At 57.0% G+C, this 115,343-nt stretch carries 101 protein-coding genes, 2 tRNA genes and 1 riboswitch (1 of these 104 running past the window's edge); of the genes, 48 read left to right on the forward strand and 55 right to left on the reverse strand.

Features of this window, described 5'->3' with window-relative positions:
• Positions 1–6 precede the first annotated feature (6 nt).
• The 11 genes from MUN82_RS05020 to tkt form a co-directional block, all read right to left on the reverse strand.
• Complete coding sequence (locus MUN82_RS05020) at positions 7–1,662, reverse strand: hypothetical protein (RefSeq protein ID WP_245095449.1); 1,656 nt, start codon at positions 1,660–1,662, stop codon at positions 7–9.
• Positions 1,663–1,690: 28 nt separating this feature from the next.
• On the reverse strand, positions 1,691–3,076 hold the full coding sequence (locus tag MUN82_RS05025; protein WP_245095451.1) for a DoxX family protein: 1,386 nt from the start codon (positions 3,074–3,076) through the stop codon (positions 1,691–1,693).
• A gap of 123 nt (positions 3,077–3,199) precedes the next feature.
• On the reverse strand, positions 3,200–4,600 hold the full coding sequence (locus MUN82_RS05030) for a RagB/SusD family nutrient uptake outer membrane protein (RefSeq protein WP_245095453.1): 1,401 nt from the start codon (positions 4,598–4,600) through the stop codon (positions 3,200–3,202).
• Between the two features lie 45 nt (positions 4,601–4,645).
• Positions 4,646–5,095, reverse strand: coding sequence for a hypothetical protein (locus MUN82_RS22360; RefSeq protein ID WP_311136427.1), 450 nt, complete (start codon positions 5,093–5,095; stop codon positions 4,646–4,648).
• Positions 4,987–7,644 (reverse strand): SusC/RagA family TonB-linked outer membrane protein, encoded by a 2,658-nt coding sequence (locus tag MUN82_RS05035; protein WP_311136428.1) that lies wholly within the window; start codon positions 7,642–7,644, stop codon positions 4,987–4,989. The genes MUN82_RS22360 and MUN82_RS05035 overlap by 109 nt, the downstream gene beginning before the upstream one ends.
• Before the next feature lie 782 nt (positions 7,645–8,426).
• Positions 8,427–8,518: riboswitch (SAM riboswitch) on the reverse strand.
• Positions 8,519–9,368: 850 nt separating this feature from the next.
• Positions 9,369–9,542, reverse strand: coding sequence for a hypothetical protein (locus tag MUN82_RS05040; protein WP_245095455.1), 174 nt, complete (start codon positions 9,540–9,542; stop codon positions 9,369–9,371).
• 46 nt (positions 9,543–9,588) lie between these two features.
• On the reverse strand, positions 9,589–11,235 hold the full coding sequence (locus tag MUN82_RS05045; RefSeq protein ID WP_245095457.1) for a MutS-related protein: 1,647 nt from the start codon (positions 11,233–11,235) through the stop codon (positions 9,589–9,591).
• 164 nt (positions 11,236–11,399) lie between these two features.
• Complete coding sequence (locus tag MUN82_RS05050) at positions 11,400–11,891, reverse strand: HEAT repeat domain-containing protein (protein WP_245095459.1); 492 nt, start codon at positions 11,889–11,891, stop codon at positions 11,400–11,402.
• 43 nt (positions 11,892–11,934) lie between these two features.
• Complete coding sequence (locus MUN82_RS05055; protein WP_245095460.1) at positions 11,935–12,288, reverse strand: spore germination protein GerW family protein; 354 nt, start codon at positions 12,286–12,288, stop codon at positions 11,935–11,937.
• 128 nt (positions 12,289–12,416) lie between these two features.
• On the reverse strand, positions 12,417–15,227 hold the full coding sequence (locus MUN82_RS05060; protein ID WP_245095461.1) for a bifunctional transaldolase/phosoglucose isomerase: 2,811 nt from the start codon (positions 15,225–15,227) through the stop codon (positions 12,417–12,419).
• A 230-nt stretch (positions 15,228–15,457) separates the two neighbouring features.
• The gene (tkt, locus tag MUN82_RS05065; RefSeq protein ID WP_245095463.1) at positions 15,458–17,509 is read right to left on the reverse strand and encodes a transketolase; all 2,052 of its coding nucleotides are present in this window, start codon (positions 17,507–17,509) and stop codon (positions 15,458–15,460) included.
• Between the two features lie 248 nt (positions 17,510–17,757).
• Between tkt and modA the strand changes: the two genes are divergently transcribed.
• From modA to mutM, 4 genes are all read left to right on the forward strand, one after another.
• Entirely contained in the window at positions 17,758–18,525 is a 768-nt protein-coding gene (gene modA / locus MUN82_RS05070; protein ID WP_245095464.1) for a molybdate ABC transporter substrate-binding protein, read from the forward strand.
• 172 nt (positions 18,526–18,697) lie between these two features.
• Positions 18,698–19,372, forward strand: a complete 675-nt coding sequence (modB, locus tag MUN82_RS05075) for a molybdate ABC transporter permease subunit (RefSeq protein WP_245095466.1) — start codon at positions 18,698–18,700, stop codon at positions 19,370–19,372.
• Positions 19,369–20,220: an ATP-binding cassette domain-containing protein gene (locus MUN82_RS05080; protein WP_245095468.1), complete on the forward strand. Its 852-nt coding sequence runs from the start codon at positions 19,369–19,371 to the stop codon at positions 20,218–20,220. The genes modB and MUN82_RS05080 overlap by 4 nt, the downstream gene beginning before the upstream one ends.
• 99 nt (positions 20,221–20,319) lie before the next feature.
• Positions 20,320–21,177: a DNA-formamidopyrimidine glycosylase gene (mutM, locus tag MUN82_RS05085; RefSeq protein ID WP_245095470.1), complete on the forward strand. Its 858-nt coding sequence runs from the start codon at positions 20,320–20,322 to the stop codon at positions 21,175–21,177.
• A 114-nt stretch (positions 21,178–21,291) separates the two neighbouring features.
• Here mutM and MUN82_RS05090 read toward each other — a convergent pair whose 3' ends face one another.
• Positions 21,292–22,170 (reverse strand): M48 family metalloprotease, encoded by an 879-nt coding sequence (locus tag MUN82_RS05090; protein ID WP_245095471.1) that lies wholly within the window; start codon positions 22,168–22,170, stop codon positions 21,292–21,294.
• Between the two features lie 459 nt (positions 22,171–22,629).
• On the opposite strand from MUN82_RS05090, the gene MUN82_RS05095 reads away from it, so the two are divergent.
• Positions 22,630–23,559, forward strand: coding sequence for a PAS domain-containing protein (locus tag MUN82_RS05095; RefSeq protein WP_245095473.1), 930 nt, complete (start codon positions 22,630–22,632; stop codon positions 23,557–23,559).
• A 94-nt stretch (positions 23,560–23,653) separates the two neighbouring features.
• Here the strand turns inward: MUN82_RS05095 and MUN82_RS05100 are convergent, their stop codons facing one another.
• Complete coding sequence (locus tag MUN82_RS05100) at positions 23,654–25,972, reverse strand: hypothetical protein (protein WP_245095474.1); 2,319 nt, start codon at positions 25,970–25,972, stop codon at positions 23,654–23,656.
• A 396-nt stretch (positions 25,973–26,368) separates the two neighbouring features.
• Between MUN82_RS05100 and MUN82_RS05105 the strand changes: the two genes are divergently transcribed.
• The 3 genes from MUN82_RS05105 to MUN82_RS05115 all read left to right on the forward strand — a co-directional run bounded on the left by MUN82_RS05105 (position 26,369) and on the right by MUN82_RS05115 (position 29,690).
• Positions 26,369–26,800 carry a YsnF/AvaK domain-containing protein gene (locus MUN82_RS05105; protein ID WP_245095475.1) on the forward strand — a complete coding sequence of 144 codons (432 nt, stop codon included), beginning with the start codon at positions 26,369–26,371 and terminating at the stop codon, positions 26,798–26,800.
• Between the two features lie 53 nt (positions 26,801–26,853).
• Positions 26,854–27,693: a YsnF/AvaK domain-containing protein gene (locus MUN82_RS05110; protein WP_245095476.1), complete on the forward strand. Its 840-nt coding sequence runs from the start codon at positions 26,854–26,856 to the stop codon at positions 27,691–27,693.
• A 194-nt stretch (positions 27,694–27,887) separates the two neighbouring features.
• Positions 27,888–29,690: a glycoside hydrolase family 15 protein gene (locus MUN82_RS05115; protein ID WP_245095477.1), complete on the forward strand. Its 1,803-nt coding sequence runs from the start codon at positions 27,888–27,890 to the stop codon at positions 29,688–29,690.
• 177 nt (positions 29,691–29,867) lie between these two features.
• Here MUN82_RS05115 and MUN82_RS05120 read toward each other — a convergent pair whose 3' ends face one another.
• The 3 genes from MUN82_RS05120 to MUN82_RS05130 all read right to left on the reverse strand — a co-directional run bounded on the left by MUN82_RS05120 (position 29,868) and on the right by MUN82_RS05130 (position 34,198).
• Positions 29,868–32,060 carry a bifunctional alpha,alpha-trehalose-phosphate synthase (UDP-forming)/trehalose-phosphatase gene (locus MUN82_RS05120; protein ID WP_245095478.1) on the reverse strand — a complete coding sequence of 731 codons (2,193 nt, stop codon included), beginning with the start codon at positions 32,058–32,060 and terminating at the stop codon, positions 29,868–29,870.
• Positions 32,061–32,628: 568 nt separating this feature from the next.
• Entirely contained in the window at positions 32,629–32,856 is a 228-nt protein-coding gene (locus MUN82_RS05125; RefSeq protein ID WP_245095479.1) for a hypothetical protein, read from the reverse strand.
• A 343-nt stretch (positions 32,857–33,199) separates the two neighbouring features.
• Positions 33,200–34,198 carry a chemotaxis protein CheB gene (locus MUN82_RS05130; RefSeq protein WP_262922838.1) on the reverse strand — a complete coding sequence of 333 codons (999 nt, stop codon included), beginning with the start codon at positions 34,196–34,198 and terminating at the stop codon, positions 33,200–33,202.
• A 330-nt stretch (positions 34,199–34,528) separates the two neighbouring features.
• On the opposite strand from MUN82_RS05130, the gene MUN82_RS05135 reads away from it, so the two are divergent.
• Positions 34,529–37,447, forward strand: a complete 2,919-nt coding sequence (locus MUN82_RS05135; protein ID WP_245095481.1) for a CheR family methyltransferase — start codon at positions 34,529–34,531, stop codon at positions 37,445–37,447.
• Between the two features lie 134 nt (positions 37,448–37,581).
• Complete coding sequence (locus tag MUN82_RS05140) at positions 37,582–39,243, forward strand: PAS domain-containing sensor histidine kinase (protein ID WP_245095482.1); 1,662 nt, start codon at positions 37,582–37,584, stop codon at positions 39,241–39,243.
• Between the two features lie 5 nt (positions 39,244–39,248).
• On the opposite strand, the gene MUN82_RS05145 is transcribed toward MUN82_RS05140, so the two are convergent.
• From MUN82_RS05145 to MUN82_RS05175, 7 genes are all read right to left on the reverse strand, one after another.
• Positions 39,249–39,488: a hypothetical protein gene (locus tag MUN82_RS05145; RefSeq protein WP_245095483.1), complete on the reverse strand. Its 240-nt coding sequence runs from the start codon at positions 39,486–39,488 to the stop codon at positions 39,249–39,251.
• Between the two features lie 260 nt (positions 39,489–39,748).
• A tRNA-Glu gene (locus tag MUN82_RS05150) sits at positions 39,749–39,820 on the reverse strand.
• A gap of 107 nt (positions 39,821–39,927) precedes the next feature.
• Entirely contained in the window at positions 39,928–40,521 is a 594-nt protein-coding gene (locus MUN82_RS05155; RefSeq protein ID WP_245095484.1) for a hypothetical protein, read from the reverse strand.
• 64 nt (positions 40,522–40,585) lie between these two features.
• Positions 40,586–41,062: a hypothetical protein gene (locus tag MUN82_RS05160; protein ID WP_245095485.1), complete on the reverse strand. Its 477-nt coding sequence runs from the start codon at positions 41,060–41,062 to the stop codon at positions 40,586–40,588.
• Between the two features lie 52 nt (positions 41,063–41,114).
• Positions 41,115–41,501: a hypothetical protein gene (locus MUN82_RS05165; RefSeq protein ID WP_245095487.1), complete on the reverse strand. Its 387-nt coding sequence runs from the start codon at positions 41,499–41,501 to the stop codon at positions 41,115–41,117.
• A 446-nt stretch (positions 41,502–41,947) separates the two neighbouring features.
• On the reverse strand, positions 41,948–42,421 hold the full coding sequence (locus tag MUN82_RS05170) for a hypothetical protein (protein ID WP_245095489.1): 474 nt from the start codon (positions 42,419–42,421) through the stop codon (positions 41,948–41,950).
• A 479-nt stretch (positions 42,422–42,900) separates the two neighbouring features.
• Complete coding sequence (locus MUN82_RS05175; RefSeq protein WP_245095490.1) at positions 42,901–43,335, reverse strand: helix-turn-helix domain-containing protein; 435 nt, start codon at positions 43,333–43,335, stop codon at positions 42,901–42,903.
• A 210-nt stretch (positions 43,336–43,545) separates the two neighbouring features.
• Here MUN82_RS05175 and MUN82_RS05180 point away from each other — a divergent pair, with 210 nt between their 5' ends.
• A complete protein-coding gene (locus tag MUN82_RS05180; RefSeq protein ID WP_245095492.1) occupies positions 43,546–43,722 on the forward strand; it encodes a hypothetical protein in 177 nt (58 codons plus the stop codon).
• A gap of 15 nt (positions 43,723–43,737) precedes the next feature.
• Complete coding sequence (locus MUN82_RS22240; RefSeq protein WP_262922839.1) at positions 43,738–43,863, forward strand: hypothetical protein; 126 nt, start codon at positions 43,738–43,740, stop codon at positions 43,861–43,863.
• Positions 43,864–43,923: 60 nt separating this feature from the next.
• Here the strand turns inward: MUN82_RS22240 and MUN82_RS05185 are convergent.
• A tRNA-Glu gene (locus MUN82_RS05185) sits at positions 43,924–43,995 on the reverse strand.
• A 338-nt stretch (positions 43,996–44,333) separates the two neighbouring features.
• On the opposite strand from MUN82_RS05185, the gene gap reads away from it, so the two are divergent.
• The 5 genes from gap to MUN82_RS05210 all read left to right on the forward strand — a co-directional run bounded on the left by gap (position 44,334) and on the right by MUN82_RS05210 (position 47,813).
• On the forward strand, positions 44,334–45,341 hold the full coding sequence (gene gap, locus MUN82_RS05190) for a type I glyceraldehyde-3-phosphate dehydrogenase (RefSeq protein WP_245095494.1): 1,008 nt from the start codon (positions 44,334–44,336) through the stop codon (positions 45,339–45,341).
• 143 nt (positions 45,342–45,484) lie between these two features.
• Entirely contained in the window at positions 45,485–46,351 is an 867-nt protein-coding gene (locus tag MUN82_RS05195; RefSeq protein ID WP_262922840.1) for a diacylglycerol/lipid kinase family protein, read from the forward strand.
• A gap of 111 nt (positions 46,352–46,462) precedes the next feature.
• Positions 46,463–46,816 (forward strand): translation initiation factor, encoded by a 354-nt coding sequence (locus MUN82_RS05200; protein WP_245095498.1) that lies wholly within the window; start codon positions 46,463–46,465, stop codon positions 46,814–46,816.
• A gap of 35 nt (positions 46,817–46,851) precedes the next feature.
• A complete protein-coding gene (locus MUN82_RS05205; RefSeq protein WP_245095500.1) occupies positions 46,852–47,409 on the forward strand; it encodes an HPP family protein in 558 nt (185 codons plus the stop codon).
• Between the two features lie 5 nt (positions 47,410–47,414).
• A complete protein-coding gene (locus tag MUN82_RS05210) occupies positions 47,415–47,813 on the forward strand; it encodes a DUF1622 domain-containing protein (RefSeq protein WP_245095501.1) in 399 nt (132 codons plus the stop codon).
• 174 nt (positions 47,814–47,987) lie between these two features.
• On the opposite strand, the gene kdsB is transcribed toward MUN82_RS05210, so the two are convergent.
• Positions 47,988–48,722, reverse strand: a complete 735-nt coding sequence (gene kdsB, locus MUN82_RS05215; protein WP_245097517.1) for a 3-deoxy-manno-octulosonate cytidylyltransferase — start codon at positions 48,720–48,722, stop codon at positions 47,988–47,990.
• A gap of 261 nt (positions 48,723–48,983) precedes the next feature.
• Between kdsB and MUN82_RS05220 the strand changes: the two genes are divergently transcribed.
• Positions 48,984–49,889, forward strand: coding sequence for a LysM peptidoglycan-binding domain-containing protein (locus MUN82_RS05220; RefSeq protein WP_245095503.1), 906 nt, complete (start codon positions 48,984–48,986; stop codon positions 49,887–49,889).
• 115 nt (positions 49,890–50,004) lie between these two features.
• Entirely contained in the window at positions 50,005–50,781 is a 777-nt protein-coding gene (locus MUN82_RS05225; protein WP_245095504.1) for a TIGR02757 family protein, read from the forward strand.
• Positions 50,782–50,911: 130 nt separating this feature from the next.
• Here MUN82_RS05225 and MUN82_RS05230 read toward each other — a convergent pair whose 3' ends face one another.
• The gene (locus MUN82_RS05230; RefSeq protein WP_245095506.1) at positions 50,912–51,655 is read right to left on the reverse strand and encodes a TylF/MycF/NovP-related O-methyltransferase; all 744 of its coding nucleotides are present in this window, start codon (positions 51,653–51,655) and stop codon (positions 50,912–50,914) included.
• 290 nt (positions 51,656–51,945) lie between these two features.
• On the opposite strand from MUN82_RS05230, the gene MUN82_RS05235 reads away from it, so the two are divergent.
• Together MUN82_RS05235 and MUN82_RS05240 are read left to right on the forward strand one after the other, a co-directional pair.
• Positions 51,946–52,569, forward strand: coding sequence for a DUF4136 domain-containing protein (locus tag MUN82_RS05235; protein ID WP_245095508.1), 624 nt, complete (start codon positions 51,946–51,948; stop codon positions 52,567–52,569).
• Positions 52,570–52,840: 271 nt separating this feature from the next.
• Entirely contained in the window at positions 52,841–55,288 is a 2,448-nt protein-coding gene (locus tag MUN82_RS05240) for an endonuclease MutS2 (protein WP_245095509.1), read from the forward strand.
• A gap of 229 nt (positions 55,289–55,517) precedes the next feature.
• On the opposite strand, the gene murB is transcribed toward MUN82_RS05240, so the two are convergent.
• The 7 genes from murB to MUN82_RS05270 form a co-directional block, all read right to left on the reverse strand.
• Positions 55,518–56,555: a UDP-N-acetylmuramate dehydrogenase gene (gene murB, locus MUN82_RS05245; RefSeq protein ID WP_245095511.1), complete on the reverse strand. Its 1,038-nt coding sequence runs from the start codon at positions 56,553–56,555 to the stop codon at positions 55,518–55,520.
• Between the two features lie 256 nt (positions 56,556–56,811).
• Positions 56,812–57,231, reverse strand: coding sequence for a DUF1810 domain-containing protein (locus MUN82_RS05250; RefSeq protein ID WP_245095512.1), 420 nt, complete (start codon positions 57,229–57,231; stop codon positions 56,812–56,814).
• 101 nt (positions 57,232–57,332) lie between these two features.
• Positions 57,333–57,794: a MarR family winged helix-turn-helix transcriptional regulator gene (locus tag MUN82_RS05255; protein WP_245095514.1), complete on the reverse strand. Its 462-nt coding sequence runs from the start codon at positions 57,792–57,794 to the stop codon at positions 57,333–57,335.
• A gap of 21 nt (positions 57,795–57,815) precedes the next feature.
• A complete protein-coding gene (locus MUN82_RS05260) occupies positions 57,816–58,175 on the reverse strand; it encodes a VOC family protein (RefSeq protein ID WP_245095516.1) in 360 nt (119 codons plus the stop codon).
• Between the two features lie 90 nt (positions 58,176–58,265).
• Positions 58,266–58,574, reverse strand: coding sequence for a hypothetical protein (locus MUN82_RS05265; RefSeq protein ID WP_245095518.1), 309 nt, complete (start codon positions 58,572–58,574; stop codon positions 58,266–58,268).
• A gap of 116 nt (positions 58,575–58,690) precedes the next feature.
• Positions 58,691–58,822, reverse strand: a complete 132-nt coding sequence (locus MUN82_RS22245) for a hypothetical protein (protein WP_262922841.1) — start codon at positions 58,820–58,822, stop codon at positions 58,691–58,693.
• A 50-nt stretch (positions 58,823–58,872) separates the two neighbouring features.
• Positions 58,873–59,061 (reverse strand): hypothetical protein, encoded by a 189-nt coding sequence (locus tag MUN82_RS05270; protein ID WP_245095520.1) that lies wholly within the window; start codon positions 59,059–59,061, stop codon positions 58,873–58,875.
• A 222-nt stretch (positions 59,062–59,283) separates the two neighbouring features.
• Between MUN82_RS05270 and MUN82_RS05275 the strand changes: the two genes are divergently transcribed.
• The 3 genes from MUN82_RS05275 (at position 59,284) to MUN82_RS05285 (ending at position 63,307) form a co-directional block, all read left to right on the forward strand.
• Complete coding sequence (locus MUN82_RS05275; RefSeq protein WP_245095522.1) at positions 59,284–60,471, forward strand: THUMP domain-containing class I SAM-dependent RNA methyltransferase; 1,188 nt, start codon at positions 59,284–59,286, stop codon at positions 60,469–60,471.
• 44 nt (positions 60,472–60,515) lie between these two features.
• A complete protein-coding gene (locus tag MUN82_RS05280) occupies positions 60,516–62,276 on the forward strand; it encodes a M14 family metallopeptidase (RefSeq protein ID WP_245095524.1) in 1,761 nt (586 codons plus the stop codon).
• Positions 62,277–62,692: 416 nt separating this feature from the next.
• On the forward strand, positions 62,693–63,307 hold the full coding sequence (locus MUN82_RS05285; RefSeq protein WP_245095525.1) for a sugar transferase: 615 nt from the start codon (positions 62,693–62,695) through the stop codon (positions 63,305–63,307).
• Here MUN82_RS05285 and MUN82_RS05290 read toward each other — a convergent pair.
• From MUN82_RS05290 to MUN82_RS05320, 7 genes are all read right to left on the reverse strand, one after another.
• Positions 63,304–63,546, reverse strand: a complete 243-nt coding sequence (locus MUN82_RS05290) for a hypothetical protein (RefSeq protein WP_245095527.1) — start codon at positions 63,544–63,546, stop codon at positions 63,304–63,306. The genes MUN82_RS05285 and MUN82_RS05290 overlap by 4 nt on opposite strands.
• Before the next feature lie 308 nt (positions 63,547–63,854).
• Entirely contained in the window at positions 63,855–64,658 is an 804-nt protein-coding gene (locus MUN82_RS05295) for a hypothetical protein (RefSeq protein WP_245095529.1), read from the reverse strand.
• Positions 64,659–64,791: 133 nt separating this feature from the next.
• Positions 64,792–66,030, reverse strand: a complete 1,239-nt coding sequence (locus tag MUN82_RS05300) for a bifunctional 3,4-dihydroxy-2-butanone-4-phosphate synthase/GTP cyclohydrolase II (RefSeq protein WP_245095531.1) — start codon at positions 66,028–66,030, stop codon at positions 64,792–64,794.
• Between the two features lie 60 nt (positions 66,031–66,090).
• Positions 66,091–67,086, reverse strand: a complete 996-nt coding sequence (locus tag MUN82_RS05305) for a glycosyltransferase (RefSeq protein ID WP_245095533.1) — start codon at positions 67,084–67,086, stop codon at positions 66,091–66,093.
• Positions 67,087–67,325: 239 nt separating this feature from the next.
• Entirely contained in the window at positions 67,326–68,549 is a 1,224-nt protein-coding gene (locus MUN82_RS05310; protein WP_245095534.1) for a glycosyltransferase family 4 protein, read from the reverse strand.
• 160 nt (positions 68,550–68,709) lie between these two features.
• On the reverse strand, positions 68,710–70,749 hold the full coding sequence (gene dnaG, locus MUN82_RS05315) for a DNA primase (protein WP_245095536.1): 2,040 nt from the start codon (positions 70,747–70,749) through the stop codon (positions 68,710–68,712).
• 101 nt (positions 70,750–70,850) lie between these two features.
• Entirely contained in the window at positions 70,851–71,510 is a 660-nt protein-coding gene (locus MUN82_RS05320; protein ID WP_245095538.1) for a head GIN domain-containing protein, read from the reverse strand.
• 150 nt (positions 71,511–71,660) lie between these two features.
• Between MUN82_RS05320 and MUN82_RS05325 the strand changes: the two genes are divergently transcribed.
• The 3 genes from MUN82_RS05325 to MUN82_RS05335 all read left to right on the forward strand — a co-directional run bounded on the left by MUN82_RS05325 (position 71,661) and on the right by MUN82_RS05335 (position 74,336).
• Positions 71,661–72,761, forward strand: a complete 1,101-nt coding sequence (locus tag MUN82_RS05325) for an Mrp/NBP35 family ATP-binding protein (protein ID WP_245095539.1) — start codon at positions 71,661–71,663, stop codon at positions 72,759–72,761.
• Positions 72,762–72,815: 54 nt separating this feature from the next.
• The gene (locus tag MUN82_RS05330; RefSeq protein WP_245095541.1) at positions 72,816–73,151 is read left to right on the forward strand and encodes a NifU family protein; all 336 of its coding nucleotides are present in this window, start codon (positions 72,816–72,818) and stop codon (positions 73,149–73,151) included.
• Positions 73,152–73,394: 243 nt separating this feature from the next.
• Positions 73,395–74,336: an ADP-ribosylglycohydrolase family protein gene (locus MUN82_RS05335; RefSeq protein WP_245095543.1), complete on the forward strand. Its 942-nt coding sequence runs from the start codon at positions 73,395–73,397 to the stop codon at positions 74,334–74,336.
• Here the strand turns inward: MUN82_RS05335 and MUN82_RS05340 are convergent.
• Complete coding sequence (locus tag MUN82_RS05340) at positions 74,333–74,983, reverse strand: hypothetical protein (protein WP_245095544.1); 651 nt, start codon at positions 74,981–74,983, stop codon at positions 74,333–74,335. The two genes, MUN82_RS05335 and MUN82_RS05340, sit on opposite strands and share 4 nt — an antisense overlap.
• Here MUN82_RS05340 and MUN82_RS05345 point away from each other — a divergent pair.
• Positions 74,982–75,374, forward strand: coding sequence for a hypothetical protein (locus MUN82_RS05345; RefSeq protein ID WP_245095545.1), 393 nt, complete (start codon positions 74,982–74,984; stop codon positions 75,372–75,374). The genes MUN82_RS05340 and MUN82_RS05345 overlap by 2 nt on opposite strands.
• Before the next feature lie 157 nt (positions 75,375–75,531).
• On the opposite strand, the gene MUN82_RS05350 is transcribed toward MUN82_RS05345, so the two are convergent.
• Positions 75,532–75,888, reverse strand: a complete 357-nt coding sequence (locus tag MUN82_RS05350) for a four-helix bundle copper-binding protein (RefSeq protein WP_245095547.1) — start codon at positions 75,886–75,888, stop codon at positions 75,532–75,534.
• A 178-nt stretch (positions 75,889–76,066) separates the two neighbouring features.
• On the opposite strand from MUN82_RS05350, the gene recQ reads away from it, so the two are divergent.
• The 3 genes from recQ to MUN82_RS05365 all read left to right on the forward strand — a co-directional run bounded on the left by recQ (position 76,067) and on the right by MUN82_RS05365 (position 80,020).
• Entirely contained in the window at positions 76,067–78,298 is a 2,232-nt protein-coding gene (gene recQ, locus MUN82_RS05355) for a DNA helicase RecQ (protein ID WP_245095549.1), read from the forward strand.
• Between the two features lie 108 nt (positions 78,299–78,406).
• A complete protein-coding gene (locus MUN82_RS05360) occupies positions 78,407–79,102 on the forward strand; it encodes a DUF2306 domain-containing protein (protein ID WP_245095551.1) in 696 nt (231 codons plus the stop codon).
• Between the two features lie 48 nt (positions 79,103–79,150).
• Complete coding sequence (locus tag MUN82_RS05365; protein WP_245095553.1) at positions 79,151–80,020, forward strand: hypothetical protein; 870 nt, start codon at positions 79,151–79,153, stop codon at positions 80,018–80,020.
• 5 nt (positions 80,021–80,025) lie between these two features.
• Here MUN82_RS05365 and MUN82_RS05370 read toward each other — a convergent pair whose 3' ends face one another.
• Positions 80,026–80,733: a precorrin-2 dehydrogenase/sirohydrochlorin ferrochelatase family protein gene (locus MUN82_RS05370; protein ID WP_245095554.1), complete on the reverse strand. Its 708-nt coding sequence runs from the start codon at positions 80,731–80,733 to the stop codon at positions 80,026–80,028.
• A gap of 298 nt (positions 80,734–81,031) precedes the next feature.
• Here MUN82_RS05370 and MUN82_RS05375 point away from each other — a divergent pair, with 298 nt between their 5' ends.
• The 3 genes from MUN82_RS05375 (at position 81,032) to MUN82_RS05385 (ending at position 83,729) form a co-directional block, all read left to right on the forward strand.
• Positions 81,032–81,838 carry a LexA family transcriptional regulator gene (locus tag MUN82_RS05375; RefSeq protein ID WP_245095556.1) on the forward strand — a complete coding sequence of 269 codons (807 nt, stop codon included), beginning with the start codon at positions 81,032–81,034 and terminating at the stop codon, positions 81,836–81,838.
• A gap of 177 nt (positions 81,839–82,015) precedes the next feature.
• Positions 82,016–82,735: a pirin family protein gene (locus MUN82_RS05380; protein WP_245095558.1), complete on the forward strand. Its 720-nt coding sequence runs from the start codon at positions 82,016–82,018 to the stop codon at positions 82,733–82,735.
• Between the two features lie 364 nt (positions 82,736–83,099).
• On the forward strand, positions 83,100–83,729 hold the full coding sequence (locus tag MUN82_RS05385) for a GAF domain-containing protein (RefSeq protein WP_245095559.1): 630 nt from the start codon (positions 83,100–83,102) through the stop codon (positions 83,727–83,729).
• Between the two features lie 226 nt (positions 83,730–83,955).
• On the opposite strand, the gene MUN82_RS05390 is transcribed toward MUN82_RS05385, so the two are convergent.
• Both MUN82_RS05390 and MUN82_RS05395 read right to left on the reverse strand, forming a co-directional pair.
• On the reverse strand, positions 83,956–85,812 hold the full coding sequence (locus tag MUN82_RS05390) for a M2 family metallopeptidase (protein WP_245095561.1): 1,857 nt from the start codon (positions 85,810–85,812) through the stop codon (positions 83,956–83,958).
• A gap of 95 nt (positions 85,813–85,907) precedes the next feature.
• Positions 85,908–86,594: a GNAT family N-acetyltransferase gene (locus MUN82_RS05395; protein ID WP_245095562.1), complete on the reverse strand. Its 687-nt coding sequence runs from the start codon at positions 86,592–86,594 to the stop codon at positions 85,908–85,910.
• Positions 86,595–86,805: 211 nt separating this feature from the next.
• Between MUN82_RS05395 and MUN82_RS05400 the strand changes: the two genes are divergently transcribed.
• Entirely contained in the window at positions 86,806–87,582 is a 777-nt protein-coding gene (locus MUN82_RS05400) for a sterol desaturase family protein (protein ID WP_245095564.1), read from the forward strand.
• A 51-nt stretch (positions 87,583–87,633) separates the two neighbouring features.
• On the opposite strand, the gene MUN82_RS05405 is transcribed toward MUN82_RS05400, so the two are convergent.
• On the reverse strand, positions 87,634–88,581 hold the full coding sequence (locus MUN82_RS05405; protein ID WP_245095566.1) for a zinc-dependent peptidase: 948 nt from the start codon (positions 88,579–88,581) through the stop codon (positions 87,634–87,636).
• Positions 88,582–88,787: 206 nt separating this feature from the next.
• On the opposite strand from MUN82_RS05405, the gene MUN82_RS05410 reads away from it, so the two are divergent.
• The gene (locus MUN82_RS05410) at positions 88,788–89,045 is read left to right on the forward strand and encodes a hypothetical protein (RefSeq protein ID WP_245095568.1); all 258 of its coding nucleotides are present in this window, start codon (positions 88,788–88,790) and stop codon (positions 89,043–89,045) included.
• 66 nt (positions 89,046–89,111) lie between these two features.
• On the opposite strand, the gene MUN82_RS05415 is transcribed toward MUN82_RS05410, so the two are convergent.
• Together MUN82_RS05415 and MUN82_RS05420 are read right to left on the reverse strand one after the other, a co-directional pair.
• Positions 89,112–89,480 carry a low molecular weight protein tyrosine phosphatase family protein gene (locus MUN82_RS05415; RefSeq protein ID WP_245095569.1) on the reverse strand — a complete coding sequence of 123 codons (369 nt, stop codon included), beginning with the start codon at positions 89,478–89,480 and terminating at the stop codon, positions 89,112–89,114.
• An 18-nt stretch (positions 89,481–89,498) separates the two neighbouring features.
• Positions 89,499–92,837, reverse strand: coding sequence for a sensor histidine kinase (locus tag MUN82_RS05420; protein ID WP_245095570.1), 3,339 nt, complete (start codon positions 92,835–92,837; stop codon positions 89,499–89,501).
• 423 nt (positions 92,838–93,260) lie between these two features.
• Here MUN82_RS05420 and MUN82_RS05425 point away from each other — a divergent pair, with 423 nt between their 5' ends.
• The gene (locus MUN82_RS05425) at positions 93,261–93,527 is read left to right on the forward strand and encodes a hypothetical protein (RefSeq protein ID WP_245095572.1); all 267 of its coding nucleotides are present in this window, start codon (positions 93,261–93,263) and stop codon (positions 93,525–93,527) included.
• Positions 93,528–93,585: 58 nt separating this feature from the next.
• Here MUN82_RS05425 and MUN82_RS05430 read toward each other — a convergent pair whose 3' ends face one another.
• The gene (locus tag MUN82_RS05430; protein ID WP_245095574.1) at positions 93,586–94,989 is read right to left on the reverse strand and encodes a DEAD/DEAH box helicase; all 1,404 of its coding nucleotides are present in this window, start codon (positions 94,987–94,989) and stop codon (positions 93,586–93,588) included.
• 172 nt (positions 94,990–95,161) lie between these two features.
• Here MUN82_RS05430 and MUN82_RS05435 point away from each other — a divergent pair, with 172 nt between their 5' ends.
• Positions 95,162–96,505, forward strand: coding sequence for an NAD(P)/FAD-dependent oxidoreductase (locus MUN82_RS05435; RefSeq protein ID WP_245095576.1), 1,344 nt, complete (start codon positions 95,162–95,164; stop codon positions 96,503–96,505).
• A 171-nt stretch (positions 96,506–96,676) separates the two neighbouring features.
• Here the strand turns inward: MUN82_RS05435 and MUN82_RS05440 are convergent, their stop codons facing one another.
• Complete coding sequence (locus tag MUN82_RS05440) at positions 96,677–97,618, reverse strand: YihY/virulence factor BrkB family protein (protein WP_245095578.1); 942 nt, start codon at positions 97,616–97,618, stop codon at positions 96,677–96,679.
• A 100-nt stretch (positions 97,619–97,718) separates the two neighbouring features.
• Here MUN82_RS05440 and MUN82_RS05445 point away from each other — a divergent pair, with 100 nt between their 5' ends.
• Positions 97,719–98,240 (forward strand): DUF2062 domain-containing protein, encoded by a 522-nt coding sequence (locus MUN82_RS05445; protein ID WP_245095579.1) that lies wholly within the window; start codon positions 97,719–97,721, stop codon positions 98,238–98,240.
• 117 nt (positions 98,241–98,357) lie between these two features.
• On the opposite strand, the gene MUN82_RS05450 is transcribed toward MUN82_RS05445, so the two are convergent.
• The 4 genes from MUN82_RS05450 to MUN82_RS05465 all read right to left on the reverse strand — a co-directional run bounded on the left by MUN82_RS05450 (position 98,358) and on the right by MUN82_RS05465 (position 101,105).
• Positions 98,358–99,317, reverse strand: a complete 960-nt coding sequence (locus MUN82_RS05450) for an enhanced serine sensitivity protein SseB C-terminal domain-containing protein (protein ID WP_245095581.1) — start codon at positions 99,315–99,317, stop codon at positions 98,358–98,360.
• 242 nt (positions 99,318–99,559) lie between these two features.
• Positions 99,560–99,976 (reverse strand): c-type cytochrome, encoded by a 417-nt coding sequence (locus tag MUN82_RS05455; protein ID WP_245095583.1) that lies wholly within the window; start codon positions 99,974–99,976, stop codon positions 99,560–99,562.
• A complete protein-coding gene (locus tag MUN82_RS05460) occupies positions 99,973–100,677 on the reverse strand; it encodes an SCO family protein (RefSeq protein ID WP_245095584.1) in 705 nt (234 codons plus the stop codon). Before MUN82_RS05460 ends, MUN82_RS05455 begins: the two co-directional genes overlap by 4 nt.
• On the reverse strand, positions 100,674–101,105 hold the full coding sequence (locus MUN82_RS05465; RefSeq protein WP_245095586.1) for a hypothetical protein: 432 nt from the start codon (positions 101,103–101,105) through the stop codon (positions 100,674–100,676). Before MUN82_RS05465 ends, MUN82_RS05460 begins: the two co-directional genes overlap by 4 nt.
• A gap of 238 nt (positions 101,106–101,343) precedes the next feature.
• Between MUN82_RS05465 and MUN82_RS05470 the strand changes: the two genes are divergently transcribed.
• From MUN82_RS05470 to MUN82_RS05500, 7 genes are all read left to right on the forward strand, one after another.
• Positions 101,344–102,021: a winged helix-turn-helix domain-containing protein gene (locus MUN82_RS05470; protein WP_245095587.1), complete on the forward strand. Its 678-nt coding sequence runs from the start codon at positions 101,344–101,346 to the stop codon at positions 102,019–102,021.
• 59 nt (positions 102,022–102,080) lie between these two features.
• Positions 102,081–103,448, forward strand: a complete 1,368-nt coding sequence (locus tag MUN82_RS05475) for a sensor histidine kinase (RefSeq protein ID WP_245095588.1) — start codon at positions 102,081–102,083, stop codon at positions 103,446–103,448.
• 195 nt (positions 103,449–103,643) lie between these two features.
• Positions 103,644–104,765 (forward strand): 23S rRNA pseudouridine(2604) synthase RluF, encoded by a 1,122-nt coding sequence (gene rluF / locus MUN82_RS05480; protein WP_245095589.1) that lies wholly within the window; start codon positions 103,644–103,646, stop codon positions 104,763–104,765.
• 340 nt (positions 104,766–105,105) lie between these two features.
• Positions 105,106–105,411, forward strand: a complete 306-nt coding sequence (locus tag MUN82_RS05485; RefSeq protein ID WP_245095590.1) for a hypothetical protein — start codon at positions 105,106–105,108, stop codon at positions 105,409–105,411.
• Between the two features lie 55 nt (positions 105,412–105,466).
• Positions 105,467–106,618, forward strand: a complete 1,152-nt coding sequence (locus tag MUN82_RS05490; RefSeq protein WP_245095592.1) for an efflux RND transporter periplasmic adaptor subunit — start codon at positions 105,467–105,469, stop codon at positions 106,616–106,618.
• Positions 106,619–106,866: 248 nt separating this feature from the next.
• On the forward strand, positions 106,867–110,034 hold the full coding sequence (locus MUN82_RS05495; protein ID WP_245095593.1) for an efflux RND transporter permease subunit: 3,168 nt from the start codon (positions 106,867–106,869) through the stop codon (positions 110,032–110,034).
• A 155-nt stretch (positions 110,035–110,189) separates the two neighbouring features.
• Positions 110,190–111,644: a TolC family protein gene (locus tag MUN82_RS05500; RefSeq protein ID WP_245095595.1), complete on the forward strand. Its 1,455-nt coding sequence runs from the start codon at positions 110,190–110,192 to the stop codon at positions 111,642–111,644.
• A gap of 173 nt (positions 111,645–111,817) precedes the next feature.
• On the opposite strand, the gene MUN82_RS05505 is transcribed toward MUN82_RS05500, so the two are convergent.
• Positions 111,818–112,984, reverse strand: a complete 1,167-nt coding sequence (locus tag MUN82_RS05505; protein ID WP_245095597.1) for a LacI family DNA-binding transcriptional regulator — start codon at positions 112,982–112,984, stop codon at positions 111,818–111,820.
• 324 nt (positions 112,985–113,308) lie between these two features.
• Here MUN82_RS05505 and uxuA point away from each other — a divergent pair, with 324 nt between their 5' ends.
• Together uxuA and MUN82_RS05515 are read left to right on the forward strand one after the other, a co-directional pair.
• Positions 113,309–114,559, forward strand: coding sequence for a mannonate dehydratase (gene uxuA / locus MUN82_RS05510; RefSeq protein ID WP_245095599.1), 1,251 nt, complete (start codon positions 113,309–113,311; stop codon positions 114,557–114,559).
• Positions 114,560–114,632: 73 nt separating this feature from the next.
• Positions 114,633–115,343, forward strand: the 5' end (the start) of a protein-coding gene (locus MUN82_RS05515) for an alpha-glucuronidase family glycosyl hydrolase (RefSeq protein WP_245095600.1). Its footprint extends 1,395 nt past the window's final position; only the first 711 of its 2,106 coding nucleotides appear in the window; its start codon is at positions 114,633–114,635; its stop codon lies off the right edge, out of view.

Raw genomic sequence — 115,343 nt, forward strand, 5'->3', positions numbered from 1 at the left:
GCTGCATCATCTGGGTTGCTCGACTGTTTCGTACTGCCCAGCCGATAGCGCCGACTCCGACAGCGTGTACGTGCGGTCTACGCGGCTTAGCACCACGTAGAGTGAATCTTTCTGCTCGATGAGGCCGCGCAGCACCACATGCCGGCCCCCATCGGTGGTGCGGTAGGTGAGCGTCATTCGGTCGCGCTGCTCCGGTTTCTGTTCCGTTTTAATACCCCGTTCGCGCCGAGTGCTCCAGGCTGCCGGATGGATGGCGTGGGTTTCGTCGCCGATGCGCGCTTGGGCATCGGCCGGAATCCAGCTGGCCAGAGAGGCCCGGTAGCGTACTTGGGCATTGTCTTCTAACTTAGCACGTGCCTGACCGCGCCGACCTGCTTTGCCGGTGAGCACCTTGCTTTGCAGGTAGAGCGTATGCGTTTGCGGATCGGCATCATAGTAGAACACGCGCTGCCCGCCCGCTAGGCCAGTGGTTTCGAAGGTGCGGTTGATGTCGCGCATGGGCGAGCCGCCGCCGTTGGAGAGGTCGAGCTGGTGGGCGCGGTTCACCTTGTACGTGAAGCTAGTCCACTTCTCGAAAGTAGCCTGCTGCCAGCGCACACTGTCGAGCGGGGAGTAGGGTAGCACCCGCCCATTAAGGCGAAACTCGGCCACGTTGTAGAGCCCGCGCAGCTCGGCTACGCCTTTTTGTGCCGGCTGCTTATAGGGGTCAAACGTGAAGTTGAGGTATTCCAGGTACGTCAGATAGACCAGGAAAATGCCAATGGTTGCCACTTTCAGCCCTAAGCGGGTGAAGCGCAGCCACGTTTCCTTGAAACGAGGGTAGTAGTGGTAGGGCACCGTGTATCGCTCCCGAATCAGCAAGTTGTAGAGGTTGGGTACATCCTGCACCAGCAGAAACGCCGCCAGCAGCACAAAGTAGGAGCTATACACATGCACGCCCCCGTCGTAGGCAAAGTTGACAAACACGATGTCGCCGAGCGCGCCCAGCAGCAGCGCAGCTCCCAGAAACGTAGTGCGTCGGAAAAACAGCAGCACGCCGGCCAGCAGCTCCACTACTCCCGTAAATACCTGGTACCACGGCACAATTCCAATTTGCAGCCAGAAGATTTTCTGGGCCGTCATGTCGCCGAAGTCACTGTTGAGCAGACCGATAGAGGGATACGGCATCTGGGTAGGAAACACCTTAGTGAAGCCAAACCCAATGATGCCAATACCCGCCCGGAAGCGCACGATAACGCGGAGCCAATAGTAGAGCACCTCATACTCCTCGCGCTTGCGCGCCAGCAGCGTCCAGACAAGGCCTATCAGCAGGGCCAAGCCTAAGGCAATAAACCAATTGCCGTAGCCCAGCAGAGCCGGCGCGCCGCCTTCGCCGCCCCCTTTCAGGAAAAAGGAAGGGGAGAAGCGGGCAAGGTCGTACACGTCGCGGTAGTGCCCGTGCAGCCAGTCAATAGAAGCCAGGTTCTTGTACCAGCCCAGGTCACTAGGCAAGGACATCAAAATGAAAAACGGAAACGCTACCCGAAACAGCACGCGCTGCCAGGGTTTCCAAGGCCGACGGGCCGGCGTGGCCTTGGCGGGTGGGGGGGCGTACCCGGAGCGGTCCGCTGTGGCAACTGGTACAGTGGGTGTAGGCTGCGCTACAAAGGAAGTGGTGGACATCAGAACAGGCGTTTTCAGGTGAGAAGTACTACAGTTTCAGCCCCCCGCGACGACCCGTCTTGGTGGCTTCTTCGAGTAGGTATTTCTTGTCGCGTTTTTCCAGCACCACTTGTAAGTCGCGCCCTTGGGCGTCGGTACCGGTGAGCGTGAGGGTGCGGGCCGTGGGGCGGGTAAGGCGGAGGGTAAGCGTATCGGTGCCCTCCAGCGGGTTCCGGTTACGCAGGGTGAGGGTTTGGCCGTCGGGGCTGAGTTGATAGGCGTAGTAGTGGCGGCCACCGGACCCGGCAAACTCGTAGGAGCGGGCGGGGTCTTGAGAATGAATGCTTTCGGTGGTGCTGTGGTAGAGCACCACCGGGCGGGCGGAGCGGACGCTAAGCGTATTCCACTGTTCGAGCACCACATCTTGCCAGCGTTCCGGATCGGTGGCCGAGTAGGGACGTAGTTGCCCCGCCAGGCGGAATTCGCGCACGTTGTAGAGGCCGGCGGCGTTGGGCAGGCCCGGCGTCTGGGGGTAGTGGTAGGGGCCACGTTGGTAGGCAGCGTACGTTTTTACGCCGTACAGTCCCACAAACAGGAGCACGAAACCCCCTTTCAGCGTACGCCGCGCTGCGCGTTGCCAGCCAGCAGGTAACGCCAGCCGAAAGCGGTTGGGTACGGCCGGGCGCTCCAGCGTGAGCAAGTCATTCACGCGGCGCGCATCATACCAGAGCACCACCAGCGCTAAGGCCAGCAGGTAGAAGCTGTACACGTACTCGCCGCCCTCGTAAGCCAGGTTCGAGAGGAACACATTGCCCAGAAAGGAAATACTCAAAAAGGCCCCGATACTGGCCGTGCGCCGCCCTAGCAGCAGCACCGCGCTCAGAATCTCTACCAGTCCCAGAAACGACTGGTACGAAGGCACGATGCCCAGACTAAGGGAAAAGATTTTCCAATCGCTCAACTCTCCGTAGTGCGTGTTGAGCAAACTGAGGGAGGGCAATGGCGCCTGCATGGGAAAAAGCTTCAGAAAACCGTAGCCCAGCAGCCCCGCCGCCAACCGGTAGCGCACCAGCACCCGCAGCCAGTAATACAGGGTAGCGTAGTCCGGGCGGCTTTTCCCTACCCAGCTCCAAGCAGCAGCCCCCACGGCGGCCAGCGCAGCTACCACCGCCCAGTTGGCGAAGGTATCGGGCCCGTCGAAAAAGCGCGGGGAGTAATGAGCCAGCCGAAAAATGTCGCCGAAGGAGAAGCCCGACCAGTTGACGGCTAGGTCATAGTAGTAGTGCCAGTCGAGTGGCACGATCTGCAGCACGAAATACAAGAAAACAAACCGAAACAACCCTTTGGTAAAGCCCGACCACGGGGCTTCGGTGGCTGGAGTGGCCGCGTGTAGCGGCGCTGAGACGGTAACTGCGGGAGATAGGGTAGCAGGCATAGCAACAAGGAAATGCGTGGAAAGAAGCCAGCTTCTGTATCGTTGAATTGTGCTGGGGCTGATGCGCTTATGGCAGAACTCCTTCAGGCTTGTGCCGGATGAAGGGGTAGGGAACGGCCGAGGTTAGTAGCCCTCGTTCTGCGTTAGGGCCGCATCTACCTGCAACTGGCTGATAGGGATGGGTAGCACTAGGCGGGAGCTGGGTAGCGGGGCGTTGGCCTTCACCGGGTCGGGGAAAAGAGCCGTGGCCCGGCCGGTACGCGCCAGGTCAAACCAACGGTGCGGTTCCAGGGCAAATTCCAAGCGCCTTTCCTCCTCAATGGCCAGCAGCACCGCTGCCGGCGTGGTGGCCGCGCTGCCGGCTAGGCCGGCGCGCGTACGCACGGCATTCAGGTCGGTTAGTGCCTCTGCCAGTTTGCCTTGCTTGGCGCGCGCCTCGGCCCGAATCAAATACAGCTCCGCAATGCGGAAGATATAGCTGGGGTCGGAGCCGGGGCTGCGGTAATAGAGGTTGCCGTACCAAGTAGTGCTTGTGGTAGAGGCAATCAGGGTGGTGCGACCGTTGGCCGTATTGTTCGGGGCAGTCGTCAGTAGGGACACCAGCGCGGTATTGGGGGCCCATTGCCGGGTGCCGCCGTTAGCTGTAGGTTGCCACTGCCCGCGGTGGTTGTTTACCTCCGTGGTACCGTTGTAAAACAGCTCAAATACCGATTCGCGGGTGCCACGCGCGTTGTTGGCAAACCACGCATTGAAGGGTGCTACCAACTGGTAATTAGCATTGTCGCTGATAAGGCGGGTAGCGTACTCTTCGGCCAGCGCCCACTTCTGCTGGTATAAGTACAGCCGCGCTTTCAGGGCCCACACCGTTTTTCGCGTGGCGCGGTACCGGTCGTTGGTAGTCACGGTGGCCGGATTGGGTAGCAACGGCTCGGCAACGTCCAGGTCGCGCAGCACCTGGGCGTAGGTTTCGGCCTGAGTAGCGCGGGCAATACCCTGGTTGTCGGTGGCCGTGAGGGTAGGCTGCGTAATGAGCGGCACCCCCCCGAAGATGCGGGCCAAATCAAAATAAGCCAGGGCCCGCAGGAAATACGCCTCGCCCAGGTACTGGTTCTTCAGCGTTTCCGTCAGCAACGGATCCACGACGGCCGGCACGCGCGCCAGAATGTGGTTGGCGCGGTTGATAGTCACGTAAATGGCCGACCACACCGTGCCGATGGTTGCGTTATCAGCCCGCACGTTGTGGGTAACAAACTCCTGCACCTGCGACTGGGTGCCGGTCCACTGCACGTCGCCCCCGCCCAGGTAGCCAATCGATTGAAAGCTAGTGCCGTAGTAGCCCCCACTGGCCAGCGCGCTATACACGCCGCTGAGCGCGGTACTAGCCGATTTCTGATCCGTAATGGTCTGGTTGTCGGCAACGGATTCGCGGGGTGGCACCTCCAAATAATCATTGCAGGCACTCGCACTCAGCACCAGCGCAATAAAAGAAAACAGCGAAACGGTCTTTAAATAAGCGAGAGACATAGCGAAGGGAGTAAGAGGAAGAGAAGGGTAGGCAGGAAATCGGACCTAAAAGGTGGCACTGACCCCTACTTGCCAGCTGCGCGGCTGTGGCGGTGTACCCAAGTCAATGCCCTGTTGGTTGGCATCGCTACTGGAGGCCGATTCGGGGTCGAGGCCCGTGTAGTTGGTGAGGAGCACCAGGTTGGTGCCCTGCGCATACACGCGCACCGAGCTGCCGCGCAACTGGCGGGTAAGCTTTTCCGGCAGCGTATAGCCCAGGTTCACGTTGCGCAGGCGTATAAAAGAGCCGTCTTCCAGCCAGCGGCTACCCCCATCCAGGTAATTGTTCACGTTGATGCCGTCGGGCCGGGGCACATCGGTCATGTCGCCGGGCTGCTGCCAGCGGTTCAGGTTGCTGGCGAAGATGACGCGGGCCTCGTCCCGGGCGCCGCCCCCTTCCCCGAAGAAGCGGTTGTGGTTGTAGACCTTGTTACCGTATTGAAAGGAAAGCAACACGCTGGCATCAAAATTCTTGTAGGAAAGTGTGTTGCTGAGGCCCCGAAGAATTTGGGCCAGGTACTTCCTACAATCTGCCGGTCGGCGGCTGTGATTTTCCCATCCCCGTCCACGTCGTCGTACACCGCGTTACCGGTCTGCGGATCTACGTACAGCTGCTTGTACACCCAGAAAGAGTAGAGCGGATACCCCTGCTGCTGCAAAATGAGGTTGCGGCTCCCGAACTGGGTAGGGGTTGCCAGCTTCTCGATGGTATTGCCATTGGTGGCAATGTTGAAATTAGTCGACCAGTTGAAATCAGCCTTGCGGATGTTGATGGTATTCAGCACAAACTCCAGCCCCTTGTTGCTGATCTCCACCGCGTTGGCCCAGTAGGAGCTAAACCCCGTCGTGGCGGGTTCCGTCAGCTGAATCAGGCCGTCGCGGGTGTATTTGTAGTAGGCGTTGAACTCCAGCCCGATGCGACCCTCCAACAACCCCACGTCCAGGCCCAAGTTGGCCTGACTGGTTTGCTCCCATTTCAGGTCTGCGTTGGCCAGTTGCTGCGGCGCTGTGCCCGCGTTGCCCAAGTAGTTTGCGCCGCCATTCCAAAGGCCCCGGGCCGCAAAGTTGCCGATGCCATTCTGGTTGCCGGTCAGGCCGTAGCTAGCGCGTAGCTTCAGGTCGCTTAGTACCGTTACGTCGCGCAGAAAGCGTTCCTGCTTGAGGCGCCAGGCGGCACCTACGCTGGGGAAATAGCCCCAACGGTTGGCTGCCCCAAAGCGCGAGGAGCCGTCGGCCCGAAAGCTTATGTTCAGCAGGTAGCGGTCAGCGAAGTTGTAGTCAGCCCGGCCGAAGAAAGAAGCCAGTCGGTACCCCGACCAGTTCTCGGTACTGCTAGTTACCGACGCCGCTGAAATTTCCCGGAACGCATTGTTCGGAAACCCTGTGCCCTGCGCAAAAGTGCGCTCGTACACGTCGCTTTGCAGGCCATTGCCCACCACCACGCCCACGCCGTGCTTGCCAACTTGCTGGCGGTAGGTGAGCGTATTTTCGTTGAGCAGGGAGGAGTAGTGCGATACGCTGGAGGTAGCCAACCCGCCCACGCCGGCCCCAGCAATTAAGAAGGTGTTCCAGTATTCCTTTTCGTCGTAGTTATTGTAATCGACCCCGAAACTGGTGCGGAACTTCAGGTTGGGCAGCACCTGCGCCTCGGCATAGAGGTTGCCGATGTAGCGAATACTGGTGGAGTTGACGTCGTAGTTATCAATGAGTAGCTCCACATTATCGAAGCTGGCGCGGCCTACCAGTTGTCCGTTGGCGTCGTAGGGCGAAAGGAGGGTAGGGGTGTGCAAAGCGGCTTGCAGCAGCCCGCCGGCCGGACCGTCGCCGGCGCGGCCCTCGTTGCGGTAGGTGCGCGTGAAGGTGTTGCTGACCCCAAGCTGCACCTTGTCTGAGAGCTGCTGGTCGAGGTTGACTTTGAAGCTGGCGCGCTGAAAATCAATGGGCCGCAGTATGGATTCTTGTTTGGTGAAGCCTCCACCGAGGTAGTAGCGCGTTGTACTGTTGCCGCCCGCTACCGACAAATCGTAGTTCTGCACGCGTGCTGTGCGGAACACCTGGCTTAGTCGGTCGTAGGTGGGCTGCTCTTCGGGCAGGCCGCGCCCCCCAGCCGCTACGGGGCGGTAGGGCCGGTTTTCGTAAGTGTGAGGGGTAGGGCCGGTAGTATTCAGCCAGTTTTCGTTGACTAACTGCGCGTGCTCCGGTCCCGTTGCCAGGTCCCAGAGCTTGGCGGCCTTGGCCCATCCCTGCGACACGTTGAGGCTCACCTTGGGCTTTTGGTTGAAGCTGCCGCGGCGCGTGGTGACCAGTATCACGCCATTGGCGCCGCGGGCCCCGTACAACGCCGTCGCGTCGGCATCCTTCAGTACTTCAATACTTTCAATATCCGCCGGATTCAGGTCTGCAATAGGCGATGAGGCTTTCCCGCCCGTACTGATGGTTTGCAGACTATTGTTATTGATAAAGACCCCATCCACCACGTAGAGCGGCGTGTTGGAGCCGTTGATGGTTGTAGCGCCCCGTACGCGCACGTTCACCGCTTGCCCCGGCACCCCGGAATTCGACGAAATCTGCACGCCCGCTACTTTGCCCTGCAATTGCGCGTCGAAGCTACCCACCGGCAGCTCCTTGGTATCCGAGGGGTCTACTTTCACAATGGCGCCGGTCAGGTTTTTGCGCTGCTGCGTGCCGTAGCCAACTATTACCACCTCATTCAGCTGGCCTTGGTCGGGTGCCAACCGTACCGTAAGAGTACCTGTCTGGCGCGCGCTCACCTCCTGCGTTTTATAGCCGATAGAGGAGAAAATAAGCGTTGTTGCTTCCGAGGCGTCTGGCAGCGAAAATGAGCCATCAGACAGCGTAGCGGTGCCAGCTGTAGTGCCCTTCACCCGAATTGTTACGCCGGGTAGTGGTTGCCCGGCTTCGTCTAGTACTTTGCCCGTTATCGGGCCAGCAACCGCCTGATAATGCCTTGCCAACGGTGAATTGGCCGTAGCTGTGGTTGCCATACTCCACGCAACAAGCGTCGAGGATAGAAAATACTTCATGTAGTACGTTGATTTGGGGGCAGCAGACTACGGGCAGCAGCTATATAAAGCGCGCATCGTTGTGCCTACTTGCCCCGAGCGTTGTCGGAGAAGAGGACATGCAAATTCGTTGAGCGCGGTAGCGCCTATTTGCATTAATTTGTCTATGATGGTGAGTGCTGCCTGCGGCCACTTTGCGTGCTCAGCACCGCTGTGGTTTGGAAGTAGCAGGCCTTGTCTAAGGTGAAAATTCGCTGAAAAATTCAGAAAATCACCTCTTTAATAAGGTTGTGGTTTCTGTAGGCGCGCAGCAAACAGTAGGCTATGTGTAGCAAAACAAACCAATTGTACAGCCCGGCAAACTTGTAACTATTTTGATGTAACAAGTTCTCGTCGCGCTTTCGTAGAACGCACGATTATCCGTTTGCGTGAGCAGACAAGTGCACGTTGTCGACTACGCAGATCAGAAGGCCAAGAAGTGAAAGAGGCAGTAATGCTACCGTTGCAACCTGCTGAGATGTTGCAAGAACGTTGCTGCATGCGCTTACTGCCACTGCTCTATGAAAGCAGCGAAACGCATGTAGGGGGAGTAGTCCGCAGCAGGGCGGCAGGGAGATGGATATTAAACGCTACGAGTTCATTACTCCGCCCTCTGCCGCGCCCATACAGACGTACACTATTGCCAAATGGCAACAACGATGCTGTACTCCTTGGGGTGTGGCAGAAGAAACGAAGAGATGAAGGGAGGCGTCCACAACAACTTGCTTTTATATGGTCAGGACTTGGCACCGTTCAGGATCTTCCTGTGGTTGCCGGCGCTTCACGGAGCCTGTCTCTCCACGCCTCTGTATAAAAACAATCCTTTGTTGATTTTGGGATTGATAAAGCAAATATAGTGTTGCGTTTTTTAGAAAAACAAATTTAGTTTTAGAAATTTCTCGGCTGGGTACGCTCACGTCGAAGGAGGTTACTCTGCCCATTGCTTTGCCGGTTACAGTAGAAACCCTACCCCATGGGCTGCGACTGCCCGGCACTATCACCCTTGACCGGACGCGCCTTAGGAGTAGCTACAATTCGACCTCCTTTTTTCAAAACTTGGGCAGCTATGCCATCTGTAACGATTTTCAGGTGGCGCTTGATGTGGTAGCGCAGCAAAAGCAGGCTAGTCCTCAGCGCCGATTAGAGCGTATCAACCCGTCATACAGCAGTACCCAGAGTGGCAAGCACCACAAAACGGGCGGCGTGTTTGCCGGAGCAGGTAGCCGCGCAGGGAAACTGTTGGCGGCAGTTACACTAGCCGCTCAATGGAGCAGTGCCGGGCATCACATCCCGTATCAAAGAAGCGTTGGGCGCGGCACTTGCGCCCAACGGAGTGAGGGATTGATGGCCTGAATATTTTTTATACCTTTTACCAATAAATTAAGCTAAGCTCATGAAAACCATCTCGATTCTCCTTGTTAGCACTGGGCTATTTTGTTTCTCTATGTCGGCCGCTGCTCAAACAACTCCGAAGCCAAAGGCTAAAACAACTGTATCCTCTCAGCCGCACATGAATAAAAAATCGACTTCTAAAAATCTCGCAGTTATTAAAGACACGGCTGCTTTCCGCCGTTCGAGCCGGCCCGACGCGATGCCTATTCGTGTGAGGCCTAGAAGTATTAAGAAGTATTAAGTAGACAATATTCTGACCTGACACAAACAGTACTTTATGCTTGTCGCCACAACCTCGGCAGGCTCCGCAGCAGCGCCCACGCTACTACCCCGCTCACGGCAATGATGGAAGCCGTAGAGCTGCGGATGGGCCGGAAGCGGGTAGCGCCTTCTTTCAGCTCAATATAGCTAACGGGCGTACCGGCTACGCTGCTGCCACAGTGGTACAAAGTATAAAACCTGAGTTCAGTACAGAGTACTGTCACCAATAACTATTTAGCTTAACAAATCCTCCTTGTAGATGGTCGAGTTAGCCACAGCATCTGGTTCTGCCGACGTGGTTAGGTGCGCACCATGCGGGTGCGGCCGTGTAGCTAAGGTGGTACTGAGCGCTTGCGCCGCAGCAACCACCTGCGCCGGGTAGTGCAGGCGCGCCAACAACCGAATGGCGTTGCGCGTGGTGAGGGGACCAGTTTTGAGACGATAGTCGAAATACCAATCTTCCTCCGTGACAGTTTCGCAAAAGTGGTACTCGACAAAACACGATTGCAAGAGCGTGCCTAGCTCCCCATCGTGGGTGGCCGCCACTACCCAGCTGCGGGGCTGCAAGTAGGCCAGTACGGCCTTGTTCGCGGCGATGCGCTCCTGCGTGTTTGTGCCTTTGAACAATTCATCCAGCAGCAGCAGGTAGCTGCCGGGGGCCGCGTCGCAGGCCAGCAGCAACTGCCGCATGGTTTCGGCTTCGACCAAATAATAACTTTTGCCCGTGGACAGGCTGTCGGCTAGGTTGAGGCTGGTGAGCACCCGGCAAATAGGGGCGCGGTAAGCGGTAGCCGGGCACGTGGCAATCGTTTGGGCCAGGAGGGCATTCACGCCCAGCGTGCGCATAAAGGTGGTTTTGCCGGCCATGTTCGAGCCGGTGAGTAGTACGCCGGATTCGGCCAACGTGAGGTCGTTTGGCACGCACCCTGGCACCAGCGGGTGGTAACCGCCTAGCAATTGGATGCCCGCGACGGCCGGCTCGAAGTGTGGTACGCAGGTGTCGTGGCGCTGGCGGAAGCTGGCCACCGCCAGGGCGCAATCAACGTAGCCCACCGCCTCAAAAACGGCTCGAATGGCGGGCGCTTGCCGCTGTATGGCCACTCGGCAGCGGGCATACAACAGTTGGTCAACCAACAGCAGCATCTTGAGTATCTCCAGCAGTCCCATATTATCCACTACCTGAAAGAAAGCCGCTTGCCGCAAAACACCTCCTAATCTAGCCAGGGGCTCGGACAGCAGTTGGAGCGGCCGTAGGGGTAGGGCTGCCCGCTGCAACTCTCTTCCTGCACGGTGCAAGCGGCCCAGTTGCAACAACGGGCGAACATAGAGCTGAATCCGTACGCGTTGCCGAAGGTGAAACACCGCATTGAAGCAACCAAACGCAAGCGTGCCCAACCAAAGCATGGGGAGCCAAAAGCCCCCGAGCAACGTGGCCAACAGCCCTAGCGCGAGCAGCGCCGAGAGGCGCACGTTAGGCAATGAGGGTAGGGGCTCCTCGCCCAGCAAATCGACCAGGTAGTACGCCTCCTGAGCCGTCAGATGGTCGAGGGCGAGCAGGGCTTGGCCGCGGACCACGGGTTGCTGCGCCAGCAGGGTCGCGGCGGCGTCAAACTCGTGCAGGGCGTCCTTGTCGTCGAGCGGGCTGCGCAGGCGGTGGTAGAGGCATTGCTGGCCTACCGGGCTCACGGTGGCATCGAGCAGGGTAAAGAGCGAGTCGCCGTTCAGGTCAGCCCAGGTTTGGTCGGGCAGGCGGTGATACGCGGGCTCGTGCTGCACGTGGTTGTAGTAACGGGCCACCAGGGGAATACGGGGAGTGCTCGCAGCCGGCTGTTGCCAGGCCGCTTCCAAGCGGCGTAAGCGCTTGCGAGAAGGAGTCCACATAAGAAGATAGGGTAGCTACCAGGGCGTGAGTTATAGGATATAGTTGGTAGCTGTAAGTAGTTCGAAAGGTAGCTTAGTAATTTTATAAGGAAGCTATCATATTGGATACAATAGTTAAGCGAGTAAAACCTTTACTGAGGTTAGTCTGAGAGCCAATGACAGCTTCAGTCCTGGTCGAGGGCTAGATCACGCAAAAAAACATCTGGTTCATTCTCGGCATACACAGCTAAAATAGAGGCAGCACGTGACCCTGGGATTTGAAGCAAAGCGATGATGGTACTGCTTTTCACGTCTCCGTCCTCATCTGCTAACAAGTGCGCTAAGAGACTAATCAGGCTGTCATCTGGAAAGTGCGTGGCGACTTGAGCGCTCCATTGACGCACATATACCTGCGCACTGATTAAGCTGCGCTGTAAATGTGGCAACACTTGTGACGGTGAGTAGTGAAGTATAACATTCTCGACGAGTTGATACAGTCCATTACCGTTGCGTCCGCCAAAGGAGTGCAAAAACAGCGGAATACAACGCGGGTCTGGGTGACGTGAAAAGTGTTCTAGGAGCAGATGATAGGTGTGTCCTTGTTGCAATGTCAGGTCTTGATCATTGGGCAACGGCTGGTGCCGCGCTAACCATGCCAAGGCTTCGGAAGTCGTCATGTCGTTTGGCTCAGTCCAGAAGTGAATAATGTCTTTATCACCTCTACCTCCACAGCTTCGGCAGGCTCCGCAGCAGCGCCCACGCTACTACCCCGCTCACGGCAATGATAGATGCTGTAGAGCTGCGGATGGACCGGAAGCGGGTAGCGCCTTCTTTCAACTCAATATAGCCAACGGGCGTAACGACCACCCCTCCACCACCGCCGGAGCCAGCTGCATCGGGAAGGCGGCCGCCACCGCCGCCACCAAAACCATAAACGACCCGCGCTACGGGAATTACTGTGAGGCCGTTGCGCTCCACGGGCTCGCCGTATACGGTGCGGGCTGTGGCCGTGGCGCTTAGCTGCTCTGCTAGGCGCTGAGCTACTGTGAGGGTAGGGGAATCAGAAGATGTCATAGGAAAAGTATTTGATAAAAAAGAGCGTCATACTGAGCGCAGCCCAAGCGTAAAAGTTTAAGGAAAACAAACAAAAGGAGCCAGCGGCTTACACCGCTGGCTCCTTTTTTATTCATCTGAAAACTGCTTTAGAAAGCAGCCAACAGCGTTTTCAAACCTGCAGCGGCATCGTTGCCGAGGTGCACGTGCAGGGTGCGACGGTCGGCGCTTTGCAGGGCTTCCAGGTCGCCTTGGGCCTGGGCGTCTTGCAGGGTGCCGAAAGAGTAAGAACGGCCTGGGAGGGGCAGATCCTGCGGGTGGCCCGCCGTGAGCTGCAGGAACAGACCCGTGTTGGGGCCGCCCTTGTGGTACTGGCCGGTAGAGTGCAGGAAGCGCGGACCGTAGCCGAACGTGGTAGCCACGTGCAGCTTGTCCTGAATCTTCTGGCGTAGCTCTGCCGTCTCCTCGTTCACCGCTGCCGATTCAGTTAGGTAGGCTTGAATGGAAACGTAGTCGCCGGCTTTGGCTTGCGCGAAGAACTGCTGTACTAGCTCCTGAGCCGAGCCGCCCGATACCGACGAGTAGTAGTCCAGTCCACCTTCCGACAGCGCTTTTTCTTGCTCCGGTAGGCTGCCTTTTTCGGCTACTTCCTTCATAATCTTGTCGGTAGCCGTTTTGGCGGCTTGCACGTTGGGCTGGTCGAAGGGGTTGATGCCCAGCACTGCACCGGCAATAGCCGTAGCAGCTTCCCAGCGGAAGAATTCAGCACCCAGGTCCAGCGCATCCTTCATACGGATGGTGATAACCGGATGGCCTGCCTCTTGCAGGGTTTTCAGCTTCTGCGTGTTATCCTCGTCGGCTTCGTTCTCGTAGCCCACATACACAAACACGCGGTCCTGGCCGTACACCTCGGGCTTGCCTAGGTGCTCGCCGGCTACCGGCAAAATGCCTTTGCCTTCCTTGCCAGTGCTTTCCGCCAGCAACTGCTCCAGCCACAAGCCTAGGTCGCTCAGCGACTTAGGCACTACCAGCGTGAGCTTGTCGCGGCCTTGGGTAGACAGCACGCCCAACGCAGCACCTAGCTGCAAGCCGGGGTTGTTGTCGCTGGGGCCGTAGGCACCGCAGGCACGCATCATAATAACGGCGCGGGCCAACAGCTCGCCCACGTTGATGCCGTAGAGCGCAGCTGGTACCAGTCCGAAGAACGTGAGAGCCGAGAAACGGCCGCCTACCTCTGGGAAGTTCAGGAACACCTTGCGGTAGCCCAGCTCTTTTGCTGTTTCGATGAACGGGGAGCCGGGGTCGGTGATGCCGATGAAATTCTCACCGGCTTTGTCGCCTTTCACGGCTTTCACCTTCTCGTAGAAGTAGTCGCCGAACGCCAGCGGCTCGGCCGTGGTGCCTGATTTGCTAGCTACGATGAACAGCGTGTGCTCCAGCGGCACGGCCTTTTCAATCTCCTGTACCGTACCGGGGTTGGTGGTGTCTAGAATCAGCACGTCGAGGCCGTTTTCGCCTTTCGGGAACGACTTCTCGAACACGATGGGCGCCATAGTGCTACCGCCCATACCCATCACTACCACGTGAGTGAAACCCTCAGCTTTGGCTTCCTGAGCAAACTGCTCTAGGCGGCCTACCTCGTCTACCATGGTTTCAGCCACGCGCAGCCAGCCCATGTAGCTGCGGATGCTCTCCTGGGCTTTGGCGTCCTGCGTCCACAGGTCGGCCTGCTTGTTCCAGAAACCCGTGATGAAGTCCGACTTCTTATACTCCTCAATTTTAGCGTCAACTTCCTGCTGATACTGGCCCAGCTGCATGTCGGCAGCTACGGGTTGCAAGTCCAGCGCTTGCACGCGCTTTTTCTCAATCGAGTCGATCAGCTTAGCGAAGGGCTCTTTGAACTTCTGGCCGCCGTCTTCTTCCAGGAACTGCGTGCGCTCCTGTAGGTCGATGCCCAGTTTGGGTAGGGCGTTTAGTACTTCGTCTACCTGGTCGAGGTTGGTTTCCAGGGTGTTGGCTACCTTGCCTTGCTCACGGAACAGGTCTAGGGTCTCCACCGGAATGGTGTTCACCGTCTCCGGACCAATGAGGCCGTCTACGTAGCGCAGGTTGTCGTATTTGGGGTTTTTGTTGCCAGTGCTGGCCCACAGCAGGCGCTGCGTATTGGCACCTTTTTGCTTGAGCGCTTCCCAACGCGGTCCGGCAAAAATGCCTTTGTAGAGCTGGTAGGCTTTTTTAGCGCTAGCTAGTGCTACTTCACCCACCAGCGGTTCGGCTATTTTGGCTTTGTCGCCGCCTTCTTCCACTATTTTCTCCAACACGGGGTCCAGCAGCACATCGATGCGGGAGAGGAAGAAGCTGGCTACGGAGTTGATGTTGTCGATGGCACCGCCGGCTTTCACGCGGTCTTCCAGGCCCGAGATGTAGGCCTCGGCTACCGCTTCGTAGCGCTCCAGTCCAAAAATCAGCGTCACGTTCACGTTCACGCCTTCCGAGATGAGCTTGCGGATAGCGGGTAAGCCTTCTAGGGTAGCAGGTACCTTAATCATCACGTTGGGGCGGTCTACGGCTTTCCAGAAGCGCAGGCCCTCCTCAATAGTGCCCTCGGTGTCGTTGATGAGGTTAGGGCCTACCTCCAGGCTCACGTAGCCGTCGCCGGAGTTGTCGTGGCTGTCGTAGAGCGGGCGAAACAGGTCGCAGGCGTGCTGCACGTCGGCCACGGCCAGCTCAGCGTAAATGTCGTCGGCCGATTTGCCTTGCAAGGCCAGAGCCCGAATGGTAGTATCGTAGTCGTCGCTGCCGCCAATGGCTTTCTCGAAAATAGCCGGGTTCGACGTCACGCCACGCAAATCTTCTTCCTTGATGCGCTTTACCAGCTCACCGTTGATGAGGATTTTGCGACGGATGAAGTCTAGCCAGATACTCTGGTCGAATTCGCGGATTTTGTTGAGTGCGTTCATAAGAAATGGGTAGAAGCTGGGGCCAGTGCCCCGACCGGAAACGTGTTAGGACAGTTCGCGGCGCTAAGCTAGGGAAAACCAAATATTCAGGCTAACGGATTTAAAAAGGGAATACCGAAACCGTTGCCAGGTAGGGAGGGGGGAGTAGTTATCATTCTGAAGGGAGTGAAGAATCTGAGGAAAAACGGCTGCTTGTTACTCAGATTCCTCACTCCATTCAGAATGACAGATTACTTCAGCACTTCCTTCTTCTCAATGCCAACGTCATTGCCTTTCAGCAGTTCGCGGGCTTGTTTCACTACGTTGTCTACGCTGAAGCCAAATTCGGCCATCACTTCCTCGCCGGGGCCGGATTCGCCAAAGCGGTTCATGCTGATGGTAGTGCCCTCGTCGGTCACGTACTTGTGCCAGCCAATGGGCGAGCCGGCCTCAATGGCAATGCGCTTGCGCACAGTGGGGGGTAGGACTTGATGCTGGTACTCGGGCTTCTCCAGCTCAAACAGCTCCCACGAGGGCATGCTTACCACGCGCACGGCCACACCTTCCTGGGTTAGTTTTTCCTGGGCTTCCAAGGCTAGCGATACTTCCGAGCCGGTGCCAATCAGAATTAATTCCGGCTGGCCGTTGTCGGCGTCTTTCAGGATGTAGGCGCCTTTGGCCACACCTTCGCGAGCTGAGCCCATCGTTTCTTGATCCAGCACGGGTAGCTTCTGGCGCGACAAGATCAGCGCCACCGGCGTTTCGGCTTGGGTGAGGGCAATGCGCCACGATTCCACGGTTTCGTTTGCGTCGGCGGGGCGCAGCACAATCAGGTTGGGCACCGTGCGCAGGCCAATGATCTGCTCCACCGGCTGGTGGGTAGGGCCGTCTTCGCCTAGGCCAATGCTGTCGTGCGTGAACACGAACGTGGCCGTGGATTGGGCCAGCGCCGTGAGGCGAATGGAGCCGCGCATATAGTCCGAAAAGTTCAGGAAGGTGCCGCCGTAGGGTCGCACGCCACCGTGGCGGGCCATGCCATTAAGGGCGCCGCCCATGGCGTGCTCACGCACCCCAAACCAGATATTGCTATCCTCGTAGCGGCCCGGCTGGAAGCTTTCCTCCCCCTTGGTCGACATGTCGTTGGACGAGGCCAAATCGGCAGAGCCACCAAACAGGTAGGGTACGCTTTTCTTGAGAGCCACGAGGGCTTTGCCCGAGGCCTGGCGGGTAGCCAAAGGACCATCGGCGGGCTTGAACACGGGCAGTTCAGCGTCCCAGCCCTGGGGTAGGTCGTGGCTGAAAGCCGTTTCGAATGCCTGTGCTTCGTTGGAAAATTCCTTCTTATATGCGGCAAATTGCTCGTTCCATTCTTGTTGCAACTGGGCGCCGCGCTGGCCGGGCTCCAGCAGGTGCTGTTTCACCTCCTCAGGCACAAAGAACTTCTCATCTGGATTCCAGCCTAGAAATTCCTTGGTTTTGCGCACGTTATCGGGGCCGAGAGGCGAGCCGTGCGACTTGTTGGTGCCTTCCAATGGCGAGCCGAAGCCGATAATCGTCTTCACGGCAATAATCGATGGGCGGTCCGTTTCGTTTTGTGCTTCGCGGATGGCAGCTTCAATAGCGTCTAGGTCGTTGCCGTCGCCTACTGTCTGGGTGTGCCAGCCATAGGCATCGAAGCGGGCCATCGGGTCTTCGGTGTAGGCGAGGCTAGTAGGGCCATCGAGTGAGATGCTGTTGTCGTCGTACAGGTAAATCATCTTGCCCAGCTTGAGGTGACCCGCCAGCGAGGCAGCCTCTGAAGCAATGCCTTCCATCAGGTCGCCGTCGCTCACCAATACGTAGGTGTAGTGGTCTACCACGGTGTGGCCGGGCTTATTATAGGTAGCAGCCTGGAAAGCTTCCGTCATAGCCATGCCCAGACCGTTGGCAAAGCCCTGGCCCAGCGGGCCGGTGGTTACCTCCACGCCCGCCGTCAGGTTCGACTCGGGGTGGCCGGGCGTTTTGGAGCCCATTTGCCGGAAGCGCTTCAGCTCCGACATCGGCAAATCGTAGCCGTAGAGGTGCAACAGGCTGTAGAGCAGCGCCGAGCCGTGTCCCGCCGACAAAATAAACCGGTCGCGGTTAGGCCACTCCGGGTCTTGGGGATTGAAGCGCAGGAAGCGCGACCACAGCACGTAGGTCATCGGGGCAGCGCCCAGCGGCAAGCCGGGGTGGCCGGAATTGGCCTCCTGCACCATATCAACGGATAACAGACGTAGGGTGTTGACGCTCAGCTGGTCCAGGGATTGTTGGTTTTCGGGCATGATATGGAAAGATTGAAAGAAGTTGAGGTGCGAAAGCAAAACAAAAAAGGCTGCCGACACAGCACGCGGCAACCGGTACGCCAAAGCCTACCATTCTTGGTTTACGGAAAAAGTGGGGTAAACGATAAATAAAAACCACACGCCCACCCAAAACACGCGACCAGAAAACCAGATTCACCGTTATACCTTTGCGTATATAGCGCTCGGCAGTTGGCATGCCGTCGCTCTTTTGATTTCTCTTTTACACTATGCCCCGTTTCCGTTTCCTGCTTTCTATAGTGCTCTTGCTACTCGGTAGCGCAGGGGCGATGCCGCCTAGCCCGGTAGCCCCGCCGCCGCTCACCATTGCCGCCGCCTCCGATTTGCAATACGTGATGGATTCCCTGCTCACCATCTACCGTCGCCAGCACCCACAACAGCAAGTGAAAGTAGTGTATGGCTCCTCGGGTAAGTTTTACCAGCAGCTCAGCCACGGCGCGCCATTCGATATTTACTTTTCTGCCGACAGCAACTACCCTCAAAAACTGCATCAAGAGGGCCTTACGGCCCGCGCCCCCCAGCGCTATGCTACCGGCCGGCTGGTGGTGTGGAGCAAAAAGTTCGACCCACGCACGCAGGGCATGAACACCTTGTTGAACCCGGCTATTCGTAAAATTGCCGTGGCCAACCCCGCCCACGCGCCCTACGGCCAGAAAGCCCAAGAGGCCCTGCAACACTACAACCTCTACAACCAACTGAAACCGCGCCTAGTGTTGGGCGAGAACATCAGCCAAACGGCTCAGTATGCCACTACTGGCGCCGCCGAAGCGGGGCTACTGGCGTTGTCGTTGGCCCGCAGCCCACAGCTACGCCGGCAGGGGCACTACTATCTTATTCCCGCCAATGCGCACACGCCCTTGGAACAAGCCTTCGTGGTAATGAAGCGCGCCGCCGGCAATTCGGCGGCAGCTTCGTTCACGGCATTTATCAGCAGTGCTCCAGCTAAAGCGGCGCTGAAGCGGTATGGGTTTGAGTAGGGTAGGGCGGAAATCCCAAACGTTTGTCATCCTGAGCGGAGCGAAGGACCTTATGCCTGCCGAACGATTAACGTAATAACGACTCCGTTCTGCGGGCAGAAGGTCCTTCGCCGCGCTCAGGGTGACAGATTAGCGACGCACCGCAAAATTGCTACTATTCAACCCTATCCCCTTGTCCGACTTCTCCCAAACCTTACTGCTCACTGCCAAGCTGGCCGCCCTTACTACCCTGCTGCTGTTGCTGCTAGGCGTGCCGCTGGCGTACTGGTTAGCGTATGCGCGCTTTCGGGGAAAGGCGTTGGTGGAGGCGCTGGTGAGTTTGCCGCTGGTGTTGCCGCCCACGGTTATTGGGTTTTACCTGCTGCTGGCTTTTAGTGCCGATAGCGGGGTGGGACGCTTTCTGGTGCACACGTTGGGGCTGGAGCTGAACTTCACGTTTGGCGGCATTCTGATTGGGTCGCTGGTGTACAGCCTGCCCTTTATGGTGCAGCCGGTGCAGGCAGCTTTGCACAATTTACCCCGCTCGCTAAGCGAAGCGGCATACACGCTGGGCAAGTCGCGGCTGACGACCTTGTGGCGGGTGCTGCTGCCCAACATCCGGCCGGCCCTGCTCAGCGCCGCAGTGCTGACGTTTGCGCATACCGTGGGCGAGTTTGGAGTGGTGCTGATGATTGGCGGCAACATTCCGGGCCAAACGCGGGTTGCTTCCATCGCCATCTACGACGCCGCCGAAAGCCTCGATTACGCCCGCGCCAACCACTACGCGCTGGTGCTGGTGGGGCTGTCCTTTGCGGGGCTGCTGTTGCTGGCTACTTTCACCAAACGCTCTGCCGGCCGCCTGCTGTGATTGACTTGCACCTCACCAAACCCCTGCAAACTGCGCATGGCCCAGGACTACTGGACGTGCGCCTGACAGTGGCGCCCGGCGAGCTGGTGGCGGTATACGGCGCCTCGGGCGCCGGCAAAACCACGCTGCTGCGCCTGCTGTCAGGCCTGAGCCGACCGGCCAGCGGCCACCTACGGGTAGGTGAGGAGACATGGTACGACCAGCCCCGCAGTATCTGGCTGCCACCCCAGCGCCGCAGCATCGGGTTTGTGTTTCAAGACTACGCGCTGTTTCCGAATATGACGGTGCGCCAGAACCTGGAGTTTGCCCTACCTGATGGGTCGGACAAAGCGCTAGTGGATGAATTGCTGGAGCTGATGGACCTGGGCGAGCTGGCCCGACAACGGCCGCAGCAGCTGTCAGGAGGGCAACAGCAGCGTGTGGCTCTGGCGCGGGCGCTGGCCCGGCAGCCCCGCTTGCTCCTACTCGATGAACCCCTGGCCGCTCTTGATGTGCCTACCCGCTTGCGCCTGCAACAGGCGCTGGCCGCGGCCCACCAGCGTTTCCAGCTCACTACCCTGCTCGTCAGCCACGACTACGCCGAAATTGCCCGCCTGGCTACTCGCGCCGTAGAGCTGGAGGGGGGTAGGGTGGTACGCGATGGTACGCCCGCGGAGGTGCTGCCCCGCGCTGAAGTAACACCTGCCTTCCGGCTGATCGGCACTGTAGTGGCTGCCGAGCGTTCTGCCACTGGCCAAACCTTGCGTGTGCGGGTAGGCGAGGAGGTAATGAGCGTAGAGGTAACTACCGCCACGCCCTACCAGCCGGGCGATACGCTGGTGCTGGCGGGCAGCGTGGAAAGAGGGTAAACGGATAGGTAGGTCTGCGAGGCATGGTTGTTTGAATAATGGCGAAACTCAACTGTAGAGCGGCGCGTTGTTTACTCACCATTTATTACTTCCTGCCTCGTGCCCGAACTACCCGAAGTCGAAACCTACCGCCGATTCCTCGACGACCTTATTCTACATCAATCCATTACAGCGGTAGAGGTGCGCGACGCCCACGTGCTCACCACCGACGAGGACACGCTGCGGCGCTACCTGGTGGGTAGGCAGGTGACGGCCACGCGCCGCTTGGGCAAAAACTGTTTCCTCGAACTCGACAATGACACTGTGCTGGCGCTGCACTTTGGCATGACTGGCGACGTGGGCGCCTATCGAGACGACCCCGACGCGCCGCGCTTCACCCGTGTAGCTCTGCACTTGGCCGACGGCATGCGCATCGCCTTCGTAGACCCGCGCAAGTTTGGTCGCATCCGCCTAGCTGGGAGTGTGGCCGAGTATCAGAAGCTGAAAAAGCTGGGTCCCGACGCCCTCGATATCACCTGGGAGCAACTGCAAGCGGCGCTCGGCAAGAAGAAAACCCTGCTAAAGCCCGCTCTACTCGACCAGCGCATCACTGCCGGCCTCGGCAACTGGATTGTAGATGAGGTGCTGTTTCAAGCCAAAATCAACCCCGAACGGCTGTGCAATACGCTTACCGAGAAGGAGTTTAAAGCCCTGCACGCTGCTATTCAACTTGTGCTGAAAACGGCCATTCAGCACGAAGCTACGTACCGCCATTTTCCGGCGTCGTTCCTGATTCACGCCCGCGAGTGGGACGACTCGGCCACGCCGGGTACCGACAAGCACCGGTTTTGTCCGCGCCACCCACGCACTGAAATCGAGAAGAAATACGTGGGCGGCCGGGCCACCTACTACTGCCCCAAGTGTCAGCCGGTGCCCGTTACGGTCCACGAAAAACCGGATGCCAGCGAAACTTCATAAGGGTAGTACAAGCGCAAGACGTAAAGCAAAGCCTCGATTTTGGCAAGTGCAACGCAAAAGCGCCAACCGCATGCGGTTGGCGCTTTGTTTTGGGTGATACTAGGTCCTCCTACCCTACGAGGGGTCGGTGAGCATGGCTACCAAGCGGCCGTTGGGGTTGTACACTGCCCCAGAGGTATCGATGTATAGGCGGCGCTGCTTGGAATCGACTAGAATCAGCGGGAAATCTTCGTCGTCGGAACGGGTGATATGGCCCACTACCTCGGCCGAGCGGGTGCCGGGCTCCACGTGCACTACATTCAGGTGGTTGGTGAGGTAAAACGGTTCATCCGGCGCATCGCGGAAGGTGAGCTTACCCACAATGGAAAGACGGCTGGACACGTTGCGAGCCACAGCGGGCGCCGTCGTCTGCGGCCGCAGCACAGCAGGAGCCGCCGATGGAGCCGCTACTTTGGAGCTAGCCGCAATCTGGGTGTTCGACTGCTGCCAACCCCGGCTGATGGCTGCCAGGCGTTGGGTGCGGCCGGGATGGGTAGCCGAGCCATACTCGTCTGATACTACCGCCATAGCGGCCTGGGCTTGGGCCAGGCTGGCGCCCATCTTGCGCAATACAAAGCCCGAAAACTCATCGGCTTCCAGCTCGTCGGCGGGGTTGGAGCCGCGGCCGGTGAGGGTGTGGCCATTGAGGTGGTGCCCCATCTCGTGGGCCAGAATGCTAGTGCCAGCCCAGTCGGTGCGGCCAGCACGGTTCACGGCCGCCACAAACTGCGGATTATACAACAAATAGCGCTGGCCGTTGTACACTACAGCCGCCGCATTCTCAACCTCCGACGTGGCTTGCAACTCGAAGCGGGGCTTCAAGCCTACCACCGAAGTGATATCGCGCAGCACGTCGCGCTGACCCGTAGACGTTTGAGCGTAGGAACTGGTGGTCAACAATACCCCCAGGACTAGGAACAGACCCGCCAGACGGCGGAAAGCAGGGTAGAGCATAGAGGTAAATTCTGAATGGATGAGGACAGAAGCCGGACAAGACATCAAAAAATCCTACTCGATGCGCAGTATCGGCCTTTGTCTATACAACGTCAAACCACACCTATTTCGTTTACTTTACTTGACGCGAGCGATGATTTTTTAGTGAAAAATATGCATTTCGTGTGTAGGTCAAGTCCCTTGGGCTGACACCTTGTTGCCTATTGCCACAGGAAAATACACCGGTGTGCATCGACGAGAACTGCCATGCATCGCAACCAAAGCATTTCTCGTTAAGCTTGTGCGCCTACACTACGTATATTTGGCCGTGTTTATTCGTTGCTGCTATGCTTCGCTCAGCTTATTATGTTCCCGCTCGCTGCCCGATTGGGGCGCGGTAAGTAGAGCGTAGCTGCTGATGCAGCTAGAATACCTGCATCAGCGACTCTTGCTGATGCAGACCCAACGCTTTTCTACTGTATGTCTACTGCTACTTCTAATCCTACCTTCGAGCGCCTGCAAACGGCTGTAGACGCTGCCGGCATGGGTACTTGGGATTTCAACCCGCTTACCGGCAGTCTGGTATGGTCGGCGCGCTGTAAGGAGATTTTTGGATTCTCAGCCGACCAAGACGTTACGTACGAGCAATTCCTGGATGGCGTGCACCCAGACGACCGTGCCGCCACGCAGACAGCCGTCACGCAGGCCCTGGACCCGGCCGGGTCGGGCTCTTATGCCATTGACTATCGTACGCGCTGGAACGAGCCAGACATGCCACCCCGCTGGGCCCACGCCACTGGGCGCGCGTTTTTCAACCCGGAACGGACGCAGGCACAGCGTTTCATCGGCACCATTGCCGATATAACAGCTCAGAAAGACACGCACGAGCTAGCGCGCCAGCGCGAGGCCGATTTGGCTACTATGGCGAACAGCATAGCGCAGCTCGCTTGGATTGCCGACGGGGAGGGCAACGTGACGTGGTACAACCAGCGGTGGTACGACTACACCGGCACTACCCTGGAGCAGTCTAAGGGTCAGAACTGGCAGCAAGTGCACCACCCCGATTATGTGCAAGGAGTGGTAGAACGGCTGCAACAGGCCTTTGCCGCCGGCGAGGCGTGGGAAGATACCTTCCCGCTGCGCGGGCAGGATGGCACGTACCGTTGGTTTCTCTCGCGGGCTGTGCCCCTGCGCAATCCACTGGGCGACATACTGCGCTGGTTTGGTACCAATACCGACGTAACCCAGATGCGTCAGTTGCAGGAGCAACTTTCGCAGGCCTATGAAGATCTGGAAGTGAAGGTGGCTTTCCGGAATTTAGCCCTGGAGCACGAAGTGCAGCAGCTACGGGCACAGCTGGCTCTGCTTACGCCATCTACAACTTCCACCGAAGGCAATACACTCGTGTAAGCGTACGAAGGCAGACAACTGCATCAGCCACTAAACAGAAACGGGGCGCTCCTATTAGGAGCGCCCCGTTTCTGTTTAGTAACAGCTAGCGTAGTTATAAGCGTACGCCAATGCCTGGCCCAAACAGGAAAAACAACTTACCGCTGTTCACCAAGTAGCCCCCGCCGAGGTAGAGCGGGAAGGTGAGCTTAGCGTCGCTACGGGTAGGGTAAACCGAGCCCAATACCACAATGCCCAGGTCACGGTTGGCATTGTTTGTCTGGCTGAGGTTGAAGGCATTCAGCGCCACAAAGCCTGCCCCTACCTTGTAGGGCCGCGGCTTGTTAATCTTGTTGGGGTTGTAGAAAGTAAGCTGGGCTAGCGTAGCCAGGCTAATACCGCTAAAAGCTGTGTAATTGTTGTTTTCGCCAGTGCCATTGAGCTGCTTGGTAAGCAGGCCGGCTGGAAAGCTGATGTCGATGTCAAACTTCACTTTGCGCTGCAACACGAGGTCCAGCGTTTGAGAGTAGCCTTTGTCGCCGTATTGGCCGGCTTGGTGCTGCACGGTCACATAGATATGCGCCCAGTCGTCGAGGTCATAGGTTTTGCGCGAGAGCAAGCTATTTAGGTTGATATTACCTACTTGGCACTGTGGGTCGCGGTAGAAAGCGGCGCGCACCGAGTTGTCGCCGGGGCACACCACCACGTTTTCGATGGTGCGCATCTCAATCAGGTTGCCCTTGGCATCCTGCGTTCTAACCTGAAACGTGAGGTATTGCTTGCCATACAGCTGCTGCTCCGAGTCGATGGCGTTGGCGTCGAAGGAGAACACCACGTCGCGGACGGTGCGGGGGTAGAGGATGGGGCCGTTGAGAGTCGTAACGGGGCGGGCAGCCTCCCCAAAAGTCACCTTCACAAAATCCAGCGGGTGGGGGCGCTGAAACTCGCGCACGTTGAGGCCCTGCCCCGTGTTCTGGCTGCCGTTGTAAATCGCCACGCGCTTCTTATCAATGCCAATGGGCACCTGCAAACGGTAAATCACCGCCGACTCGGAGCGCACCGACGAATCGGAAGGCACCACGTGTACGTCCTCGAAGCGGAACGGCGCCTTCAGCAGCGACTCCCCCTCCAGGCGCACGTCTACCGTCTCGCCAGGATTTACATTCGTATTAGAGGTCCAGTCGCCACCACGGTGGCGCACGCTCACGGCGTTGATGGTGGTTTTGGGCGAGATATTGAAGTTGGTGATGTACTTAGGCTGGTCGCCGTCTTTGATGTAGAGGTAGCTATCCGTTTGGCGGTGGGTGTTGTACACGCGCAGCCAGCACAGCACCCGGTCGTTGGAGAGGTACTGGCGCGTGAAGATTTCAGCAATGAGCGCCCCGCCAGCTTCTTCCTGATCTTCTACCCGGTAGGTGTGCTTGAGGTCGAAGGTGCGGCCGTTGTCGAGGATGATTTCCACGCCTTTGCGGCGTGAGCTTTCGTCCAGCGTAATTTCCTTTTTATCAACGCTTAGAAAGCGTAAACGGCTGCTCTTTACCGTGAATTCCTGCCGAATAGGGGGCAGGGAATAACTCAGTTTGCGGCCATTTTCAATCAGGAAGGGCCGCTCGGTTTGCATGCGTAGCGTGATGCTGCGCGTACCTGTTACGTTGGGCAGCACGTGCAGCTTCAGGCCGCCGTTTTCTTGGGCCACGCGGTAGTCGATGTCCTGGCCGTGGGTCCACTCGCCGGTGGCACGCACGTTTTTTACGTTGTTGCTGGTCAGGTCAAACACCTTTTCTTCGCCCACAAACAGCTCCGTATCAGTGACGCGAAAGTCGAGCGAGGTGCGCGTGACGGGCAGCAACTGCACCGTTTGGGTGAACTGCGGGCCGCGCAGGCTGTCGAGGTTAGGCTGGGCAAAGGTGAGGCTGAGGTAGCGCACCCCCGTTAGGCCCTTAAAGCGGATTTTGGTGCGGTAGTACTCGTTGTTGACTGGCGTGAGCGAATCCAGCTGCTGAAAATCGGCAGAGCGCACCAGGCGCAGCGGCGCGCTGGGGTTCATGCGCACGGGGTAGGCCATAATCTCGGCCGTTTCGTCTTCCTGGCGGTAGTAGAAATACAGGTTCAGCTCGCCCTGCACATTAATCATGTTGCGGCTGAGGGCGTAGTTGGTGGTATCGGTGCGCAGCAGCAGCTCGCGCAGCAGCGTGGCGCTACGGGTGGCCGCAGGACTAACGGCTGTGGGGGCCGGTGCCTGGTTAGTGCGATAAGCAGGCGCAGGGGTAGCAGCCGGCACATCTGGCGCCGGAGCAGGACTGGTAGGCTGCTGCGCCCAGCTAATGGAGGGAGACAGCCACAACAGCACGAAAAACGATAACCAACCTGTGCCCTGCAGGGCACGACGCAAGGTAGAGGGCAATAGCACGGGCAGCAAAAAAGAAGCGGACAAACGAAGCAAGCGCCGAAGCGCAAGCAAAGGTAGGGCCACGAGGCCGATTCACGCAGAAATTTCGGTGCGCCTACCCTGCATTCGCCGGCCTGATATGGGTAGGACGACTTGCCCGCCAAGCCGATTTACAGTTTTTATCCGGGTAGGTCGGCCCGTCGGCTACAACCTTATTCTGCAACTTTTGGCCGGCCAGCAAAGCAAAGCCAAACGGACTGTTATGGAGCAGATAGGGAACATTACACCACCCCGGGGAGGTACGCAGAGTATGTGAATAGTACTATTGGTATAGAACAATAGCTCAGCGGTAGTAAATTGATTATCAATAACTTGATTGAGGTGTGGCCGTAAGAACGGACATATCATTTCAAACTTGATTTGGGTGAGAGCCCACGACCCATGCCTACCGATGAGCTTGCCAATCAACCACCGCATTCTTCGGCCAAAATTCTGGTGCTAGAGGAGCGGGCAGTCATTCACCGCGACGTAGTGGAGAGTGGCCGGGTACGCATTTCTAAAACTGTGCACGAGCATCAGGAAGAAGTAGATGTGATACTGCGCCACGAGGAAGTGCAGGTACAGCGCGTGGCCGTCAATGAGTTTGTGGCCGATGGGGTGGCGCCGCCTACCCCGCGCTACGAAGGCAGCACCCTGATTGTGCCAGTGGTGCGCGAAATCGTGATGAAGCGCCTGCTGATTGTGGAAGAACTGCACATTCTAAAGCAGCAAGTGGAAACGCACGAAACAGAAACTGTGACACTTCGCCGTGAAGAAGTGCACGTAGAGCGCCACCCAACCACTGAAGCAGATACGCCTTCGACAGATCAATAATTTTCACCTAACTCTATTACACCACTACACCCCAGCCTTTAACCCCTAAAACAATGACTCAGACCGTAATTGGAATGTTCGATACTGCCGCTCAGGCGCAATCTGCCGCTCAGCAACTTGCCGCCGCCGGCTTTAGCCTAGACCACGTGGATGTGGCCTCGCGCAATGATGACGACAACGCTACTGCCAACCGCGGCCGTTACCGCAATACCAACCATACTGAAGAAAGCACCAGCGACAGCGTCAGCGACTTTTTCAGCAACCTGTTCGGCGGTGATGACGATGACGACACTGCCCGTCGCTATGCTCATGCTGCCCGCGAAAGTGGCTCGCTGGTGACGGTGCACGCCCACTCGGCCGAAAACGCCCATCAAGCCGCCGAAATCCTGGACCGCTGCGGGGCCATCGACGTGAACGAGCGCGCCGAGCAATCGGGCTATAAGAACCAGGCGGCCACCGCCAATACAACCAATACCAATGCTGTTGCCAATACTACTGAAGGTGAAGTGTCGGCTAAGGTAATCGAGGAAAACTTGCAGGTAGGCAAGCGCGTGGAGCAAACTGGCGGTGCCCGTCTGCACAGCCGCATTATTGAGCGCCCGGTAGAAGCCAGCGTCCGTCTGCGGGAAGAACATGTGCACGTAGACCGCAAGCCCGTAGACCGCCCTGCTACCGAAGCCGATTTTGAGGCGTTTAAGGAGGGCGACATCGAAATAACGGAAAGCGCTGAGCGCGCCGTGGTGGGCAAAGAAGCCCGCGTGGTAGAAGAAGTGACGCTGGGTAAAGAAGTGACTGAGCGCGAAGAAACCGTGCATGATACCGTGCGCAAGACGGAAGTGGATGTGGAAAACCTGAGCGACCGTTCGGCCAACGACCCACGCCGCCAGAGCTAAGCTTATTTGTTTGCATACACCTTGTAGAAAAGACGGCTGCCTACAGCCGTCTTTTTTATTGCGCCTACTCCACAATGCCTGTTTTGCTAGCACAAGAGCAGTGGGCCGCGTAACCCAACACTACCCGGTGGGGTATTAGAAAAGCACCAGTAGCCCGCCATAGTGGCCGGGCCCTTCCTTTTTCCTCCTTCCGAATGACCACACTTCCCCCTACCTCCCGCACCCATACCTACAACATGGGACTAATTGGCAACTGCGCCTTCCTAGGCTTGATTGGTACTGACACGGCCGTGCGTTGGCTGTGCTGGCCCCGTTTCGACAGTAGCTTCGTATTTGGTAGTCTGCTCGATTCCCAAAAAGGAGGGGAATATAGTATTCGGCCCGCCGAAGGGGAGTTTCGGAGCAATCAATACTATCTCGACAACACCAACGTGCTGTGCACCGAGATAGAAACGCACGACGGTCGGTACCGCGTCACGGATTTTGCCCCGCGCTTTGGGCAGTACGAACGCAACTACAAGCCCCTGATGTTTGTGCGCAAGGTAGAGCCGTTGCAGGGTACGCCCCGCGTGCGCGTGCGTTGCCGGCCAGTAGGGCAGTACGGCGAGCAGGTGCTCAACCGCCGCCGCAGCTCCAACCACATTGCGTTTCTGGGCTTGGAAGAAGAAGTGCGCCTGACCACCAATATTCCGCTCACGTACGTGCTCGAAGACGAGGATTTTGTCCTGAACGACACGTTCTACCTAGTGCTCACCTACGGCGCCCCGCTGGAAGCGCCGCTGGAAAGCACCGCCGAGCGGTTTCTGCGCGAAACCACTCAGTACTGGCGCAAGTGGGTGAAAAGCATGAGCATTGGCACGTTTCATCAGGCGGCCGTCATTCGCTCGGCGCTGGCCCTAAAGCTGCACCAGTACGAAGACACGGGGGCCATCATTGCCGCTACTACTACCTCCCTACCCGAAGCGCCCGGCTCAGGCCGCAACTGGGACTACCGCTTCTGCTGGATGCGCGACACCTATTATATCCTCACGGCCTTCAACAACATTGGTCACTTTGAGGAGATGGAGCGCTATTTCCACTACATCGCCAATATCTCTACCAAGGTAGAAGACAAGTACCAGCCGCTGTACAGCATCAGCGGGGCTTCCAAGCTGATTGAGGAGGAGCTGGACTTAGAGGGCTACCTCGGCAACCGTCCCGTACGCATCGGCAACGACGCCTACACGCACATTCAGAACGACGTGTATGGGCAGGTGCTGGTGGCCCTGCTGCCGCTTTACGTGGATAGACGCTTTATCGACTTCGAGCGCACCCATACCGAAAAGCTGATCTACGATGCCCTGCGCCTGATTCGGCAGACTATGAACCAGCCCGACGCCGGGTTGTGGGAGTTCCGGACCCTGTCGCAGTATCATGCCTATACCTACCTATTCCACTGGGCCGGCAGCCACGCCGCGTGCAAGGTGGCCAGCTATTTCCGCAACCCCGAGATTCAGCAGATGGCACAGGAACTGATGGACGAGGCCGCCGACAAGATAGAGCAGTGCTACAACCAGCAACGCGGGGTGTATACCAACGCCATCGGCTCGCCCCACCTCGATGCCAGCACCATGCAGCTCATCCTGATGGGCTACCTCGACCCGGCGTCTGAAAAAGCCAAGCAGCACCTAGTAGAGCTGGAAAAAGAGCTGATGACCCCCGAAGGCCTGTTCTACCGCTACCGCCACGCCGACGACTTCGGCACGCCCGAAACCACCTTCCTGATCTGCTCTTTCTGGTACGTAGAGGCCCTAGCCGCCGTCGGTCGTCTCGACGAGGCCATCCGCGAGTTTGAGAAGCTGCTGCAATACACCAACCACCTGGGCCTGCTCTCCGAAGACGTGGACGCCAAAACCGGTTCGCAGTGGGGTAACTTCCCACAGGCCTACAGCCACGTAGGTTTGGTAAACGCCGCCTACCGCATCTCCAAAAAGCTGGACCGCCCGAACTTCTTGTAGAGTTTATCCACCCCGCAAGAAAACGCGTGTCCTCCTGAGCGCAGCGAAGGACCTTCTCACGGTAGAACGACAGACGTAACAACGACTCGTTTTACCGTGAGAAGATCCTTCGCTGCGCTCAGGAGGACACGCGTTTTTGTTCTAAGTTATAAAATCACTAAGCAATAAATGAGCGCCCTACTGCGGCACGCTCACTTCGGCCAGGCTCTGTAGCAGCTCCTGCACCTCCGCAGTGCCGGGCAAGTGAAAGCGGGCCAGCGAGCGGTTGTTGCGGCCTACCTTGATGGTGAATGCCTCCTCAGGCATCGCGCCGAAGGTGTCCTCGTCGGTACGGTCGTCGCCAATGGCGAGGATGAAATCGGGCTCATATGTAGCTACCCAGCGGGCGGCAGCGGTGCCCTTGTTGATGCCGGCGGCTTTAATCTCAATCACCTTATTGCCCTCTAGCACTTGCAGGTCGCTGTTGCTGGTCAGGAAGCTGAGGTGGCTGATAAGCTCGCGCACGCGCACGGCGGCCAGTTCGGCGTCGGCGCGGCGGTAATGCCACACCAGCGAGAAGTCCTTGTCTTCGATGAACGACCCGGCCGTACGGCTCACGTACAGCTCCAGGGTAGGACGAATTTCCTTCATCCAATCGTTGCGCATGGGCTGAAACAGCGTCCATTCCTGGCCCGCAGCTCGCAGCCATACGCCGTGCTCGGCAATAAAATCAACCGGCAAGTGGCCCAGCCACCGTTGCAGCGTCTGCCGGTCGCGCCCGCTGATAATCACCACACGGTTGTGTGGATCGGCGCTCAGCGTGGCCAGCAGTTCCAGCATTTGCGCCGAGGGTGCCGCCTTCTGCGGATTGGGATGGAAGGGAGCCAGCGTGCCGTCGTAGTCGAGCAGAAGCAGGCGTTGCGAAGTGGTGGTGTACTGTTGGCGTAGGGTAGCAGCTTCCTCCGCGTCGAGCATCTCAGTAGCCAGGGTCATTTGTTTGATTTTAGTGTACACCAGACGGTCCATAAACAGCCTTGTCCAGTGATAAACGTTGTAGTGCTGCACCAGCGCCTGCATATTGGCCAAGCGCATTTTCTGTTCTTCCTCGGGCATGATTAGCGCCTCGTGCATGGCCTCCGCCAACTGGTTCATGTCGGAGGGGTTGATGAGCAGGGCGTCGGACAACTCGCGGGCAGCGCCGGCCCGCTCGCTCAGGATCAGCACCCCGCTGCGGTCGGCTTTGCTGGCAATGAACTCCTTGCATACCAGGTTCATACCGTCGCGGATAGGCGTTACCAGCGCTACCTCGGCCATGCGGTACAGGGCCGTTAGCTCCTCCAGGGGTAGGGAGCGGTAGAAGTAGTGAATGGGATTCCAGGTGATGGTGCGGTACTCCGCGTTGATTCGTCCCACCAGCTCATCGATTTCCTCCTTCAACTCCTGATACTGGGCTACCTGGTCGCGCGAGGGCACTACCAGCATAATCAGCGTAGCCTGGCCTTGCCACTCGGGGTAGCGCTGGAGCAGCAGCTCAAAGGCTCGTAGGCGCTGGGCAATGCCCTTGGTGTAGTCGAGCCGGTCGATAGACAGGATGATGCGGGCGTTGGGCAGGGCTGCCAGGTAGTTCTGCTCGTGCTCCTGCGCCACCTCCGAGGCCGCGGCATTGGCGTAGCGCTCGTAGTCGATGCCCATCGGAAACGCATCAATCAGCACCGTGCGGTTCTTCAGTTCCAGGCGGCCGTTCTGGCTGGGGTAGCCCAGCAGCTGCGACACCGAGCTGAGGAAGTGACGCATATAGCCAAAGGTGTGGAAACCAATCAAATCGGCGCCCAGCATACCCTCCAGCAGCTGCGTGCGCCAGGGTAGGGCGCGCAGCAGCTCGTACGACGGAAATGGGATGTGCAGGAAAAAGCCAATGGTGCTGTGGGGTCGGGCTTTGCGCAGCATCTGCGGCAGCAGCAGCAGCTGGTAGTCGTGCACCCAAATGGTATCGTCGTCGCCGGCTGCTTCCAGCACGGCTTCACAGTATTTCCGGTTTACGGCCACGTAGGTTTCCCAATGCTGCTCGTTGTACACGGCATACTGGCTGAAGTAGTGGAAGGTAGGCCACAGCGTTTCGTTGCTGAAGCCTTCATAAAACCCCCTAATCTCGTCGTCGTTGAGGAAAACCGGCTGCATGCTGTCGGCCCGCAGCTGCGTTGTTATCTGTTGTCGCTCCGTTTCGTCGTCTACTACCAGGCCCGGCCAACCGATCCACACGTTTCCTTCGGCCCGGTAGATAGAGCCCAGCCCCGTTGCCAAGCCGCCCTCACTGGGCGTAAAAGCCAAGTCGTTGTCGGTACGCTGTACTTTGGTAGGCAAACGGTTAGAAACAATAATAATACGCGACATAGAAAGGAAGATTGGTGAAAGAAAGAGTAGGCATTCAAATACTAAGTGGTACGTAGCGAAATTGTTTATTCCCGCACCGGAATAACGATTATCGTAATCGATAGGTTGGATCAGTGCTCGGCAAACACAGCTGCTGGTAGTAGATTTTCTGCTTTGTCCGGTACTATGGCTACCGTTCCAGGTACATAGTATACTATTTCAAAAATGGAAATAGAGGTAACCTAGCCGACCCTACTATTATCCCCCTGATACTCATATAGCCCTTCCACCATTCTAGGTCGAAAGTGATGCGGCTTATTGAGTAGCGTCTATCAATTGCCAATGCACTGCTGCAAATAGGCGTGCTTGCTTTGGAAAATGTAAAAGCTGTGTAGTATCACCTATTCTAAATATCTGGTGCTTTGTAATTCTGAATAGAGATGGGTAAGTAAATAATTTCTGCTGTACTGGGTAGGCGTATAGTATAACAGCTATTGTCTGCCTTCCGGACCATCCAGCCGGGTAGGGATAAAAATAAAAATCCGACCAGATAGGACTGGTCGGATTATATAAGACAGGCTGAGGGAAACTACTCTGCTGCTTCTGTTTTACGCGGACGGCCGGGCTTGCGGGCACCCTCGGCGCGTGGCTTGCGCTCCTTAGGGGTAGGCGAGTAACCGGGTTGCAGCATTTCGTTTAGCTCTTCTAGCAGCGAATTTACTTTCGTTACGTTTTTGCGAATCTGGTTGAGTAGTTGCTCGTTGGTGGCAGCGTTGTCAACAATTTCCTGTAGGCGGGCAATATCCATGGTTGCCATTATGTGTTGAATTATGAGTTTAAATTAACATGTTGTAAATGTTACGAGACAAATATAGGACTAGTTTCTTATAGGAAACAATAAAAAATAAATCAAGCAGCGCATCCCCAACGATAATTTGTTTTGCTGAAATTGTTTTTCACTTCCTTTGGTCAAATATTATCTACGCTTTTTGTGTAAGCAGTTATTAGGAAGTGTTTATCTGTCGTTGTCAGGAGCCAACAAGAGTGGAAAATATACCGCCTGATAACGATTTTCCTGCAGGAGAATTCATATAAGTAGTTCAGCAGTAGAATTTAAAATGCAATTGCTGCCGCTTACCGTAATAAAAGCATAGTGAGACTCAGCGCTGATCGGCGTTTGCGTTGCTGCTCAGCAAAAATTCACGCAGCCGATTGATATGCTGCTTAATTTCCTTGATGCGCTCTTGCTGTCGTGTGCTCCAATACCCATTGTGGCTGGCCATCGTGGTGAGCAGGTTTTTGCGCTCTTCCATCATGCGCAGGGCCACCCACAGCGTTTCTTCCATTTCATGCTGCGAGCTTTCGAGGAGAGCTTCGGCGGTATAGGCGTGGCCGGTGTGGCAACGGAAGCGTAGCACGTTGCCCTCATTCACTTCCCAGAGGTTGCCGCCGCAACCAGGACAGGTGAGTGGTACCTGATGTCCTATTTCATTGACTTGCTCGGTAGCGCCCATAACACGCTCAGCAATAGCTGCTTCTATCTGCAGATCGTGCGGAACGTGTAAGCGCTGGTGTGCAGTAGCGGTTCCTGCGCCCACTAGCTCCCGTAGTAGTGCGCCCATCTGGCTGAGGGGCACCACATAATCGACGGCCACGTGGCGCAGGGCGCTTTCGGGCATGCTGGCAAACTCGGCCTCGGTGGGGTCTTGTACCACCGCAGTACCACCGCAGCGTTTCACAAAGTCGAGGCCAGCCGTGCCGTCGTAGAGCAGGCCTGTGAGCACTACGCCAATCACGTGAGAGTCGAAGGCTACGGCGGCCGAGCGAAACAGCGTGTCGGCGGCGGGGCGGTAGTTGTTCTCGTGTGGGCCTTTCGTTACCAGCAGGCGGTCTTCGCGCGTGAGCAAGTGCCGGTCGGGCGGGGCCAGATAGAGGTGGCCGGCCTGCAAAGGCATCTGGTCTACAGCCAGTTGGCAATGCAGCGTTGTGTGCGCGGCCAGGCGTTCCACCAGTAGTTCGCCCGTCGAGTTGGGAGCTAGGTGCTGCACTACTAGCACGGCGGCCGGGAGCGTGGCCGGGAGCTGCGCCACTAGCTGGATAAGGGCAGACATGCCACCGGCAGAAGTACCGATAACGATGAGAGACGAGGGAAGAGCCACAAAAATATAACGGGTTAAGGTAGAACGCCAGGCGTTGAATTACCAGGTACTACGTAGCCAAACGCTGGGTTGCTTATGCCGAAATGCTTTATTTTAATAGAAATTTGTCGGTTTAAGTCTGCGTGTTTCATCTACTGTTCAGCTGTTTCCTCTCTCTGATTTCTTACTAGTTGGTATGGGTTCCTCCAAACAATCTTCACACCTCGACAGCAGTCAAACCACCGGACCCACCAAGAAAGCTACTGTTGCTGCTACCCCGGCCCGGCTCATTCAGGAGCCATCGGGGGGGTAGGGGACACGCCGGCTGGCAGCGAAAGCGACCGGTTTCCGGTGGTAGCGTTGGGTGGCTCGGCGGGTTCTCTGGAAGCGTTTGAGCAGTTTTTTCGGTATTTACCGGTCCGTACGGGGGTAGCCTATGTGGTCGTAACGCACTTATCGCCTACGCAGGATGGAGAGCTACTGCAGGTAATCGCCCATTTCACTTCCATGCCCGTGCTAGAGGCAAAGGACGGCATGCGGGTACGACCCAACCACGTATTTGTGATTCCGCCCAACTACGATTTGAGTCTGCTGCACGGAAGCTTCTACCTGCTTAAGCCTACCCAGACGCCGGGGCGGCGCCTCCCCATTGATTTTTTTCTGCAAAGCCTGGCCAAAGACGCACGCGAGCGAGCCGTGTGCATCATCTTCTCGGGCATGGGCTCCGATGGCAGCCTGGGCCTGAAGCTGATTATGGAAAACTTTGGGATGGTGATGGTGCAGGACCCCGAAACGGCCCTCTACGATTCGATGCCCCGTGCCGCCATGGCTACCGAGTTTGTCGACTTTGTGCTGGCGCCGGAGCTGATGCCCACTAAGCTGCTCGACTATGTGGAGCGCCCCCTGCTGGGGCGCCCGCCCCGCCCCAGCGACACCCGCGACGAGGTGGACAACAAACCGGCCCACGCGCTGCAGAAAATCTTTCTGCTTATTCGCTCCCAAACCGGCCACGACTTCAGCTACTACAAGCGCAATACGGTATTTCGGCGCATCGAGCGGCGCATGAATGCCCACCAGATCAAGGAGTTCACGCAGTATGTGCGCTACCTGCAGGAAAACCCCCACGAGGTAGAGCAGCTATTTCGGGAGCTGCTGATTGGGGTTACCAAGTTTTTTCGCGACCACGAAGCCTTTGAGCATCTGAAAATGCACATGCGCTCGGTGGTACAGCACAAAGAAAACGACAGCACCATTCGGGTGTGGGCGCCCGGTTGCTCTACCGGCGAAGAAGCCTACTCCCTGACCATGCTGCTGCTCGAGTGCCTGGACACGGTAGACCCAGGTCGCTACCTTAAGATTCAGATATTTGCCACCGACATCAGCGCCGACAGCATCGACTTCGCCCGCGCCGGGCTCTACCCCGAAAATATTGCGGCCGATGTGAGCCCGGAGCGGTTGCAGCGCTTCTTTCAGAAAGTCGACGGCCACTACCAGATTCGAAAGGAAGTGCGTGATTTGGTGGTGTTTGCCCTGCACAATATCAACAAGGATGCGCCCTTCACGAAGCTGGACCTGCTCTGCTGCCGCAACCTGCTGATTTACCTGAGCGGGGAGTTGCAGAAAAACCTGCTGCCCGTGTTTCACTACGCGCTCAATCCCAAAGGCCTGCTGTTTTTGGGGCCGAGTGAGAACATTACGGGCTTCCAGGACTTGTTTCAGCCGCTGGATGTGAAATGGAAAATTTCACGTCGTACCGAAACGGCATCGTCGCTACCCCGGCTTGCCAACTTCCCCTTTTCTTTATCAAGCCATCCCCTGGCTTCGGTTGTATCGCCTGTGCTCGTTCCTGCTTCTGCCTCTGCCCGCCGCGAAGGGGGGGCTTTTGCTTTCCTTATTCAAAAAGAGCTGCTACGCACATACGCTCCGCCGGCGGTGGTCATCAACAGCAAGGGAGAAATCCTGTACGTGAACGGCCGCACTGGCAAGTACCTGGAGCCTGCCCCCGGCCTGAGCGGCATGAACCTGTTTGAAATGGCCCGCGAGGAGCTGAATTTCGAAATCAGTGGGGCTGTATACCGGGCCACGCAGTCGCACGAGGATGTGGTGATTGACAACGTGCGGGTGCGTACTGATATGGGCCAGCAGATGCTCCGGCTGTCGGTGCGGCACCTGGGCGAAACCGAAACCCTGGCGGGGCTGCTGCTGGTGGTATTCGAAGACCAGCCTACCCCCCGCCGCCTGCGCCTGGGCAAGCAGAGCGTATCGCTTGAGCAGCGCAACGATGCCGCCTCGGCCCTCGAGAAAGAGCTGCAGTATACCAAACACCGCCTCCAGACCACCATTGAGGAGATGGAAAGCAGCCTGGAGGAGCTGAAAAGCACCAACGAGGAGCTACAGTCGGCCAACGAGGAGCTACAAAGCACCAACGAGGAGGCCATGACCAACAAGGAGGAAATGCAGAGCCTGAACGAGGAGCTGATGACGCTGAACATGCAGTACATGGCGCGCACGGAGGAGCTGACGCAATCGGCCAACGACATGAAAAACCTGCTCGACGCCACCGAAATTGCTATTATCTTCCTCGACAACGACATGCTGGTGAAGCGCTTTACGCCCCCTGTGAGCCGCATCATCAACCTCATGCCTGCCGACGTGGGTAGGCCCCTCATGCACTTTGCCTCCAACCTGCGCTACGAGTACCTCATCCGCGACGTGCAGCAGGTGCTGAGTCGCCTTACCAGCCTGGAAATCAACCTACAGGCCACTAACGGGCAGTGGTATACCATGCGTATTCTGCCCTACCGCACCCTCGACAACTATATCAGTGGGGCCGTTATCACCTTCACGGAAATAACCAGCCTCAAGCAGATGGAGCAGCAGCTACAGGAAAGCGTGCGCTTCGCGGCCAGCATTCAGGAGGCTGTGCGCGAGCCTCAACTCACGCTCGACAACCAACTACAGGTGCTGACTGCCAGCCGGTCCTTCGCGGAGGCTTTTCGGGAGCAGAGCGACCAGCTGCCAGGCAAACGACTTTTGCACCTCAACGGGGGCGCCTGGGACAAACCCGAGCTGCGCCAGCACCTGCACCAGCTGCTCGATGCTGCATCGGAGCAGGCAGAGTTCAATGACCTGGTGCTGGACATGATGTTGCCGGAAATAGGGCGGCGGCAGGTAGTGCTATATGGTAGGCGGCTACTATACCAGGGGCAGCCTACCCAGCAAGTGCTACTAGGGGTGAGAAGTATAGGAGCTGCCGCGGCTGGCGCCTGAGTAGATTAGGTGGAAAGAATAATCCGCTTGCTGCCGCTGAAACGTAGGAAGTGGTTGCGCCGCCGGATGGCATCCGGCGGCCACTGTACGCTCTAGCAGTATCTTGTTTAGGTGGGTCTTATCGGTTTTGCACTATGGAATGGTCTGAAGAAGGAGAGCAGGCGCAGGATGCTTCCCGCTCCCGGATAGCACTGGATAAGTTGCGCCGCCGTGCCGAGCAACGCCGCCAGCTGGTGACGCATGCTACCCCAGCCGACGTATCGGCTGAGATGCGCCAGCTGGTGCAAGAGTTACAGGTACAACAGATTGAGCTGGAAATGCAGTACGAAGAGCTGCTCTTGGCCCAAGTGGAAGTCGAGAAAGGCCGTGCGCAGTATATCGATCTGTATGAGTTTGCGCCCGTGGGCTACTGTACTGTAGCTGCCAATGGACAGTTGCAGCAGCTGAACCTGCACACCAGCCAACTGCTGGGCCTCCCGCGGCAGCAGCTTCTGGGGCGGCGTCTTACGCTGTTCGTAGAGCTGAATAGCCGGGGACAGTTCGTGGATTTTTTGCAGGCGATGGTCACAACCGGGCAACATCAGACGCTGACGCTGCCTATGCGCCGCGCCGACGATAGTGTGTTCTACGCCCGTCTGGAGGGAATGGCCGCCCCTACCGACTCGGCCGAACCCTGCTGCCGGTTGGCCCTGTTCGACGTAACCGAACAACGGCATGTTTACAACGCGCTGGTTACCAGGGAGAAAAGATTTAAGACGCTTTTTGAGAAAAGCGAAGACGGGATGCTGCTGCTACGCGACAACCGGTTTGTGGACTGCAACAATAGCGTGCTGCGGGCGCTACAACTCACGGATAAAAAGGCTTTACTCGGGCAGCATGCCTCTGCCTTCTCGCCCGAGCGTCAGCCCGATGGCCAGCTGTCCTATGTCCTTGCCGACCGGTACTGGCAGGAAGCCGTGCAGCGCGGTTCCTGCCGGTTTGAGTGGTATCGGTTGCGGGGCAATGGTGAGCCATTTTGGGAGGAGGTGCTACTCACGGCTATTCCCGAGGAGGAAGGAACTCACTTGGTACATGCCAGCTGGCGCGACATCACAGACCGTAAGCAAGCCGAGGCTGAGCGGGCCACCCAGCAGCAGCGCCTCGCCGATGCCGTGCTGAACGCACAGGAAGCCGAAAAACGCCGCATAGCCGAGTCGCTGCACAATGGGCTGGGACAGTCGCTGTATGCCGCCAAGCTGCACCTCGATCATATCAGGGTAGGCGACGACCACGCGTCGCAACAAGCCAAAACGAAGGTGGCGCAACTGTTGTCTAGCGCCATCAAGCAAACACGCACGTTGTCGCACCAGCTGGTGCCCACTACCCTGGAAGATTTTGGCCTGGAGGCTGCCGTTAAGGATATCTGCCAGATCTGCAGCAGTCCTACGTTGCAGTTGCGCTGCCACGTGCAGACTTTGCCACTTGGCATTTCCAAAAACCTACAAGTAGCCGTGTACCGGATGGCGCAGGAGTTAGCCAATAATATTGTGAAGCACGCCCAGGCCACCCAGGCGCACCTGCACCTCCGGGCAGGAAACGGCTGCATTATACTGGAGGCGCACGACAACGGCCGCGGTTTCGACGTACAGCAGTCTTCTTCAAATGGGTTGGGGCTAAGCGCCCTGCGCGACCGGGTGCGACTGCTGGATGGAATTCTAGCCATTCACTCGGAGGCGGAGAGCGGCACCGACATTACAATTTCCCTACCCCTAGCTGCCAGTCAATCGGCCATTACACTCCCCTCGCAGGGCAGATAAGCGGCTTATTGCGGCTGATGGTCGGAGCCGAAAGGTACAGGCGAGGGTAGGGCGCTTGGCGCGGCCAGCAGGTCGCAGACTTCCTGCCAGCTAAGCTCGCCGGCCACATATCGCTGGTATAATACCTGCGCGGGCGCGGGCGTTTTGAGGCCCATATTTTCTCGCACAACCAGCATTTGTCGAAGCACGTGCGCCCGCTGCTGCGGCGTTTGAGCAAAAGGACCAAACTTAGGATTGTGAGCCATGAGAATAATGGAAAGGAGGAGATAGAGCGAGTAACAAAAGTGCAGAATAGTATATTGAATATCAATCGTATTAACCCGTAAGTCGCTTAGTAACAACTACGTAATTAGAGATAAAGGTAATGGGGTAGGCAGGTCGGTACGACTGCCCACGAGCAGGTAGAAATACGCAGACGACTCGCGGGTAAATTCTGATACGATTGGCCGGCACAATAAAAAAGGCCTTCTGCTGGGGAGCAGAAGGCCTTGCAAAGCGGGGGCAGTAGTCCGTAGGGGAATCGAACCCCTGTTGGCAGAATGAAAATCTGCAGTCCTAACCCCTAGACGAACGGACCAGATAACTAGACCCCTTGCGCTTTGGTGCTGCAAAGGTAATAGGAGAAAACAAGAATGCAAGCAGCTCGTCAAAAAAATATTATTGCAGCCTTTAAGTAGTCGTAGCTTACTGAGAGCCGGCGCTAGCAGTATTAAACAACGGGCGGCGCTTGAGCATGTAGCGAAAATACGTGTTGCTGGTTGCCGGATTCGTAACCGCACCATTGGGAAGGACCTCCCAGCCATTATCATAGAAAAAATTAAGAATAGCGGCCTCGCTAGGAAATTTGCGCTTTCGGTCGGCTTCCCGCGCAGGCAGCACGCCTTCGCTCACCGAAAAAGTGTAGTAGAAGCCTCTGAAGTAGACCTCGACTGTGCCGTAAACGGGTGCGGTTGGTGTTGTGAGCGGAATAGGTGCTTGGTAGCGGCTTACGAGTGCCTCTGCCAGCTTATCCAGATTACGGATGGGGGTATAATAGGGCTTCTGCTTATGCTCTACCACGGCCCAGCCAGTATTCAGAAAGCCAATTACCATGGCCATGTCCTGGTTGGTGAGTACCTGCGCTGGTGCAGTTGCCGTATCAGCTAGGGTTGTATACAGGGGAGTGTTGGTATACAGCAGGCGAAAATGACTTTTAGGAATGGCAGTGTAGGGCTGCTGTGCGTAGCTGCTGCTACCGAGAAGCAGCCCAACAAGAGAAAAACCGAGGAAGCGAAGCATAGGAGTGGTACACGTAAAGAATAGGTAAATAAAGCAGCAGATGGCCACCCAATACATTGGTTAGCTAACGTACCGCTATGGCAACGGTGACAGCCGAAGCATCCAAAGCGCTAATGTTGAAGATGTTGGCAATGGATTTCACAGGTAAGGGTATTCTTATAATTGCCTTACGGCTGATAATTAGACCGCCGCTTGAGCAGAGCAGATAGTGGTAATGCACGCCAATAACATCCTTGCCCGTAGTAACGCTCACGGATATTGGCTCCCAGCCTTGGATATAAAGGAAGTTAAGTATAGCGGCCTCGTCGGCAAATTTGCGGATTTTGCCGTCTTCGCGGTAGCGTTTCTGGTAAGGGTTAGGCATAGTGCCGTCGCTGAGGGCCAAAAACCAAGAACCAGTGCTGTCAAAGTCTAAATCGGCTGTACCGTAGCGAGATTGGGTAGCGGCTGGAGAGCCACCAGTTACAACGGTTGCTTGCTGAGCAACGGCAACGGATAGCGTACTAGCTGAAAACAGAAGGAAAAGAAATAGCTGCTTCATTTGAAATAGAATGGTAATGGTTAGTAACGAACCCCCGTATAGAGCCAACTATCTACGTAGCCGTAATAACAGCCGTAGCCGACATCATCGTGATGTAGTAGTTGGCCAGGTGCACCGTGAGCAGCAACAGCACGTCTTTGTAGGGTAGGGCCTCGAAAGCCCCTACCGTAGCAATGTCGAACTCGTAGGTCACCTTCTTCCACTTGAAATCGGGCTGGAGCACCAGCAGTTCCTGGTGCTGGGCGTCGGTGAGCACGTACTGGTTCTTGAAGAAGCCTTTTAGCTGGAAGACGAAATCTTGCTCCTCTTCACCGAAGGTCGCGTGCAGGATGATGTTGCCGTTCCAACCCATTTTGAAGCGTAGCAGCAGGGCCTCCTGCTGCCACAGTTCAATGGAATCTTGTAAAGCAAACCAACCATCAAGAGTCCAGTAATCCATGAAACAGAAAGCTACTGCATCAGCTTTATTCATGGCTTCAATCATCTCTGATACAACAGTATCATCATCTGATGAATTGCCTTTGAATCTTGGCCCTCTCCATAAATATGAAGCTGGGGTATGGATATGCAAATCCCATTTGCGCTAGATCGAACTGCGTGCGTCGTTACTCATAATAAAGGTGAGATAGATTAAGTCTATCTAGTTTAGATATACTTAGTATTTATGGTTTCGTGAATATCAGTCCTACCGCCACATCCCTTCTGCAGAAAGACCAAGATTTCCTCTTGCGTAGAAATCAGCGCGTCTTTTGTCGTGATAAGCTCATCCTTGCCGGCTAGCAGCTTTCGAAGACTTTCTAACCCTCTATTCGCTAGTGCGAGGGCGTGCTGGCAGCTTTCCAAATTGTTATGTTGCTGTGACATATCTATTGGCTTTCCACAACCTTACTGACGCCGGTAGCGTCCGCCTACGATTCGGCGAGCAGGAATATTGTCGGGTAGGTAACGTACATACACGATTTCCTGAATATCGAGCGTTTTACTGCTCAACTCTGTAATAGTAAACGTCTCGCTGTGGCCATGATGGTCCCAAGTGAGTGTACTATCTTGATGTGCGTAAGAAAACGTTGCAGGTGTAGACGTTATACCATAACGGGGCGACAGATTATCGTACCCAAAAAGAGTAGGAGTAAGTAGCGTCAAATCCGTGTCCGTAAAGACAATTTCTTCTGGTACGTCGGGTAATTGTTGAGTGCCCTCAAAGTCAAGCTTACCATCTGTATTATAGTACCGCAGATAAGAATGCTCAAGCTTCCAACGCCCAACAAGGGTAGGTTCTGGCTCAGGCTCGTCCTTACTACAGGCCGCAGCAAGTAGAAGTAGGCACAGAAATGAAAAAGAGGATAAAAAACGGGGCATAGAATAGTGTTAGTGAAACTGCTTACTTCTTCAACTGCATTTCTAGCAATAGAATGATCATTTTTAGCGAGTGTAACGGGCTATGGTCTTATACCCGCGATGACTACTGCCAGTATCTGACATAGGATGAATACCTATCAGTAATGTATGTTCTGTTAAGGCTATAAGGGTAGAGGTTCCACCATACTCATCAAGTATAGTGCTGTCTTGCGCATCATAAGTAGAAAAGGAAAACTCATCTGGCAACCCATATATAGAGTATTTTCTGATACTGTTTTCTGACACAACGAGGTAGATGCCGTAAGGAGTAAAATCACTAGAATCTTGGTAAACATTGTTGACACGGCTATAACTGGACATGCTTCGTAAGTCCCAGCAGCCTTCTAAAGTCGGCTGATTTTGACAGGCTGTAAGTAAGGCGACACTGGATAGTAGTATGGGGAGAGTATAAGGCATAGCATGTCATTAAACATCACTGCTTACTTCTTCAACTGCATCTCCAGCAGTTGTATAATCCGCTCCTTGTCTTGGAGATGGGAGCGGAGCAGTTCTATTTCTTTCTGGGCAACCAGTAAGTCTTTCTCACAGTCGGCCACTTTGGTATAGTGCATGGTAGCGTTACCGTGGTTCGTTATGACTGCTTGCCCCGAATTTTTAGCTGTGTGTTTAATTTGAGTGGTCCTCTGCTCATTGAGAAACATTTCTCCTTGGCCAGTAAGCAACCATGTCGAATTGATATGCTCAAAATGTCTAATCAGCTTCTCTAGAAAATCTGAGCTTGGCTTAGAACCACGCTCTATGTAGTTGCGGACGTTAGTTTCGCTGACTCCTAGTGCTCTACTGAAGGATCCGGTCTTCAAATCCAGTGCTTCAATAAGAATTTTCAGTCGCTGATTTATGGTATTTTCTGGCATATAGATTTATCAATTGATAAATCTATAATTATCAATTGATACGTTCTTTTGATGTACTTGCGTATATTTGTGTTCTGCACAAGACAACGCACTTGCAAGAAAGCATTCTGCGCGTGAATTGTACCAATCACGCCATGACCGAGAAGCAGAAATTCTAATCTGTACGTTGAGGTATGCGAACTGCTACCCACCAGCGCCATTGACGCCCTCGTGCGTAGCGGCTTCTCGGAGGCCCGCAGCGTGCAGCTCGTGCGGGTGCGGCAAGGCCGTCAGATCAAGATCAACCTGCCCTGGCTCATTAAGCTCGTGGAGATGGGCCTACCCAGCTATCAAATCCCCGACGAACTGCGCCTAGTCCCGGCTGAGGTGCCCCTGTTCACCCGCTAATACCCTCTCTCCGTTATGCACCTTGACACGGACCCTCAAGAGCCCCAGCGCCGCGCGTGCCTGCGCGATTCAGCCACCCTCACGGCCACACTGCCACCCAAAGGGGACATGACCTATTTTGCCATCCAATCTGCCAACTAAAATAAAAAGGCCCTTTGCGTAGTGCAAAGGGCCTTTTTAGCAAAGAGCAACAAAGGGTAGTAGTCCGTAGGGGAATCGAACCCCTGTTGGCAGAATGAAAATCTGCAGTCCTAACCCCTAGACGAACGGACCAGATAACTAAACCCTCTTGCGCTTTGGTGCTGCAAAAGTAGCGCAGAGAAGCTTCAGCGCAATATCTGAGCGATAAAAAAAAGTGGGTCTGGGCGCAAATAGATTGATTTACAGGTAGAAAAATTTTCGCTTTTACGTCGTCATCGCGAGAGAAATAGCTGCAGCGCACCGTCTGTACGTACTAGGGGGCACTTGCCTGCCAGCACGGAAGCACTTCCGAAACACTTCTCCTACCTGGCTGGTTAATTTGGCGAAGTTAAGGAGGCCCTTTACCTTCGCCTCGCCTAACCCTAAACCCGGCCCGCATTTGTGTGGGCCGATTAACCCTTTTTCCTGCTATGGCTAAGATTAAAGTTGCCATCAACGGATTCGGCCGCATTGGTCGCCTCACGTTCCGGTCGCTGCTCAATCGCGACAACGTGGAGGTGGTTGCCATCAACGACCTGACCGATAACAAAACTCTCGCCCACCTACTCAAGTACGACTCTATCCACGGCCGCTTCGACGGCACGGTATCGTACGACGAGGAGAGCCTGACCGTGAACGGCCAGCGCATCACGGCCCTGGCCGAGCGCGACCCCAAGCTGTTGCCCTGGGGCGATATGGGTATCGATGTAGTATTGGAATCAACCGGCCGCTTTGTAGACGAAGCAGGTGCTGGCCAACACATTACCGCTGGCGCTAAGAAGGTGGTGATTTCGGCTCCGGCTACCGGTAATATCCCAACGGTAGTACTGGGCGTGAACGAAGACATCCTGACCGGCGACGAGACTATTCTCTCTAACGCTAGCTGCACCACCAACTGCCTGGCCCCCATGGCTAAGGTGTTGGATGACGCATTCGGCATCGAGAAAGGCTACATCACTACGGTGCACGCCTATACGTCGGACCAAAACCTGCAAGACGCGCCGCACAAAGACCTGCGTCGTGCCCGCGCTGCTGCCTACAGCATCATCCCTACCAGCACCGGCGCCGCTAAGGCCGTGGGTCTGGTACTGCCCCAGCTGAAAGGCAAACTGGATGGTATTGCCATGCGCGTGCCTATTCCAGACGGCTCTACTACCGACCTGACCGTTATCCTGAAGACGGAAGCCACCAAAGAGCAGATCAACGAAGCCATCAAGAAGGCTGCCGAAGGTCCGCTGAAAGGCATCCTGGAGTACAGCACCGATCCACTGGTAAGCATCGACATCGTAGGCAACACGCACTCGTGTATCTTCGACTCGCAGCTGACGGCCGCCAACGGCACGCTGGTGAAAGTGGTAGGCTGGTACGACAACGAAATCGGCTACAGCTCCCGCACGGCTGACCTCATTGAGAAGCTGGGTCAGAAAATGCAAGGCTAAGCTCCGCTTACATTGCAGCAGAAAGCGGCCTACCCCACACCGGGTAGGCCGCTTTTTTGTAGTGGCATAAACATAGAATTGCCGACTTTTGAGGGTAAAGAAATCCTCTTAGTACTATTCAATCGTTCAAACTCAGCATCACCTTGCGCATCTGTTTTATTCTGAATCCGATGTCCGGCACCAATCGTCGGCAGGATGTGGCGGGGCTGCTGGCGCGCTACCTCGACCCGGCGCGGGTGACCTATGAGGTGCGCCACACCGCGTATGCCGGTCACGCCGTGCAGCTGGCCCGCGAAGCTGCCGAGGACGGCTGCCGCGTGGTGGTGGCCGTGGGAGGTGATGGAACGGTGAATGAGGTAGGGCGGGGGCTGCTGGGTACGGGAGCGGCCTTGGGCATTCTGCCCCGGGGCTCAGGCAATGGCCTGGCTCGCCACCTGCGCGTGCCGCTGGGTCTGGCGGCTGCCATCCAACGCCTGAACGCGCCAAGCTTTCAGCATATTGACGTGGGCTGCATCAACGGCCACCGGTTTTTCTGCACGGCAGGGGTAGGGTTCGATGCGCACGTGAGCAAATGCTTCGCCGTGGCCGGTACCCGCGGACTGGCTACCTACGTGAAGGTGGCCTTGCACGAATACCGTCGCTACCAACCTACGCCGGTACAGGTGCGCTTTGCAGATAAGTTTTTGGAAACCAACTGCTACGTGCTGGCCTTTGCCAATGCCGCGCAGTACGGCAACAACGCCTATATTGCCCCAAACGCTAATATCCAGGATGGGCTGCTGGACTTGTGTTTGATTGACGGCTTGCCCTTGCTGCGGGCCGTGCGGGTAGGGGTAGGGCTGGCGCTGGGCAACTTGCCTACCTCGGGCGCGGCCGTGTACCACACTGCCCAGCAGGTGCAGGTAGCCGCGGCGCAGCCGCTCGGCTTTCACGTAGATGGCGACTATATAGGAGAAGCCACCGACTTCACCGTGGAGCTGACACCACTGGCACTGGAAGTGGCCGTCTGAAAAAAAGGTGAAGTTGCGAAGTGGTGTTCCCGTTGGGAGAAACAGTTGTATGCGCATCCGGTAAGCCGGCATTCGTTTTATTCACAATTTTACAACTCACAAGCTCACCTCATGAAAGCTGATAAGAATCGGAAAGGCCGCGAAGGCGTGGTATACTCCACAAGCAGTGATTTTGAGTATCAATACAACGGCGACGAAGCGGAAGCTACTACGCTGCCTCCGCAGCAACAAAACCTGCGCGTGCAGCTTGATAAGAAAGCCCGTGCCGGCAAGCAGGTAACTCTCATCACGGGTTTTGCGGGCACCGAGGCCGACTTGCAGGCGTTGGGCAAGCTGCTGAAAACGAAGTGCGGGGTAGGCGGCAACGCCAAAGACGGCGAAATCCTGATCCAGGGCGACTTTCGCGACAAAGTGCTGGCCGTGTTACTGGCTGCCGGCTACAAGGCAAAAAAAGCGGGCGGCTAAACCAGCCTTGTTTGTGGGCGTATGCATAAGCCAGTATGGCCCCCTCAGCCCCCTCCAAACAATCAACCGCACCGCTCGCCGATGCCCCCCGCGGCGTGGGCCGCAAGCGCCTGAGCCTGCGTGCCGAGCTGCTACTAGCCCTACTACCCACAGCCACGGTACTAGGGGTGCTGGCGCTGGTGGAGATATACAGCCACCAACGGCTGCTGTTTGCCTCGCTGGCTTCCAGCGCCTTCCTCATCTACCTCGACCCCGAGCACGCAACCAACAGCGGCCGCACGTTGCTGCTCTCGCAGTGCGCGGCGGCCGTGGCCGGCTTTGGTTTCTACGCGTGGTTGGGACCAGGCTACCTACCCGCCGCGCTGGCTATGCTCACCGTTATCGGGCTGATGGTGGTGCTAGATGCGGTGCATCCACCTGCTGTGTCTACAGCCCTCAGTTTTGCCTTTCAGGGGCAGAAAGCCGATAATCTACTACTGTTTGGAGCCGCTGTGGGGCTGATTCTGCTATTGGTGGCGTTGCAGCGGGGCTCGGTGTGGCTGCTGCGTCGTCTCATGCGTACGTCGTCTGCCGCCGCTGCGGCCCTTACCTAACCACAATGATTGCTACCCCCGAAAGTCTGGGAGTCGAGGGCTCCGTAGTTGCTGCCGTGCAGTGGCTGAAGCTGGCCGTAGAAGCGGTAGGTGCCTGCATCATCGGCCTGGGCGTGCTGATTGCGGGTGGCCAATTTGTGTGGGCGCTGCTCCGCCGCCAGTCCGCCAATTTCAACGCTATTCGGCTGATGCTGGCCCGCTACCTGGCTGTGGCCCTGGAGTTTCAGCTCGGCGCCGATGTGCTGAGCACAGCCATTGCACCGGGCTGGGAAGAAATAGTCAAACTCGGCGCCATTGCCGTCATTCGTACGGCTCTCAACTATTTCCTCTCCATCGAGATGAAGGAAGAAAGTGCTTCAGAACACGAAGAAAAAGTAGCCGCTCAGGCCTCAGGAGAGGGATGAAAAAGGGTAGGAGGGCCTGAGAGTAGAAAGTATGTCATCCTGAGCGCAGCGAAGGACTTTCTCACGTAAGGACAAGCGCAACAACGACTCGTTCCTGCGTGAGAAGGTCCTTCGCTGCGCTCAGGATGACAAATAAAACAACTAGCCCAACTCTTTCACACCCCTATACCCTTCTTACAACTGCGCTAGCGCACGTGTCACATCCTCTGGCGTATCAATGCCCAAGGTAGCCAGTTCGGTTTCGGCAGTGCGGATGCGGTAGCCGTGCTCCAGCCACCGCAACTGCTCCAGACTCTCGGCTATTTCGAGGGGGGAAGGGGGTAGGCGAGTCAGCTCGGCTAGCACAGCGGGGCGGTAGGCGTAGAGGCCAATATGGCGCAGGTAGTGGTGGTAGGCCAGCCAGTCGGCGGGGTTGTGCTGGCGCTGGTAGGGTAGGGGGTGGCGGCTGAAGTAAAGCGCCTCGCCCCGCGTGTTCAGCACCACTTTAGGCAAGTGCGGGCTGCGTAGCTCCTCTTCGCTCGCTACGTGTTTCACTAGCGTACCAATTTGCGTTTCAGCATCCGCAAACAGATCCAGTAACAGATTAATCTGCGCAGGATGAATAAACGGCTCATCGCCCTGAATATTCACCACGCAATCGGCCGTTTCGCCTAGCTGTAGGTAGGCTTCATACACACGGTCGGTGCCGCTGGGGTGGTCGGCGGAGGTGAGTACCGCCTCGCCGCCAAAGTCCAGTACGTGCTGCCAAATGCGGGCATCGTCGGTGGCTACCACCACGCGGCTTAGGTTGGCTTGTCGGGCTTGGTTCACTACCCGCTGAATCATCGACTGGCCGCCCAGGTCAATCAGTGGTTTGCCGGGTAGGCGGGTGGAAGCATAGCGGGCCGGAATGATACCAATGGCGTGCAGCATGGGCGGGAGGGTAGGGAAAATCAGAAACAGTGCAAAATAAGCATCTTTCCGTGCGCGTTTCCTACTGAAGAATGGTACTGTGCGGAGATTAATCTTTATCTTTCGGCCTTATTACGGGTAAAAAGCGTGGGCCAAAGTGTAGGATTGCCCGGTGCTCTTTTCCACGATACAGTTGTTATGATTCGTCTTTCCCTTCTAATAGCGTTGCTTGTAGGTACAAGCCGTGCCGTTTGCGCTTCTGTGTTACCCCCAGCCGTATTGCCCGATTCTATTGGGGTAGAGTACCGGGGTAATAAAATGCTGATCAAGCACCTGGTAACGGCCGGCGAAACGCTATACGGCCTGTCGCGGCGCTATAAGGTGACGGTTGAAAGCATCGTGGAAGCCAATCCACAGCTGCAAGGTGCCTTGGTGAAAGGCCAGGTAGTGCTGGTGCCGCGCACCCGCGTGGTACTCACGCCAGCCCCTGCTGCCCGTGCTACGGCGGCCGCCCCTGCTACTGCCATTACGCCCGCTGCCCGCGCCCTACCCACCGATGCGCGCGGTAACCACGTGTATACCGTGAAACCCGGCCAAACGCTGTTTTCCATTGCCCAGCGCTTCGGCGTAAGCACTACAGATTTGATTCGGCTGAACCGCCTGCCCGCGTCGGGAACCGTGAATGCTAACCAGTTGCTGGTTATCGTGCCGGCGCCTGCAGGAGGGGTAGTCGCGGCCAAGCCCACACCTACCCGCCCTGCGCCAGTAGCCCCAGTCCCCGCGGCAACCACGCCGGCCGCACCGCGTCCCGAGGACCCCGACCGCAACCGCCCCAAGGAGACTCCTGCGCCTGCCGAAACAACTGCCACCGACGACCCGGAGGACGAGCGTGCGCCCGAGCACGCCAGTGAGATTGTAAGCCGTGTGCGCGAAAGCGGTCTGGCAGCCATCATCGAAGGCTCTACCACCGAGAAATACCTAGCCCTGCACAAAACGGCGCCGGTGGGCACCATCATGCAGGTGCGCAACATCATGAACGGCCAGTCGGTGTACGTGCGCGTCATCGGCCACCTGCCCGATACCGGCGATAATGCCAACATGCTGGTGCGCCTCTCGCCCCGCGCCGTGCAGCGCCTCGTCACCCCCGACCAGCGCTTCCGCGTCGAGACGTCCTACGTACCATAGGTGGTGAGATGGTGAACTTGTGAAATGGTGAGTTTGACGTTCTGCTTGCGCATTTGCACATGTGGCACCGCCATAACGTCAAACTCACCACCGCACAAGTTCACCATCTCATCATATGAATACTGCCCAGCTGCGGGATTTTCTGGAGGAGCACTATGACCGCTACGACCAGCCTGCTTTTATTGACAACGACCCCATTAGCCTGCCCCACCGCTTCACGCAGAAGCAGGATATTGAAATCAGCGGGTTGTTTGCGGCGCTGCTGGCCTGGGGGCAGCGCAAAACTATTATCAATAAGACCAGCGAGCTGCTACGCCGCATGGACGACGCGCCCTACCAGTTTGTGCTGCATCATTCCGACGAGAATCTGAAGCAGCTGCTGGGCTTCTGCCACCGCACATTTTGCGATACCGACCTGCTGTACTTTGTGCACTGGCTGCGGTGGTACTACCAGCAGCACGCGTCGTTGGAAGACGCGTTTCTGCACGGCGCCACGCAAAAAGAGCGACTGGAAAACTTTCACAAGCTGTTCTTTGGCCTCGACGATGCTCCCCAGCGCACGCGCAAGCACGTGGCCACCCCGGCCCGCGGCTCGGCTTGCAAACGCGTGAATATGTACCTGCGCTGGATGGTGCGCCCCGATGCGCGCGGCGTAGATTTTGGCCTTTGGACGCGCCTTGCGCCCGCCGACCTTATTTGCCCCTGCGACGTGCACGTGGAGCGCATTGCCCGCCGCCTGGGCCTCATGACGCGTACCGTAGTGGATTGGCAGGCTGCCGAAGACCTCACCGCCCACCTGCGCGCCTTCGACCCCACGGATCCTGTGAAGTACGATTTCGCATTGTTCGGGCTGGGAGTGGAGGAGAAGCGGCTCGCTGTGCCGCTGGTATAGTGCCATCAAGCCCTGGCTATATGGCGGGTAGGCGGAGACATAGCGTAGAGACGTGCCGTTAAACAAAGCCATCCTAACTAGGAGCGCAGGGAGTGCATACCCAGTATAGTATTCAAGAACGCGTTACCACTCAGACTTTTCGAAAAAAACCGTGCGCATACTGATTGCCGTAGAGCGAAACTATCTTTTCCGGTTTTGAGTGGAAAAACTCGTCACAGGCTAATTTAACGCCTGGATTCAGGGAGCCGGCAAATACAGTGCGTTGGGTATCGTCGTAATAATCCATTAAGACGCAAACGCTACCCGGCGCCATTTTAGGATATACTGCATGCAAGCAAAATAATAGTGTGTCTTTATGTAAAGAAATATCACCGCCAAAGCCGCAATCAATATGAACGAAGGCTATTTGTTTTGGTAATTGAGTAGGTAGAGTATTTTCAAAATAGCCTTTGTGCAATACGGGCAACGGTAGGTGAGCGCGCTCAAAATTGCGCAGCAGTTTCTGCTCTACTTCGCCCTCAACGCTGAATTTTACCTCGAAGCTGTCATATAAGTGCAGCGTCTTCTCAGACTGGTGCATCTGAATAACTTGTTGAAAAAGTAGAGCGCACTGCCCGGTGAAGCACCCCAGTTCTACCACCTCGCCGGGTATACGGTTGGCAATAACGGCATCCAGCAGATGAAAATAGTTAATCCGTTGCTCAACAGTCGTCATGTCTACTAACGGATTGGGCGGGGACATGACAGAATAACCCGGCTTAAGGCGGTGTATTCCTTTATTGATAACACGAATGAATTTTTCCCGAAAAGCATTCCTGAGCGAAACATTCTCGTGCTCAGTAGGAAATTGTTCAGCAACGAAATAATTGTTCATAATTCGCGGGCCTATTTATCGGCACTAAGTTAACAATGGAATTATATGTATGAATTATATAAAATGCTATTCGCTAGTGAATAACATATACAAGGAGGTAAAACATTTATAAAAAGGCTGCTCGTCGGAAAGCTGGAACGAAGATTTTAGAAGAGGTAACATGATAGCTTGGTGCCGAATTATAATTTTTCATTATAAAATATTGTGATTCGGTAGACGCCGTTGTGTGGGGTATCGTATTGAAATGCAGGTATATAAACCGCATTTTTCCACGTATACACCCCAACATCATGAAAATAGCTTCTTTATTTCTTGCGTGCGGCCTAGCAGCTGGTATGGCTGGCTGTTCTAGTTCCGAACCGGCAGTTGTAGTAGGTAGCGACCAGCGCGGCGATGCCAACCAGGCGGTCAATCCATATGGTAGCGTTCAAACTACCCCCAGCCCTAATGATGTAGATTTTACGAAGTATAAAACCTACTCCTGGGCCTCGCAGGTGCGTAATGAAAACAATACCACGTACTTTCTCAACGATTTAGTCTTCAAGGCTATGGTACGCGATGCTGTAGACCACGAGATGGTTTCGCGGGGTTATACGTACAGTCCTGACGGGGGCGACTTGCTGCTGAACTTCCGGGTATTTGATCAGCCCACTGAAATTCGCTCCAACGAAAACCTGGGTAATGGCTATTGGGGAACTAGCGAATCCTACGCCTATAACCCACGCAACCAAGTGAAACTGGACCAGGGTAGCATCTTGGTGCAGATGATAGACCGCCGTGAGAGCGTGGAAGTGTGGCAGGGTTACGCTTCGGGTTTAACCAATGGCAACGCTTTTGATAAGGATAAAAATAAGGTGTACGCGGCCGTCGGACAGATTTTCAACAAGTACCAGTATCGAGGCGACAAATTGTAAATGCTTATTGTACAATTAGTTGTATCACACAAAAGGCCAGTGCTTATGCACTGGCCTTTTGTGTGAGAATAGCCGTCCACCAGGGTAGGGCAAGGGTAGGGGAGAGTAGTACCATCTACTGTGTTCTTGCCGGCAATATCTTAAGTACGTAGCCCGCAGGTTGAGCCAAGAGAGAAAACAAATTGTATATCGTTTCAGACGAATCTTTCTACCGCGGATCGGTGTTTATCTTTGTACGTATTATTAAAACCGCCACGCGCGCTTTACACGATTGATTTTTCCGAATAACTTCGAACAAAAAATAGGCTTCTCGCAACTGCGGGAGCTGTTGGACTCGTTCTGCCTGAGCCCACTAGGGCGGCAGTTTGTGGCCAAAATGCAGTTTCAGACCAAGCACGACCAGTTGCTGAAGCTGCTTCAGCAAACCAATGAGTTTCGCCAACTGCTGCAATCCGGTGCCGATTTTCCTGGGCAGCACTACCACGATGTGCACCCGCACCTGGTGCGCGCCAACTTGCCCGGCGCCTATCTGGATGTAGCCGCGTTTTTTGCCATTAAAATGTCGCTGCGGACCATCCGGGAGGCACTGGTGTTTTTTGTGCACGCCGAGGAAGGTTTGTATCCTACCCTGCGTCTGCTGGGTATTGGCGTGCAGGTAGACCGCAACCTGCTGGCTGCGCTGGACAAGGTGGTGGACGACGACGGCCACGTGCGCGACAATGCCTCGCCGCTGCTGTTTCAGTTGCGCCAGGAGCTGATCAACCGCCAGGGCATGCTGCGCAAGCAGATTGCTGGCGTACTGCGCCACGCCCGCGAGCAGGGCTGGGTGCCCGATGGGGCCGAGCCGACCATTCGGGGCGGCCGCCTGGTGCTGCCGGTGCTAGCTGAGCACAAGCGCCGTGTGAAGGGTTTGATTCACGATGAATCGGCTACGGGGCAGACGGTGTACATTGAGCCGGAAGCGGTATTCGAGCTGAACAACGACATCAAGGACCTTGATAATGCCTACCAGCGCGAGTTGATTCGCATTCTGACCTCGCTCACCGACCAGCTCCGTCCCCACATTCCCGACCTGCGCAAGGCCTACCAGTACCTGGGGCTGATTGATTTCATCCGGGCCAAGGCACGGCTGGCGCAACGTCTCGATGCTACGTTGCCCTTGCTGCATCCGCGCCCGCTTATGCAGTGGCGCACGGTGCGTCACCCACTGCTCTACCTTTCGTTTCAGGAGCAGGCCAAGAAAAAACGCGCTGCCGATGAGCCTGCCGAAGCGCCCCGCGAAGTGGTGCCACTGGATATTGACCTAACGCCGGAACAGCGCATTCTGCTGATTTCGGGACCGAACGCCGGGGGTAAGTCGGTGGCAATGAAGACGGTAGGGCTGGTGCAGTACATGCTGCAGTGCGGCCTACTGATTCCGGCCGACGGCACTTCCGAGGCGGGTGTATTCGAGGATGTGTTCCTGGACATCGGTGACGAGCAGAGCCTGGAAAACGACCTGAGTACATACTCCTCACACTTGCTGAACATGAAGCAGTTTCTGCTGTTTGCCGGCAAGCGCAGCCTGATTCTGATTGACGAGTTCGGTACCGGTACCGAGCCCATGTTGGGTGGCTCTATTGCCGAAGCCGTGCTGAACCAGCTAAACCAGGTGCGGGCGTTTGGGGTCGTCACCACGCACTACACCAACCTCAAAAACTTCGCCGAGCGCACGGCGGGCATCGTGAACGGGGCCATGCGCTATGACCCTGAGCAATTGCAACCGCTCTATCGCCTGGAAATCGGTAAGCCGGGTTCGTCGTTTGCCATCGAGATTGCGCGTAAAATCGGGCTGCCCAAACAGATTGTGGAGCGCGCTACGCAGCTGGTTGGCAAGGACAAAATCCGCTACGACCGCCTGCTCGAAGGCCTCGAAAAAGAGAAAACCGAGCTGGAGCAACGCACCGCCGAAGCTGCCAAGCAGGAGCGCCGCCTGAAAAAAGCCGCCCAGGAATACCAGGATCTGAAGCGCTACCTCGAGGAAACCCAGCTCGATGTGCTGCGCGATGCCAAGCAGAAAGCCAAGGCGCTGCTCAAGGATACCAATCAGCAGATTGAGGCCACCATCACCGAAATCCGCCGCTCGCAGGCTGAGAAGGAGCAGACCAAGGAAGCTCGCCAGAAACTTGATGAGTTTGTGCGCGAGAAGCTGCAGATTGAGCCGCCCAAGCCCCGCCCTACTCGCGAAATGGCCGACGCTACTACCCTGAAAGCCGGCGACCGGGTAGCCCTACTGGGCCAGGAGGGCCACGGCGAAATCATTGGGGTGAAAGGTAAAAACGCGGAGGTGCTGTTTGGCGGCATGAAAACCTTCGTGAAGGTGAATCAGCTGGAAAAGCTGAGCCGGGCCGAGGTGCGCGAGCGGGAAAAGAAAGCCGAAAGAACCGTGTATTCCGGCGCTGGCGCGGGCCTGGACCTCACCGGTCGTATGGCCGATTTCAGCCCTACCCTCGACCTGCGTGGCGAGCGGGCCGAAGATGCCTTGCATAAGGTAATGGCCTTCGTGGACGACGCCGTAATGTTTGGCATTCCCGAAATCAAGGTGTTGCACGGCCGTGGCAATGGCGTGCTGCGCCAGGTAGTGCGCGACTACCTACGCTCCGTGCGCAGCATTGCCACCGTGGGCGACGAGCACGCCGACCGTGGCGGCGACGGCGTGACGCTGGCCGTGCTGAAGTAACCTAGCGTTGGGGCCTCATACTCGTCTGCCCGGCGAAGGGTGTCTGCTACGTATTCGCGTGCAGCGAATGCTAAATTAAAAAGCCCCCGCACCAAACCAGTTGGGCGGGGGCTTTTGCTTGCGGTATGCACTGGCTGCCTACATGCATTGTATTCTCCGGTAAGCCGAAACGCATTAAAGACGTGTAAGCTACTACCCCAGAATTGCCAGCAGAAACGGCCATGTTCCGCTACATGATATTCACCTCGGGGTGTAGCTCCACACCAAACTTGGCCCTCACCGATGCAATAATTTCATAGGCCAGCGCCTGAATATCGGCGCCTTGCGCGCCGCCGTGGTTCACCAGCACCAGGGCCTGCCGGTCGTGCACGCCGTGCTGGCCACGGCGGTGGCCTTTCCAGCCGCTTTGCTCAATCAGCCAGGCGGCGGGCACCTTCACGCCACCGGGTACAGGGTAGCCAGGAAGGCCGGGGTAGGCGGCTTTCAGTTCGTCGTACTTGTGCTGGGAGAGTTCGGGATTTTTGAAAAAGGAGCCGGCATTGCCAATTTCGGCAGGGTCGGGCAGCTTGCTGCGACGGATGTGCATCACGGCCTCGCTCACCTGGCGCGGGGTAGGGGGCGTGTCGGCGGCCAGGCCCAGGTCTTGCAGCGTGGTTTGGATGGCGCCGTAGCTGACGTTGGGCCGGGCCTCACGCAGCAACCGAAACACCACGCTGGTCACGATAAACTGATTTTTCAGCGGACCTTTAAACACGCTTTCGCGGTAGCCAAAGCCGCAGGCGGCCCGGTCGAACGTACGCACCGCGCCGGTGCTGATTTCCATGGCCTCCAGATGCTCGAAGGTATCCTGTAGTTCGGCTCCGTAGGCCCCAATGTTTTGGAGTGGTGCGGCACCTACCGTGCCCGGAATCAGCGACAGGTTCTCAATGCCGCTCAGATCCTGATCCAGCGCAAACTGTACCAGTCCGTGCCACGACTCACCCGCACCAGCTCGCACCAGCGCCGTGCTGCTGGCGTCGTCTTCCTCAATAATTTCCAGTCCGAAAACCTCGTTTTTGAGCACAATGCCGTCGAAGTCCTTGGTGAACAGCAAGTTGCTGCCGCCACCCAGAATCAGCTTCTCTGCCTGTTGCACTTCGGGCAACTGCAGTAGTCCGCGCAGCTCTTCAACGCTGGTAAAGCGGGCAAACAGCCGGGCGTGGGCATCAATGCCGAAGGTGTTATAGGCACGGAGGGAAACGTTGGCTTCGAGGGTAGGAATGCGCATGACGCAAAGATAAGGCGCTTTATCTAGCACGAGCACGCGTCCGAAACGCGCCAGTATATGCTAGCACGTATCACGAGGAACACTACCGCACCCGGCAGCTACTCGCCGCCTAAAACAGTTAGGTAGGCGTAGCACAGTGCGGAGATGATAGCGGCAATGCCGAATAGGTAGACGGTAGAACGGCCCTTGCGGGCCGAAAAGAACATTGCGGAATCTGAGAGTAGCCCTGCCTACCTATTCTGCCGCGCTGCGTTTGCTAGCGGCTATTCAGTAATTGTAAGGTCTTACTGTCCTGCGCGCCGTTGAAAAATGTATCCAGCACTTTCTGAAAAACCGGATTCGCATCAGGCAAAGCTGCAAACAGCGTCATAGACGATTTGAGCTTCAGATCATCGGGGCTGCCGAATATGCTGTTGGCGTTGTTGGAGTTGAGTTTTAGCAGCTCCTGACTGATTTCGACCAGCCTACTCCCCAGCACCGGATGATTAAGGTAGGCTTCGGCTTCCGCAGCATCCTGGATGGCGTAGTACCGGGAAGTTTCGCTGAAGCCCAAGCCCTGTATCTGCGGAAAGATATACCACATCCAATGACTGCGTTTCCGGCCGTTTTTGATTTCGGAAAGGGCGGTTCTGTAGTCGGATTGTTGGGCGTCGAGGAAGCGGGAGAGGGTAGGCATCTTACTTTTGTGTAAAGGAGGTTGTAAGCTGTGCATTCGAATACGAAGTTGAAGCACACAATGATAGGAGCACTACAGGGTACTTGAAAAAGCAGTTATTTTTATTCGTCTCTATTTTGTTCAGTTAATTTTATTAGGCTATTATTAAATGCAGATAGATTGTTGCCTAAAATCGAAAAAAAATCAATGTCAGCATTTTCAATAGCTGTCAATGCTTTCTGTAAAATATCAGCTCCTTCGTCTGTTAAACTGATTACTTTGGCTCTCGTATCGGTTTGATGTTCTCGCCTGTTGATAAAGTTCTTTTCCTCTAACGTTCTCAAAACCTTGGAAACCATCATTCTGTCTGCATTTCCTTGATTAGCAATATCAACTTGAGTTACGTGGTTGCTTTCTCTTGATAGCCAGCCCAATGCTGCTAAAAGCATAAATTGTGTGTGTGTCAGATTTAAAGGATCTAAAACCTTTTTCTGCCTTCGCTGCCACAACATTGTTAGATGTGCTAGAAGATAGCCCGGACTTTCATTTGGGGAATTAAATTTAAATTCTATTCTTGGAGTCATATATGGTGCTAATGGATAAAGTTATTTTGTTTCTAAAAAAGTGAGTTTATACCCATCAAGGTCTTTTACGTGAAATGCTCTGCCAAAAGGAGTATTTATTACGGGGCCAGTTGTAAGCACTCCGTTTGCAATATATTTTTCCTTTAGCTCATCCACGTTTTCAGCTACGGCAAACCAAAGTGCCACCCCAACTCCTACTTCTTTTTCTTCAATATCCTCAAGTGGAGTGCGAATAGCAAAACTTGCTTCACCCTTACCATACTTGAATACACAGGCCTGCGGATTGACTTCTCCAATTTCGAACTCTAGCTTCTGCGTGTAAAATTCTTTTGCTGCTTCTAAATTTCTCACTTGTAGTGAGGCAAATGTCAACTGTCTCATGTAATGATTGGTTTATTGATGTCGTAAATATAGTATACATGACAACAATAAATAAGAAAAGAGTATCAAAATTTCTGAGAAGTCTTGCCGCTACAATAGCAAGTGCTGCCGCAATTCCCAGTAGGCGGACTTATCATCTTGCCCTGTAAGCGACACGAACATGCTGATGAAGGTACGCACCAGCTCGGGGGCGGCGGTTTGCAGAGCGCGGGCGTCGGCTACTTGGTCGAGGTTGTACTGGCCCAGGAACACTATCATGGCACGCAACGGCTCGGGCACCTGCATATTTACGCGGATAAACAGCTGCAACGGCAACACCGAGGTAGCGTAGTGCGGCGGCAGCTGGGCCTGGTTTTGATCGGCGTGCTGGGCGGCGGTTTCCTGGTAGGCCTGCTCCACGGCGTTGCCAGTGTGCCTGGCGGTGCTCGTTCCACTCGGCGGCCCGTGGTGAGGGTAGCTAGGTAGAACTCGTGGGCGCGGTCTACCAGTTGAGCCCGAATGCCATCGGTAAGCGCCTACGTCTCGCGCGGGTTGAGCGGGGGCTGGTGGTGGCGAGTGTAGAAGGTGCCAATGGAGGTCGAATCGGTAAGCGCAGCCACGTATTCGCTACCCTTAGCATCGGCGAGAAACTGGCGAATTTTGGTCATGATAGGCTGAAAGCCGCGGTAAAGCTGGCGCGGCGCGTCGCTTATTGTCGTCACTGGCCTTCTACCACTCTGCTGCGTTCCATCAGGTGCGTTTTTTGTCCGAGGTGCTGCGTTGTTTGCAACGCCTCGTAGTTTTTGCTGGAGGTGTCGTCGGCCGCCTTCCAGTTTTGAAACGCCACAAACAGCGCCACGCTTCCAATAATAGAGTAGCGGTTACCAAGGAGCTCGGAAGCGGTCAAGCCTACCCCTCAAGAGAAGAAACAGCGTCATGTAAAACAGACTGCTCTTATTGGGGTCGAAGAGGAAGGAGGGACGCATGGGTGGTTGGGGGAAACAGACTGTGCGGGGTAGAGACACAGCATGTTGGGTCTCTACTCATAAATCATAGCTCCCAACGATACACAAACGACAAAGTTCGCGCTACTCCCGACCTTTGCGCTTTCACTCATTTCTTTTGCCCCATGGCCAACCGCCACCGCTCCCGCCCGTTCCCGATGACTGCCACCACCCAATTCGGCCTCGAAGAGGTGCTAGCCGACGAGCTGCACCAGCTAGGCGCCCACATTGAAAGGGTAGGGCAGCGGGCCGTGGAGTTCAGTGGCGACAAGCAGCTGCTCTACGAAGCTGTGCTGTGGTGCCGTACCGCCATGCGTATTCTGGTGCCCTTCGCCGGTTTCTACGCCCGCGACGAAAAAGCGCTTTACCGTGAGGTAGGCCGCATCGACTGGCAGGAGTTCATCGGCCCCGATCAGACCTTTGCCATTACCGCGGTGGTCAACAAGTCGTCGTTCGAGCACTCCTTGTTTGTGGCCCAGCTCACCAAGGATGCTATTGTAGACCAGTTCCGTAACCGCACCGGCCAGCGCCCCAGCGTAGATGTGAAGAACCCCGACATCCGCCTGCACCTGCACATGCTGGAAAATGAGGTGACCCTGAGCCTCGACGCTGCCGGCGACTCGCTGCACCGGCGCGGCTACCGCCAAGGCACCAACGTGGCCCCCCTCAACGAGGTGCTGGCCGCCGGCCTGCTGCTGCTCACGGGCTGGGACGGGAAGAAAACCCTCATCGACCCCATGTGCGGCTCGGGCACCCTGCTCACCGAAGCGGCCCTCATTGCCCAGCGCATCGCGCCGGGCCTCTACCACCAAGGTAAGTTTGGCTTCGAGAACTGGCCCGATTTCGAGGCAGCGCTCTGGGAATCAGTACAGCTCGATGCCCGACAAGCCCGGCTGGAAGAGCCGCAAGCATACCTCGCCGGCTCCGATATTTCCCGTGAGTACATCGATCTGGCCCGCGAAAACGTGGCCGCCGCCGACCTGGAAGACTTCATCCGGCTGGGCGTACGCGACGTGGCCGAGGCCAAAGCCCCCACGAAGGAAACGCCCGGCATCGTCATCATGAACCCGCCTTACGGCGAACGAATCGGGCAGGAGTCGGAGATGGAGACGCTCTACAGAACCATTGGCGACACGCTGAAATCCGGCTTTCAGGACTACGACGCCTACATTTTCACCGGTAATTTAGAAGCTGCCAAGCGCATCGGCCTGAAAACCTCCCGCCGCGTGCCGCTCTACAACGGTCCTATTGAGTGCCGCTTGCTGAAGTACGAACTCTACCGTGGCACGCGGAAGGCTGCAAAGACCGAGTAGGGTAGGGAGTCTTTTCTAGTTTCACGTCGTCATTACCGTTTGCTATGCTGCCACTTTTCCTTTCCGTGTTCCTTCTGGCATCTTCACCCACTGCACCTCCTGCCGACTGGAGCACCCCGTTCGAGCGAAGCAACGGCAACACCACGGCTACCTACGACCAATGCATTGCTTACTATCAGCGGCTGGGTAAAACGTATAAGGAAATCACCGTGCGTGAAGCTGGCGAAACCGACTCGGGCCGCCCGCTGCACGAGGTAGTGATTTCGACGGGCGGTGGCAAGGCTGATCCGGCTACTGCGCGTCGGCAGGGTCGCCGGGTGGTGCTGATTCAGAACGGTATTCATCCCGGCGAGCCGGAAGGCATTGACGCCAGCATGATGCTGGCCCGCGACCTGGTGCAGAAGCCGGAACTGCGCCAGTTGCTGCGCAATACCACTGTGGTACTTATACCTATATATAATATAGGCGGGGCGCTGAACCGCAACAGCACCACACGTGTGAACCAGAATGGTCCCGAAAGCTATGGGTTCCGCGGCAATGCCCGTAACCTCGATCTGAACCGCGACTACGTGAAGCAGGACTCGCGTAACGCCCGCAGCTTCGCAACGTTGTTCCAACGCTGGCAGCCCGATATTTTTCTGGACAATCACACGTCCAATGGAGCTGATTATCAGTATACTATGACGCTGATTCCGACCCAGAAAGATAAGCTGCACCCTGCTCTTAGTCAGTATCTTACGGCGCAGTTGCTACCCTCTCTGTACCAGGGCATGAACCAGAAGCAGTGGCCTCTGACACCCTACGTCGATTTTCCGGGCCGCACGCCCGATGCTCGCGGACTGGTTGGTTTCCTGGAAACACCGAGGTATTCTACAGGCTATGCCGCGCTGTTCAATACCATTGGCTTTGTAACGGAAACCCACATGCTGAAGGCCTTTGCGCCACGCGTGCGGGCTACGTATGATTTTATGAAGGTGCTACTGCAAACCGTGCAGGCGCAGGATGATGCCTTGGCGCAGGCGCGTATCGCCGCCGCGCAGCAACTGGCTGCGCAGCAAGATTTTCCGGTAGCCTGGCAACTCGATACCACCCGCGCCGAAACGTTCACGTTTCGTGGCTACCTGGGGCACCTGAAGCCGAGCGAAGTAAGCGGCCAGCCGCGGCTCTACTACAATCAGCAAGAGCCCTACACCAAACCCATTCCTTTTTATAATAGCTTCCGGGCAACTACCACAGTGCGACGGCCAGCGGCCTACCTTATCCCGCAGGCCTGGGGCGAGGTAGTGGAGCGACTACGCCGGGCGGGGGTGCAGCTCCAGCGCCTGCGCCAAGACACTGCTCTCACGGCCGACTTCTACCACATCGACGACTACAAAACCAGCTCCCGACCGTATGAGGGCCATTATCTGCACTCGCAGGTGCAAGTAACGACGCAGCCACAAGCCGCCCGCTTCCTGCGCGGTGACTACGTAGCCTTGCTCAACCAACCCGCCGCCCGGTATCTGGTGGAAGTGCTTGAGCCGCAAGCCACCGACTCCTTCTTTGCCTGGGGCTTCTTCGACAGCGTCCTACAGCAGAAAGAGCATTTCTCGGATTATGTGTTTGAAGATCTAGCCGCTGATTTGCTCCGGCAGCAGCCAGCGCTGCGGCTGCGATTGGAGAAACTGAAAAAGGAAAATGCCGCTTTCGCGGCCAATGGATCGGCACAATTAGAGTGGGTGTACCGCAACTCCCCACATTATGAAAAAGCTTACTTGCGATATCCTATTGCTCGTTGGCTTGGCGGAACATTACCGGTAGATTAATATAATATAACCTCTATTTTACAAACGACTGATGAATAGTATCAGATTGTATTATAGTAGTTGTTGTAACCACACACAATATCTCTGCGTATTATGCAGTGCAAACACCTACAGCCTAGCTGTTGAAGTGCGCTGCGCGCACCCTGACCTCTCCCAATAACCCCACCCGTGCTATTACTCCTACCTCACTGCCTTACCAGGTTGTGTGCGGAAGCGTGCCCACGAAAAAGAGCGATAAACTCCGATAGGTGTTTGCCGAGCCTGAAGAGGGAAAATGTTGTTTTTTGGAAGGATTTTTTTGTGTTATTTTTAAATTTAATAGTATTGCACTATATTTATAAAAAATTTCAGGAAAAGAACAACCAACAGGAATGGTACAAGTTGTAAAATCATCCCTACTAAGAGGTCATAGCAGAATGCACCAGACGCCGGTAGCCCGGGTTTTCTTGCGAAAACGCGCATTTGACCTGGTTTTTGCTTCCCTTGTTGCCGCACTGTTGCTAAGCTGGCTGCTGCCATTGCTAGCTATTTTGATCAAGTTAGAGTCTCGCGGCCCTGTCTTGTTCAAGCAACTTCGAACAGGAAAAGATGGGAAGCCTTTTTATTGCTACAAGTTGCGCACAATGTACCTCAACGACGACAGCGACCAGCGGCAGGCTAGCCGTGGGGATAGTCGAATTACGAAAATCGGAGGCTTTTTGCGGAAAACCAGCTTAGATGAGCTGCCGCAATTCATAAATGTGCTCCGCGGAGAGATGTCAGTGGTAGGACCACGGCCGCATATGCTACAGCATACAATGATTTACTCCCAAGTTATTGATAACTTCATGGAGCGTCATGCTGTAGTACCTGGTATTACAGGTCTTGCGCAGGTGGCCGGCCACCGCGGCGAAACCCGCGAAACGGAAGCGATGGTGAAACGCGTACATGCAGATATTTTCTACATCAGCAACTGGTCGTTCTGGCTGGACCTGAAAATAGTGTTACTTACTATCCGGCAGGCCGTACGCGGCCACGAAAACGCGTTCTAGGCCTGCTGTTGCCTAGGTGAAAAAGCGGGAGTTTTGTTGGCTGCACGTTCGCGGCTGGCATACTCTCGCTTTAGTCGTTTTACGTCATTCAACAATTCTTCTAAATCAGAAGCTATAGACTCGGCAGTAGCACCATAGACCGTGCGCCGGTTGGTCCAGTCCATAAACTGCTTGATTTCCTTCTTAGCGTAATCAATCATCATGGAAGCATTCTCCAAAAAATCATTTTCAGGTTCCATAACGGAATAGCATTTAGAGTAGGAAAAAGGACTGCAGCCGGAAAGACCAAAAAAGTACAAGCAATACTGGGGCCGATTTGCAATATTCCAATCTCATTCAGGAAAAGAAGGCTTATCTGCATATCTACTACTATATACGAAAGAATCTGTAAAAAAGTGCGGATTCGTTTGCGATGCGTGCTTAATAGGCTTGGCAATAACTGCAATCGTTTCCGGATTATGGACAAAAAATATGTTTTTAATAAGATTTACTTTGTAGATTTTTAGTATTGACATGAATAAATCCTATTTTGAAACTAGGTAAATTATTATCGAACTACGCCATTTAGTGAGTTTGCATAGTTAACTATGTATGCTAACTCACGAGCGTTAGCATAATCCAAATGGTTTACCTTCGCATACGCTTCTATCTGGCGTTGCTGTTGGCGAAACGCATTTAGTAGGTCCTTTTTGGGATTACGCAGCGCAATAACGCGTCCATCTGGGAAACCCAGATAGAAATCATCCTTAATATCCGTATACAGCTGCGTGGTAGGAATGCCCATCCCATACGGGTATCCTCCACGATACGCACCGTATCCATACGGCGAGCCATAATTGGCAGCACGTTGTACCAGTGATTCTCGCCGAAGAAGGATGGCGGGGCCATTGCTTAATTGCTCGAAAAAGCCCGGCGATTTGAAGTCACTGTAATCATTGCCCCGATTCCATCGATACACCCGGAAGACGCGCACTAAGCTAGTATCGGGGCGCTCCTGACGGCGGCGTAGCGGGCGGGTGCCGTAGAAAGGATTGCCATAGTAATAGCCAGCGCGGGCATCGTAAAAGTCGTCGTAGTAATATGGATTGCGACGCCGGTCGATCTGTTCACCTTTTACTGCAAAGCTCTGCACCGCTACGGCCGATAGCGTCCGCACCGAGCCATCGCCAAGTTGGATCTGCACTACATCTTCGCGGCGGTTGAGGGTAAGAGGGCCTTCGAGCGTGTCACCGTTGGCCAGCAAAATAGAGCTATCGGTGAATTGCTGTACTAAACCTTGCTGCTGGGCCTGTGCCGAGCCCAGCCATAGCCAGCTTAGTAGAAATACGACAAAAGAAGCGGGTCTTTTCATGGGCGTAAGCATAGTAAAATCTCATAACAAGGACTGTATTCCCTTCATTCCAAAATACGAAGCCGGGTATCCAGTCTTCCTAAACAACGATAGTTTACGAAAACCAGATACCCGGCCGGATAGTAGAAACCTGCTATTCGACAGCAGGTGTTTCGGACTGGTCCGATAACAGCTGATTGAGGAGCAGGTGGCCTAGCTTGTCGCGCTTGGTGGTGAGGTAGCGCCGGTTGTGCTCATTAGGCATAATCTCAATCGGCACGGTGTCGACTACCTCGAGACCATACGCGGCCAGGCCAGTGCGTTTGCGCGGATTGTTAGTGAGTAGGCGCATCTGTGAGATGCCCAAATCGCGCAGGATGGAAGCGCCTACCCCGTAGTCGCGCTCATCCATCTGGAAGCCCAATTCCAGATTAGCTTCTACTGTGTCGCGGCCTTGCTCCTGCAATTTGTAAGCTTTCAGCTTGTTGAGCAGGCCAATGCCGCGGCCTTCCTGGTTCATGTATACAATAACGCCCCGCCCTTCGCGCTCAATCTGCTGCATGGCCTGGTGGAGCTGCGGGCCACAGTCGCAGCGGCAGCTGCCGAAGATGTCGCCGGTGACACAGGAGCTGTGCACGCGCACCAGCACGGGCTCGGGGCCGACAATATCGCCTTTCACCAGCGCCAGGTGCTGGGCACCGGTGGAGCGCTGAGTATACGCTATCAAATCGAAGTCGCCCCAATCAGTGGGCATCTTCACGGAGATTTCGCGGGTAATGAGGCTTTCCTTTTCGAGGCGATACTTGATCAGGTCTTGCACCGAAATCAGCTTCAGGTCCCACTTGTCGGCCACTTGGCGTAGCTCCGGTAGGCGAGCCATTTCGCCGTCCTCACGCAGAATCTCTACCAGTACGCCCGCCGGCTCGAAGCCGGCCAGCCGGGCCAGGTCTACGGCGGCTTCGGTGTGGCCGGCGCGGCGCAGCACACCTTCTTTGCGCGCTTTCAGCGGGAAAATATGGCCGGGCTTACCCAAGTCTTCTGGCTTGGTGTCGGGGTCGATGAGGGCCAGAATGGTCTTGCTGCGGTCGGAGGCCGAAATGCCGGTAGTGACGCCGTTTTTGAGCAGGTCGATACTAACGGTGAAGGGGGTAGAATGCAAGGCCGTGTTGCGGCCTACCATCAGGTCTAGCTCCAGCTCGTTGCAACGGGCTTCGGTGAGGGGCGCGCACACCAACCCGCGGCCGTGAGTGGCCATAAAGTTGATAACCTCGGGGGTGGCGCAACGGGCGGCGCAGATGAAGTCGCCTTCGTTCTCGCGGTCTTCATCGTCAACGACGACAACAACTTTGCCGGCGCGAATATCAGCAATGGCATCTTCTATGGAATCAAGCATCAGAACAGTATTCGAAAAATGAGTAGTCAGCTACTCTACAACCAGTAGCAGGCCGCGAAGTTACGGCGCGGGCTCTGGAGAGTTGATAGGGGGGATTACCGCATCTGATGCGGCATGCAGGCACATAATTTTCTCCAGCCGGGTGGTAGCAGTGCCCCAATTATAGTGAGTACTCACAAACCGGAGACCTCGCTCAGCAAGTATAGCTGCTTCTGCGGGATAGGAGAGAAGCTTGCTGATGTGCGTAGCCAACGCAACGGCCGTATCACCAATCAATACCTGCTCGTTGGGGGTACCACGTAGTGCCGCATTGGCTAGTGTAGTAGTGACGCAGGGTAAATGCATGGCCATGGCTTCTAATAGCTTATTTTGCAGACCAGTGCCCGTGCGCATTGGCGCTACAAATACACGAGCGCCTGCGTAAGCAGTGCGGATATCGGGTAGCCAACCACTGATGGTAACGCCCTCCGCTGCCAGAGCCTGCACGCGGGCGGTAGGGGTAGTACCCGCAATCAGGAGCCGGGCACGTGGGTGTTGCCTGCGCACTAGTGGTAGAATTTCCTCGGCCAGAAATATGGCTGCATCTATATTAGGCGGGTAGGCCATGTTGCCACAGAACAATAATTCGTGTTCTTTCGGCGCATTTGTGGGCTGAAAATACGTGGTGTCAATGCCGTTCAGTACCACCCGGATTTGCTGGCGCTGGGGGTGGTCGATGAGCTGGCGGTCCTGATCAGAGATAATGCTATGCGCACGGAACCAGTCGAAGACGAGCGCCTCGTAACGCCGTAAGCGTTGGGCTTCTAGCTGAAAAACGGGACGTTGCCAGCGTGGTGATCGTGCTGCCCGACGCGCAACTCCGGCGGAAAACACATCCATATAATCAAGTGTGCAGGGCCACTGCTGGTAGTGCGGCCGCAGATACTCCGCCATCCGAATCAACTGACAATACACATGATCGGGCTGGAAGGTATGAAGCAACTGTGTAAGTAGCCGTTGTGCCGCCGGATCCTGAAAGTACCCGATTTGTAGGGGGCGGGCCAATGCAAGGGCCATAGCAAGGCCTCTAGCAATACCAAGGCGGCGCAGGCGATGTACGTACAGACCGCCCGCGCAGAATGGTCTTATCTGTGCGTAGGATTCTGCTGGTACATCTTCGTCCGTGAGAGCCAGTAAACAAATTGTATGGCGTTGCGCCAGTTCTCTTAATTGGTAAAAAGCACGTAGCTTATCGCCTTTGTCGAGCGGATAGGGAAAACGAGACAGCAGGACCAGCAGCTTCATACGCCGCAAACTTACGCGCTTTCGCGCAGGCGGCCTAGGCAGCTATATAATTGCAGAAAACGCTCAATCACGCGGCGGTTGTCGTAGAGGCGGGCAATGGTGCGCCGGGCCTCCTGGCGAATCTGCTGGTAGGGGAGCGTGCCCTCGTAGTAGGCCCGCAGCCTAGCTACCCACACCTGGGGCTCGTCGCAGAGCAGAATATCGTGTCCTTCTTGTACGGCAATGCCTTCAGAGCCCAGGCCGGTACTCAGAATGCACTTACCCAGCGCCATACCTTCAATAATCTTGATGCGCATCCCCCCACCCGAAAGTAGCGGTACCAGCATCAGCTCATACTGCTGCATGAACTGCGCGGCCGACTCCACAAAGCCGTGCACATAGATATTATCGCGGCCGTGGTGCTGCTGAATGGCAGGGGGGGTAGACTTACCAGCCAGGTGCAGCTCCAGCTTGGGTAGCTGCTCGTGCACCTGGGGCCAGATGTTGGTCAGAAACCACTCCACCCCCTCGCGGTTGGGTAGCCAGTCGAGCGAACCGATGATGAACGCCGTGCGTGGTCTTGGGGAGAGAGTCGGATCGAGAGGTAGGCGGTCGGCATCTACACCGGCCGGAACAAACACCACCGGCTCGGGGCATCCCAATGCCAGTAGGCGCCGCCGGTCAGGCTCTGTAATAGCAGCTACGGCATCAAAGCGGGGAAGGTACTGCCGCTCAAACTGCTCTAGGCGCCGGGCCAGATGGCGCAAGTACCAGGCTTTGGCAACATTATACTCCCGGCTGGCCAGCATCTGCCAGATGGTGTGCTCCACGTTGTGCGCCCGCAGCACTACTGGCACATGGGGTGCTACCCGCCGGATAGTATCAATGTACCAGGCTACAAAGGTGCCTTCTACCTGCACCACGTCGATGGTTTCGGTTTGCAGAATCTGCGTGAGCTGCTCGGCCAGCGCCGTACTCACGAACCGCTCCACGTTGTACGGAATGCTGCCCAGTAGCAAGTTACGCAGGGCACGAACAGGCCGTAGGCGTGTATCAACGGGTACCGTTACCAAGCGCACGTTGGGGCCAAGGTGGTCGAGCGCGGTGTCGGGCTGAAAATGTTTGGGGGTGTTTACGGCCAGCACGGTTACCTTATGCCCCGCGCGCGCCAAGCCAGCCGCCACATCGTACATGGCGATGGCACCGCCATCGTGGGGTGGGAACGGGACGCGCGGACAAAGTTGCAGAACGTGCAAGGCTGGAAAGGTAGGTGGGATGGGCACACAAAGCTACGAAGAAGCCGAAGGCATTCTTGGCCCGAACTCGATCAAATTGTGACATGTGCACAAGGCACTGGCGTAGCACTTCTTACGGTTGAGTGCTACCCAGAAAACCGGCTGTACCAAAGGGTAGGCGCTACGCCCGGCGCGGAATAACCGTGCCCAAATGGCTGGCTAGCTCATTATCAAGCCGTTTGTAGAGCATCAGGGCTTCCAGAATCTTATCGACGGCGGCCGGATCGGTGGCGTCGCGCAGCTCTTGTTGCAACTGATCCAACTCGCGCTGCACGGTTTCTTTTTTCAGGCGGAGCAGGGCGTTGTCGCAGGCAATTTGCAGTTGGTCCAGCTCGCGGGGTACGTAGATCTGGTGGGTGCTCCAGTTGGGGCTCAGCTCATACTTTTCGGTTGCTAGGTCGCTTACCAGGGCCCGAATGTCGCCGCGGCTGTGCTGGATGAAATGGCGCACATCGGGCCAACGGCCCTCATTCATCTCCTCCTGACACAAGTGCAACAGGTCGGCGTAGATAGGTGTGCGTAGGGGCGTTTCCTCTAGTTGCGCTAGCAGGTAGTGCGCTACCGTCACCTCTGGTTGCAGCAGTTGGGGCGCGTAGAGCAGCAGTAGGCGCACAATTTCCCGCTCGCATACGGCCAGCACGTCTTCTATGGGCTCTACTTCTTGTTTGGTTGCAGCCTCGCCCAGTTCCTCTGGGGTAGCGCCGTACATCAGCATCTCGGCGGCCTCCTCATCAGAGAGGGGGCGGGCCGGGACAGCCAGTTGCTGCCGGGTAGGAGTAGGGAGTGCCGGTGAGGCCGGGGCCGGGCTGGTGCCCCCGGCAGCTTTGCCCGAAGCCGTACGCACCAGTTTGTTGTACTCCGTAATCAGCACCTGCTCATCAATGCTGAACGCGGCGCTGGTCTGCTGCAAAAACACCTGCCGCTTGATGGGGTCGGGCACTTTAGCAATGCTCTGGAGCACGTCGCGGATAGCCTCGGCCTTCTTTACCGGATCTTGGGCGGCCTCGCGGGCTACTAGCTTGGTTTTGAAGCTGATAAAATCCTGACTCTGGCTGTTGAGATACTCCTGAAAGCGCTGGTCGCCTACCTTGCGGATGTAGCTATCGGGGTCGTCGCCGTCCGGAAACAGCACCACGCGCACGTTCAGGCCACCTTCCAGTAGCATGTCTACCCCGCGCAACGACGCCTTGATACCAGCTGCGTCGCCGTCGTAGAGCACCGTCACGTTGTCGGAGTAGCGCTTGATCAGGCGAATCTGCCCATCGGTGAGCGAGGTGCCCGACGAGGCCACCACGTTCTTGATGCCGCCCTGGTGCAGGCTCAGCACGTCGAGGTAGCCTTCCACCAAGTAGCACACCTCCTCTGCCCGAATGGCCTGCCGCGCCTGGTACAAGCCGTAGAGGATGTCGGACTTGTGGTAAATCTCCGACTCCGGCGAGTTCAAGTACTTAGCCGTCTTGTCGTTGGGCTTGAGCGTGCGCGCTCCAAAGCCCACTACCCGCCCCGAAATGTTGTGAATGGGGAACATCACACGTCCCCGGAATCGGTCGTAGCGGCGGCCAGTGTCCTGGCCCGCATCGTCGGTGCGCGTCACCACGAGGCCAGTTTTTTCTAGGTACTTGCGGTCGTAGCCAACCTGCTCGGCAGTTTTCAACAGGTCGTCCCACTGATCGAGGGAGTAGCCTAGCTCGAAGGTGGTAATAGTAGTTTGGTTGAGGCCGCGCTGGCGCAAGTAGCTCAGCCCAATGCCCTGGCCCTCATCCGATTTCAGCAGCAGCTTGTGGTAGTGGTCTTTCGCCCAGCTGGAAATGATGTACTGCGAGTCCTTTTCGTTCTGGGCTAGCTGCTGCTCGGGCGTCTTTTCTTCTTCCTGAACGTCAATCCCGTACTTTTTGGCCAGGTACTTCAGGGCCTCCACATAGCTGGTGCCCTCAATATCCATGATGAACTGGACCACCCCGCCCGCCTTGCCGCACCCAAAGCACTTGTACAAGCCCTTGGCCGGCGCCACCGAGAAGCTCGGTGACTTCTCGTGGTGAAACGGGCAGCACGCCCACAGATTCTGACCTTTCTTCTTTAAGGGTACAAAATCTCCCACCACCTCCACAATGTCGGCGTGGTGGATGATCTGATCGACGGTTTCTTTAGGAATGCGGGCCATAGGGAGCAAAGATAACACGGCTTCGCGGCGGCTCATGCTGAGCTACCCCAAAGCCGTGTAGACGAACGTACTACCAAGTGTTCCGGGCGCTGCCCGGCAACCTACTTCCGGTTGTGAATATCGCTGCTACCCGATGCTCGCGACTCTAGCCGCACCGCCGACACGTAGGCGTCGCTGCTGCCGCTGGCTTGCACGGTGGCCTGCTGGCTCACCAGCTTGGCGGCGTGGTAGTCGCTGCTGCCGCTGACCTGCACTTGCTGGCGCTCTACCTGGCCGGTGAGGTACACGTCGCTGGCACCGCTGGCCTGCACGTTCAGGCTTTTGGCATTGAGCTGTAGGGTCACGTCGCTGGCGCCGCTGGCCTGAATCGCGAAAGCATCGGCCGTGAAGGGCGTTTGACCTTTCACATCGGTAGCACCGCTCAGCTTCAGGGCCGTCAGGTTGGGGCAAGTTACGTAGACTTTCACCCCGTTCTTGTCGTTTTTCAGCAAGTTGCGTAGTGCAGCCGTCATACCCTCATTGTCGCGGTAGATGCGCAGCACACCGTCGCGCACTTCGGTTTTGGTAGTGGCTTGTACCTCGTCAAGCGCCTCCACTACCACGCTTGTTTGGGGTCCTTGGGTGAGGTAGACAGTGGTAGCCCCGCTGGCTTCCAGTTGGCTGAATGCACTGAGCGGGCGGTCTTGTTTGCTTTGTGCGGCGGCAGAGCCAGCGAACAAACTCAGGACCAGCATCCAGGGAGTGAATACGAAGAGTTTCATGGCGAAGAAGCGTTTAGGTTGGCGTTTGAAAAGGTAGATGCGTGGTGGCCGTTGCCCGTTGCCTGAGTGCAGCAAAAATGTTGGGTAGGACCGCTGGCAACTTCCGCCCAGGTTTCCGGGTTATCTTTGCACTCGGAAACACTCCTACCTATGGCTATTACTACCGAAGACGTCCTGAAAGCCCTCAGCTACGTCGAAGAACCGGATTTGGGCAAAGACCTCGTGACCCTCAACATGGTGGAGGACGTGCAGGTGGACGGCAAAAACGTGTCGTTTACTGTGGTGCTTACTACCCCTGCTTGTCCGCTTAAAGAGTTGATTCACAACGCCTGCGTGCGCGCCGTGCATACCATGGTGGACAAAGACGCGGAGGTGAAAATCAACATGACCTCGCGCGTGACCACCATGCGCCAGAACCGCGACATCCTGCCCGGCGTCAAGAACATCATCGCCATTGCCTCGGGCAAAGGCGGGGTAGGCAAGAGCACCGTGACGGCCAACCTGGCCCTGGCCCTGGCCCGCACCGGCGCCCGGGTAGGCTTGGTCGATGCTGATATTTCGGGGCCGAGCATGCCCTTAATGTTTGGGGTAGAAGATGCCCGCCCACACGTGTACCAAAACGCGGAGGGCCGCAACCTGATTCAGCCTATTGAGCGCTACGGCGTGAAGTTGATGAGCATTGGCTTCCTGGCCCCGGCCGAGTCGGCTATTGTGTGGCGCGGGCCAATGGCCTCGTCGGCACTCAAGCAGTTCATCACGGAGGTGGAATGGGGCGAGCTGGACTACCTACTGCTCGACATGCCTCCCGGCACCTCCGACATTCACCTGACCATGGTGCAAACCGTGCCTGTTACAGGTTCGCTCATCGTGACCACGCCGCAAAAAGTGGCGCTGGCCGATGCGGAAAAAGGCTTGCAGATGTTCCGCCTACCCCAAATCAACGTGCCGGTGCTGGGGGTGGTAGAAAACATGGCGTGGTTTACACCTGCCGAACTGCCCGATAATAAGTACTTCATTTTCGGTGAAGGCGGCGGTGCAGCCCTAGCTGACAAGCACGGCGTAGCTCTGTTAGGACAGATTCCGCTGGTGCAGAGCATCCGCGAAAACGGCGACCAGGGTACGCCCGCCATTTTGCAGGAGGGCACGGCCGTGGCTGCTACCTTCGAGCAGCTGGCCGAGGAGCTGGCCCGGCAGGTAAGCATCCGCAACGCCGTGGCACCGCGCACCAACGTGGTGCAGATGAACTCCTAGTCCCGTTCCGAATATTTTTTCGAACTTCGCGGACCGCCCACTTGTATAGCTAGTATGACGCATACCCCCACTATTGCCGACCATCCGCTGCTGCCGCGCATCGAGCAGGCCCTGGACGGCATCCGCCCCTACTTGGCCGCCGACGGAGGCAACGTACGCGTGCTCGACATCACCGACGACATGGTGTTGCAACTGGAGCTGCTGGGCGCCTGCGGCACCTGCCCTATGTCGCCGATGACGCTGAAAGCCGGTGTGGAAGAATCGGTGAAGAAAGCAGTGCCCGAAATTCGGGCCGTGCAGGCTATCAACTCTACGCCTATGGCCGAGCAGCCAGCCGGGCAAACTGGCCACCCACTACCGCCCACGCCGGTGCCTACCCCAGAGTTTTAGACTTTCGTTATTGTCTTGGATACAACAGCGCCAGCTTTCTGATAGAAAGCTGGCGCTGTTTGTTTGTAGAATTGCACCTGCATTTCTCTCTCATCTGTCATCCTGAGCTTGTGAAGGATCTTCTCACGCTGAAGCGAGTCGTTGTTACGCCTGCCGTTCTTCCGTGAAAAGGTCCTTCGCTGCGCTCAAGATGACAGACGAAAAAGGATAACTAAACGATTTACAATAAGCACTATGGAAACTATGTCTACCCTTGAATCTCAACTAAGAGCCGCTTTACTAGGCTTGGCCGTGGGCGATGCACTGGGTGTACCGGTGGAGTTTGAAAGCCGTGCCCGCCGCAAACTCGACCCTGTTGTAAATATGCGCGCTTACGGCACGCACCAGCAGCCCGCCGGCACTTGGTCCGACGATGCCTCGCTGACGCTTTGCCTGGCCGAGGCCATTGCCGATGGCTTCACGCTGCAGAAAGTCGCGCAAAACAGTGTCCGCTGGTACTCCGAAAACTTCTGGACACCGCACGGTCGCGTCTTTGACATTGGTATTACTACGCGGGAGGCACTGCAACGAATAAAAGCTGATAAAACCCTGCTTTTCGCGGGCGGCACTGATGAGTATAGCAATGGCAATGGGGCGCTGATGCGCATACTACCCTTGGCATTTTTGCGACCAGACGTGCCATTGATAGAACGTTTCCAGCAAATTCAGGAGGTGTCGGCTATTACACACGGGCACGTACGCTCGGCTGTAGCGTGCTTGCTATACCTGGAAATAGCAGCGCATCTCCGCGCTGGCCTGACGCCTGCAGTGGCCTACCAGCGTCTGTGTCGGGAGGCGCCTGCACAGCTTCAGGTATTGCGTATTCCAACGCAGGAAGTGCAGCACTTTCAAACCGTACTAAGCGGCCGCCTACCCGATTTGCCAGAGCAGACCATTACCAGTGGCGGCTACGTGCTGCACACGTTGGAAGCAGCACTATGGTGCCTGCTGCGCCACGAAACCTACGCCGAAACCGTGCTGGCCGCCGTCAACCTCGGCGACGATACCGACACGACCGGCGCGGTAGCAGGCGGCTTGGCCGGGCTGTATTACGGCGAAGCGGCTATTCCGGCTGAGTGGCTCCAGGCGCTGACCCGCCGCACAGACATCGAAGACTTGTGCCACCGGATGGTCCAGGCTATTTAGCACTGAAGCTGGTATTCGTGGCGCAGTAAAAACGTGGTATCCTTGGCGAAGCGTACTTCTTTGCGTACCGAATAGCGCTGGGCAGTCAGAAGTACCGTGCGGCGGATGGTAGCCGGGCGGTTATCGTCCTGCCCTTCGCCGACGAGTACAAGCTGCAACGTATGGTCCGGCAGCAACTGCTTGTGGTGCAGGTGCATCAACAGGCCGTCCCACTCTATACGGGTGCCATCAGCGAGTACGCGCAAGTGGTCCGTGCCGGCAACTGTTCGGCCATCTGGCTCGCGGTAGGTATAGCGGAGCAGCAGCTCTTGCGGGGCGGTTTGCGTGGCATCTAGCTGCGTGGCTAGTGCTACAAGCTGCTGGTTACGATAGTCGCGATAAGTAAGGGTGCCGTGCCAATCGGCATGGAGCAAGGGTTGCCAGTCGGTGAGGGTGATGGTTGGCAGCGGGTAGGCGGGCTGGGCCGCGGCAGGTTGTAGCAGAAACAACGTAAGTGCTGAAGCGGCCACCACAACCGCGTGCCGCGGGTGACTGCCTGCGGCGGTACGTGCCGAGCGGCGGGTCAGCCAATAATCGAACGAGTAGCGGCCGCCGCCGATTATTGCTACCAACACAAACGTCCAGAACAGCAGCTGTTGGTAATACATGCCCACAATAAACTCGGGTGATTCGTACCAGAGAAAGGCGATGATGAGAGTGCAAAAACAGCAGCAGGTACCACCCCAGGTACAGCAGCGCCGGCGCAAAATACCACCCATCGGCACGATGAAAACGGAAACTGTGATTGGTGAGACTGCGAAAGTAGAAGTACAGCGCCGGGCCCACGGTCAGCCAGTTGCTGAACGGAAAATAGAACATGAAAGTGCTGAACGCATCATGCGTATCGTACCAGCCCGCAAACCCCAGCATCCACTGCGCCACGCGCGCCGTGTTCAGCAGCAGGAGTACGGCCAACCAGCCATCGGCCGGCGTGCCGTGCTGCCGGCCCCGCGTAAGCAGCACCACGCTTACTACCAGCCCTTGCACGAAGAAGGGTAGGAGCAGCGCGCTATACACATTGAAAATGAAAGGCATAGCTCAAAGGAAGGCGCCAAATAGCGTCTGTGCAAGCAATGCCAGTGGCAAAAACAAAAACGGTTATGCCGAGTACTACTCAGCATAACCGTTCCAATATATGATGCAAAAAATCAGGGTGCTACGCGGCGGCGTACTGCTTGCAGGCATCCACGCAGGCCTGGCAGGCTTGGGCGCAGTGCTGGCAATGGTCGTGCTGGTGCTGGCCGCACTCGGCGGCACACTTCTGGCAAATTTCGATGCACTCTTTGATGACGTGCTGGGCGTGGTCAGAATTGCGAGCGATGAAGGCGGCCGTGAGACGGCAGATATCAGCGCAGTCACGGTCCAGCTCAATGCAGGGCACCATCATCTGGATATTGTCTTCGTGCAGGCAGGCGTCGGCGCACATTTCGCAGGCAACAATGCAGCGGCTGAGGGCGTCAAGCACAGCTTGATTTTTTTGTAGAGTAGCAACGGAGGCGGGGTTGTGGCCCATAGGAGGGGAGCGTTAGGGTGGATGAAAAGGCGCAGAACCAATAGCCCTGCGCCTTTGAAGTATACGCAGGGTAGGAACGGGCCGCCAGTGTAGAATTGTGCGAGATGTGTGCACGATTTCCGCGCCTGTCCGGTTTATAAAAGCTGCACTTCCCGCTAAATCGCCGTATTTTTACCCAATGCTATTCACTCCTGAACCGCTCGCCCCTACCCTCGATTCAGCCCGTCGTGTGCTGAAGCAATATTACGGCTACGACCAGTTTCGGCCCATGCAGGGCGATATTATTGAGTCGATCCTGGGTAGGCAGGATACGGTGGTGCTGATGCCCACAGGGGGCGGCAAATCGGTGTGTTTTCAGGTGCCGGCCGTGGTGCAGGAAGGCGTGTGCGTAGTAGTGTCGCCGCTGATTGCCCTGATGAAAGACCAAGTAGAAGCCCTGAAAGCCAACGGCATTCCCGCGGCCTACATCAACAGCAGCGTGGGCCTGAGCGAGCAGCAGAGCATCACCTCCGACTGCTACAACGGCTACCTCAAGCTGCTCTACGTGTCGCCCGAAAAGCTTTTGTCGGAGGGCTTTCTAACGTTTTTGCAGCGCCTCAAGCTGAGCATGTTTGCCATCGATGAGGCACACTGTATCTCATCCTGGGGGCACGATTTTCGGCCTGAGTATACGCAGTTGCGCGTGCTGCGCGAGCAGTTTCCGCAGGTGCCCATCATTGCCCTCACGGCCACCGCTGACCGCCTCACCCAGCGCGATATTCAGCAGCAACTGCGCCTGAATCAGCCCCAGGTGTTCCTATCAAGCTTCGACAGACCCAACATCAACCTCATCGTGCGCCCCGGCCAGAATAGGGTAGGGGGCGTGCTGGAGTTCATTGAGCGCCACCCTGGCGAGGCGGGCATCATCTACTGTCTCTCGCGCAAGCAGTGCGAAACCGTTGCCGGTAAGCTCAAGGAGAAGGGCATTCGGGCCAACCACTACCACGCCGGCCTCACGCCCAACCAGCGCGCCAAGGTGCAGGAAGATTTCTTGCGTGACGACTTGCAGGTGATTGTGGCTACCATTGCCTTCGGTATGGGTATCGACAAGAGCAACGTGCGCTGGGTGATTCACTACAACTTGCCCAAAAATATCGAGGGCTACTACCAGGAAATCGGCCGCGCCGGCCGCGACGGGGCACCGGCTACCGCGGTGCTGTTCTACAGCTTCGGCGATGTGATGAGCCTGCGCGACATGCTCTCCAAGGACGACCCCAAGCTCACCCAACTCAACCTCACCAAGCTGGAGCGCATGCAGCAGTTTGCCGAAGCGGCCTCCTGCCGCCGCAAAATCCTGCTCAACTACTTCAGCGAAACCCTACCCCAGGACTGCGGCAACTGCGACATCTGCCGCAACCCACCCACTACCTTCGATGGTACGTTGCTGGCCCAAAAGGCCTTGTCGGCGGCCGTGCGCGGGCGGGAGCGGATGAGTATTGGCCTGCTCATCGACGTATTGCGTGGCATGCGCAACCAGGCCGTGCTCAGTGGCGGCTACGACCAGATCAAAACCTACGGCGCCGGCGCCGACCTGCCCTACCTCGACTGGTACAGCTACATTCACCAGATGCTGAACGATGGCCTGATGTACATTGCCTATGAGGAAGGCTACGCCCTGAAAGTTACTGATTTGGGCCGTGAGGTGCTGCAGGGCCAGCGCCAGGTGCCGATGAAGCAGTTCAAGCCTGCCGAGAAGGCACCGAAGGGCAAGAAGGCCCCGCGTGAGGCCACGCCCGTATCGGCTACGCCCGAAGCGCGGCTGTTTGAGGTCCTGCGCGCCCTGCGCAAGCAGTTGGCCGACGAGCAGAACGTGCCGCCCTATGTTATCTTCACCGATACCACGCTTCAGGAAATGGCCGTAGAGAAGCCCGTGACGCGCACGGCCATGCTGGCCATTTCGGGGGTAGGCATGAAGAAATTTGAGAACTACGGCGAGGTATTCATCAAGGAAATCCTGGCCCACGGCGGCGTGCCCAGCCCCGATGATGCTGAGGACTCTATTGATTCCGATGATACCGTGGGCGGCCGTCCGCGCCGCCGCGAGGAGAAGGATAAAGAGGGTGTCAACGATACCCAGCAGGCTACCTTCCAGCTGCACCGCATGGGCCTGAGCCCCGAAGCCATTGCCGAGCGCCGCAACATGGCCCTGTCTACCGTCCAGGGGCACCTATTCACGGCGTACACCAAGGGCCTCGACCTGCGCCTGCAAGACTTCTTCACGCCCGACCAGTTCGCCGAAATCCAGCTCGGCGTTGACCAGTTAGGCGGCGCGCCCATGTTGCGTGACCTGTTCGACCACCTGCGCGAGAAGTATGATTATTTCACGCTGCGGCTGGCCTCGGCGTACAATAAGAAGCTGCGCGGGGAGTAGCTGTCATTCCGAGCATCAGAGACGAAGAATCCGCCCAGTGTGGACACGGATGTCTGCACGATAGTTGTTTGGCAATCATGCGCAAAGCAGCGCTTCGCCTTATTGCCTATGCCGCTAACCGTTTCCGCTTCGCGCCTCCTGGGCCGGCTGTTTCTACTCACCGTAGTTGCCTTCAGCCTGCTCATGCTCACGAAGGTGATACCCTACCTCGGATTTGAAAAAGGTATTCTGTTTCTGACTACTAAGTCGGCGGCTACCAACGATAATTCGCTGTTTCGGCTGGGCTTCTACGTGCACATTACCAGTAGCTTGTGGGTGATGGTAGCTGGCTTATTGCAGCTCGTTCCAGCGCTGTATCGGTGGCGACCGGTGCTGCACCGGTGGCTGGGGAAAGTGTATGTCGTATCGATACTAACGTTGGCGGCCCCGTCGGGCCTGGTGCTGGCGGCGTTTGCCAATGGCGGACTGGCGGCTAAAGTTGGCTTCACGATGCAGTGCGTGGTGTGGTGGCTGGCTACATGGAAGGCCTACCGCGCCGCCCGGCAGCGCCGCTGGCTGCTCCACGCCGAGTGGATGCTGCGCGCCTACGCCGTTACCTTGGCCGCCATGAGCCTGCGCCTGGAAAGCTACGCCCTTTACTACTTCGCCGGCACCAAACCCATCGAAACCTACCTTACCGTCACCTGGCTTTCCTGGACCGGCAACTTGCTGCTGGCCGAAGTGTTGGTGCAGAGTGGTTTGGGCCGCTGGTACGTGCGGGGCTTCCAGCCGAGAAAGATGCCTGCGGTGCAAGAGGTGGGGTAAGAAAATTGTATATTTCCGGTGAATAATCGTTCGTTCTTTACTTTTGTTATGAAACAGAATCTGCTTCTATTTTCTGGTGCTCTGTTATTGATTTTAGGAGCGTGTAAGCAGCAGCCTACCGCTACAATAACTGCGGCAGTGCCGGCAGAGGCAGTTGCAACTATTGCCGCGCCGGAACTCGATACAATGCATGTTGCTGCCGCACAATCACGGACACCAGAAATGCGTGAATTTCTGGCAAAACATGATGTGGCGTCGTTACTGCAAAAAGAGGAAGATAGCCATGAAGTAATGAATGGTTTCTACGGTCCTGATCATTATCGGGTAGAGTTTGCTATGCTTAGCGTAGTGCGCGACACAAAGAATCCAGACCTGTTACATGTGCGTGGTAAAGATAGATTTAAAGGTGCTGTTACACCCTTCGAAGGGGAAATATATCTTACCAAATTACAGGCACAGCCACTTCTAACAGCCGAAGAATTGGCCGCGATACATGAGCATGGATTTGATTGGGAAAATGACCCTTCAGCGCAATCAATACTAGGCACATTCACGCTGCGCGAAGACTCGAACCTAAAAGGAGCAGGCGTCATTACAGGTGAAGTCGCCATTGATTTTCGTAAAGACGAAAATGGCCAACTGATACTTTCTGCCCAAGGAACTCATAGCCCGTCGGAGCAGGGTAATGTAAAGTTTGAAGGCATCTGGACTAGCAATACTACTCACAAAAAGCAACCGGTTGTGTGGGTATCGAATATTTTCAGTTACGGCCCTCAAATATTTAAAGAGTTTGTAATTGGCGAGCGTGACCCTGACTTCAACCCCAAATACGCCAAGCTCGGCTGGGACACCTACTGGGAAAACGACGAATGGTGGGCCGAGCCTGGCACTACTATCACCGCCCAAATGAATCCATAATTTCTTTATCTCTTCTTCCACGCCACTGCTACCACTGCTCCCAGCGCCAGCAACGAGCCGGTAGCCACACGCCGCCAGCGCCGTGTAGCCGGCGACTCGTACGCTGGACCGCCAGTTAGCTCAGCTGTTACAGCATTTAGAGACTTCACCTTCGCAGCAAAATCTCCCCGAATTTGCCCACGGATGACGGTCATTTGTTGCAGCACTGTATCCAGCTCCTCGGGTAGGGTTTCTTCCAGCATAGCACGTAGGCGCTTGGCCACCGTGGGCGACTTGCCATTCGTGGAAATAGCAATTTTCAGATCGCCCTTTTGTACTACCGACGATAGGTAGAAGTCGCACTCGGCGGGTGTGTCGGCTACATTGGTGAGCAGGCCGCGAGCCGTGGCAGCGGCTTTGATACGGCGGTGCAGCTCGGGGTCGTCGGTGGCGGCAAAAACGAAGTCATGATGTTCTAGGTCAGTTTCCTGGAAAGGACGCTCGTGGAGCCTGATGCGAGGGTAGGGCGCCGCCAGGGTACGCAGAGCCGGCGAAATCCAGGTGGCTACCACTGTGACGGCCGTGGCCGGGCTGCTGCGCAGAATGGCCGTTAGCTTTTCCAGGCCCACGTTGCCGCCGCCTACCAGTAGCACGCGAAATTGCTCCAGCTTCAGAAATACCGGAAATAGCGGGTTGAAACCAGCAGGAGAAGGAGTAGGCGAGGGCGTTGACATATAGGTAGGTGTGCTTTCAGAACAAAGAATACAGCGAAAATAGGAGTGTAATTCAGGATAGTACGCTCCGGCAATATGATTCCGAAAGCGCTGAAAATGAGCAAATGTTTAGCATAGAAGAAGATACTACTGTAAAAAGCCGGGCACTTACGAGGCATTTTGCAGCCAAGGGCGAGAGAGGTCAAAAAATAATAGCAAAAAATTTAGCTAATTGAATTAGTATTCGCGTAAGCGCGTTCGTACTTTCGTGAGCCGGTGCTTTTTACCGATGCAGCCATTTTCCCGGCTCCCTACTCCGATGATTAACACGAACTTAAAATTCTGGCGGCGCGAACTTGGCCTGACGCAGGCCCAGATGGCCGAAAAACTAGGTATCAAACGCTCCCTGGTGGGTGCTTATGAAGAAGGCCGCGCTGAGCCCAAGCTTCTGACGCTGGTAAATATGGCCCGCCTGTTCGGCATCACGCTGGATGCACTGGTGACAACGGACTTCAGCAAGAAGAAAAATGCCAAGGCGGCCATTCTGCAACTGCAAGCCCAGAAAAGCAACGACCCTACGCCTACCCGCCCCGGCGGCGCGCTGCGGGTATTAGCCCTCACCGTTGATAAGGAGGAAAACGAAAACATCGAGCTGGTGCCCCAAAAGGCCGCTGCTGGTTACCTCAATGGCTACGCCGACCCTGAATACCTCGAAGAGCTGCCTAAGTTCCGCCTACCCATGCTGGGCACGGGCGGCACCTACCGCGCCTTCGAAATTGCCGGCGACTCTATGTTGCCCATTGCCTCGGGTACGGTGATTGTGGGCCGCTACGTAGATGACTGGCTGACGCTGAAAGACGGCACGCCCTGCATCGTGGTGAGCTCCAAGGAAGGCATCGTGTTCAAGCGCGTGTTCAACCGCCTCAAAGACGGCGCTATGCTGGCCCTGCACTCCGACAACCCTGTGTATTCGCCCTATGAAATCGGTGTGGAGGATGTGGTGGAAATCTGGGAAGCCAAAGCCTACATCAGCAGCACCTTCCCCATTGCCGATTTGTCGCTGACCCGACTGGCCAGCATCGTACTGGATTTGCAGCAGCAAGTAAGCACGCTGAAAAAAGCGTAGTGTCTTTGTCTTTCCGAGTTCAGCGAGGAATGACAACTTGAGTTACCAGAAGCCTCGTCAGCAGTAGTGCTGGCGAGGCTTTTTGGCATATGGGTAGGGCACGTTCGCGCGCGGGCTTTCAACTTAGCAAGTCTGCGCTACGTATGTTTGGGCAACTTTTGATCTGATTTTACGCTCATGCTAAAATATATTCCTGCTATCGAACGCCACCACGCCGCACCGGTTGCCTGGCTCAATAGTCACTTCCTGTTCAGCTTCGCCGACTATTACGATCCGAAAAATGTGCATTTCGGGCCGTTGCGCGTCTTTAATGATGATATGGTGCAGCCGCACTCGGGCTTTCCCCAGCACCCGCACTCCGAAATGGAGATTGTGACGCTAGTACTGCAAGGCGAGGTGACCCACGAGGATACGATGGGTAATAAAACTACTATCCGTAAGGGCGAAGTGCAGCGCATGACGGCGGGCACGGGCATTGCCCACTCCGAGATGAACCGCACCGATAAGCCGCTGCACATCTATCAGCTGTGGTTTTTACCGAACCAAAAAGGACTTACCCCCAGCTACGAGCAGAAGGATATCGATTTTCTGAAACATAAAAATGAACTGGTACCGCTCGTAACCGGGCAGCGCGTGCTGGAAGACGTGGTGTACATGAACTCCAACACCACCGTATACTGGGCCAATCTGCGCGAGGAAAAGGAAATCGAGTTCAAGACGTTTCCTATTCGCAACACGTTTGTGTACGTGAAGGAAGGCACCATCTACATCAATGGCTCCGCAATTGGCCCTAACGACCAAGCCCGCCTAACCGATGAGAATGTGCTGCACATCCGCGCCGAGAAAGATGCGCAGTTCATTCTGATTGATTTGCCTGCTACGGAGGCAAATTACTAGGTAGGGGCGCGGTCTATCAAGGCCGCGCTACCTTACCAGTGGCACCTAGCTGTTATTCAGCTAAGGAGTGCTGCTGAGAGGCTTGAAAATGATAGGAGAAGGTGAGTGAATAAGCAGGCGTGCCGGGGGAATAGTGCAATGGGTGAAACAACAAGTCCCGCTAAGAGTGGGTTAGTACTTCCACTGCTTTAATAAACAGGCGTTTCCTAACCTTTTATTGTTGAGGTCGTAGCCAGTTGAGCTTGGTTGTTTCTACCTTTATCAACTTTGCTTCACCTTTTACTACGCGATGCCTCCGCTGTCTACCTCTTTGATTCCTGCTGACGACGCGGCGCGTTTGCGGGTTTTACATCAATATCATATTGTGAATACTACGCCGGAGAAGATCTTCGACGAGTATGTGGCCCTAACGGCGCGCCTGTTCAATCTGCCTATTTCGCTGATTTCGCTGGTGGATGAGGAGCGGGTATGGTTTAAGGCCAGCGTGGGTGCGCCGGTCGGTGTCACCTCCCTGGCCCGCCCCGATAGCATGTGCTCGGCGGCCATTTTGCAGGATACACCCGTGTTCTTTTCCGACTATACTCGCGAAAGCTGCGAGCTGGTGAACCCCGCCACCGCCGAGGCGCTGGGTCTGAACTTCTACGCCGGCACTACTCTATTCACTGCCGAAGGCACCAAAATGGGGGTGCTAGCCGTTATCGGCCGCGAGAAGCGGGTGTTCACGACAGAAGAATCAGCGCTGCTGGTGTCTCTAGCGCAGCTCGTTAGTCAGACCATTGAGTTGCGTGCCCGCTACCTAGCCGCCGAAGACCCCGACGGTTGGGAAAAAGCACAACGTGAGCTGGAAACCTCCCTGGACGACAATTTCGCCCTGGCCCGCTACCTGGCCACCCGCACGCAGGGCATCAACCTGGAAGATGAAGAAGTAGCGCAGTTGCTCAAGCTGCGGCTAGAAAGAATGGGTGAGGTACTGAAAAACAGATTGGAATTCTGACAGTACGGAGTACAGCGTTATAGTGGCGCGGGGCTGTGCCCTGTATTTACCAGTAGCAGGCCGCTGGCCTGCCCGCTAGAACGACATGCCCGAAACACTCGAACGATGCAGACGATGGCAGGCCAGCGGCCTGTGCATAAACGGCACATGGCACAGCTCCGCGCTATCAATCTTACGAACAAAAAAGCCTGCTGTGAAAGCAGGCTTTTTTGTTCGCAGGTATCTTCTACATTGTGTATTTCCTACCCTTGTTCTGCTCTTTCAGGTAGGCCATCAGCGGCTGGAAATACTCCACCATGGCGCGGGCGGAGAGGTCCTCACCGGTTTTTTCCTTCAGTACCAAGCGCCAGTCTTTGCTGGAGCCAGGGCGCATGATATCGGCCAGGAAGGCGCCTACCTCCTTGCTGCCGTAGTAGTTGGTGGTGTGCGGGTCCTGGTGCAGAATCTGCTTGGCAATGTGGTCGTGCAGCTGAAATAGGATGACGTACGACAGGGCATAGTCGTAATACTGCGCGGGGTCGTCGTTGATGTGGGTTTTGGTGGCAGGGTCGAGGTAGTTCTCGCCGCGGGAGGTAGGCGGCTCAATGCCCTGGTACTGTTTGCTGAGCGCCCACCACTTGGCGTTGAGCTGGTCGGCGGGCAGGTTATCAGCGTAGAAGCTGTTTTCCCACTCGCTCATCACGCCCGAGGCAAACGGAATAAACACCACCGAGCCCAGGGCTTCTTTCAAGAGCGCCTGCATGTCGTTGGTTTTCACTTTGGGGTCAATTAGTCCCAAGCCAGCCAGGAAGGGCTTCTGGCGGGCGGCCAGGCCCATCAGGCTGCCCATGGCCTCGTGGTAGGCACGGTTGGCACCCTGGCGCAGTAGCGGTGGCACCTCGGGGTTGGTGTAGGTGAGGTAGTAGTAGATGTGGCCCAGCTCGTGGTGGGTGGTTTCGTACCACTCGGTGTTGGCTTCCACGCTCATTAGGCTACGCACGTCCTGCTCCAGGTTCATGTGCCAGGCCGAGGCGTGGTTGTTCTTCTTATAGTTGGCGCCTTTGGGTAGAGGGTAGAGGCTCGATTTCTCCCAGAACACCGGTGGTAGGGCCTGAAAGCCTAGGCTCTGGTAGAAGCGCTCGGCCTGTTGCACCTGCCACTCGGCGCCTTTCTTGGCCAACACGGGGTCCAGGTTCAGGCCTTTCACCTCTACCATGCTGCTCCAGTCCTGGCCCCAGCGGTTGGGCAGCCAGGAGGCGGGTAGGTAGTCGGGTACCTGCTTTGCGCCGTATTGCTTGGCTAGCTCGTAGCGGGCGTAGGTGTGCAGCTCGCGGTAGAGCGGGCGCAGTTCTTGGTTGATTTTGTGCACCAACGCCATCGTTTCCTCCCGACTCATGCCGTAGTCGGAGGCTTGGTAGGTGAAGTAGTCGGGGTAGCCGAGGGCCTGCACGGTTTGGTTGCGCAGGTCGCGCAGGCTGAGCAGGCCGGGTTTTAGGGTAGGGCCGATGGCCTTGCTGGCTTCCCAAATCTGCTGGCGCTTCTGCGGGTTCTTCTCCTTGCGCAACAGCTCGTCCAGGTCGTTCGTCGTCACCGACTTGCCCTGGTATTTGTAGTCGAAACCATAAAGCTTCTCAGTCTGCTCGGTTTCGGCCTTAATGCGGCGCTTTACTACCTCGGCGGCGGTTTGGGGCGAGTTGGCGGCGTTGTAGAGGGCCGTTTCCAACTGCTTCACCTGAATAGGCGTGAGGTCCTGCTTGTGCGTCAGCAACTCGCGCAGCCGGTTGATATTTGCGGTGCTGCCCGCAAAAGCAGCCATACGCTCGTTGGCTCGGGCCGTCGCGGCAGCATTGGTGGTATCGCCGGGCACGATGTGGGTGTTCGAGCGCCACTCCGCTTCCGAGGACTGCGTGTAGAGCTTTTGGTACTCGGCGGTGTAGGCCGTCAGGAACTCTTGGGCCTGCTGCTGCCAGCTGACGGGCGCGGCGGTTAGCGGCGCAGGCGTGGCCGATGCAGCCGAATCGGTTGCAACGGCGGGTGTTTTGGCGGTAGGGGCGCAGGCGGTAAGGAGAGCCGCCGTAAGCAGAGGTAGATAGGTTTTCTTCATAAAGTACTGCAAAGAAACGACGAAAAACGCAGTCAAATCTCGCCTCTACGCCCTACCTAGCCGCTGGGAAAGCATGAGATGAACAGTTGTATAAACTACCCTACCAGCTTTTCGAGCACGTAAATCTGCAGTTGGCGGCGGGTTTGAAAGCCCAGGCGCTCATACACGGCGCGGGCGCGGGTGTTTTCGGGGAGCACGTGCAAAAAGGGCACCCTCCCCGCGGCCATGATGCGATGCATCTGGTGTTGCAGCAGGCGGGCAGCATAGCCCTTGCCGAGATGGGCCGGGTGGGTGCATACGGCGCTCAACTCGGTGTAGGGTAGGGGTTGCAGCCGTTCACCTGCCATAGCCACCAGCTCATCGCCCTCAAAAATGCCGTGGTACTCGCCAAACTCAATGGTGCGCTGTAAGAACGGGCCGGGGTTCGTGTGTGCCGTGAGGGCTAGCATAGCAAGAATATGCGGCGGCTGCAAGGGTACTATACCAGTGCTATCAAAAGCCGGCGGGGTAGGGTGCTCGTAGACGAGTTGCAGCAAATCCTTCTGCACCAGTAACTTCCAGTCGGCCGGAATGGCTACCTCACCGGCTGTGAATAGTACGGTAGCCGTACCGGTTGGGGTAAGGTTGTGCAAATCGGCAAAGGCGCTGGCGGAATACTCGCGCAGGCCCGCAAACGCCCCGGCTTCTTTCTGCACGTAGCGCGCTTGCTCGTTGCCCATGGCGAGGTGTGCCGTGCCGGTGCATAAGGCGTTCCAGATTGGGTTGTCGAGAGGATGTGGCATAACGGAGGGTAGGGAGAGCGTAAGCGGCGAAAGCAGTGCAAAGCTACTTCCTACCCTACAAACAGACGGAAATAGAAAACCGCACGGGCCTCGTACCGTCTGTGCTTGGTGCAACCAGCAGCTGGTAGTGGCTGCCTGTTGACCTAGAGTTAGATCAGGCACATTTTTCGCCGGCTTGTGTGTTGTACACGTAGCATCTCACCCCAACCGTATGTTTTTCTCTGCCGCAGCTGCCGGTGTTGGCAGCCATTACCTATCTAATCTGGTATTGCTGACTGTGCGTTACCTCGTGTTTGCGGGCGTGGCCTACGTATTTTTTTGGGTGTGGCGCCGCGAAAAGTGGCATCACCGCCGCATTCAGCCCAAATTTCCTGAGCGCAAGCACATCGATACGGAAATCAAATACTCGATGCTCACCTGCCTAATTTTTGCTATGGTAGGCGCGGGCATCTTCGTAGCGAAACAGCATGGCTACACGCTCATCTACAACAAGATAAGCGACTATGGCTGGCTCTACATGGGCTTCAGCCTGCTGGTAGCCATTGTAGCGCACGATACCTATTTCTATTGGACGCACCGCTTTATGCATATTCCGGCGGTGTTTCGACACGTGCACCGGGTGCATCACCTCTCGCACAATCCGTCGCCATGGGCGTCATTTTCGTTTCACCCACTAGAAGCCGTGATTGAGGCGTGTATTGTGCCGTTGCTGGTATTTGTTCTGCCCCTTCACCCGCTCACGCTGGGCGTTTTCATGATGTACCAGATGGGTATGAACGTGCTGGGCCACCTGGGCTACGAGCCCTACCCCCAACATTTTTTGCGCAGTCGTTGGGGCCGTCTGCACAACACCAGCACCCACCACAACATGCACCATCAGCTGGTGAAGTGTAATTACGGCCTCTACTTTAACTGGTGGGACCGGCTCATGGGCACCAACCACGCTAAGTACCCCGAGCGCTTCGAAAAAGCGGCGGGGCAGAAGTGAATGACGCTCACTTACCCAGGACGGTCAGCGCGTAATTGGAATGATGTCCATTTACGCCGCCTGCTGCACCTGCTGCAAATGACAGTCCTTGTACTTCTTGCCGCTGCCGCAGGGGCAGGGCGAGTTGCGGCCGAACTTTTTGTGGCGGCTGCGCAGGCTCCGAATCCACTCGCGCGGGTCGGTGGCGAGGCGCAGGAAGCGCTTTTTGGGGTTCTGCCGAAACGCTCGCATCAGCAGTTGGTACAGCTCGGGGTGGTGCTCCTGCAGCTTCTCGGGCTTCTCGAAGAAGTATTCCGTCACGACGGCAAAGAACTCGGCCTCGTTGGTGGCAGCGTAGTCATTGATTTCGGAATTGCCTGCCCGAATGGCCTCTATTTCGCGGTGCATCACCTCAGCCCAGGGTTGTAGCAACTCGGGGGGTAGGGCCACACTGGGCACGCCATCAATCACGCCGTCGGCCTGGTCGAGCATGTGCGCAAACTCGTGAATGCCCACGTTTTGCTTGTCGATGGTATCGGCGAAGCCCTGTTCCAAGGAGGCTTTCGAGAGGTGCATATAGTGCGCGCCCTGAAAGCCCCGCACGGAGCCCAGCAGCGTACCGGCCAGCGGTTTGATTTCCTTGTTGGGGTCGTCGGGGCTTTGCCAGGCATCGGGCACAATCAGCACTTCGCCTAAGTTGCCATACTCCCACTCCGGAAAGCCAAACACCGGAATAACAGCCGAGGCCGCCACCAGTAGGCGTGTGGTGTCGTCTACTTCCGTCTGGATGCCGCGGATGCTGGTTTGGGCCAGAAAAACCTGGATTCGGCGCTCGAAGCGGTGCTTGTCGTCCTTGGTCAGGGAGAGATAGAAGGCTACGCGCTCAGTGAGAATCTGGCGCCAATCGTCGGGAAACTCTTGGGCCAGGGCGGTAGCGCGGGTGCGCGCATCGCGGGTGGCGTATCGGTAGAAAAAGAAAACAACCAAGGCCACAAAGGCCGCGAAGAGTACATAGTTCATAGCCCGTTGCTAACGGACATCGTGGGCGAAGGTTGGTGGCCGCAGCGAACTACGGCAGCAAGGCAGCGCAACGCCTAGTGGCAGAGGTAGGAAGCTAGCAAAAAATACGGATAGCGTATAGGGTAGAACTACTGAAAAAGCGCCTCCGCCTGTCTGCCGAAAAAGTAGCTGCCGTACACAGCAAGTGTACCAACCCTACCCATCCTATGCCACTACACCGGGAGTTAGACAAAAAGCTAAGCAAAATATATGAACCTTCGACCAGCATCGACGACGTGTTCAAGGGCTACGACATCACCTTTGTCACCAACGAGCACGGCGAGCCAGTGACGCTGTTCTTCGGGAAGCGTCGGCCCGATGGGCTGATAGCCGGCGAACGATACACGCGGACCATCAAGCGCCAGCCCAACAGCCTGGAAGTGAAATCGAGCCATTGGGACAACCGAGGGAAGATCATGCGTTAGAAACGCTACCCTATACAAAACCCCAACAGGACTCGGAGCCGTGTTGGGGTTTTGTATAGGATCTTGCTACTGACTAGAACCAGTTGTGAAACTAGGTAGATGCTCTGCCAGTCGCTCGCGAAGTAAATCCTGAAGCACGGCATCCAGAAACTGAAATTTGTCGGGGATGCGTAGGTTGATGATTTGCTTGCCGGCCAGCTCTGCGGCAAACTTTTGCCGCAAGATGTCGGTGTGCTTTTTCTCCATCACAAACACCACATCGGCCCAGCCCAAATGCCCAGCCGTAACGCGTACTCTGGCGCCCGGCTCGGTGCCGGCCGAGCGAGCCTGGTAGTGAGGATGATGGTCGAACAGCCGTTCGGCCGTGAGGCTGCGCCAGCGGTTTTGGCTGCAGATAAACAAAAGCTGACGCGGTGATGGGGTAGGAGCAGGCATGGAAGCAGAAGAATGAACTTAGGCAGCGGTGGGTACAGGAACCCGGAGCCGTACGTAAGCGCCAGCGTTGGAGCCAATAGCCAGCGTGCCCCCAAGCAGCGAGACCCGGTCGCGGATACTGCGTAGCCCCAGGCCGTTGTATTGTAGGGCGTTGGTTGCAAAGCCCGGCCCGTTGTCCTCGGCCCGCAGCAGCACAAAGCCCGGCGTGCCTTCCAGTTCCAGGCTTGCTTCGGTAGCGCCATGGGCGTGCTTCACAATGTTTTGTACCATCTCCTGCGCCATGCGGTAGAGCGCCAGCTGCAACGACGCCGGTAGCGGCGGAAGGGTAGGATCGAGCTGTACCCGGCACACAAAACGCAGCTGCGGATCGGGTATTTTCTGACACAGGTCCTGCAACGCGGCCGGCAACCCAAACTCTTCCAATACCATGGGTACCAACTCGTGCGACAAGACACGGGTTTGGCGGATGGCCTCGCTCAACAAGCGGTTGGCTTCCCGTTGGGCCGGTGGCAGCGAGGCAGTGTTGCCTGCAGCCGAGCCTTTTAGGTAGTCGAGGCTTAGCTTGGTGGCGTAGAGCAGTTGGCCCACACCATTGTGCAGGCCCTCGGCAATGCGCTTGCGCTCCGCTTCCTGGGCGGCTTGCACGGCTTCAAACAGCGCTTTCTGCTGCTGTAAGCGCAACTGTAGATTGTCAGCTTCTAGGCGCTGCACCCGGCTGATGTCTAGGTCTACGCCCAGCAGGCGCACGGGCTGGCCGGTTACGTCGCGTACGAGAACGGCTTTTAGGTGCATGGTGCGTTCTTCGTGGCCTACCTGTAGGCGCAGGATTTCCTCGAAGTCGGTGGGGGTAGTGGTGAGGGCCTGCACGACGCGCTCAGCTACGGGACGGTCGGCGGCCGTGGCGTAGTTGAGGTAGACAGTAGGCCGCACTGGCGTGCCGGGCTCCAAGTGAAAAAGGCGGTACATACCCGCCGACCAGCGCAGCTCGCCCGTGGCCAGCTCAAGCATCCAGCTGCCTAGCTGGGCCACCTGCTCCGACTGCTCCAAGAGCCGCAGGTTTTTCAATAGCTCCTGCTCGGCCAGCTTGCGCTCGGTGATATCGAGATTGGTGGCTACCACTCCATCGTCCATTTTCACAAACTGGCACGAAAACCAATGGTCGAAGCCCTCGTGGCCGTAGTAGTATTCCATGCCCTGTGGCTGGCCGGTTTCAACGGCTTGGACAAGAAGATCAAACAGCCCCGTTTGCCGAATGCCGGGATATTCCTGGGCGTACAGCTTGCCTACCAGGTCGGTACGCCCAATGGCGCGCACCAGCTCTTTGTTGACGATGGCAATCCGGAAATCCTGTATCTCACCAGCTTCGTTGCGCACGGCGTGCAGTACCGACACGGCCAGCAAACTGGTATCAAATACTGATTGCAGCAAGTCGCGACTTTCACGCAACTCGTGGGTGCGCTCGGCCACCAACTGCTCCAGCTGCCGGTTGAGGGTGAACAGTTGCTCTTCAATGCGGGCCCGCTCCACAGCGGCCCAGGCACGCTCGGAGGTTTCCTGCACCAAGTTTATCTCCAGCGGCGTCCAGTGCCGAGGAGTGCTATGCACAACGCACAGAACGCCCACTGGCTGGTCGTTTTTGATAACCGGAACATTGATAAAGGAAATGACCTGAAGCTGTATACACAGCTGCCGCAACGACTCATCGACCAGAGGAGTAGTCTGGACGTCCTCTACCACAATGGGCTGGCCAGCACGCAGGGTAGCACTGAACAGGGGCAGTTGATCCAGGTCGTATTCACCCGCTACGGAAGGTAGCCCCGCGTGTCGCGCATCGCGGCGGATGAGGCATTTTCCGTGTATTATTTCGCCGTAATAGCACCGATCAGCCTGGAAGAACTGTTGGGCTACCAGGGTCGCCGCCGCCTGGATAGCTACGGCGTCGGCCAATGGGCTGAGGACGTCGCTAAGTTGCAGCAAAAACGATTTGCGTTTTGCGCGTTCCTGCAAAGTGGCTTCGGCCTGTTTGCGGGTCGTCACATCGCTGAAGACACTACATACCTGCCGGCTACCTGCACCGCCCATGCGCGCGACGTACCCCTCGTACCAGCGGGCGGTGTCGGCGTGGTAGTTTTCGTAGCGCATAGGCTGCCCCGTGCGCACCACCTGGGCATACGTTTCCAGCCAGTAAGTTTCTGATTTAATGGGTATTTCGCTGCGTATTTTGCCAAGCACGTCGCGTACGCCGGTTTGCCGCTCAAAGGCTTGGTTCACTTCCAAAAAACGGTAGTCAACGGCTGTGCCCTGTGCATCGTAGAGCAGCTCAACTAGGCAGAAGCCTTCATCAATTGTATTGAAAAGTGTGCGGTACTTATCCTCGGCGTACTGCGCTACTTCATCCTTGAGGTGCAGCGCCTCTTGTTCGGCTTGCTTGCGGGTGGTGATGTCGCTGGCCGCGCCTACCCACTCCACCAAGTGGCCGTGGGCATCTAGGACAGGTACGGCCCGCGAGTGCACCCAGCCAACGCTACCATCGGCCTGAATAACCGGGTGCTCGTGCTCGAAGAGGCTTTTCGTTTGAATGGCCTGGTCAATGACAGCCTGCACCTGGGCCTGCTCTTCTACCGGAATATACGTGTGCAGCCAGGAAGCCGAGGAGGAAAGCGTATCCGTTAGAAACTCTTTGCCCACCAAAAAATACATCTGGTGCCAGTCGGGGCTCATCTTGTATACCATGTCGGAGCTGACCGTTACAAACAGGCGAAATTGCTCTTCAGAGGCCTGTAGTGCCTGCGTTGCTTGCTGCTGCCCAGTATGGTCTTCTACTACGCCTTCCAGCCGCACGGCCGCGCCAGCTGCGTTGCACACCACCCGGCCGTGCGATTTTAGCAGACGCCACTGCCCATTGGGCCACCGGATACGGCGGGTATATTGGTAGGGCTGCTTGTGCGCAATGGCCTGCTCGAGGGTGCGTTGCACGGCCAGCACGTCATCGGGGTGGGAGCGAGCATCAAGCCACGCCAGCGAAGGCGTAAACGAACCGGGCTCCTCATTGAGCAAGCGAAACAGGCCCGCCGAAAAGTGAAAGGCGCCGCTGGCTAGGTCTAGCTCGTAGCTGCCAATGTGCGCCACTGCCTCGGCCGCTTGCAGCCGGGCTGTGCTGGCAGCCAATTCCTGCTGGGCTGCGTGCAACTCCTGGTTTTCCTGCCACAAAGCGGCCTGCTGGGCTAGCGCCTCAGCTAGCAGCGCCTGGGTTTGGGCAAGGTTGAGGCCGGGCGCCGCGGCTTGCTGCTGCAGGCGCTGGTAGGCTACTCTGGCGTTGTTGCCGGCTGATAGATCTGGTGAGGATGTTTCTTCCATTGGGGTGGGTAAAAGAAACGTGTAGGAAAGAAACAGCTGTCAAAATCACAAGCGTGCGGTACTGCGGATAAGCCTACCCTGGAAACAGATAAAGTCGGTATCTGACACCCGAGAACGGCTTTTCTGCAGGCTGAACCGTAGCGTAGCTGGCAAGTAAAGATAGTCTTTCCTAGCGGGTCAGGAGCAGAAAATGAACTTGTATACCCCTACCCGGTAGGGTACAGGAGCTGACGACTTTTCTTCTATCTGCATAGGACCCAATGCCGTCAGGTACTATTTTGGTGGCGTTGTTTAGCTTATCCTATCTGTATTGATGCATTTGTACCAACCGGGCCTGCATATTCTGGCCACGTTTATGGCGCCCCCAGCCGGTTTGCTCGATGCTGCCTAACGCTGGTATAGAGCAGCAGCCAACCTACCGTGGTGGGGCGCAGGTGTAAAGGCGGCCCGTGGTGGAGCGGACGCTATGGCATAACACTGTTTCTGGGTGTAATAGCCTTACTTGCCTACGCCGAGGAAGGCCTCTGGGACGGCCTCGTATGGCGCGAGCATGGTAGCGTGTTCGGCTGGTTTCAGCAACTACCTGCCGTTGCCGACCCGCTAACGCTCACACTTCTAGTGCCCCTGCTGGCCCTACCCCAAATGACACACTACGTGCTGGATGGTTTCATCTGGCGACGCGGGCAGTAAGTGATAGAATAGGCGGTATAGGAGCGGCTCGCAGCTACTCCTAATACTGTGCAACCAGCTACGCCACTATCGATACGCGCACTTTCTTCCCCTTCACCTTGGCACCGGCTAAGCGCTCGGCTACTTCCTGGGCCTGTTGGCGCGGCACGGCCACGTAGCTGTAATAATCAAACACCTCGATGTGGCCAACTTGCTCGCGGGCCACGCCGCCCACATTCACGAAAGCGCCTACCAAGTCGTGGGCGCTTACCTTGTCCTTCTTGCCGGCTGATACGTGCAGGGTCACGTTCTCGGGGCGAGGGGCTTTGGGAAGGGCGGCGGGTAGCTTACTAGCTTTCACGGGCTGCCATTTGATGGTTTCGGCTACGGGCCACTTCTGCACATGTGCTTGCTCCTTGGGGGTAGCCAACAGATGGGCGGTACCCGCAGCACCCGCTCGTGCCGTGCGGCCAGCGCGGTGCTGGAAGCTGTCGGCTTTGTCGGGGGCATCGTACTGAATCACGGTGTCGAGGGCTGTCACATCAAGGCCGCGGGCGGCTACGTCGGTGGCCACCAGCACCTGGCTAGAGCCGTTGCGCAGCTTCAGCAGAGCTTTGTCGCGCTCGGGCTGGGGCATTTTGCCGTGCAGCGTTTCGGCCGCGATGCCGCGGCCTTGCAGGAAGCGCGTAAGCTCCTGGCACCGCTCGCGGGTGTTACAAAACACCAGCGCGCGGCCCGTCTCGGGGCGTTGTAGGAGGTGGTAGAGGGCAGCAGGCTTTTGCTCGGCAGTACCCACATGACCCAGCAGGGTCAGATTTTCGGGCAGCTCGGCGGTGTCTTCGCCGGCATTCACCACGCGGGGGCGGGTCAGGTTTTTGCGAATCAGCTCTACCACTTTCTCCGACATGGTAGCTGAGAACAGCAGTGTTTGCCGGCGCCGGGGTAGGCGCTTCACAATCTCTACCAACTCATCCTGAAAGCCCAACTCCAACAATTTATCCGCCTCATCCAGTACCAATGATTTCAGCTGATTGGGTACAATCGTGCGCCGCTCGAAGTGGTCGAGCAGGCGGCCGGGTGTGGCCACCACCACGTGCGGCGCCTGCTGCAGCGAAGCCCTTTCCTCCCGAAACGCGTGCCCGCCGTAGAACGCCGCCACGCGCAGGTTGGGCAGATATTTTCCGAGTTTTTTGAGGGCGTCGCGTACTTGCAGGGCCAACTCGCGGGCGGGCACCAATACAATAATCTGCACCGCATCCTGCTGCACGTCAACTTGTTGAAGTACAGCCAGGCCGTAGGCAGCGGTTTTGCCCGAGCCGGTGGGGGCCTGCCCGGCCACATCCTGGCCGTCGAGGGCCAGGGGTAGCACTTGTGCCTGCACGGGGGTAGGGGCCGCAAACTGCAGCTCATCTAAGGCTTGCAGTAGAACAGGGACTAGGCCGAGGTCGGCAAAGGTAGGGGCGGGCGCGGGGGTAGCAGTCATGCGAAATTGAGGCGAAACCACAAAGGTAGCCCCTCGTGATGGAAGTGTGGGCATAAGCCCAACAGGGAGGCAAAGTTACTTAAACCACAGGGGCGTTTTTGCAGTTAATGCCTGAAGGCACTGGCCTGTTCTCCCTGTCTGCTTTCCTCGCTATTCTTTTTCCTCTCGCTGTATGGTCACTCCCGAAACACTTTCCCTAAATATCCCGGCCACCAAAAAGCCCCGCGTTGTCATCATCGGCAGCGGGTTTGGGGGCGTCAACCTAGCTAAAAATCTGGCTGGCCACGAGTTCCAGGTGGTCATGTTCAGCAAGCTGAATTACTTCGGTTTCTGGCCGTTGCTCTACCAAGTAGCGACGGCCCGCTTGGAGCCGGAAACCATTGCCGAGCCCATCCGCAAGCTGTTCGATAAAGACTACCCCGACTTTCACTTTCGCCCGGTGCGCGTCACCAACGTAGACCCGGCTGCCAAAACCGTGACGACGCTGGTAGGCGAGTTGAGCTACGATTACCTGGTTATTGCCACCGGCACGCGCACCAACTACTTCGGCAACGACCAGGTGAAGCAATTCGCTTTCCCGCTCAAGCAGGTGTCGGATGCTGTGAGCCTGCGTAGCCAGCTGTTGCAGGCGTTTGAGCAGGCCAACATGACCAGCGACCCTGCCATACGCGAGCAGCTGCTGAACGTAGTGGTAGTAGGCGCTGGCCCTACGGGCGTAGAAATGGCCGGTTCTATTGCCGAGATGCGCGCCCACGTGCTGCCCGAAGACTACCCTGGCCTAGATTTCAGCCAGATGCACATTTATTTGGTGGAAGGCCTCGACCGCGTGCTGCCGCCCATGTCGCCCGTGTCCAGTGCCCACACCCACGAGGATCTGGAAGAGTTGGGTGTCATTGTGAAAACCAACACGCTGGTAGAAAACTACGACGGGCAGGTAGTGAGGCTGAAAAACGGGGAGGAAATCCGGGCGCGGACGCTGATTTGGGCTGCTGGCGTGACGGGGGCAACCGTAGAGGGCATGCCTAAAGAAACGCTGGAACGCGGCCGTTACGTAGTCAATCTCTTCAACCAGGTGCAGGGCTACTCCGATGTGTTTGCCATCGGCGACATTGCCCTGATGCGGAGCGAGAAATGGCCCAACGGTCACCCCGGCGTGGCGCAGCCCGCTATTCAGCAAGGCGTGCACCTGGCCAAAAACCTGCACCGCCTGCGCCGGAACGAGAAGCTGGAGCCGTTTTCCTACTTCGATAAAGGCTCCCTGGCCATCACCGGCCGCAACCGCGCCGTGGCCGATCTACCCGGCGACAAGCACCTGAGCGGCTTTATGGCCTGGGCTGCGTGGCTGTTCGTGCACATCTTCTACCTCATCGGTTTCCGCAGCAAACTGGTGGTGATGGCCAACTGGGTGTATCGCTTCTTTACTTACCAGAGCGGCACCCGCGTAATTATCAGCCCCTTCGTGCGAAAGGATGATGTGAAAACGCAAGAATTCATGCAGCGTCAACAGATGGAGTAGAGGTGAGTGGTGAGACACTGAGTAAAAAACGTGTGTCATCCTGAGCTTGCGAAGGACATTATCACGAAAGAACGAAAGACCTAACAACGACTCGTTCTGCGGGCATAAGGTCCTTCACTGCGTTCAGGATGACAGCCGTATTCTTTAACTCATTATCTCACTATTTTACCTCTACTCCTCCTCCGGCAAATTCACTAGCCGGTAGCGTACGGCGTGGCGTTTGGGCTTGATATCGTGGCCGATGTAATGGGCGTAGACCTTCGTGAAACAGGCGCCGTAGTAGAAAATCATGGCGCAATAGAATACGAAGAGCAGCACCAGTACAATACTGGAGGCTGGTCCGTAAATGGGGCCAAGGTTGCGCGGCACCAGCAGGTAACTAAGGATGAATTCGCCCAAATCGATGAGCACGGCCGTGAGCACGGCGCCGGGCAGCACGGCCCGCCACGAGACAATGGCCAAGCTGAGCGTGCGAAAGGTGAAGGCAAACCACGCGATTAGAATCAGCAACGAGGCCAGCCGGTTGAGCGTTTGCACGGCATAATAGCCAAACGAAGCATTAAAATCGACGAGGGAATGGGCGAACAGTGAGAGCAGCGCATCCATCAAAAAGGCCAACATGGAAAGGCCCGCCGTGGCCAGCAGCACGCGCAACGAGCGGCCTCGTTCCTTCAGGAGGTTGGAGAACGGCGAAAACCCGTTTTCCGGTCGGATGCTCCAGAGCTGGTTCAGCGAGTGCTGGATAACGACAAACAGGGTGGTGGCGATGAACAGCAGAAAGGCAAAGCCCAGCCACGTGACGGTGCGGCTGCGCTCCACGTTGGTCACGTTTTGCAGAATCTGTTGTACCAACCCCGCCGCCGAAGAGCCCAGCAAGTCAGCCACCTTCGTGAGCAGCATTTGCCGCACAATGGACTTGGAATAGAGTGAGCCCAGCACCTGAATCAGGATAATGACGATGGGGGGGAGGGCAAACGTGGTGAAAAAGGCTGTGGCTGCGCCTAGCCGTAGCGGGTCGTTGGCCGACAACATCCGGCTAGCACGGCGCAGCAGCACCAAGAAATCCGCCCACTCTTTTGGCCGGAGCTGGCCTGGCACACGTACTTTTGTCATTCCCTGATTGCTTCGTTGGCCAGGTAAGGCCGGAGCGAATTGCGAAGATACAACGCACGAGTGCCCATCGGCTACCTTTGCCCCAAAAACCTGTCTTGTTTTGGTTGAACCCATTACCCCGTTGCCGCCGTCAGAGCCGTCGCCTTCCTGGCTGCGCCGCCGGGTGCTGCTGCCGTTACAAAATATTCTTAAGCAGGGGCTTACCCCGCACCAGCTGGCCCTCACTACGGCCGTAGGCGTAGCCATTGGCCTGGTGCCGGTGCTGGGTGCTACCACACTGCTGGGCACGTTGGCAGCCGTGCGCCTGCGGCTGAATGTGGCCGCTATGCTGCTCATTAGCCACCTGATGAGTCCGCTACAGCTCTTGCTGATGTTGCCGCTGCTGCGCTTCGGGGCACCATTGCTGGGGGCCAACGTGCAAACCCTGACAATGGGCCGCGTGCGCTACCTATTCACGCACGATCTGGGCGGGGCTTTCACGCTGCTGTGGCGCGCCGAGTTGGGCGCATTGCTGCTCTGGCTGCTGGGCGCGGTGCCGCTGGGATTTCTCCTGTATTTCAGCGCACGGCCTATTTACCAGCGGTTATTGCGGAAAAAAGCCCTGGAAGAAGTAGGAAGCTAGCGGATACGCAAAGGCCGTCCTGCTGAGCTGGTCGAAACATCTCTACCGTGAGTAATTTCTTTACTATCAGTAGAGATGTTTCGACCAGCTCAGCAGGACGGCCTTTTTGTACCCCCTTTACTTCTGATAAACTGGCTCGCTTTGCAGGAAGTACTGGTTGATGGGCTCGCCCGAAGCGGGGTCGATGAGCATCATATCCAGTTGGGGCTGGTTGGTGAGGTGCTCTTGCAGCATGGGACCGAGCTCCTGGAGGAAATCGGGGTTGGCAGTGGTGGAGTGGAAGGCCAGCAGCAGGCGTGGCGGTTCCGGCGCGTTCTGAATCTGCATCTGGGCCAGGTAGGCGGCTTCGATGTCGGGATTGGTGGCGCAGTAGGTGCGCACGGCTTCGGCCAAACCAGCCGTCGACTCGTGGGGTGGGCCCAGGGCCACCTGCATCTGCTCGCCTTCACCCTCGCCGGGAATGTTGGTGAGGTTGCCGGTCAGCAAATCGGTTAGCTCGGCGGCAGGCAGCAGCTTGCCAATGGGCGAGAAGGGGTTGAGGGCACAATCAGCCCCTTGCACCATCTGAAACAGGTCGATACCACGCAGGCGCAGGTAGGAAATTGTGTCCTGCTCCACGGCCCCGTCGCTCACGCGCTCCAGCGACGTAAATACCGGAATCTTACCGTCATTCAGCACTTGCAGCTGAATCTCCATGCCTTCAGTAGGCGTCACCTCACCGGGTTCCAGATCTTCTCTGGGGTGCAGCACCACCACTACTTCTTCCTGCAACAACGCCCGGTAAAACAGCGGCCGAATCTCCTGCTCGGCGGCGGCGCGCATCAGCAGCTCTTCCAGCACGTTGGTGGGCTCGAAGTCTGGCATAGGCGGCATAGGCGGAATATACGGCTCCGGCATAGGCGGCATGGGTGGCGGGGTAGGCGCACCAGCTTGCACGGGCGAGGTATAGTTGGAGCCCTTGTAACGCGGTCCGGCGGGAGAGGCCGGCTGCTCGGGGGTAGAAGGGGTAGGCGTAGTCGACGGCGTAGGAGTAGAAGTCGGCTCGTTTTTAGGTTTCAGAAAGTCAAACAGACCCATAAAAAGAAGTCAATAACGAATTAGGAAGGCCAAGCTAGGCAATTTGAGACAAACTCACGCGGCTTTTTACGCAGTTCATATGTTGCTTCAATAGCAAAATGGAGAAATTCGACGGTCAGGTTGAGTCAATTGAAATCTGTTTACCGCTTCGTTGAGTGGCATTTGGTTATTCACGGTGGAGATGCTTCAACAAACGGGGCAGAATATTCTTCTTTTAACTTGTAATTCAACGGTTCGGACAATTACTGACCGTCGCTGCCGTGGCAGGCATCCAGCAGCTCCGACACTTCCCGGATGGTATAGGTCTGGTTCTGATTGCCCCACTGCTGCTGCACAAAGTTGAGGATGTTGGTAATCTGCGAGTCGGTGAGGTCCTCGTGGCCAGGCATCACTTGGTTATAGGTCACGCCGTTCACCACAACCGGACCTTGCTGCCCCTTGCGAATAAGGCAGGGTAGGGCAGCACGTTGCTGGCGCAGATAGTCGGCGCCGGCCAAGGGCGGAATCAGACGGCGCAGGCCCTCGCCTTGCTCGCCGTGGCAGCTGGCGCAGTGCGTAGCATAAAGCTTACCGCCCTCGTTCTGACGGTTGGAAAAGCAACCGACCAGCGTACTGGCTGCGGCCAGGCATGCCGCGCCGCGCAGCCACCAGGTGCTCACGGCCGTGGGGCCGTAGCCGTGGCCGGAGTAGCGCTTACTTCCTGCAACAGCACCGGGATTTCCTGAATCAAGCGGTCTACCTCATCTTTGTTCAGGCCGTCGTAGATGCCGCGCACGTGGCGGTTGGGATCTACCAGTGCAAAGGCGCCAGTATGCTCAAGGCCACCGGGCGCATCGGTACTTACTTGAGCCCCTGTTAAATAAGCGTGAGCCAGCGCAAAGATGGTGTCTTGGGGGGCGGTAGCAAAGTGCCAGCGCGAGGCATCGGTCACGCCCAGGCGCTCGGCATAGTCGCGCAGCACGGGGATGGAGTCGTGGGCCGGGTCGATGGTGTGCGACAGGAACACCACGCGCGGGTTGTCCTTGTATTTTTCGTACACGCGCAGCAGTTCACTCTGCATTTTGGGGCAGATGCTGGGGCAGGTAGCAAAGAAGAAATCGGTGATGTAGATCTTGTCTTTGAACGTGTCGTTGGTGACGGGCTGCCCGGCCTGGTTGGTGAGGCGGAAGGTAGGGATAGTAGCGTACACTGTATCGGCGGGGCCACCGGTGGGGCTGGGCACCACATCCCGCTCCCCGATGTAGGGTAGGCGGGCGGTTTGCTGATCAGCGGAAGACGACGAGCAGGCCGGCAGCAGCGCGAGGCTACCAAGGCCAAATAACAGCGGGCCGAGGGCACGGCGCAGGGCGAAACGAATCATTGAGCAGAACTAGGGGTAGGCGCCGCGCCGGCGGCCAGCACTTGCCGGGCCGAGTCGAGGCTACTGGAAATAAGAACAGCCACGGAGTCGATTTTGTGCTGCTGCCGGGCATAATACCGCAACTTTCGCTCGTGGGCGGTGGAGTCGGCCGGGCGGCGGTACTGATGCATCCAGCCCATCATGGCGGCTTCGGCGCGGAGTAGGCTGCGTACCTGCCGGCCGGTGCGGGCCGTGTCGGGGCCGGTTTGTTGTTGCAGCTGTTTGCGCAGCTCGTATACCGGGCCAATGGTTTGGGCCATGGCTTCGTCGTGCTTATTGAGCACAGCCTTTTCGGCGGCATCTTCTTTTTGCTTGTCGCTCTCCAGCGACAGGCAGGCGGGTAGGGCGGCCAGCGTCAGCAGCCCAAGGAGGAAAGTGGACGTTCTCACGCGGGCAAAGGTAAAGGAGGAAGTTGGAAAGGGTAGAAAAGTAGGAGGGGAGGAGGGTAGGGGGTGTGAGGGTAGGAAGTTTGTCATCTTGAGCTTGCGAAGGACCTTATCACGGTAGAACGAGTCGTTGGTACGATGCTCGTTCTAGCATGAGAAGGTTCGTCGTCGCTTGATGCGCGGAATGCTGAGGATAGATGCGCTATCTTCCTACCCTCACACCCTTCCTTATCTTTACAGCATGAAACTGCTGCTCGTCGAAGACGAACCCAAGCTGGCCTCTTTTATTCAGAAAGGCTTTGCCAATGAAGGCTACGAGATTGAAGTAGCCTACGACGGGCGCGTGGGCCAGTCGCTGCTGCGGCAGAGCAGCTACGCGCTGGTGATTCTGGATGTGAACCTGCCCTACCTCAACGGCCTGGAGCTGTGCCGCCTGAGCCGGCAGCTGCACCCCACCGTGCCCGTGCTGCTGCTCACCGCCCTCGACAGCCTCGACGACAAAGTATTGGGCTTCGAGGCCGGCGCCGACGACTACCTCGTGAAGCCCTTCGAGTTTAAAGAGTTGCTGCTGCGCACGCGCGTGCTCACACGCCGCGCCACCGAGGCCAGCGCCGTGCGCCGCGTGTTGCGCATGGCCGACCTGGAACTGAACCTGGAATCAAAAGTGGTGACTCGCAGCGGCCAGCGCATTGAGCTGACTACCAAGGAATACGCTTTGCTGGAATACCTGCTGTTGAACCGCGGCAAAGTGATTTCGCGAGTGGATATTGCCGAGAAAGTGTGGGAGCTGAACTTCGACACCAACACCAACGTGATTGACGTGTACGTGAGCTACCTGCGCAAAAAGCTCGACAAAGGCTACCCCGTCAAGCTCATTCACACGGTAGTGGGCATGGGCTACGTGATGCGGGAAGGGTAGGAAAGCATGGCCCCTGGCTTCTTTACAAGTTCACCACCTCACCATTCACCACCTGTCTCTTGCTGATCCGGAATAAGCTGTTGTTGCGCTTTACGTTGCTGGTGGTGGGCATTCAGCTGGCGCTGTCAGCGTTTATTTACTACTTCAGCGCGTTTTCGCGGGAGCAGCGCTACTACCATCGCTTGGAAGCCAAAGCAGTGTTGGCGGCGCGGCTGCTTATCCGGCGCGCCAACCTAGATACGGCCGTGCTGCACAGTTTCCGTCGTGCCGACCTGCTGACCATGCACCAGGAGTACATCGGTATCTACAACGAAGGCAACCAACTGCTGTACGGGTTGGGCAAACCGCTGCGCCCCGTGCCCGATTCTGTGTACCTCAACCAAATCAGGGGGCCACGGCCGGCCCATTTTCAGTTGGGCGGGCGCGAGGGGGTAGGCGTGCTGTACCAGCACCAGGGCCGGAACTACCGCGTGTTGCTGGTTGGGCAGGATGTGTTCGGGGCGCGGGAGTTTGCCAAGCTGCGCCTGCTGCTGCTAGTTGGCAATCTGGGTGCGCTGGTGTTGATTATCATGGCGGGCTGGTACTTCACCGACCAGGCTCTGCGCCCCATTGCTCGCGTGGTGCGGCAGGTGAAGCGCATTACGGCCTCCAACCTGAGCCGGCGCGTAGCCGAAGGCAACCGCCGCGACGAAATTGCCCAGCTAGCCATCACCTTCAACGAGATGCTGAGCGGGCTGGAGCAGGCTTTCGAGTCGCAAAAAAGCTTCCTGTCGCACGCCTCGCACGAGTTGCGCACGCCCCTGACCAACCTGCTGGGCACGCTAGAAACCTCCCTGGCCTACGACCACGACCTGGCCGAAGCCCGCCAGAGCACCGCGTCGGCCATGGAGGAAATCCGCCGCCTCATTGCCCTCACCAACGGCCTGCTGGCCCTGGCCAAGGCCGATGATACCGCTTTCCGGTGCGAGCCCGTGCGTCTGGACGAGTGCATGACGCAGGCCCTGACCATGTGCAAAACCAAGTACCCTACCCGCACCATCCGGCTGGCGTTCGATGATCTGCCCGATGAGGTAGAGGACCCCTTTATGGTGATGGGCAATGCGCACTTGCTGACCACTGTGGTGTTCAACCTGCTCGACAATGCCTGCAAGTACTCCACGGGCACCGTGAGCAGCACGCTGGGGTATGCTAACGCCACCACTGTGCGCCTCACCATTGCGGATGCTGGCAGCGGCATGAGCGCTGCCGAGCTGGCGCACATATTCGAGCCCTTGTACCGTGGCAACAACGGCCGCCAAGTGCCCGGCCATGGCCTGGGCCTACCCATCACCCGCAAGATTGTGCAGCGCCACGGCGGGCAGCTTACACTAGCATCGGTGCCCGGCGAGGGCACTACGGCCACCGTGCAGTTGCCGGGGGTAGGGTAGAAGGCGCCAAAGCTGGGTTGACCTCTGTGGCTACCCCATGCGCTACTCTGAAATCCACGCTAGATTCCTTACTTCATTCAACACGCCCCGCAAGGTTAGCCGTATCTTTGCAGGCGGCCAATCCGTAGCGGACTGGCCGCCGCTTCTTTTACCGCTGGTTTAAGCACCCCGCACCAAGCGTTACGCTTTACTAACATGGCAATCAGACTCAATAAATACATCAGCGAAAGTGGCGTGTGCTCGCGCCGCGAAGCCGACCGCCACATCGAGCAAGGCAACGTGACGGTGAACGGCAAGCGCGCCGCCATCGGCGACCAGGTAACCAGCCGTGACCAAGTGGTGGTGAACGGCGTCCACATCGAGCCCCGGCCCGAGGAAGAGGCGGTGTACCTGGCCTACAATAAGCCCCCTGGCATCGTCACGACCACTGATTTGGGCGTGAAGGACAACGTCATCCGGGCCATTAAGCACACGGTGCGCATCTTCCCCATCGGCCGCCTCGATAAAGAGTCGCAGGGCCTGCTGCTACTGACCAGCAACGGCGACATCGTCAACAAAATCCTGCGCGCCGGCAACCAGCACGAGAAGGAATACATTGTGATGGTGGACAAGCCCATCAAAGATGATTTTCTGGAAGCCATGCAAAACGGGGTGCCCATTCTGGGCGTGATGACCCAAAAATGCAAGGTGGTGAAGGAAACGTCCTACATTTTTCGGCTGACGCTGGTGCAGGGCATGAACCGCCAGATCCGGCGCATGTGCGAGTATTTCGGCTACGAGGTGGTGCAGTTGGAGCGCATCCGCATCATGAATATCAGCATCAAGGGCCTGGGCCCCGGCGAGTGGCGCGAACTGCGCGAGAAGGAGCTGAAAGTGCTGTTTGAAATGATTGAAGATTCGAAAGGCACCGACGACGGCCGCACGCCGCGCCGCCGCAAAGTCGTATCGACGGCCGCCCAGTGGGGCGACCGTTCGGGTCCCAAAACAGCTCGCCCTATCACCGGCCGGGCCGATATCGTGCGTCCCGCCTTCGACCCCTCCCTGCGTGACGAAGCTCCTCGCAAAGCCAAGTCCCTACCTGCCGGCACCTGGCTCGACAAAGACTCTACGCGGCCTGGCGCAAAGCCCAAGCGGCTGGTTACGGCCGGCCGCAGCGTCGCCTCCGGTCGTCCTACCGATAAGACCGGCCCCCGGCCCGGCAAATCAGCTGGCCCGAAAAGCAGCCCCCAAAGCGCCGCTAAGCGTCCGGCCAAAGGGGCTGGCAAACCTGCCAAGGGCAAATCCAGCGGTAGCCGCGGAGCCAGCCGGAGCCGGTAGCGCGCCGCCTTTGTCTCGACTCTTTACTATTTGATTCTGCCGAAAAATAGAAAATACCGTCTGGCGAGCTGTTTTAAACGTTGCGGCCCACTGCTTCAGTGGGCCGCAACGTTTAAAACTGATTCGACTGCTAGGGTTACGCTACGCTGAAAGCCGCTCTACTAGAGGAGTTATTTACGGTAGAAGTGTTCCGGCGCCGTGGTGCCCGGCGCAAGGTGGCGCTCTAGGTAGAACAGCCGCTTCACCTCGGCTTGTAGTCTTTTTTAATCTTTTCTAATGTTATTCTAAGACGGCTCTAACGTCGGGTGGGTTGTTTTGTAGTATACAAGCCCAAAAACCGATGCCACAAGAAAACCGGCATATTATGCTGATTTGGATGCTGTTGGGAGCGTTGCTGCTGTCGACGGCGCTAAACTGCTACCTCGTGCTGCCCCAGAACGATACCGCCTGGGTAGGCTGGCTGGAGGCCGACGACGAGGAGGAAGACGACGACATGCCCAGCGTGCCCAATGCCACTGAAGAACTGCGTCTTACGCGGGCGATGTTGGCTCGCTGTCAGGCCGAACATTTACGTAAGGATAGTTTGCTGATAAGTGAAGCCGGGCGCAAGCTTTCGGCAACGGCTGCGGCCGCCTCAGACCTCTGACAACCAGAGGCTATTCTTGATTGCGCATCACTTTTTCTACTTTATTTTTCTCTCCGTGTCTCTTTCGGATTCTTCTCTTCGCCAGTTCTGCTGGTTTGTTTTGCCGCTGGCCGCTGCCATGCTAGGCAGCTGCTCTGAAAAAAGCCAGGCCGATACCACGAAGTCGGAAGTGCCAAAGGTGCCGGTAGTGCAGCTGGCCCCCCGCGACACCATCCTGCACCACGACTATGTGGCCGATATTGAAGCGGTGCGCAACGTGGATGTGCGGGCGCGGGTGCCTGGTTTCCTGGAGCATATTTACGTGGATGAAGGGCAGGTTGTGAAAAAAGGCCAGCCCCTGTTTCGCATCAACGCCAGTGAGTATAAAGAGCGCGTGGCCAGCTCGGCCGCGGCCGTGCGCAATGCCCAGGCCCAGGAGCAAGTGGCGGAGCTGGAGCTGAACCGCGTACAGATGCTGGTGAAGAAGAACATTATTGCGTCTTCGGAGCTGGATGTGGCGCAAGCCAAGCTGCGCGCCGCCCAATCGACAGTGCAGGAGGCCCGCGCTACACGTGCCAATGCCAGCTTAAACCTGTCGTACACGCTCATCAAAGCGCCTTTCGATGGCATCATCGACCGAATTCCGCTGAAAACGGGTAGCCTCGTCGACAACGGCACGCTGCTCACTAGCGTGTCGGACCAGGGGGCCGTGTATGCCTACTTCAACGTGGCCGAGAATGAGTACCTGGAGTACGCCAAAGCCCGCCAGCGCAATACGCGTACCTCCAGCGACTCCGTAACGCTGCTACTGGCCGACGGTACGACCTACCGCCACGGCGGCCGCATCGAAACGCTGGAGGGCGAGTTTGAGGAAACCACCGGCTCCATTGCGTTCCGGGCGCGCTTCCCCAACCCCGAAGGGCTGCTCAAACACAACGCCAGCGGCCGGGTACGCCTCCAAAACGCCGTGAAAGATGCCCTGCTAGTGCCCCAGCGGGCCGTGTTCGAGACCCAGGACAAAAACTACGTGTTTGTGGTAGGACCAAACAGCAAAATCAGGCAGCAAGCCTTCACGCCCCAGGCGCGCCTGTCGGACTTCTACATTGTGAAGGCGGGCCTGAAGCCCGGTGAGCGGATTGTGTACGAAGGCGTGCAGGACCTACGCGACGGCAACACCATTCAGGCCCAGCCCGTGGCCATGAAAACGCTGCTGGCCGAAGCCCCATAGTTAGAACGAATTACCCTCTTTCTTAAGGAGGATGCCCGCAGGGCGGGGTGGTAAACGCCGTTTAACGAGGCTACCTGTTTGGCTTTTCTAGTCTCTAGTTATCTAGTTCTAGCATTGTCCTGACGTTTTTACCACTCCGACCTTCAGCCACCCCTCTTTAAAAAAGGAGGGGAACTAGCCTAGCTTTTTAGCCCTAGCTTCTAGCCTCCCTTCCCCACTACCTCACCTAAGCATTCCTACCCTCCCTTATGTTCGATATATTCATTCGCCGGCCGGTACTGTCGCTGGTTATTTCGTTGGTTATCGTGTTTCTGGGCTTGCTAGCCCTGATTCAGCTACCCATCACGCAGTTTCCCGACATCGTGCCGCCGTCGGTGACCGTAACAGCGCGCTACACTGGCGCCAACGCGGAGGTATGTACCAAAGCCGTGGCCACGCCTCTGGAGCGTGCCATCAACGGGGTGCCGGGCATGTCCTACCTCACCTCGGTGAGTACCAACAGCGGCATCACACTTATCACCGTGTTCTTCCAGGTAGGCACCGACCCCGACCTGGCGGCCGTGAACGTGCAGAACCGCGTGCAGACCGTAATCGACGAGCTGCCGGAAGAAGTAATTAAGGCCGGTGTAAGCACCGAGAAAGAGGTGAACAGTATGCTGCTCTACCTCAATATTATGAGCGATGACAAGTCGGTGGGGGAGAAGTTTATTTACAACTTCGCCGATATCAACGTGTTGCAGGAGCTGAAGCGGATTGACGGGGTAGGCTTCGCCGAAATCATGGGCTCGCGCGAGTACTCCATGCGCGTGTGGCTGCAACCCGACCGCATGGTGGCCCTGAATGTGTCGGCCGACGAGGTGATTGAGGCCATCCGGGCGCAGAACGTGGAGGCGGCCCCCGGCAAATCGGGCGAAAGCTCGGGCGGCGCCGATCAGGAATTGCAGTACGTGCTGCGCTACACGGGCAAGCTATTCGAGCCCAAGCAGTACGAAAACATTGTGGTGCGTGCTACCCCCGATGGCTCGGTGCTGCGCCTCAAAGACGTGGCCCGCATCGAGTTCGGCTCCCTCAACTACAGCATGACCTCCAAGATTGACGGGCGGCCCTCGGCGGCCATCATGCTCAAGCAGCGCCCCGGCTCCAACGCCTCGGAGGTAATTGCAAACGTGAAAAAGCGCATGGCCGAGCTGAAAGGCACGAGCTTCCCGCCCGGCATGACCTACAACATTGCCTACGACGTGTCGCGCTTCCTCGATGCCAGTATCCATGAGGTGATGCGCACGCTGGTGGAGGCCTTTGTGCTGGTGTTCCTGGTGGTGTTCATTTTCCTGCAAGACTGGCGCTCTACCCTGATTTCGGCGCTGGCCGTGCCGGTGGCCCTAGTGGGTACGCTGTTCTTCATGCAACTGCTGGACTTTAGTATCAACCTGCTCACGCTCTTCGCGCTGGTGCTGGCCATTGGTATTGTGGTCGACAACGCCATTGTGGTGGTGGAAGCCGTGCACGTGAAGATGACTGAGGACCACCTGAGCCCCAAGGAAGCCACGTTTGCGGCCATGCGCGAGATTGGCGGCGCCATTATCGCCATCACGCTGGTGATGTCGGCGGTGTTCGTGCCAGTGTCCTTTATGGATGGTCCGGTGGGCGTGTTCTACCGACAGTTCTCGCTTACGCTGGCGTTTTCTATTGTGATTTCGGGTATCAACGCCCTCACGCTCACCCCCGCGCTGTGCGCGCTGCTGCTGCGCCATGCGCCAGAAGGTGAGCAGAAAGGTCTACTGGGCCGCTTCTTTGGCGGATTCAACCGCTACTACGAGGGCCTGGCCCTGCGCTACCAACGGCTGGTGCGCGTGGTGGCCAACCGCCGCGTGGTGACTATCGGGCTGATGCTGGTATTCTTTGTGGCTACCTACGGCATCACCACCATCCTACCCACCGGCTTCATCCCAACTGAAGACCAGGGCATGATTTACGTGAACGTGACCACGCCGCCCGGCGCCACCGTAGAGCGTACCGAGAAGGTGCTCGACGAAGTACAGCGCATTGCCGAAAAGCTGGGACCGGTGGAATCGGTATCGACGCTGGCTGGGTACAGCCTGACTACGGAAGTGGCCGGTGCCTCTTACGGCATGGGCATGATCAACCTGAAAGCCTGGGACGAGCGTGAGGAGTCTGTACAGGACCTGATTGCCCAGCTAGAGGAGAAAACGCGCTACCTAAAAGACGCCGATATTCAGTTCCTACCCCCGCCCACGGTGCCGGGCTTCGGTAACTCCAGCGGCTTCGAGCTACGCCTACTCGACCGTACCGGCCGAGGCGACCTGCAACAGACTGCGCAGGTTTCGAACGATTTTATTGCAGCGCTGGAGAAAACGCCCGCTGTGGGCTCGGCCTTCACCAGCTTCGACGCTAGTTTCCCGCAGTACCTCATCCATGTAGACCAGGAGCAAGCCGCTAAAAAGGGTGTGACTATCGACAAGGCCATGAGCACGCTGCAAACCCTAATGGGTTCGTTCTACGCCTCCAACTTCATCCGCTTCGGGCAGATGTACAAGGTGATGGTGCAGGCCGCGCCCAACTTCCGCACCAAGCCCGAAGATGTGCTGAAGATGTACGTGAAAAACGACCGAGGCGAGATGGTGCCCTACTCCACCTTTGTGCGCTTGGAGCGCGTGTACGGCCCCGAGCAGCTTACGCGTTACAACATGTACACCTCGGCCATGCTGAACGGCGACGCCGCCAACGGCTTCTCCTCAGGCGACGTGATTAACACCGTGGCGCAGGTAGCCGCCAAAGAGCTGCCCCGTGGCTACAGCTACGAGTGGTCGGGCATGACGCGCGAGCAGGTGCTGTCCGGCGACCAAGCCCTGTACGTGTTTGCGGTGGTGCTCTTGTTTGTGTACCTGCTGCTGGCTGCCCAGTACGAGAGTTTCCTGCTACCGCTGCCGGTTATTCTGAGCTTGCCGGCTGGTATTTTCGGAGCGTTTCTGTTCCTGAAGCTGCTGGGGCTGGAAAACAATATCTACGCCCAGGTGTCGCTGGTAATGCTGATTGGCCTGCTGGGTAAAAACGCCATCCTTATTATTGAGTTTGCGGTGCTGCGCCGCAAGCAGGGTGCCTCCGTGCTGGATGCGGCTGTGGAGGGTGGCTACTCCCGCCTGCGCCCCATCCTGATGACCTCCTTCGCCTTCATTGCCGGCCTGCTGCCGCTCACCATTGCCACTGGCGCCGGTGCGCTCGGCAACCGCAGCATCGGTACGGCCGCGGCAGGTGGTATGCTCATCGGTACCGTGGTAGGGGTTATCCTGATTCCGGGCCTGTATGTGCTGTTTTCGCGGGACAAGAAAGAGCCGGTAGAGGAAGAGGAAAGCCCTGTGGAGCCCGTAGCCGAGGAAACCGCCCACGCCATTGCTTAATGCTTTGAGAAGCTAGAACGAATTCCCCTCCTTTTTTAAGGAGGGGAGCTAGCCCTAGCCTTAGCTGCTAGCTTCTAACAACCAAACCATACGCCCAGCAGAAGAACGCCCCTGCCGCCGCCTTCTCTCCTGATACTTACATGAATCCTTCTTCTATGACCCGCCGTTTCCTACCCCTGGCTGCTAGTCTGGCGCTGTTGCTGGCCGGTAGCTGCCGCTCGGTAGGCCCGGTGACGCTGCCCCGCGCTACCCCCATCCCCAACACCTTCGGTAGCGTAACAGACACTGCCACCGTCACCGATACGGTGAGCATGGCCAACCAGCAGTGGCAGCAATTTTTCACTGACCCCAACCTGGTGGCGCTGCTCGACACGGCTATGCGCTCCAATCCGGACCTGGGCATTGCCATGCAACGGGTAGAGGCGGCCCGCGCCAATGTGTTTATTGCCCGCGGGGCGCTGTTGCCGGCCGTTACGGGCGTGGCCTCGGCGGGAGTAGAGCGCTACGGCAAATACACCCTCAACGGCACCGGCAACTACGACACCAACCTGTCGCCCAACATCGACGGCCGCCGCCTCATCCCAAACCCTACCCCCGATTTCTTTCTGGGCTTGCGTAGTGCCTGGGAGCTGGATATCTGGGGTAAGTTGCGCAACCGCCGCCGTGCTGCCTTCCTGCGCGTGCTGGCCACTGAAAAAGGTCGCCAGTTTGTGCAAACGGCCCTGGTGGCCGAAGTAGCCCGCCTCTACTACACTCTGCTGGCCCTTGATAACGAGCTGGTGGTATTGGGTAAAAACCGGGCGTTGCAGGAGCGGGCCGTGGAAATTGTGAAAATTCAGAAAGCTGGCGGGCGTGCTACGGAGTTGGCCGTGCAGCAGTTCATTGCCCAGCTACTGCGCACGCAAAGCCTGCAATATGAGGCTCAACAACGCGTAGTAGCCGCCGAAAATGAGCTGAATCGCCTGCTGGGGCGCTACCCCCAGACCATTACCCGTGGCGAGCCTATTGGCGTGCAGCCCCTACCCTCCAGCGTGGCCACGGGCGTGCCCGCCATCATGCTCCTGCGCCGCCCCGATGTGCAGCAGGCCGAGCTGGAGCTAACGGCTGCCAAGGCCGACGTGGCCGCCGCCCGCGCAGCCTTCCTACCCTCGCTGGTGCTCACGCCCTACGTAGGCTTCAACTCGTACCGAACGGCCGTGCTGCTGAATCCTAGTTCCCTGGCCTACGGGCTGCTGGGTGGCCTTACCGGGCCGGTGCTCAACCGCGCCCCCCTGCGCGCCGACTACGCCCGCAGTGCCGCCGAGCAGCGCACCGCCTACTACGAGTACCAGAAAGCCGTGCAAACCGGCTTCGAGGAGGTCGTAACCAACCTGAAAGGCATCCAGAACTACCAGCGCATGTATGAGCTACAGCAGCAGGAAGTGGAAGCCCTGAACAAGGCCGTCGACATCTCCAACGACCTCTACGGTGTGAACTATTCATCTTACTTAGAAGTAATTACGGCCCAGCGTAACGTACTGGAGGCCGAGCTGAACCTCACCAACACCCGCCGCGAGCAGTTCCTGCTCCTCATCGACCTCTACCGCGCCCTGGGTGGCGGCTGGGAGTAGGGAGTGACTAGGTGCGAGGGTAAAAAATGCCTGTCCTCCTGAGCAGCGCGAAGGACCTTATTACGCATGAACGACAGACGTACCAACGACTCGTTCTCGCGTAATAAGGTCCTTCGCGCTGCTCAGGAGGACAGGCATTTTTTACCCTCGCACCTTCCTACCTTTGTACCTTATTACTCAACAAAACTGCTTTTCAATGACGACTGCCGTACCACTAGGTCGCCGGCAATGACGAAGGTGCGGGGCTGAAAATTTTCTTTCAGCTGCATCTGCTCCAGGAACAGTCGCGCCGCCTGCTGGCCGATACGGTAGGGGTGGAGGTCGATGGTGGTGAGGCCCGGCTCAATGAGCGCCGCCAGAAACTCGTCGCCGAAGCCCACAATAGCCACGTCCTGCGGCACACGGAGGTTGCGCTGTTTCATGGCCAGAATCAGGTCAAAGGCATTGGTGTAGTTGATGGCAAATATGGCATCCGGCGGCTCTGGCAGGGCCAGCCAGGTTGTGAGGGCTGCTTCCGCGGCCTCTGGCCGGAAGTTGATGTGCGCCCGCAGTTCCGGCAGCACGGGCAGGCCGTGCTTCTGCAAAGCGCTCAGGTAGCCTGCTTCCCGCTGCTGGCTGATGAGCAGGGAGGGTGGCCCGGCCAGAATGGCAATGCGCTGGCAGCCTTGCTCAATAAGGTGCTCCGTGAGTACGAAGGCAGCGTGCCAGTCATCCAGAATTACTTTGGCGCTGTCTACCTCGTGGCTTACCCGGTCGAAGTGTACCACCGGAATACCCCGGCTGGCGGGGGCCTTCACGTGGTCGAAGTTCTCGGTTTCACGGGAGTGACAGATCAGCAAACCATCTACCCGGCTGGCTACCAATGCCTGCACGTTGCTCACCTCCGTCTGGTACGACTCCTTCGACTGGCAGATCATCACGCGGTAGCCTGCCTCGGCCGCTACTTGCTGAATGCCGCTGACGGCTGTGGCAAAAAACGGCCGCTCAATATCCGGTATCACCACGCCAATGGTGTTGGTTTCGCTGCTTTTGAGGCTCTGGGCCAAAAGGTTGGGTTGGTAATCGAGCTGGCGGGCTACCTCCAGTATAGCCTGCCGAGTGTTGGCATTTATATCAGTGTGCCCATTCATGGCCCGCGATACGGTAGAGGGGGCCACGCCTAGCACTTTGGCTACGTCGCTGATGGTGGTTTGGTGGCGCTTGCGGGCCGGGGCGGGCGGTGCCGTGGCCGCATCGGTAAAATGGTAGTTGCAGCTTTTGCAGAAGTAGCGCTGGCGTCCCCGGATAAAGCCGGCCCGCATCACAGAGTCGGCCAAGCTGCACTTCGTACACTTCATCATAGCTGAATAGTATTTTGGGGGAGGGAGGTGAGAGTAAGCGACTGATCGGGTAAGAATAGTCGTTTCATTATTCAAAGATAAACTTCAAATATTTTTTCAATAAAATAACGAAAAAAATACCTATCGGAACCGTTTTCGAAAACGTTTACGATACTTTTATTTGCTAAAAAGGTCCTTTTGCAGGCTACTGTAACGTTTGCGGAGACGATTGTATGGTTAACTTCGACAGAAATCAGCGCCTCAGGAGCGTCTGCCAATCTTTCTGACAGAAAGCCGTTATCGCTCCTAAAGTGTTAAAAAATTTGTATTATATATAGTTAGGTCATGTTGCATACGATGCGTTGGTTTGGTCCTCAAGATCCGGTTCCGTTAGCTACGCTGCGGCAGGCTGGTTGCGCTGGCGTAGTAACGGCACTGCACCAACTGCCGGTAGGAGCGGTGTGGAGCGTGGCCGATATCCGGGCCCGCCAGCAGCTGATCGAGGCCGACAACGACCAGCTAGCTCCCCTGCATTGGGCCGTGGTAGAAAGCCTACCCGTGCACGAGGACATCAAAAAAGGACGCTCTACCCGCGACCAATACATTGCCAACTACCAGGAATCGTTGCGCAATTTGGCGGCCTGCGGCATCCGTACGGTGTGCTACAACTTTATGCCCGTGCTAGACTGGTCGCGCACCAACCTGAGCTACCCTATGCCCGACGGCTCGCGGGCCTTACGCTTTGTGTGGCAGGACTTTGCCCTGTTCGACCTATACATTCTGCGCCGCCCCGGTGCCGAGTCCGACTACGAGCCTGCCGTGGCCGAAGCGGCCCGCCAGCAGTTTACGGCCATGTCGGCAGAAGAGGTACAACGTCTGACCAACGTGGTGCTGCTAGGCCTGCCCGGTTCGGAAGAGGCCTTTGAACTGCATCAGTTTCAGTCGTTGCTAGATGAGTATGCCACCATCGACGCCGCTACCCTACGCGACAACCTACACTACTTCGTGCAGGCCGTGGCGCCCGTGGCCGAGGAATTGGGCATTGGCCTGTGCATCCACCCCGACGACCCGCCCTACCCCCTGCTGGGCCTACCCCGCGTGGTAAGCACTGAGGCCGACCTGACGACCTTGCTTGCGGCCTGCGACGTGCCCGCCAACGGCATCACGTTTTGCACTGGCTCGTTGGGCGTGCGCCCCGACAACGATCTGTCCGGCATGGTGCAGCGCCTGTGCCACCGCATCCACTTTGTGCACCTGCGCTCCACCAAGCGCGAAGAAAACCCACGCAACTTCCACGAGGCCGACCACCTCACCGGCGACGTGGACATGTACGCCGTGGTGCGTGCCCTGGTAGAGGAGGAACTGCGCCGGGAAGCTGCCGGCGAAGACAAAACCGCCCTCCCCATGCGCCCCGACCACGGCCACCAGATGCTAGATGATCTGGAAAAGCGCACCTACCCTGGCTATTCTGCTATCGGCCGCCTGCGCGGCCTAGCCGAGCTGCGTGGCCTGGAGCTGGGTATCCGCCGCAGTCTGGTAGACCCTTCTACCTCCGAAAAGCCGGCAGTTGCTTCGCTCTATGCTGACAAAGTTTGAGTAGATAAATAATTGATTTTCAGATAAAAATAAAATAGTGGCTACCTGTATGGTTAGTCAAGACGCTACCCCTATGCCGTACCGCTACCTGCTGTTGTCACTGCTTCTAAGCCTACTTGCCCACCGCGGCCTCGCCGACGATGGGTACCGGCTATGGCTGAAGTACGACCAACTACCGGATGCCGGCCAACGCAAGGTAGCCCTTCGCAATACGCGCTTTATTGCGGTACCGACCAACGCGTCGGCTACGCTGCAAGCCGCTGCCCGCGAGTTGCAAACGGGGTTGCAAGGGTTGCTAGGACAGGCAGTGCCGGTAGGAGGGGAGGCCCGCGGCAAAGGCGGTATTGTGCTAGCCGTGGCCCCCGACCCCGCGCTGGGCCGGGAGGGCTACCGGGTGGCGGTACAAGATGGCAACATCCGGATCAGTGCTGCTACCGATGTGGGCGTGCTCTACGGTAGCTTCGCGCTGCTGCGCCACGTGCAAACAGGGCAGCCGCTGGCCGGTGTCAGCCTGAGCAGTCAGCCCAAAATTCAGTACAGGTTGCTGAATCACTGGGACAACCCCAATGGTACCGTGGAGCGTGGCTACGCGGGTTCCAGCATCTGGAAGTGGCAGGAATTACCCGAAGTGCTCGACCCGCGCTACCAGGATTACGCCCGCGCCAACGCATCTATTGGTATCAACGGCGCAGTGCTCAACAACGTGAATGCCAGCCCGCGCCTGCTCACGGCAGAATACCTGCGCAAGGTGGCGGCTCTGGCCAATGTGATGCGCCCCTATGGT

Origin of the sequence: Hymenobacter aerilatus (assembly GCF_022921095.1) — a bacterium.
GTDB classification, from domain to species: Bacteria; Bacteroidota; Bacteroidia; order Cytophagales; family Hymenobacteraceae; genus Hymenobacter; species Hymenobacter aerilatus.

What these genes read in the sequence shown, in the direction of transcription:
- MUN82_RS05320 (WP_245095538.1), bottom strand. Translation starts at nt 71,510, where the DNA reads ATGAAACTCTTCGTATTCACTCCCTGGATGCTGGTCCTGAGTTTGTTC.
- MUN82_RS05275 (WP_245095522.1), top strand. Translation starts at nt 59,284, where the DNA reads ATGGCCAACCGCCACCGCTCCCGCCCGTTCCCGATGACTGCCACCACC.
- MUN82_RS05440 (WP_245095578.1), bottom strand. Translation starts at nt 97,618, where the DNA reads ATGACAAAAGTACGTGTGCCAGGCCAGCTCCGGCCAAAAGAGTGGGCG.
- MUN82_RS05115 (WP_245095477.1), top strand. Translation starts at nt 27,888, where the DNA reads ATGACCACACTTCCCCCTACCTCCCGCACCCATACCTACAACATGGGA.
- MUN82_RS05035 (WP_311136428.1), bottom strand. Translation starts at nt 7,644, where the DNA reads ATGGCAACCACAGCTACGGCCAATTCACCGTTGGCAAGGCATTATCAG.
- MUN82_RS05140 (WP_245095482.1), top strand. Translation starts at nt 37,582, where the DNA reads ATGGAATGGTCTGAAGAAGGAGAGCAGGCGCAGGATGCTTCCCGCTCC.
- recQ (WP_245095549.1), top strand. Translation starts at nt 76,067, where the DNA reads ATGCTATTCACTCCTGAACCGCTCGCCCCTACCCTCGATTCAGCCCGT.
- MUN82_RS05210 (WP_245095501.1), top strand. Translation starts at nt 47,415, where the DNA reads ATGATTGCTACCCCCGAAAGTCTGGGAGTCGAGGGCTCCGTAGTTGCT.
- MUN82_RS05470 (WP_245095587.1), top strand. Translation starts at nt 101,344, where the DNA reads ATGAAACTGCTGCTCGTCGAAGACGAACCCAAGCTGGCCTCTTTTATT.
- MUN82_RS05175 (WP_245095490.1), bottom strand. Translation starts at nt 43,335, where the DNA reads ATGCCAGAAAATACCATAAATCAGCGACTGAAAATTCTTATTGAAGCA.
- MUN82_RS22240 (WP_262922839.1), top strand. Translation starts at nt 43,738, where the DNA reads ATGCACCTTGACACGGACCCTCAAGAGCCCCAGCGCCGCGCGTGCCTG.
- MUN82_RS05290 (WP_245095527.1), bottom strand. Translation starts at nt 63,546, where the DNA reads ATGGAACCTGAAAATGATTTTTTGGAGAATGCTTCCATGATGATTGAT.
- MUN82_RS05250 (WP_245095512.1), bottom strand. Translation starts at nt 57,231, where the DNA reads ATGCCTACCCTCTCCCGCTTCCTCGACGCCCAACAATCCGACTACAGA.
- murB (WP_245095511.1), bottom strand. Translation starts at nt 56,555, where the DNA reads ATGCGCATTCCTACCCTCGAAGCCAACGTTTCCCTCCGTGCCTATAAC.
- MUN82_RS05110 (WP_245095476.1), top strand. Translation starts at nt 26,854, where the DNA reads ATGACTCAGACCGTAATTGGAATGTTCGATACTGCCGCTCAGGCGCAA.
- modA (WP_245095464.1), top strand. Translation starts at nt 17,758, where the DNA reads ATGCCCCGTTTCCGTTTCCTGCTTTCTATAGTGCTCTTGCTACTCGGT.
- MUN82_RS05030 (WP_245095453.1), bottom strand. Translation starts at nt 4,600, where the DNA reads ATGTCTCTCGCTTATTTAAAGACCGTTTCGCTGTTTTCTTTTATTGCG.
- MUN82_RS05235 (WP_245095508.1), top strand. Translation starts at nt 51,946, where the DNA reads ATGAAAATAGCTTCTTTATTTCTTGCGTGCGGCCTAGCAGCTGGTATG.
- MUN82_RS05380 (WP_245095558.1), top strand. Translation starts at nt 82,016, where the DNA reads ATGCTAAAATATATTCCTGCTATCGAACGCCACCACGCCGCACCGGTT.
- MUN82_RS05300 (WP_245095531.1), bottom strand. Translation starts at nt 66,030, where the DNA reads ATGCTTGATTCCATAGAAGATGCCATTGCTGATATTCGCGCCGGCAAA.
- MUN82_RS05500 (WP_245095595.1), top strand. Translation starts at nt 110,190, where the DNA reads ATGACCCGCCGTTTCCTACCCCTGGCTGCTAGTCTGGCGCTGTTGCTG.
- MUN82_RS05370 (WP_245095554.1), bottom strand. Translation starts at nt 80,733, where the DNA reads ATGTCAACGCCCTCGCCTACTCCTTCTCCTGCTGGTTTCAACCCGCTA.
- dnaG (WP_245095536.1), bottom strand. Translation starts at nt 70,749, where the DNA reads ATGGCCCGCATTCCTAAAGAAACCGTCGATCAGATCATCCACCACGCC.
- MUN82_RS05360 (WP_245095551.1), top strand. Translation starts at nt 78,407, where the DNA reads ATGCCGCTAACCGTTTCCGCTTCGCGCCTCCTGGGCCGGCTGTTTCTA.
- MUN82_RS05155 (WP_245095484.1), bottom strand. Translation starts at nt 40,521, where the DNA reads ATGCTTCGCTTCCTCGGTTTTTCTCTTGTTGGGCTGCTTCTCGGTAGC.
- MUN82_RS05295 (WP_245095529.1), bottom strand. Translation starts at nt 64,658, where the DNA reads ATGAAAAGACCCGCTTCTTTTGTCGTATTTCTACTAAGCTGGCTATGG.
- MUN82_RS05485 (WP_245095590.1), top strand. Translation starts at nt 105,106, where the DNA reads ATGCCACAAGAAAACCGGCATATTATGCTGATTTGGATGCTGTTGGGA.
- MUN82_RS05280 (WP_245095524.1), top strand. Translation starts at nt 60,516, where the DNA reads ATGCTGCCACTTTTCCTTTCCGTGTTCCTTCTGGCATCTTCACCCACT.
- MUN82_RS05285 (WP_245095525.1), top strand. Translation starts at nt 62,693, where the DNA reads ATGCACCAGACGCCGGTAGCCCGGGTTTTCTTGCGAAAACGCGCATTT.
- gap (WP_245095494.1), top strand. Translation starts at nt 44,334, where the DNA reads ATGGCTAAGATTAAAGTTGCCATCAACGGATTCGGCCGCATTGGTCGC.
- MUN82_RS05390 (WP_245095561.1), bottom strand. Translation starts at nt 85,812, where the DNA reads ATGAAGAAAACCTATCTACCTCTGCTTACGGCGGCTCTCCTTACCGCC.
- MUN82_RS05160 (WP_245095485.1), bottom strand. Translation starts at nt 41,062, where the DNA reads ATGAAGCAGCTATTTCTTTTCCTTCTGTTTTCAGCTAGTACGCTATCC.
- MUN82_RS05145 (WP_245095483.1), bottom strand. Translation starts at nt 39,488, where the DNA reads ATGGCTCACAATCCTAAGTTTGGTCCTTTTGCTCAAACGCCGCAGCAG.
- MUN82_RS05200 (WP_245095498.1), top strand. Translation starts at nt 46,463, where the DNA reads ATGAAAGCTGATAAGAATCGGAAAGGCCGCGAAGGCGTGGTATACTCC.
- MUN82_RS05050 (WP_245095459.1), bottom strand. Translation starts at nt 11,891, where the DNA reads ATGACGACTTCCGAAGCCTTGGCATGGTTAGCGCGGCACCAGCCGTTG.
- MUN82_RS05125 (WP_245095479.1), bottom strand. Translation starts at nt 32,856, where the DNA reads ATGGCAACCATGGATATTGCCCGCCTACAGGAAATTGTTGACAACGCT.
- MUN82_RS05365 (WP_245095553.1), top strand. Translation starts at nt 79,151, where the DNA reads ATGAAACAGAATCTGCTTCTATTTTCTGGTGCTCTGTTATTGATTTTA.
- MUN82_RS05340 (WP_245095544.1), bottom strand. Translation starts at nt 74,983, where the DNA reads ATGTATTACCAACAGCTGCTGTTCTGGACGTTTGTGTTGGTAGCAATA.
- MUN82_RS05260 (WP_245095516.1), bottom strand. Translation starts at nt 58,175, where the DNA reads ATGAGACAGTTGACATTTGCCTCACTACAAGTGAGAAATTTAGAAGCA.
- MUN82_RS05170 (WP_245095489.1), bottom strand. Translation starts at nt 42,421, where the DNA reads ATGCCCCGTTTTTTATCCTCTTTTTCATTTCTGTGCCTACTTCTACTT.
- MUN82_RS05335 (WP_245095543.1), top strand. Translation starts at nt 73,395, where the DNA reads ATGTCTACCCTTGAATCTCAACTAAGAGCCGCTTTACTAGGCTTGGCC.
- MUN82_RS05330 (WP_245095541.1), top strand. Translation starts at nt 72,816, where the DNA reads ATGACGCATACCCCCACTATTGCCGACCATCCGCTGCTGCCGCGCATC.
- MUN82_RS05105 (WP_245095475.1), top strand. Translation starts at nt 26,369, where the DNA reads ATGCCTACCGATGAGCTTGCCAATCAACCACCGCATTCTTCGGCCAAA.
- MUN82_RS22245 (WP_262922841.1), bottom strand. Translation starts at nt 58,822, where the DNA reads ATGACCAAAATTCGCCAGTTTCTCGCCGATGCTAAGGGTAGCGAATAC.
- MUN82_RS05060 (WP_245095461.1), bottom strand. Translation starts at nt 15,227, where the DNA reads ATGAACGCACTCAACAAAATCCGCGAATTCGACCAGAGTATCTGGCTA.
- MUN82_RS05415 (WP_245095569.1), bottom strand. Translation starts at nt 89,480, where the DNA reads ATGCCTGCTCCTACCCCATCACCGCGTCAGCTTTTGTTTATCTGCAGC.
- MUN82_RS05420 (WP_245095570.1), bottom strand. Translation starts at nt 92,837, where the DNA reads ATGGAAGAAACATCCTCACCAGATCTATCAGCCGGCAACAACGCCAGA.
- MUN82_RS05495 (WP_245095593.1), top strand. Translation starts at nt 106,867, where the DNA reads ATGTTCGATATATTCATTCGCCGGCCGGTACTGTCGCTGGTTATTTCG.
- MUN82_RS05055 (WP_245095460.1), bottom strand. Translation starts at nt 12,288, where the DNA reads ATGACATCTTCTGATTCCCCTACCCTCACAGTAGCTCAGCGCCTAGCA.
- MUN82_RS05395 (WP_245095562.1), bottom strand. Translation starts at nt 86,594, where the DNA reads ATGCCACATCCTCTCGACAACCCAATCTGGAACGCCTTATGCACCGGC.
- MUN82_RS05225 (WP_245095504.1), top strand. Translation starts at nt 50,005, where the DNA reads ATGAATACTGCCCAGCTGCGGGATTTTCTGGAGGAGCACTATGACCGC.
- MUN82_RS05165 (WP_245095487.1), bottom strand. Translation starts at nt 41,501, where the DNA reads ATGGATTACTGGACTCTTGATGGTTGGTTTGCTTTACAAGATTCCATT.
- MUN82_RS05120 (WP_245095478.1), bottom strand. Translation starts at nt 32,060, where the DNA reads ATGTCGCGTATTATTATTGTTTCTAACCGTTTGCCTACCAAAGTACAG.
- MUN82_RS05350 (WP_245095547.1), bottom strand. Translation starts at nt 75,888, where the DNA reads ATGGGCCACAACCCCGCCTCCGTTGCTACTCTACAAAAAAATCAAGCT.
- MUN82_RS05305 (WP_245095533.1), bottom strand. Translation starts at nt 67,086, where the DNA reads ATGGCCCTTGCATTGGCCCGCCCCCTACAAATCGGGTACTTTCAGGAT.
- MUN82_RS05400 (WP_245095564.1), top strand. Translation starts at nt 86,806, where the DNA reads ATGTTTTTCTCTGCCGCAGCTGCCGGTGTTGGCAGCCATTACCTATCT.
- MUN82_RS05410 (WP_245095568.1), top strand. Translation starts at nt 88,788, where the DNA reads ATGCCACTACACCGGGAGTTAGACAAAAAGCTAAGCAAAATATATGAA.
- MUN82_RS05460 (WP_245095584.1), bottom strand. Translation starts at nt 100,677, where the DNA reads ATGATTCGTTTCGCCCTGCGCCGTGCCCTCGGCCCGCTGTTATTTGGC.
- MUN82_RS05435 (WP_245095576.1), top strand. Translation starts at nt 95,162, where the DNA reads ATGGTCACTCCCGAAACACTTTCCCTAAATATCCCGGCCACCAAAAAG.
- tkt (WP_245095463.1), bottom strand. Translation starts at nt 17,509, where the DNA reads ATGCCCGAAAACCAACAATCCCTGGACCAGCTGAGCGTCAACACCCTA.
- MUN82_RS05045 (WP_245095457.1), bottom strand. Translation starts at nt 11,235, where the DNA reads ATGTGGACTCCTTCTCGCAAGCGCTTACGCCGCTTGGAAGCGGCCTGG.
- MUN82_RS05375 (WP_245095556.1), top strand. Translation starts at nt 81,032, where the DNA reads ATGATTAACACGAACTTAAAATTCTGGCGGCGCGAACTTGGCCTGACG.
- uxuA (WP_245095599.1), top strand. Translation starts at nt 113,309, where the DNA reads ATGTTGCATACGATGCGTTGGTTTGGTCCTCAAGATCCGGTTCCGTTA.
- rluF (WP_245095589.1), top strand. Translation starts at nt 103,644, where the DNA reads ATGGCAATCAGACTCAATAAATACATCAGCGAAAGTGGCGTGTGCTCG.
- MUN82_RS05230 (WP_245095506.1), bottom strand. Translation starts at nt 51,655, where the DNA reads ATGAACAATTATTTCGTTGCTGAACAATTTCCTACTGAGCACGAGAAT.
- MUN82_RS05430 (WP_245095574.1), bottom strand. Translation starts at nt 94,989, where the DNA reads ATGACTGCTACCCCCGCGCCCGCCCCTACCTTTGCCGACCTCGGCCTA.
- MUN82_RS05025 (WP_245095451.1), bottom strand. Translation starts at nt 3,076, where the DNA reads ATGCCTGCTACCCTATCTCCCGCAGTTACCGTCTCAGCGCCGCTACAC.
- MUN82_RS05345 (WP_245095545.1), top strand. Translation starts at nt 74,982, where the DNA reads ATGCCCACAATAAACTCGGGTGATTCGTACCAGAGAAAGGCGATGATG.
- MUN82_RS05255 (WP_245095514.1), bottom strand. Translation starts at nt 57,794, where the DNA reads ATGACTCCAAGAATAGAATTTAAATTTAATTCCCCAAATGAAAGTCCG.
- MUN82_RS05020 (WP_245095449.1), bottom strand. Translation starts at nt 1,662, where the DNA reads ATGTCCACCACTTCCTTTGTAGCGCAGCCTACACCCACTGTACCAGTT.
- MUN82_RS05450 (WP_245095581.1), bottom strand. Translation starts at nt 99,317, where the DNA reads ATGGGTCTGTTTGACTTTCTGAAACCTAAAAACGAGCCGACTTCTACT.
- MUN82_RS05095 (WP_245095473.1), top strand. Translation starts at nt 22,630, where the DNA reads ATGTCTACTGCTACTTCTAATCCTACCTTCGAGCGCCTGCAAACGGCT.
- MUN82_RS05205 (WP_245095500.1), top strand. Translation starts at nt 46,852, where the DNA reads ATGGCCCCCTCAGCCCCCTCCAAACAATCAACCGCACCGCTCGCCGAT.
- MUN82_RS05505 (WP_245095597.1), bottom strand. Translation starts at nt 112,984, where the DNA reads ATGATGAAGTGTACGAAGTGCAGCTTGGCCGACTCTGTGATGCGGGCC.
- MUN82_RS05090 (WP_245095471.1), bottom strand. Translation starts at nt 22,170, where the DNA reads ATGCTCTACCCTGCTTTCCGCCGTCTGGCGGGTCTGTTCCTAGTCCTG.
- MUN82_RS05325 (WP_245095539.1), top strand. Translation starts at nt 71,661, where the DNA reads ATGGCTATTACTACCGAAGACGTCCTGAAAGCCCTCAGCTACGTCGAA.
- MUN82_RS05405 (WP_245095566.1), bottom strand. Translation starts at nt 88,581, where the DNA reads ATGAACTATGTACTCTTCGCGGCCTTTGTGGCCTTGGTTGTTTTCTTT.